This is a genomic window from Streptomyces cyaneofuscatus, assembly GCF_033109485.1.
Taxonomy (GTDB): Bacteria; Actinomycetota; Actinomycetes; order Streptomycetales; family Streptomycetaceae; genus Streptomyces; species Streptomyces cyaneofuscatus.
In genome coordinates, this window is sequence record NZ_CP137002.1 from 3699761 (window position 1) to 3815103 (window position 115343).

The 115343-nt window shown below is 70.7% G+C and carries 92 protein-coding genes, 6 tRNA genes, 3 rRNA genes, 2 pseudogenes and 1 riboswitch (2 of these 104 running past the window's edge); of the genes and pseudogenes, 49 read left to right on the forward strand and 54 right to left on the reverse strand.

The features are described from left to right. The 3 genes from R2B67_RS16280 to R2B67_RS16290 form a co-directional block, all read right to left on the reverse strand. On the reverse strand, nt 1–139 hold the beginning of the coding sequence (locus R2B67_RS16280) for a hypothetical protein (RefSeq protein WP_317819001.1). The gene continues 278 nt to the left of window position 1, outside the view; the window shows 139 of its 417 coding nt (coding positions 1–139); it begins with the start codon at nt 137–139; its stop codon lies off the left edge, out of view. A gap of 287 nt (nt 140–426) precedes the next feature. Next, nucleotides 427–621 (reverse strand): DUF397 domain-containing protein, encoded by a 195-nt coding sequence (locus R2B67_RS16285; protein ID WP_018511138.1) that lies wholly within the window; start codon nt 619–621, stop codon nt 427–429. Between the two features lie 13 nt (nt 622–634). After that, nucleotides 635–1486: a DUF5753 domain-containing protein gene (locus R2B67_RS16290; RefSeq protein WP_109978806.1), complete on the reverse strand. Its 852-nt coding sequence runs from the start codon at nt 1484–1486 to the stop codon at nt 635–637. Nucleotides 1487–1728: 242 nt separating this feature from the next. Between R2B67_RS16290 and R2B67_RS16295 the strand changes: the two genes are divergently transcribed. From R2B67_RS16295 to R2B67_RS16310, 4 genes are all read left to right on the forward strand, one after another. Then, complete coding sequence (locus R2B67_RS16295) at nt 1729–2190, forward strand: ATP-binding protein (RefSeq protein WP_317819004.1); 462 nt, start codon at nt 1729–1731, stop codon at nt 2188–2190. A 204-nt stretch (nt 2191–2394) separates the two neighbouring features. Then, entirely contained in the window at nt 2395–3921 is a 1527-nt protein-coding gene (locus tag R2B67_RS16300) for an MFS transporter (RefSeq protein WP_317819008.1), read from the forward strand. A gap of 69 nt (nt 3922–3990) precedes the next feature. Continuing rightward, nucleotides 3991–4539: a TetR/AcrR family transcriptional regulator gene (locus R2B67_RS16305; protein WP_317819013.1), complete on the forward strand. Its 549-nt coding sequence runs from the start codon at nt 3991–3993 to the stop codon at nt 4537–4539. 138 nt (nt 4540–4677) lie between these two features. Further along, entirely contained in the window at nt 4678–5970 is a 1293-nt protein-coding gene (locus R2B67_RS16310) for a hypothetical protein (RefSeq protein WP_317819015.1), read from the forward strand. 30 nt (nt 5971–6000) lie between these two features. Here the strand turns inward: R2B67_RS16310 and R2B67_RS16315 are convergent, their stop codons facing one another. From R2B67_RS16315 to R2B67_RS16350, 8 genes and pseudogenes are all read right to left on the reverse strand, one after another. Next, entirely contained in the window at nt 6001–7095 is a 1095-nt protein-coding gene (locus R2B67_RS16315) for a methyltransferase domain-containing protein (RefSeq protein WP_317819017.1), read from the reverse strand. A 303-nt stretch (nt 7096–7398) separates the two neighbouring features. After that, a pseudogene (locus R2B67_RS16320) lies at nt 7399–7701 on the reverse strand (AraC family transcriptional regulator); the annotation flags it as partial. A 5-nt stretch (nt 7702–7706) separates the two neighbouring features. Continuing rightward, nucleotides 7707–8969, reverse strand: a complete 1263-nt coding sequence (locus R2B67_RS16325; protein ID WP_317819019.1) for a hypothetical protein — start codon at nt 8967–8969, stop codon at nt 7707–7709. 120 nt (nt 8970–9089) lie between these two features. Beyond that, a complete protein-coding gene (locus R2B67_RS16330) occupies nt 9090–9560 on the reverse strand; it encodes a nuclear transport factor 2 family protein (protein WP_317819021.1) in 471 nt (156 codons plus the stop codon). Between the two features lie 45 nt (nt 9561–9605). Next, entirely contained in the window at nt 9606–9770 is a 165-nt protein-coding gene (locus R2B67_RS16335; RefSeq protein ID WP_317819023.1) for a hypothetical protein, read from the reverse strand. After that, nucleotides 9767–10048, reverse strand: a complete 282-nt coding sequence (locus R2B67_RS16340) for a hypothetical protein (protein WP_317819025.1) — start codon at nt 10046–10048, stop codon at nt 9767–9769. Before R2B67_RS16340 ends, R2B67_RS16335 begins: the two co-directional genes overlap by 4 nt. Nucleotides 10049–10187: 139 nt before the next feature. Then, entirely contained in the window at nt 10188–10868 is a 681-nt protein-coding gene (locus tag R2B67_RS16345; RefSeq protein WP_317819030.1) for a hypothetical protein, read from the reverse strand. Between the two features lie 135 nt (nt 10869–11003). Continuing rightward, nucleotides 11004–12506 (reverse strand): amidase, encoded by a 1503-nt coding sequence (locus tag R2B67_RS16350; protein ID WP_317819032.1) that lies wholly within the window; start codon nt 12504–12506, stop codon nt 11004–11006. A 506-nt stretch (nt 12507–13012) separates the two neighbouring features. On the opposite strand from R2B67_RS16350, the gene R2B67_RS16355 reads away from it, so the two are divergent. Further along, the gene (locus R2B67_RS16355; protein WP_317819036.1) at nt 13013–14038 is read left to right on the forward strand and encodes a MarR family transcriptional regulator; all 1026 of its coding nucleotides are present in this window, start codon (nt 13013–13015) and stop codon (nt 14036–14038) included. A gap of 18 nt (nt 14039–14056) precedes the next feature. Here R2B67_RS16355 and R2B67_RS16360 read toward each other — a convergent pair whose 3' ends face one another. The 4 genes and pseudogenes from R2B67_RS16360 to R2B67_RS16375 all read right to left on the reverse strand — a co-directional run bounded on the left by R2B67_RS16360 (nt 14057) and on the right by R2B67_RS16375 (nt 19760). Further along, the gene (locus R2B67_RS16360; protein WP_317819040.1) at nt 14057–14815 is read right to left on the reverse strand and encodes a nucleotidyltransferase domain-containing protein; all 759 of its coding nucleotides are present in this window, start codon (nt 14813–14815) and stop codon (nt 14057–14059) included. A gap of 91 nt (nt 14816–14906) precedes the next feature. Continuing rightward, a pseudogene (locus R2B67_RS16365) lies at nt 14907–15319 on the reverse strand (XRE family transcriptional regulator); the annotation flags it as partial. A gap of 56 nt (nt 15320–15375) precedes the next feature. Next, nucleotides 15376–19440 carry a trypsin-like peptidase domain-containing protein gene (locus tag R2B67_RS16370; protein ID WP_317819041.1) on the reverse strand — a complete coding sequence of 1355 codons (4065 nt, stop codon included), beginning with the start codon at nt 19438–19440 and terminating at the stop codon, nt 15376–15378. Next, nucleotides 19419–19760 (reverse strand): CU044_2847 family protein, encoded by a 342-nt coding sequence (locus tag R2B67_RS16375; RefSeq protein ID WP_317819043.1) that lies wholly within the window; start codon nt 19758–19760, stop codon nt 19419–19421. The genes R2B67_RS16370 and R2B67_RS16375 overlap by 22 nt, the downstream gene beginning before the upstream one ends. 246 nt (nt 19761–20006) lie before the next feature. Between R2B67_RS16375 and R2B67_RS16380 the strand changes: the two genes are divergently transcribed. Next, complete coding sequence (locus tag R2B67_RS16380) at nt 20007–20273, forward strand: class I SAM-dependent methyltransferase (RefSeq protein WP_317819045.1); 267 nt, start codon at nt 20007–20009, stop codon at nt 20271–20273. A 179-nt stretch (nt 20274–20452) separates the two neighbouring features. Here the strand turns inward: R2B67_RS16380 and R2B67_RS16385 are convergent, their stop codons facing one another. Next, on the reverse strand, nt 20453–22270 hold the full coding sequence (locus tag R2B67_RS16385) for a bifunctional metallophosphatase/5'-nucleotidase (protein ID WP_317819047.1): 1818 nt from the start codon (nt 22268–22270) through the stop codon (nt 20453–20455). 542 nt (nt 22271–22812) lie between these two features. Here R2B67_RS16385 and mshD point away from each other — a divergent pair. The 12 genes from mshD (at nt 22813) to pstB (ending at nt 35612) form a co-directional block, all read left to right on the forward strand. Next, a complete protein-coding gene (gene mshD / locus R2B67_RS16390; protein ID WP_317819049.1) occupies nt 22813–23736 on the forward strand; it encodes a mycothiol synthase in 924 nt (307 codons plus the stop codon). Between the two features lie 496 nt (nt 23737–24232). Then, nucleotides 24233–24556 (forward strand): MerR family transcriptional regulator, encoded by a 324-nt coding sequence (locus R2B67_RS16395; protein ID WP_018511156.1) that lies wholly within the window; start codon nt 24233–24235, stop codon nt 24554–24556. A 102-nt stretch (nt 24557–24658) separates the two neighbouring features. Next, the gene (locus R2B67_RS16400; RefSeq protein WP_030566612.1) at nt 24659–25075 is read left to right on the forward strand and encodes a GntR family transcriptional regulator; all 417 of its coding nucleotides are present in this window, start codon (nt 24659–24661) and stop codon (nt 25073–25075) included. 32 nt (nt 25076–25107) lie between these two features. Continuing rightward, the gene (locus R2B67_RS16405) at nt 25108–26001 is read left to right on the forward strand and encodes an ABC transporter ATP-binding protein (protein ID WP_455679989.1); all 894 of its coding nucleotides are present in this window, start codon (nt 25108–25110) and stop codon (nt 25999–26001) included. Continuing rightward, nucleotides 25998–26972, forward strand: a complete 975-nt coding sequence (locus R2B67_RS16410) for an ABC-2 membrane transporter-related protein (RefSeq protein WP_317819058.1) — start codon at nt 25998–26000, stop codon at nt 26970–26972. The genes R2B67_RS16405 and R2B67_RS16410 overlap by 4 nt, the downstream gene beginning before the upstream one ends. Before the next feature lie 379 nt (nt 26973–27351). Then, nucleotides 27352–29604: an RNA degradosome polyphosphate kinase gene (locus R2B67_RS16415; RefSeq protein WP_018511158.1), complete on the forward strand. Its 2253-nt coding sequence runs from the start codon at nt 27352–27354 to the stop codon at nt 29602–29604. A 160-nt stretch (nt 29605–29764) separates the two neighbouring features. Then, entirely contained in the window at nt 29765–30739 is a 975-nt protein-coding gene (locus R2B67_RS16420) for a CHAD domain-containing protein (protein WP_381074938.1), read from the forward strand. Then, the gene (locus R2B67_RS16425) at nt 30736–31164 is read left to right on the forward strand and encodes an NUDIX hydrolase (protein WP_018511160.1); all 429 of its coding nucleotides are present in this window, start codon (nt 30736–30738) and stop codon (nt 31162–31164) included. Before R2B67_RS16420 ends, R2B67_RS16425 begins: the two co-directional genes overlap by 4 nt. Before the next feature lie 217 nt (nt 31165–31381). Then, on the forward strand, nt 31382–32521 hold the full coding sequence (pstS, locus tag R2B67_RS16430) for a phosphate ABC transporter substrate-binding protein PstS (protein ID WP_317819075.1): 1140 nt from the start codon (nt 31382–31384) through the stop codon (nt 32519–32521). 187 nt (nt 32522–32708) lie between these two features. Next, nucleotides 32709–33710, forward strand: a complete 1002-nt coding sequence (gene pstC, locus R2B67_RS16435) for a phosphate ABC transporter permease subunit PstC (protein ID WP_151511748.1) — start codon at nt 32709–32711, stop codon at nt 33708–33710. Beyond that, nucleotides 33707–34795 (forward strand): phosphate ABC transporter permease PstA, encoded by a 1089-nt coding sequence (pstA, locus tag R2B67_RS16440; protein WP_018511163.1) that lies wholly within the window; start codon nt 33707–33709, stop codon nt 34793–34795. The genes pstC and pstA overlap by 4 nt, the downstream gene beginning before the upstream one ends. Nucleotides 34796–34835: 40 nt before the next feature. Next, nucleotides 34836–35612 (forward strand): phosphate ABC transporter ATP-binding protein PstB, encoded by a 777-nt coding sequence (gene pstB / locus R2B67_RS16445; protein WP_109978785.1) that lies wholly within the window; start codon nt 34836–34838, stop codon nt 35610–35612. A gap of 134 nt (nt 35613–35746) precedes the next feature. Here pstB and R2B67_RS16450 read toward each other — a convergent pair whose 3' ends face one another. Then, entirely contained in the window at nt 35747–36745 is a 999-nt protein-coding gene (locus R2B67_RS16450; RefSeq protein WP_030566598.1) for an inorganic phosphate transporter, read from the reverse strand. Nucleotides 36746–36750: 5 nt separating this feature from the next. Beyond that, a complete protein-coding gene (locus R2B67_RS16455; protein ID WP_237327069.1) occupies nt 36751–37371 on the reverse strand; it encodes a DUF47 domain-containing protein in 621 nt (206 codons plus the stop codon). Between the two features lie 319 nt (nt 37372–37690). On the opposite strand from R2B67_RS16455, the gene R2B67_RS16460 reads away from it, so the two are divergent. Next, nucleotides 37691–38098 (forward strand): metal-sensitive transcriptional regulator, encoded by a 408-nt coding sequence (locus tag R2B67_RS16460; RefSeq protein WP_317819079.1) that lies wholly within the window; start codon nt 37691–37693, stop codon nt 38096–38098. 40 nt (nt 38099–38138) lie between these two features. On the opposite strand, the gene R2B67_RS16465 is transcribed toward R2B67_RS16460, so the two are convergent. Both R2B67_RS16465 and R2B67_RS16470 read right to left on the reverse strand, forming a co-directional pair. Continuing rightward, nucleotides 38139–38441 (reverse strand): hypothetical protein, encoded by a 303-nt coding sequence (locus R2B67_RS16465; RefSeq protein ID WP_317825061.1) that lies wholly within the window; start codon nt 38439–38441, stop codon nt 38139–38141. 184 nt (nt 38442–38625) lie between these two features. After that, the gene (locus R2B67_RS16470) at nt 38626–39513 is read right to left on the reverse strand and encodes an SCO4651 family lipoprotein (RefSeq protein WP_317819080.1); all 888 of its coding nucleotides are present in this window, start codon (nt 39511–39513) and stop codon (nt 38626–38628) included. A 166-nt stretch (nt 39514–39679) separates the two neighbouring features. Here R2B67_RS16470 and R2B67_RS16475 point away from each other — a divergent pair, with 166 nt between their 5' ends. Further along, a complete protein-coding gene (locus R2B67_RS16475; RefSeq protein ID WP_032772066.1) occupies nt 39680–39886 on the forward strand; it encodes a hypothetical protein in 207 nt (68 codons plus the stop codon). A gap of 109 nt (nt 39887–39995) precedes the next feature. Here R2B67_RS16475 and R2B67_RS16480 read toward each other — a convergent pair whose 3' ends face one another. The 7 genes from R2B67_RS16480 to R2B67_RS16510 form a co-directional block, all read right to left on the reverse strand. Beyond that, a complete protein-coding gene (locus R2B67_RS16480) occupies nt 39996–40736 on the reverse strand; it encodes a phosphatase PAP2 family protein (protein ID WP_317819083.1) in 741 nt (246 codons plus the stop codon). Nucleotides 40737–41060: 324 nt separating this feature from the next. Then, nucleotides 41061–42032, reverse strand: coding sequence for a C40 family peptidase (locus R2B67_RS16485; RefSeq protein ID WP_051104612.1), 972 nt, complete (start codon nt 42030–42032; stop codon nt 41061–41063). Nucleotides 42033–42207: 175 nt separating this feature from the next. Next, nucleotides 42208–42783 carry a hypothetical protein gene (locus R2B67_RS16490; RefSeq protein ID WP_317819092.1) on the reverse strand — a complete coding sequence of 192 codons (576 nt, stop codon included), beginning with the start codon at nt 42781–42783 and terminating at the stop codon, nt 42208–42210. A 26-nt stretch (nt 42784–42809) separates the two neighbouring features. Beyond that, nucleotides 42810–45095 (reverse strand): alpha/beta hydrolase, encoded by a 2286-nt coding sequence (locus R2B67_RS16495; protein ID WP_317819094.1) that lies wholly within the window; start codon nt 45093–45095, stop codon nt 42810–42812. 232 nt (nt 45096–45327) lie between these two features. Then, entirely contained in the window at nt 45328–45672 is a 345-nt protein-coding gene (locus tag R2B67_RS16500) for a hypothetical protein (RefSeq protein ID WP_317819095.1), read from the reverse strand. 215 nt (nt 45673–45887) lie between these two features. After that, a complete protein-coding gene (locus R2B67_RS16505; protein WP_381074934.1) occupies nt 45888–47714 on the reverse strand; it encodes an alpha/beta hydrolase in 1827 nt (608 codons plus the stop codon). After that, complete coding sequence (locus R2B67_RS16510) at nt 47711–48199, reverse strand: hypothetical protein (protein ID WP_317819096.1); 489 nt, start codon at nt 48197–48199, stop codon at nt 47711–47713. The genes R2B67_RS16505 and R2B67_RS16510 overlap by 4 nt, the downstream gene beginning before the upstream one ends. Nucleotides 48200–48734: 535 nt before the next feature. Between R2B67_RS16510 and R2B67_RS16515 the strand changes: the two genes are divergently transcribed. The 6 genes from R2B67_RS16515 to R2B67_RS16540 all read left to right on the forward strand — a co-directional run bounded on the left by R2B67_RS16515 (nt 48735) and on the right by R2B67_RS16540 (nt 56069). Continuing rightward, nucleotides 48735–49043: a DUF8827 family protein gene (locus tag R2B67_RS16515; RefSeq protein WP_015610155.1), complete on the forward strand. Its 309-nt coding sequence runs from the start codon at nt 48735–48737 to the stop codon at nt 49041–49043. Between the two features lie 181 nt (nt 49044–49224). After that, nucleotides 49225–50100 (forward strand): DUF8175 domain-containg protein, encoded by an 876-nt coding sequence (locus R2B67_RS16520; RefSeq protein ID WP_317819097.1) that lies wholly within the window; start codon nt 49225–49227, stop codon nt 50098–50100. Further along, the gene (locus tag R2B67_RS16525; RefSeq protein ID WP_317819098.1) at nt 50090–51457 is read left to right on the forward strand and encodes a hypothetical protein; all 1368 of its coding nucleotides are present in this window, start codon (nt 50090–50092) and stop codon (nt 51455–51457) included. The genes R2B67_RS16520 and R2B67_RS16525 overlap by 11 nt, the downstream gene beginning before the upstream one ends. Beyond that, entirely contained in the window at nt 51454–53004 is a 1551-nt protein-coding gene (locus R2B67_RS16530) for an SCO6880 family protein (RefSeq protein WP_109978777.1), read from the forward strand. The genes R2B67_RS16525 and R2B67_RS16530 overlap by 4 nt, the downstream gene beginning before the upstream one ends. A 70-nt stretch (nt 53005–53074) precedes the next feature. Next, the gene (locus R2B67_RS16535) at nt 53075–54493 is read left to right on the forward strand and encodes an ATP-binding protein (protein ID WP_237327057.1); all 1419 of its coding nucleotides are present in this window, start codon (nt 53075–53077) and stop codon (nt 54491–54493) included. A 1-nt stretch (nt 54494) separates the two neighbouring features. After that, nucleotides 54495–56069, forward strand: a complete 1575-nt coding sequence (locus tag R2B67_RS16540) for a type VI secretion protein (protein ID WP_317819101.1) — start codon at nt 54495–54497, stop codon at nt 56067–56069. Nucleotides 56070–56094: 25 nt separating this feature from the next. Here R2B67_RS16540 and R2B67_RS16545 read toward each other — a convergent pair whose 3' ends face one another. After that, the gene (locus tag R2B67_RS16545; RefSeq protein ID WP_317819103.1) at nt 56095–56661 is read right to left on the reverse strand and encodes a GNAT family N-acetyltransferase; all 567 of its coding nucleotides are present in this window, start codon (nt 56659–56661) and stop codon (nt 56095–56097) included. A 153-nt stretch (nt 56662–56814) separates the two neighbouring features. Here R2B67_RS16545 and R2B67_RS16550 point away from each other — a divergent pair, with 153 nt between their 5' ends. The 4 genes from R2B67_RS16550 to R2B67_RS16565 are packed head-to-tail and all read left to right on the forward strand — an operon-like array spanning nt 56815 to nt 60631. Continuing rightward, the gene (locus R2B67_RS16550) at nt 56815–57783 is read left to right on the forward strand and encodes an ABC transporter ATP-binding protein (protein ID WP_317819105.1); all 969 of its coding nucleotides are present in this window, start codon (nt 56815–56817) and stop codon (nt 57781–57783) included. Further along, entirely contained in the window at nt 57780–58586 is an 807-nt protein-coding gene (locus R2B67_RS16555; protein ID WP_317819106.1) for an ABC transporter permease, read from the forward strand. The genes R2B67_RS16550 and R2B67_RS16555 overlap by 4 nt, the downstream gene beginning before the upstream one ends. Before the next feature lie 51 nt (nt 58587–58637). Further along, nucleotides 58638–59960, forward strand: a complete 1323-nt coding sequence (locus R2B67_RS16560) for a sensor histidine kinase (RefSeq protein WP_317819107.1) — start codon at nt 58638–58640, stop codon at nt 59958–59960. After that, nucleotides 59957–60631, forward strand: a complete 675-nt coding sequence (locus tag R2B67_RS16565) for a response regulator (RefSeq protein ID WP_317819109.1) — start codon at nt 59957–59959, stop codon at nt 60629–60631. Before R2B67_RS16560 ends, R2B67_RS16565 begins: the two co-directional genes overlap by 4 nt. Nucleotides 60632–60723: 92 nt before the next feature. On the opposite strand, the gene rrf is transcribed toward R2B67_RS16565, so the two are convergent. From rrf to R2B67_RS16585, 4 genes are all read right to left on the reverse strand, one after another. Beyond that, a 5S ribosomal RNA gene (rrf, locus tag R2B67_RS16570) occupies nt 60724–60840 on the reverse strand. A gap of 81 nt (nt 60841–60921) precedes the next feature. Beyond that, nucleotides 60922–64047, reverse strand: a 23S ribosomal RNA gene (locus tag R2B67_RS16575). 300 nt (nt 64048–64347) lie between these two features. Continuing rightward, a 16S ribosomal RNA gene (locus R2B67_RS16580) occupies nt 64348–65873 on the reverse strand. Together the 16S, 23S and 5S rRNA genes form the textbook arrangement of a ribosomal RNA operon. Before the next feature lie 692 nt (nt 65874–66565). After that, a complete protein-coding gene (locus tag R2B67_RS16585) occupies nt 66566–67123 on the reverse strand; it encodes a MarR family winged helix-turn-helix transcriptional regulator (RefSeq protein WP_317819111.1) in 558 nt (185 codons plus the stop codon). A 150-nt stretch (nt 67124–67273) separates the two neighbouring features. Here R2B67_RS16585 and R2B67_RS16590 point away from each other — a divergent pair, with 150 nt between their 5' ends. Further along, a complete protein-coding gene (locus tag R2B67_RS16590; RefSeq protein ID WP_317824881.1) occupies nt 67274–68644 on the forward strand; it encodes an MFS transporter in 1371 nt (456 codons plus the stop codon). Between the two features lie 26 nt (nt 68645–68670). Here R2B67_RS16590 and R2B67_RS16595 read toward each other — a convergent pair whose 3' ends face one another. Together R2B67_RS16595 and R2B67_RS16600 are read right to left on the reverse strand one after the other, a co-directional pair. Further along, nucleotides 68671–70371, reverse strand: a complete 1701-nt coding sequence (locus R2B67_RS16595) for an ATP-binding SpoIIE family protein phosphatase (protein ID WP_317819112.1) — start codon at nt 70369–70371, stop codon at nt 68671–68673. A 203-nt stretch (nt 70372–70574) separates the two neighbouring features. After that, complete coding sequence (locus tag R2B67_RS16600; protein ID WP_317819114.1) at nt 70575–72047, reverse strand: NAD(P)/FAD-dependent oxidoreductase; 1473 nt, start codon at nt 72045–72047, stop codon at nt 70575–70577. A gap of 342 nt (nt 72048–72389) precedes the next feature. On the opposite strand from R2B67_RS16600, the gene R2B67_RS16605 reads away from it, so the two are divergent. Then, nucleotides 72390–73325, forward strand: coding sequence for a TetR/AcrR family transcriptional regulator (locus tag R2B67_RS16605; protein ID WP_381074418.1), 936 nt, complete (start codon nt 72390–72392; stop codon nt 73323–73325). 304 nt (nt 73326–73629) lie between these two features. Further along, nucleotides 73630–75777 (forward strand): sigma-70 family RNA polymerase sigma factor, encoded by a 2148-nt coding sequence (locus R2B67_RS16610; protein ID WP_317819119.1) that lies wholly within the window; start codon nt 73630–73632, stop codon nt 75775–75777. Nucleotides 75778–75812: 35 nt separating this feature from the next. Here the strand turns inward: R2B67_RS16610 and R2B67_RS16615 are convergent, their stop codons facing one another. Beyond that, entirely contained in the window at nt 75813–77924 is a 2112-nt protein-coding gene (locus R2B67_RS16615) for an asparagine synthase-related protein (protein WP_317819123.1), read from the reverse strand. Between the two features lie 870 nt (nt 77925–78794). On the opposite strand from R2B67_RS16615, the gene R2B67_RS16620 reads away from it, so the two are divergent. From R2B67_RS16620 to R2B67_RS16635, 4 genes are all read left to right on the forward strand, one after another. Continuing rightward, nucleotides 78795–80390 (forward strand): NsdA family TPR-like regulatory protein, encoded by a 1596-nt coding sequence (locus R2B67_RS16620; RefSeq protein ID WP_317819129.1) that lies wholly within the window; start codon nt 78795–78797, stop codon nt 80388–80390. Nucleotides 80391–80501: 111 nt separating this feature from the next. Next, the gene (gene lhgO / locus R2B67_RS16625) at nt 80502–81758 is read left to right on the forward strand and encodes an L-2-hydroxyglutarate dehydrogenase (protein ID WP_317819136.1); all 1257 of its coding nucleotides are present in this window, start codon (nt 80502–80504) and stop codon (nt 81756–81758) included. Further along, nucleotides 81751–82653, forward strand: a complete 903-nt coding sequence (gene trmB / locus R2B67_RS16630) for a tRNA (guanosine(46)-N7)-methyltransferase TrmB (RefSeq protein ID WP_317819143.1) — start codon at nt 81751–81753, stop codon at nt 82651–82653. Before lhgO ends, trmB begins: the two co-directional genes overlap by 8 nt. An 86-nt stretch (nt 82654–82739) precedes the next feature. Beyond that, nucleotides 82740–84230: a PrsW family intramembrane metalloprotease gene (locus R2B67_RS16635; RefSeq protein ID WP_317819147.1), complete on the forward strand. Its 1491-nt coding sequence runs from the start codon at nt 82740–82742 to the stop codon at nt 84228–84230. 6 nt (nt 84231–84236) lie between these two features. Here the strand turns inward: R2B67_RS16635 and R2B67_RS16640 are convergent, their stop codons facing one another. The 6 genes from R2B67_RS16640 to R2B67_RS16665 form a co-directional block, all read right to left on the reverse strand. Next, entirely contained in the window at nt 84237–85181 is a 945-nt protein-coding gene (locus R2B67_RS16640) for an aldo/keto reductase (RefSeq protein ID WP_317819150.1), read from the reverse strand. 149 nt (nt 85182–85330) lie between these two features. After that, nucleotides 85331–86374, reverse strand: coding sequence for a M23 family metallopeptidase (locus R2B67_RS16645; protein ID WP_317819154.1), 1044 nt, complete (start codon nt 86372–86374; stop codon nt 85331–85333). A gap of 11 nt (nt 86375–86385) precedes the next feature. After that, a riboswitch (cyclic di-AMP (ydaO/yuaA leader) is annotated at nt 86386–86538 on the reverse strand. Nucleotides 86539–86748: 210 nt separating this feature from the next. Beyond that, nucleotides 86749–87978 (reverse strand): PP2C family protein-serine/threonine phosphatase, encoded by a 1230-nt coding sequence (locus R2B67_RS16650; protein ID WP_317819157.1) that lies wholly within the window; start codon nt 87976–87978, stop codon nt 86749–86751. Between the two features lie 147 nt (nt 87979–88125). Next, nucleotides 88126–88875, reverse strand: coding sequence for a MerR family transcriptional regulator (locus R2B67_RS16655; protein ID WP_317819160.1), 750 nt, complete (start codon nt 88873–88875; stop codon nt 88126–88128). Nucleotides 88876–89001: 126 nt separating this feature from the next. Then, a tRNA-Met gene (locus R2B67_RS16660) sits at nt 89002–89075 on the reverse strand. A 57-nt stretch (nt 89076–89132) separates the two neighbouring features. After that, nucleotides 89133–89702, reverse strand: a complete 570-nt coding sequence (locus tag R2B67_RS16665; RefSeq protein WP_317819161.1) for a CGNR zinc finger domain-containing protein — start codon at nt 89700–89702, stop codon at nt 89133–89135. Nucleotides 89703–89786: 84 nt separating this feature from the next. On the opposite strand from R2B67_RS16665, the gene R2B67_RS16670 reads away from it, so the two are divergent. The 3 genes from R2B67_RS16670 to alaS all read left to right on the forward strand — a co-directional run bounded on the left by R2B67_RS16670 (nt 89787) and on the right by alaS (nt 94565). Beyond that, nucleotides 89787–90665, forward strand: a complete 879-nt coding sequence (locus R2B67_RS16670; RefSeq protein ID WP_317819162.1) for an alpha/beta fold hydrolase — start codon at nt 89787–89789, stop codon at nt 90663–90665. A 122-nt stretch (nt 90666–90787) separates the two neighbouring features. Next, nucleotides 90788–91849, forward strand: a complete 1062-nt coding sequence (tsaD, locus tag R2B67_RS16675) for a tRNA (adenosine(37)-N6)-threonylcarbamoyltransferase complex transferase subunit TsaD (RefSeq protein WP_317824882.1) — start codon at nt 90788–90790, stop codon at nt 91847–91849. Between the two features lie 70 nt (nt 91850–91919). Then, on the forward strand, nt 91920–94565 hold the full coding sequence (alaS, locus tag R2B67_RS16680; protein WP_317819163.1) for an alanine--tRNA ligase: 2646 nt from the start codon (nt 91920–91922) through the stop codon (nt 94563–94565). A gap of 115 nt (nt 94566–94680) precedes the next feature. On the opposite strand, the gene R2B67_RS16685 is transcribed toward alaS, so the two are convergent. The 6 genes from R2B67_RS16685 to R2B67_RS16710 form a co-directional block, all read right to left on the reverse strand. Next, nucleotides 94681–94754: transfer RNA gene (locus tag R2B67_RS16685), tRNA-Lys, on the reverse strand. A gap of 216 nt (nt 94755–94970) precedes the next feature. Then, the gene (locus tag R2B67_RS16690; RefSeq protein ID WP_317824883.1) at nt 94971–97262 is read right to left on the reverse strand and encodes a DEAD/DEAH box helicase; all 2292 of its coding nucleotides are present in this window, start codon (nt 97260–97262) and stop codon (nt 94971–94973) included. 239 nt (nt 97263–97501) lie between these two features. Further along, a complete protein-coding gene (locus R2B67_RS16695) occupies nt 97502–98110 on the reverse strand; it encodes a hypothetical protein (RefSeq protein WP_317819165.1) in 609 nt (202 codons plus the stop codon). Between the two features lie 255 nt (nt 98111–98365). Continuing rightward, the gene (gene crcB / locus R2B67_RS16700; protein ID WP_317819167.1) at nt 98366–98740 is read right to left on the reverse strand and encodes a fluoride efflux transporter CrcB; all 375 of its coding nucleotides are present in this window, start codon (nt 98738–98740) and stop codon (nt 98366–98368) included. Then, nucleotides 98737–99210, reverse strand: coding sequence for a fluoride efflux transporter FluC (locus R2B67_RS16705; protein ID WP_317819168.1), 474 nt, complete (start codon nt 99208–99210; stop codon nt 98737–98739). Before R2B67_RS16705 ends, crcB begins: the two co-directional genes overlap by 4 nt. Then, complete coding sequence (locus R2B67_RS16710; RefSeq protein ID WP_015610126.1) at nt 99207–99557, reverse strand: metallopeptidase family protein; 351 nt, start codon at nt 99555–99557, stop codon at nt 99207–99209. The genes R2B67_RS16705 and R2B67_RS16710 overlap by 4 nt, the downstream gene beginning before the upstream one ends. 113 nt (nt 99558–99670) lie before the next feature. Between R2B67_RS16710 and R2B67_RS16715 the strand changes: the two genes are divergently transcribed. The 4 genes from R2B67_RS16715 (at nt 99671) to R2B67_RS16730 (ending at nt 101625) form a co-directional block, all read left to right on the forward strand. Then, nucleotides 99671–101263, forward strand: coding sequence for a metallophosphoesterase family protein (locus R2B67_RS16715; RefSeq protein WP_317819171.1), 1593 nt, complete (start codon nt 99671–99673; stop codon nt 101261–101263). A gap of 80 nt (nt 101264–101343) precedes the next feature. After that, nucleotides 101344–101416, forward strand: a tRNA-Glu gene (locus R2B67_RS16720). 38 nt (nt 101417–101454) lie between these two features. After that, nucleotides 101455–101529 (forward strand) — tRNA-Asp (locus R2B67_RS16725). Nucleotides 101530–101551: 22 nt separating this feature from the next. Beyond that, nucleotides 101552–101625: transfer RNA gene (locus tag R2B67_RS16730), tRNA-Phe, on the forward strand. Nucleotides 101626–101667: 42 nt separating this feature from the next. Here the strand turns inward: R2B67_RS16730 and R2B67_RS16735 are convergent. The 3 genes from R2B67_RS16735 to R2B67_RS16745 form a co-directional block, all read right to left on the reverse strand. Then, nucleotides 101668–102537, reverse strand: coding sequence for a cytochrome c biogenesis CcdA family protein (locus R2B67_RS16735; protein ID WP_317819173.1), 870 nt, complete (start codon nt 102535–102537; stop codon nt 101668–101670). Further along, entirely contained in the window at nt 102534–103349 is an 816-nt protein-coding gene (locus R2B67_RS16740) for a DsbA family protein (protein WP_317819175.1), read from the reverse strand. The genes R2B67_RS16735 and R2B67_RS16740 overlap by 4 nt, the downstream gene beginning before the upstream one ends. Before the next feature lie 67 nt (nt 103350–103416). Further along, nucleotides 103417–103815 carry a hypothetical protein gene (locus R2B67_RS16745; protein ID WP_317819177.1) on the reverse strand — a complete coding sequence of 133 codons (399 nt, stop codon included), beginning with the start codon at nt 103813–103815 and terminating at the stop codon, nt 103417–103419. A gap of 125 nt (nt 103816–103940) precedes the next feature. Between R2B67_RS16745 and hrpA the strand changes: the two genes are divergently transcribed. The 3 genes from hrpA to R2B67_RS16760 all read left to right on the forward strand — a co-directional run bounded on the left by hrpA (nt 103941) and on the right by R2B67_RS16760 (nt 108519). Then, complete coding sequence (hrpA, locus tag R2B67_RS16750; protein ID WP_317819178.1) at nt 103941–107873, forward strand: ATP-dependent RNA helicase HrpA; 3933 nt, start codon at nt 103941–103943, stop codon at nt 107871–107873. Nucleotides 107874–108010: 137 nt separating this feature from the next. Next, nucleotides 108011–108085, forward strand: a tRNA-Asp gene (locus R2B67_RS16755). Nucleotides 108086–108225: 140 nt separating this feature from the next. Then, entirely contained in the window at nt 108226–108519 is a 294-nt protein-coding gene (locus R2B67_RS16760; protein WP_317819179.1) for a DUF6274 family protein, read from the forward strand. Nucleotides 108520–109131: 612 nt separating this feature from the next. Here the strand turns inward: R2B67_RS16760 and bldC are convergent. Further along, the gene (gene bldC, locus R2B67_RS16765; RefSeq protein ID WP_003949541.1) at nt 109132–109338 is read right to left on the reverse strand and encodes a developmental transcriptional regulator BldC; all 207 of its coding nucleotides are present in this window, start codon (nt 109336–109338) and stop codon (nt 109132–109134) included. A 644-nt stretch (nt 109339–109982) separates the two neighbouring features. Continuing rightward, complete coding sequence (locus R2B67_RS16770) at nt 109983–110846, reverse strand: DUF8083 family protein (protein WP_030574476.1); 864 nt, start codon at nt 110844–110846, stop codon at nt 109983–109985. Between the two features lie 175 nt (nt 110847–111021). Between R2B67_RS16770 and R2B67_RS16775 the strand changes: the two genes are divergently transcribed. Further along, nucleotides 111022–112104 (forward strand): Leu/Phe/Val dehydrogenase, encoded by a 1083-nt coding sequence (locus R2B67_RS16775; RefSeq protein ID WP_317819183.1) that lies wholly within the window; start codon nt 111022–111024, stop codon nt 112102–112104. A 315-nt stretch (nt 112105–112419) separates the two neighbouring features. Further along, nucleotides 112420–112677 carry a DUF3073 domain-containing protein gene (locus tag R2B67_RS16780; RefSeq protein ID WP_007447468.1) on the forward strand — a complete coding sequence of 86 codons (258 nt, stop codon included), beginning with the start codon at nt 112420–112422 and terminating at the stop codon, nt 112675–112677. A gap of 152 nt (nt 112678–112829) precedes the next feature. Here the strand turns inward: R2B67_RS16780 and purM are convergent, their stop codons facing one another. Together purM and purF are read right to left on the reverse strand one after the other, a co-directional pair. Next, nucleotides 112830–113903 (reverse strand): phosphoribosylformylglycinamidine cyclo-ligase, encoded by a 1074-nt coding sequence (gene purM / locus R2B67_RS16785; RefSeq protein WP_317819186.1) that lies wholly within the window; start codon nt 113901–113903, stop codon nt 112830–112832. A 60-nt stretch (nt 113904–113963) separates the two neighbouring features. Next, on the reverse strand, nt 113964–115343 hold the 3' portion of the coding sequence (gene purF, locus R2B67_RS16790) for an amidophosphoribosyltransferase (RefSeq protein WP_030574482.1). Its footprint extends 147 nt past the window's final position; 1380 of the gene's 1527 nt are visible here — the last part of the coding sequence; its start codon lies beyond the right edge, outside the window; the stop codon is at nt 113964–113966.

Genomic DNA, 115343 nt, shown 5'->3' on the forward strand with positions numbered 1-115343 from the left:
GGATCGCCAGCTCGGGCGTGGCGGCGGAGTACCGCGCGAAGCAGTCGGGCTCGTCGCGGTCCTCCGATGCGTAGGTGGACCGCTCGCACCAGTAGGCGTACGAGGGTGAGTTGGCGGGTTCCGGGATGTGTTCGAGCATGGCGCGACCTCCTGGCAGGACACCAGGGACGCCCCCTCCCTGCCGCCGGCGTGACGAGCTGCGGGGAGGGGGCGCCCTGGCACACGGCTCCCCCAACGGGCGCAGACGACAGGGGAGTTGGCCGCCGCGCGACGAGGGCGGCACATCAGGAAGCTAGCGCGCCGAGCACACCCGTATCAAGTGTTTGACGTCTAACGAGTGATTCTGCGCGTCTAAACAAGTGATACGAATGACAAGTGGCCCCCGCCTGCGCCGGCGGGGGCCACTGACTAACGGATCAGGACGACTCAGGCGAAGTCGTCGAACTCGCCTTCCTTCGCTCCTCCGAGGAACGCCCGGAGCTTGGCCCGCGTCGTGTGGACGACCACATCGGGGTTGTCGCTCTCGCGCAGCAGGATCTCACCGCCGTACTCGGCAAGCTCCAGGCAGGCGTTGCCCTCGGCCCCTGACGACTTCGAGGACTTGCGCCACTGAATTTCCACGTACCTCACGCCTTCACACTTGTTGTGCGATCTCACGGATGAAGTCTCTCGACTTCCGAGGGTCGAGAGACAGCCCCTCGACCCGGTCCATCGCTGCCCGGTAGTTCGCCAGACGCGTCTCGGCGTCCAGGAACGCGGGCCCGGTCGCCGTGTCCGACAGCACGGTATCCAACTGCGGAACCGGACCGTAGACGTACTGCGTCGAGCTTCCCGTTTCCGGGAGACCGCCTGCGGCGAACGGGACGACCTTGACGATGACATTGTCCCGCTCGGATTCCCGCAGCAGGTACGCCAACTGGCCCCGCGCGACGCCGGAGTCGCCGTACACCATCCGCAGCGCCGCCTCATGGATGAGGAACGTGCAGGTGGGCGCGGCCTCCCGGTCCAGGACGTCTCGGCGCTTCAGCCGGTGCGAGAGCAGCCGGCGCCTGCGGGCCAGCGGCAGCTCGGGCACCGCTTCCGCGAAGACGGCCCGTGCGTAGTCCTCGCTCTGGATCAGTCCCGGCATGTGGATGAGCTGCACCGCCCGGATGCCGGCCGCATGGTGCTCCAGCTCGGCCAGGTCGAGCGGTCCGCTGGTCAGCTCGTTCCGGTAGTCCTCCCACCAACCGCGCCCCCGCTCCTCGGCCATCGCGACGAGCGCCTCCACGTACGCCTCATCGGCACACGCATAGCCCGCCGCCCAGGTGCGGACCCGCTCGCCGCTCACCCCGAAGCGGCCCGACTCCGTGTTGCTGATGGTGGTGCGGTCCGTGCTGAGCAGGGCGGCCGCCTCGGCGAGGGCGAGTCCCGCGTTCTGCCGCATCTTGCGCAGCTCGGTCCCCACCCGGCACTGCCGCGCCGTGGGCGCCTTCCTCGGTGGCATCGGCCCCTCCTTCTGTCGCCCCACAGTGTCGCTGGAGGCCTCACCGTAATCCATCTGGTTACTCAATGGTCCAACTAGGTAGAACAAGTGAGACTTCGCGCTATGGTCCCCCCAGCGCCGCACTTCGGAGCCCCGAAGTACGCCTGTATGGGCGCATGTTCACACGCGCTCTCATGCAGCCCGTCAACACGGGACCGAGGCGGCGGCCAGTTCGCAGAACCGGACCTCATGGGGAGACCGACATGTCCGCTGCAACCCCAACTCCCGTACAGCCGAACCCCCTTGGCGGCGAGAGCTACCGCCTCACCCTCCCGAACACCGCCGCCGCACCCAGAATCGCGCGGGACTTCCTCACCTCGCTGCTGCACCTGAGCCGGCACCCCGGGCTGGTCGACGACGCCCGCCTCTGCGTCACCGAGCTGGTCACCAACGCCCACTGCCACACCCGCACGCCCCGCATCGGGGTCCATGTGGCCGTCAACCGGAAGCGGGTCACTGTCGCCGTATCGGATGACGGCGGGCCGGTACGCGAGGCGTTCGGCATGCTCGGCACCGCCACCGCCGGGCCGGAGCAGGAGCACGGTCGCGGGCTCGCCCTCGTGGAGAGCCTGGCGCTGGCATGGGGCACGGGCAGCGGGGGCGAGCGGCACCCCGGGCGCACGGTCGTGTGGTTCACGCTGGGGCGGCCCGAGGTGACCGCGTGAGCGGCGGCGACTGGGGGCCGATCGCGGCCGCCACCGCCCTCGGGCTGCTCGCGGCGTGCGTCGCACTGGCGCCGGGCCCTGAGGAGCGACCCCCGCCGCAGAGGGCGACTTCGGACGATAAAACCGCAGCTCATCGCGGTAGCGAGCCCGGAGAAGCCGCACACCCCGTTCGTAACTGTACCTTTCGGAAGGTACAGTTATGGCATGAGAACGGTACTGAACGAGAGGTCCGCGGAGACAGCTCCGAGTGCGCGGCGGCGCTGGCTGCTGCTGGCGGTGGTGAGTGCGGGGCTGCTCCTGATCACCCTGGACAACTCGATCCTGTACGCGGCGCTGCCGACGCTCGTGCACGATCTCGGCGCGAGCAGCTCCGAGGGGCTGTGGATCATCAACGCCTACCCGGTGGTGATGGCCGGGCTTCTGCTGGGCAGCGGCACCCTGGGTGACCGGGTGGGGCATCGGAGGATGTTCCTGATCGGCCTGGTGGTCTTCGGCGCCGCCTCACTGGCCGCCGCGTTCTCGCCGACCCCGGAGACCCTGATCGCGGCGCGGGCGCTGCTGGCCGTCGGAGCGGCGGCGATGATGCCCGCGACGCTGGCGCTGATCCGCGTCACGTTCGAGGACGAGCGTGAGCGCAACATGGCCATCGCGATCTGGGGCACGCTGGCGATCGTCGGCAGCGCACTGGGCCCGATCATCAGCGGGCTGCTGCTCCAGAGCTTCTGGTGGGGGTCGGTGTTCCTGATCAACGTGCCCGTGGTCGTCGCGGCGATCGTGGCCACGCTGGTCCTCGCACCGCCCAACGTGGCGGACCCCGGCCGGAAGTGGGACCTGCCCTCGTCGCTGCTCGCGCTCGTCGCCCTGGTGGGGCTGGTCATCGCGATCAAGGAGACCGCGAAGCCGGAGCCGGCGCTCCTGCCCATCGCGGCGGCCGCGCTGGCGGCCGCAGTCGGCGGGTGGGCGTTCGCCCGGAGGCAGCGGCGCCTGTCCGATCCGCTGCTGGACTTCGCGATCTTCCGGAACCGGGCCTTCCTTGCCGGGGTCCTGGCCGCCGGGTTCTCCCTGTTCGCCATCGCCGGTATCCAGCTGATCACGACGCAGCGGTTCCAGCTGGTGGAGGGCTTCACCCCGCTGCGCGCCGGGCTCCTGGTCGCCGCCGTCGCCCTGGGAGCGCTGCCGACGGCGATGGCGGGCGGGGCCACCCTGCACCGGATCGGGCTGCTGCCCATCATCGCGGGCGGCCTGGCCCTGAGCACGGTCGGCTCCGCGCTGATCCTGCTGACCTTCGACACCAGCATGGGGCTGCTCGTCACCGGGCTGCTCATCACCGGGGCGGGCCTCGGCGCGGCCATGTCGGTGGCCTCCAGCGCGATCATGGGCAACGTTCCGGCCCGCCGCGCGGGCATGGCGTCCTCCGTCGAGGAGGTCTCGTACGAATTCGGCAGCCTCATCGCGGTCGCTCTCCTCGGCTCCCTCCTGACCTCCGTCTACACCGCGACCATCGATCTGCCGTCCGGGGTCCCGGACTCCGCACGGGACAGCCTGGACAGCGCGCTCGCCCAGGCCGGGAACCACCCGGGCCTGATCGACGCGGCGTCCACCGCCTTCGACGGCGCCTACTCCACCGTCATGGTGGTGGTCACCGCCGTCATCGCCGTCGGTGCGATCATGACGGGCGTCCTCCTGCGCCGCCACGGCCCCGGATCGGCCCTGTCCACCCCTCAGCACTGACACCCCCGAGCCCTGACCCCCTCAGCGCCGACATCCCCCAGCCCTGACACCCCCGCCCAGGGAGCACCCATGCGGACGAGCAAACGAACCCAGATCCTCGAAGCGGCCACGCGGGTCGTGGAGCGCGAAGGCGTCAAGAGCGTCACCTTCGACTCCGTGGCCGCCGAGGCCGGCCTCACCAAGGGCGGCCTGCTCTACCACTTCGCCTCCCGCGACGACCTCGTACAGGCCATCCATGAGCACCTGGCCGACGAGTGGGAGGCCCAGATGGCCGCGGCGGCGGGCAAGCCGGCCGATCAGGCCACCCCTGAGGAGAGGCTGACCGCCTACAGCCGCATCTCCACCCGGAGCGCCACCCGCGCCGAACTCCTCTTCATGCTCGAAGGGTCCACCACCCCCGGGCACGCGGCGCCCTGGGACGCGGTCATGGAACGGTGGGCGCCGTCCCTGACCACCGACGACGTCGACGACCAGGTGGCGCTCGACCGGTTCATCGCCCGCCTCGCCGCCGACGGCCTGTGGCTGTACGAATCCCTCAACACCGAACCGCTCGCCCCGGAGTTGCGCCGTGCTCTGGCCGAGCGGATCGCCGGGGCCCTCACCCCTGAGGGGACGTGAACCCGCGCTGACGACGGCGCCGGGCCGGGGCGGTCCGGGCCGGGCCGGTTGTCAGTGGGGTGCAGCATGATCGGTCGTACGCGGCGGGCTCGCCCGGAGCCATCGAGGCCGTCCTCGACCAGGGGTACAGGGGGTGCTGTGCGCAGGCCAGTCGTAGGTGAAGTGCACGTCCACTACAGCCAGATCTACGTCCAGAGCGATCCCGACGGTACGGCCCCGGGGCTCGGCGAGGCGTTCGCGGGGCAGAGCGGAGGGCTGTGCGGGGCGGCGGCCCCCGGTGCGCTGTGGCTGGTCACCGGGCTGCACACCGGCAGCGTCGGCTTCACCGTGGAGGTCCACGACGAGGCACCGCCGCTGACCCCGGACTGGGAGGACGTCGTCGAGGTGTCCTTCCGGCCGGTCTCCGAGAACACGAGCCTGGTGCAGTGGGGAGGCGAGGCCGCCTGGGACCTGGAGCTCCCCGAGACGGACTACCGGGTGCGGTACAGCGCCCGGGGCATGGACAAGGGCCGCGACCTCGACACCAGAACGGCCAAGGAACCGCGGGCCGACAGCTACCTCCTCCAGTTCTGGCCCGCCCCTCCCCGCCCGGACCAGGTGATCCGCCAGACCTCGCGGAACGCCGCCCACCGCCACGACTACGCACGCGGCCTGCCGGCCCCGCCCACCCCTGAACAGCGGGCCGAAGCCGAACGCCTCGCCCGCCAGGCGAAGGAACGGGCCGCGGAGGATCGGCGCCTGCACTACGAACGGTGGCAATGGGGCGGCCGGTTGCCGAGTGAGGCGCTGCGCGGTGCCCGGCAGAGCAACGTGCTCGGCCTGCTCACCTTCGACAGCGACCTGGTGCACACGCTCGGCGCAGCGGACCCCGAAGTGCAGCACACGGTGGCGCTGCTGGCCGCGCGACGGGCCTGCGAGGCCGCCGGACTGACCGACCTGCCGTGGGTCGCCGACGCACTCGCCGCGCTGGAGGCGGGCCGGCCGCTGCCGCCCCCGTTCGACGATCCGGCCGGACCGTGGGAGACCCTCCGCTCCGATCCCCGCGTCCCGGACACCACGGTGCTGGAAGCGGTGCCGCCCGAGCACCCCCCATACCAGCCTCCACCGCCCGGGCCGGACGATCCGTACGCCGTCGTGGAAACGTTCCCCCGCACACCGCGCGCCCTCCACCGGATCTCCCAGCCGCACTACGCGCTCCCCGCCGTGGTCGCCGCCGTCGGTCCCGCGCCGCTCGTGGCGGCACTGGACGCGGTGTGGCACGCGCTGAACACGTGCGGGGAGCACTATCCGGGGTTCCTGGACGAGATCTGGGCGGTGTGCGCCGGCGCAGCGCCCGAAACCCCGAAGTGGCAGCGCGAGAGCCGACCGACGGGCCGCGCGCCGAAACACGTAGGCGCCCAGGACGAGGCGACACCGGGCCCAGGGGGATGAGCCGACGCCGCCGGCCGACGAGGGGCGGGTTCAGCCGCCCGTCGACCGACGTCGCGGTGCATCGGTGAGAGCGGAGAGGCCGTGCTCCGGGGTGTCCAGCCAGACCTGCTGCCCGTGGGCGGTGACGGACAGACCGGCCCGGTCGCGGGCCGGGCGCCCCAGGGCCTCCCAGGTCCGGTGGGCCGCCTCGGCTTCGTCCCACAGCCTGCGGGGCCCGTACTGGGCGACGGCGTAGTCGCGACCGTCGGGTGTGTAGTCGGCGGAGGCCCAGGACGCCCGGTCGTCCGCCAGGATCCAGAGGGTCGTCTCGCCGCTGCCGTCGTCCGCGGGGACGGGCAGGTGCCAGGCGTCGGGCAGGGCGAGCCCGGCGTAGAACAGGGCATCGGGGTCCTGTGCGAGCCGCAGGGGCGAGACGCTGGTCCTGGTGGCATCGGCGGCCTCGCGGTGATGCAGAAAGCCGTCGAGGAAGCCTCGGGCGGGGCGCAGGTTGCGGGACCGCATGAACGCCGGGTAGCCGGTGAACCGCCCCTCCGCACGGCCGCCGTCCCGGACATCAAGGACCGCGAAAGAGTAGGGGAAGAAGGACCCGCCCCACGGCGCGACGATCCGGCCCTGCGGTGCCGCCACCTGCTCCACCCAGGCGTAGGGGATCGCCGTGACCGCGTAGGTGGCGATGACGCGCTGGTAGGGGGCGCCGGCCGGCCAGCCCTGTTCACCGTCGCCCTGGACGATGAACGGGGAAAGACCCGCCGCCAGGGCGTTCTTGGCCGCCTGCTCGGCGAGTACGGGATCGATCTCGACGGAGATCACGCGGTCGGAACCGACGCGGTGGGCGAGCCAGGCCGCGTTGAGCCCGGTGCCGGAGCCGAGTTCGAGGATGCGGTCGGTGGCCTGTACGTCGAGCAGCGCCAGCATTTCCAGCATGACGGACGGCTGCGAGCTGGAGGACGTCGGCAGACGGTACTCATCCGGTCCCGTCGGGCGGCCGTCGTTGACCTGGGTGGTCACCGATACGTCGCTGTAGGCCGCCTCCAGCCACCTGGCCGGGGAGGTGGAGCGCGAGACGAGCTCGTCCCCGACCTCGATCTCGTCGGGCAGGAACAACTCCCGCGGCACGGAAGCCACCGCATCTCCCCACGGCCCGAGGGGTGTTCCCTTCTCGCGGAGGATCTCCAGTAGGCCTGCGGGTGAGGCCACGGGCGCGGTCACTTCTTCTTCGGCGGATTGCTCACCGGCCCGCTCCACTGACCGTCCGACTCCTTCGGCGACTGCTTCTTGTCACCCCCGGAGCCACCCTTGCCGTCGCCGTGCTGCCCCATCGCATCTCTCCTCGGCCTCGCACCATCGGGAAGGTTACGCTGGGCATTCTCCCGGCTCCGGAACGTATCCGACAGGTGGAGTTCAGCCATCCCTACGCACAGCACTCCGTCACCCCGCGTACGCCGCCGCCCTGAACCGCCGCCGGTACTCCGTCGGCGTCGTGTCCAGCCGTCGCCGGAACGCCCGTACCAGCGTGTCCACCGTGCCGAACCCGCAGGCGGACGCGGTGCGGCGGGTCGTCGCGACCTGCTCCAGCGGCACGCTGAACTGGCTCTGCCCGCTCGGACGCTTCACGTACATCACCAACTGCCGTGCCACGCGCAGCGCGACGGCCTCGCCGAGGTCGTCGGCGATCAGGGCGAGTGACAGGTCCAGGCAGGCGCTGATCCCCGCCCCGGTCCACACGTCGCGGAGTGTCAGTCCTTCGGCGAGGCCGGCCGGAGATCCGGTCCGGGACCACCCGGGGCGTCGGCGCCCGAGCCTGGAGCCCCCGGGACGTCGGCACCCGAGGCACCGGCACCCGGGCCCGTGGCGCCGGGACCCGTGGCACCCGGGTCCGCTCCCGCCCGGCCCCCCGCCACCCGCAACGTCACGGCAGCCGCCGTCCCCGCCAGCAGACCGAACGTCAGAGCGGCAGGGACACCGCCGCCGATACCGGCCGACAGCTGCACCAGCCCCCAGCGCATCCCGCCATCGCTCACGGCCATCTGGGTCAACTGGCTGACCAGCAGCCCGAGTACGGTGGCGCAGACCGCGCCCGCCGCCATCGCCGGGACCGTGGTCCGGGTGAGCAGGACGGGCAGCCACCGCAGCGACCACCACACCACCGCGAGCACCAGCACGTCGGCCACGCGGTACAGGAACCAGTCCCCGACCGGTGTACCCGCCGGGCCCGCCCAGGAGCCCAGCAGCAGCCACTGGCGCAGGAGATCGCCCGGCTCGGCGAACAGGCCGGTGCCCGTGAACGCGGTCTGGAGGGTGGCGGCCACGGGCTGGTACGAGAGGACGACCAGGGACACGGCGATCACCGCGGTCCCCACCGTGGCGGCCAGCCGGGCGGCCACCACCGGGACGGCCGCCCGGGGCAGCGGCCCTGCACCCTTGGCCGTGACCCGGGCCGCGAGCACCGCGACCACCGCCGCGACGAAGGCGACCAGCACGAGGATCTGGCGTCCGGCGGAGGCCATGCCCGCGAGCTGGGGCAGGAAGCGGTAACTGCCGCGCCCGTTCGCCGCGATCAGCCAGGGCGCGGAGACGGCGACGGCCAGAGTCCCGGCCACCAGCCCCCAGGACCAGACCGCGAGCAGGGTGGCGGGCACCCGGCCGTTCACCGGCGGCAGCCGGCGGACCAGGAGCAGCGCGCCCGGCACGAAGAAGAGCAGGACCGCCACGAACCGGATCTGCATGCCCGTCGTATACAGCGACAGATAGCGGGAGTTGTCGATCGCCGCCCCGTCCTCGCCCACACCGAACGTCTCGGCGCCGATCCGGACGGAGGGCGGAGGGTCGTACGACCACGGGGTGAGCCAGTGTTCGAGCTGGGCGGCGGTCATCCCGCCGAGCACGTCGACGGTGCCCGGTAGTCGCAACGCCTGGGTGCTCGCCCCCGCCCACCAGAGAAGCGCCGTCAGCAGCAGGCCGCCGACCAGTGCCGGTATCGCGGCGCGCCGGTATTCCATGTACGTCCCCCGGATTCCCTGTACGTCCCCGCCCCACCCGGACACGCTCTCGCCCTGCCGGGCGCCCCCTGTCCGGATCTCCTACCGGAGGGACAGTACGGGGCGTTGATCACGTACGGATCACTGTCTGTACATGGTCACGTTTTCTGTGGGCCCGCCGAAGGCCAGGAACAGGGCCCGCCTGCTGAGCAGCCACCGGCCGTCGACGTTGCGGAAGGTGTCCTCGTAGTGGCCCACCTGCGTCGGGGGCCTCGGCGGCAGCATCCCGCCGGAGTGGCCGTCGACGCGGTACGTCGTGAAGTAGGTGGTCGCTGTCGCCGTCGACGCGGAGGTCAGGGTGACCAGGATGTTCGTACAGATGCGACGCGAGAGCCGGTCGGCGGGGCGGGCCCCGAAGTAGCCGCGCAGCGCGTCCCGGCCTTCGATCCTGCGGTCGCCCTCGGCCCACTCCCAGACCCCGTCGGCGGTGAACAGCTCGGCCACCTGCCCGGGTTCGCCGAGATCCAGCTCATGAACGAACTGAACAACCAGGCGCTCGCAGACTCGTTCGGCGGTCAGGCGGTCCAGAGGAGCGATCGATTCATCAGCCATCGCCCCTTCCTATCCGCTCAACAGCGGCCGGGCGAAGGATTTTCCTCACGGTCTGCTGCTGTTGCCGCAATCCGGGATCCCGTCGAGCTGCTCGGCCGTCCTGACGCCCTCATGGGTCCAGTACGACCCCGGGGGCACGACAGCCCTCCGTACCTCCGCGATGTCGAACACCTCGGATACGCCGTACGCGGGGTCGTGGTCGACGGTCACATCGAGGGTCGCGGGCAGTCGCTGTCCCAGACCTCGACCCGCCGCACCCGGTCCTGCGGGCACTGCCCGGACTTGACGGTGACGGCGTCCCCGTCGATCCGTATCCCCACGAGCGCGGGGCTGCCGGGATCGGAGAAGGTGTGGACGAAGAACGCCCAGAACCCGACGGTCAACAGCACGACGACGACGGCCGAGACCGAGAGCGCGGTGACGACGACCGTGTGTTCGCACCGCCTCACCGCGTATCGACGCAGCTCACCGGCGCCCAGCGCAGGCATGGACGGTACTTCCCGACGTCGCATCCGGCGCGCCCCCCTCTTCACACAGACCGCAGACCACAGGCCAGGGCCACAGGCCACAGCACGGGCCTTGCACACAGTTTCGCCACATCGGCGACGCCGCGCATGGTGACGTGCGTCACTTCGGGGAGGATCCAGCGGGCTCGGTGGAGCCCTTGGGGGAGGGCGGCGGGGAGGGCAGCTCGGCGTGCGTGACCACGTACCCGCCCTTGGTCACCGGCGCGTACGGGGCAGGAGCCATGCAGGTGCCGACCGGCGCCTCCTCGGGCGGGGTGGTGCCCTTCGGCAGCAGGTTCACGCCGTTCCAGGAGAAGCCGACGCGGTCCTTGGAGCGGCCCTTGCCGTCTCCCCCGTCGTAGACGCTGAATCCGACCCGCTTCCCGACGTTGGGAGGCCCGCCGGGGCTCACCTCCGTGATGACCGCCGTCAGGGTCGCGGTGCGCACTCCGGTGACCAGGCAGTCCACGCGCCCCTCGGACGTGTACGTGATGTCCCGCTCGGCCGAGTAGTGGGACACCTTGACCCTGCCCCGCGCGTCGGTGGGCAGGCCGCCGGGGATCCCGGGCAGCGGACGGCTGTACGGGGCCGCCCGGGCGTCGAAGGTGAAGGACCGGACGTCCTTGTCCTGGTGGTAGGGCAGGACGAACTCGGCGCTTCCGACGACGCCCGCGCGGACCGGCCGCGGCTTCTGCTCCTGCTCCTGGTCGGCGGATGCGGCGACGGACGCGCTCGCCACCGCGAGACCTGCGCCAAGGACGGTGATAGCGGCCAGAGTTCGGCGCACGGACAGAGACATCATGATGCTCTCCTGTTCTGTGGCGGGGGGCTTGCTCTCGACGGAATTCATCCTGCGCGCCCGCCCAGCCCCCGCCATCGGCCTCCGGTCGGGACCTTCGCCCCCGGCTGCCGCCCCCCGGCGGAGGCGCCGTCAGCCTCAGGTCCCACGCGGTGGAGCGGTACGGGCCGGGACCCCCTGCTCCGGCGCCCGGAAGCCGCCGATCTCCCGCTCCAGCAGCTCGGCCAGCCGCAGCGGGGTCCGGTCCTCGAACATCGGCCCGACGATCTGTACCCCCACCGGCAGCCCCTCCGGCGACCGGCCCGCCGGTACGGCGGTGGCGGGCAGGCCGGGCATGGTGGGCAGGCCGGCCCAGACGAGCTGGTCGAAGTACGGGTACGCGACGCCGTCGATGGCGATCCGGCCCTCCAGCGGATCGGGGTGGTGGTCGTGCGGGAAGGCGGGGGTGGGCGTGACGGGGCACACCACGGCGTCGTACTCACTGAACAGCCGCCGCCAGCCGTGGCGGTGGGCCTCGCGGCGGTAGTTCACCTCGATCCACTCACGGTGGCTGAGCACGGTCCCGCGCAGCCGGGCCGCATCGAGACTCCGGTCGTCCGCCGCCAGCCCGGCGGCGCGGGCCCGCAGTTGCTCGTACCGCGCGTCGGGAAACTGCGCGGAGGAACCCGAGGCGAGCAACTGCATGTAGATCAGGCCGGCTTCGGTCAGATCAGGCAGCAGCGGGCTACGGCGGTCGACCCGCGCACCGCCTCCGATCAGCGCATCGGCCACCCGGCCCACGCCCGCCCGTACGGCGGCCCCGGTCGGCAGGAGCGGGTGGTCGTCGAGGACCAGGACCCGGAAATCGCGCAGCCGCTCATGGCGCGCGGGCGGCAGCGTCACGCGGTGCGCCACCCCGGACGTGAGCGGGTCCGGCCCGGCCATGACATCGAGCAGAAGCGCGAGATCGCGGGCCGTACGCGCCATCGGACCGACCACGGCGAGATCGAGGTCGACGGGGAGGGCCGGGGCCTCCGGCGGGACCATTCCACGGCTCGGCGCCAGCCCGAGCGTCGGCTTGTGGGCGTAGATGCCGCAGAAGTGGGCGGGGGTGCGCAGCGAACCCGCGAGGTCGGAGCCGATGGACAGCGCGCCGAACCCGGACGCCAGGGCCGCCGCCGACCCGCCGGAGGACCCACCCGCCGTACGGCCGTGGTCCCAGGGGTTGTTGGTGGTGCCGTAGATCTCGTTGAAGCTCTGCACATCCTGCAGCCCGAGCGGCACATTGGTCTTGCCCAGCACCACCGCGCCCGCCGCCTTGAGCCGCGACACCTGCACCGCGTCCTCGGCCGGTACGTAGTCACGGTGGAGCGGCATGCCCCAGGTCGTCGGCAACCCGGCGACGTTGTACGACTCCTTGACCGTCACCGGAATCCCGAGCAGCGGCCGGTCCGCACCCGGGCCCTCACCCCGGGCGCGCGCCCGGTCGGCGTCACGCGCGGCATCCCGCGCCCGGTCGAAGTCCGGCACACATATCGCGTTGATCGCCTGGTCGTCCCGCTCGATACGGGCGATCGCCGCGTCGGTCAGTTCCGCCGAGGTCACGTCACCGGCGCGCAGGGCGCGGGCGAGGTTCTCCGCCGACTCAAAGTTCCACTCCATGGGCGGACCATAGAGACCACCGGCCGAAGCCATAAAACGCCGCGTCGCACAACGGGGTTGGCGCACCCGGCTCTCGGACCTCGGGTCTCGGGCCTCGAGTCTTGGGCCTCGGGCCCCGAGACCCGGGGGTCGACCCTCGGAGACGGTCAGTTCACGCTTTCGGGTGTACGCGGACGAGGTCTGGCCCGAAGCCCGGGACCCGGGACCCGGGCGTCGGGACCCGAGCCCCGGGATTCGAGCGCTTTCTTTAACTGGCGGGCAAATGCAGGGGGATGGGGAAAACCTCCCCACCTCCCTACCCCGTAACGGCGAGCAAGTATGACTAATCGTGACCGCTTGCGGCGAAGCGTCACGAGTGCTTACGGTTCGAGAACTAAACGACCCCGACGCGGTGTTCGTCGCACCAGCGCCGGGGTCTGACCGCAAGATCGTTACCCAGAAAGTCGATCCCGTGGCTACCCAGCACACTAGCCCCGCCCGCGCCCGCATCCTCACCCGCGTACCCGATGGCCAAGCCCGGCTACGGCAAACGCACCGCGTCGGACCAACATCCGCGCACCCCGAACGACTTCAGCTTCCTGCCGACGCGCGAGCGGTACGTGGCCGGGTTCATCGACCGCCTCCCCGACGAGGCGGCGATGGGTGTGAAGGTCCTCGCCCAGCAACTCCCGCTCTACGGCCAGCAAGCCATCGGCTCCGCCCTGAGGGCCCTGTCGGTCGCCGGACACCTGCGGCGTGTGCGGTGCGAGGTCGGCCGGGAGGGCCAGGTCCGCTGGGTCTCCCGCACGTTCTGGTCCCGTACCGCGCGGGACAACGAGTGGTGGAACGCCTATCTGACCACGGAGCGCGCCCGGTTCACGGCCGGTACGGAGCAGGCTTCACCTGCGGCCGCTTCCGCAGCCGCTCCTCCCCCGCCGCCCTGGGTGCCGGAGGAGCCGCCGCCCCCCGGCCACCAGCACCCTGACGCCGAAGCCGAAGCCGACTCCGTATCCGTACCGCAGCAACGAACGACGACGCCCCCAACACAGCCTCAGGCACCCGCCCCGGAACCACCTCACGCACCGGCCCCCTCCCCCGCCTACGTCGCGCTCGCCCAGCTCGGGCAGGTAGACCACCGCGTCGGCCTCTCCGCAGCCGACTGCGCCGCGCTCGAAGGACTGGCCGCCGCCTGGCTCGAACGGGGCGTCACCGCCGAGTACCTCGTCCACGCGCTCACCGCCGGGCTCCCCCAGGCCGTCGATTCGCCGATCGGCTTCGTCCGCCGCCGCCTGGAGACCAAGATGCCGCCCCACCAGCCCACGACCGGCCCCGCGCACCCGCCGCCGCCCGGCGCTCCAGCCCCTCGCGTCCTGGTCGAATGCGCCGAGTGCGGGGCCCCAGGACGCCCCGAGGCACTCCCCGACGGCCTCTGCCGCCCCTGCCGGTCCGGCACCGACGGCCCCGGGGAGCCCACCCGGGACGACGGCCTCCCCGGACAGAGCGACATCGCCACCTACGTCAGCGAACTCCGCAACCGGCTCAAGCTCCCCTGATCAAAAGGCCCCCAGCCATCAGGCCGACGGCCCCCAGTGCTGGACGTACCCCTCCCTGAGCGGCCCGCCACACAGCCCGAGCACTTCGGCACCGGCCTCCAGAAGCCGTACGGGATCAGCCTGTTCAGCCACGGCACGGTGCCCGGCCAGCAGAGCCTCACCCAACACCGGGTCCGCACCGAGGAGGCGACGCGGCAGCCACCTGCCGATGCCGTTCCAGGCGCTGAGATGGGCGGTGAGCAAATGCGCCGCCTCGCGCAGTGCGGCGTCGGCCAGGGCGAGTTGCTCGTAGCGGGCGGCCGGCGAGGCATCGGCCAGATCGTCCAGGAAGCAGGTCAGGAGGTAGCGCCCCCGCTCCCACTCCTCCGGCGCGAGCAGAGGCGGCCCCGCCGCCAACACCTCCCGGGCCCGCTCGCAGGCATGGGCCACATGGCCGCCGGGGTCCAGCAACGGAAGCCCCTGGGCGTAGAGGAAGAGGACGGTCCCCCGCCGCTGGGTCCGGTCCCGCTCGAAGGCAGCGGACACGTCGCCCACCGTATGAACGAACAACTCCGCCAGCCGCCCGTCACGGCGGACCACCTCACGCCCGCCGGCCTCCCCGTCCGGGAGAAGCACGGCCACATCCAGGTCGCTGCCAGCCGTGGCCCGCCCCTGAGCAGCGGACCCGCCCAGCAGTGCACCCACAGCCTGGGGATGACGCTCCGCGACCAGCCGCCGCGCCTCATCGGCCAGCTCCTCGACGGACAGGGGTTCTTGGGCTGGAGAGAAGGCATCCATGGGCGCTCATCGTGCCAGGCTCACCGCACCCCTCCCCGAGCCGGCGAGAACGACGCTCATCCTGAACGCTGGTGCGCCGTCCCGTGACGCGCTACTCCGGCGACGCGCTGTACCGCTCCAGCGTCGCCTTACTGGTGGACCCGTCCACCAGCCGCAGCTCCCAGAGGCCGGTGTTCACATCGAAGTCCTTGCCGAAGCCGACCCACTTCCCGGCCATGCGTCGTCCGGTGGGCTCGACCAGCAGCTGAACAGCTCGGTGGTACCGCGCCCCGTTGTAGTAGCCGTCCACGGCTGTCTGCTCGACCCATGTACCCGTGACCACGTTGCGATCCACGACCAGGTCCAGCATGAGCGGACTGTCAGGATTGCTGCTCGCGCCGTCCTCGCCGCAAGCCGTGCGCGCTCTGCGGCAGAACTGGCACCGCTCGCACCCGTCTACATGTCGTGCCCTCCCTTCCCGTTCGTGTGTACTCGGGTCATCGGCACCGGCAGGGTGAAACCCAACCGCCGTTCTCCAGCCCAACCGCCAATCTCCCAAAGCGGAACCCATTTTGAAATGATCAGTCAGCGAGCAGCACTCGGCAGTGAGCCTGCAGAAGATCGGACGGGACCGCGCCAAGCGAGACGTCCCGGACGACCTGGCGCAGTTCCTCGATCGGGGAGGCGGCAAGCACTTGGAGCACCTCGAACTTGTAACGCGCCGGCGCCTTGGGATCGGACACGAAGTCCCGGGCTGCGGCTGCCGCCGGTGCGTGCCGGAGCTGGGCCAGGGTGATCAACGCCCAGCTCTGAACGCAGAAGTTGTCCTCTTTTCTGCCTATTTGTCCGAGCAGGTCGAGCACGTCCGTGCCGCCCAGGTGCTGCAACACCTGGATCGCGCCGACGCGGACCATCGTCGGTGCGTGCCGGGTGACGGCGATCGAGCGGTGAGTGGCACTCGTCTTCGGCAACAGGCGGCCCCGGGTCAGTGCAAGCGCACGGCACCGGACCGCCGTCACCTCGCGGCCATCACCCGCCACATCAAGCAGTACATGCCTGGCCCGCTTCGGATGCGCCTGGCACAGCATCTCCAGTGCTCGGACACGCGCATCGTCGTCGAGTGAGGTGTCGGTCAGCAGCTCCTCCAGTGCCCGGCACCCGTCCTCAGGAGCTACCTTGCCCAGCGCGCCGGCGGCGCGGACCCGCGCCGCCGGACCGAACGCCGACCGGGTGAGGCGATCCAGAGAGCGGCGTGCCCGGCCGTCGCCGAGGTCTGCCAGGAGCGTGCCTGCCCGCACCCGCATCTCTTCCAGCAACTCTGGATTGTCCAGCACGGACAGCAGGGCGTCGACAGCCTTGCGCGTGCGGAACTGGTCGAGGCGCTCGGCAGCCTGGATCTGCGTTGCATGGGGCACCGAAGGGTGCAGTGCCATGACCGTGAGCAGGTACAGCGCCCGCGAGTCCCCCGCGCCGTCCAGTGCCTCAGCAGCCTCCAGACGCAGACCGATCTCGGCCACGGGGTCGCCGGCCAAGGCGTACAGGACGTCCTGGCCACGTGTGTCGGAGAGGGAGAGCAGCGTCCTGCCCGCTTGGAGCCGCTCCGATCCGGTCACCCGCTCCGTCGCCGCGATCGCGGCGAGAGCGTCGGCCGCCCTGGGGTCGCCGTGCCGGGCCAACGCCTCGGCCGTCCGCAGGACCAGCGCCGGTTCGTCGGACAGCCCGGTCAGGAGGCGGGCCAAGGTGTCCACGACGCGGGGATCCCGGAGCCGGGAGAGTCCGTCGGCAGCCGACAACCGCAGGAAATGGTCTTCCGAAGCGCTCTGGGCAATCCGGACCAGACACTCGACGGAGTCCTTCCCGCCCAGCCACTCCAGAGCCTCCAGTGCCCGACTACGGGAGGACACCGGGCGCTCGCGGTCCTCGGCGGCCTCGCGCAGGTACCGGAAGGCGAAGTGCGGGTGGAGCCGGGACAGTGCTTCCACCGCGGCGGACCGCACATGGGGAAGGGTCAGACCATCGACGGTGATGCTGAGCAGGATGGCGACGGCACTGTCGGGCTCGGTCCGGTCCAGGGATTCCGCGGCACGCAGCCGGTCCACCCACCAGATCTCGTTGGACCGCGCGAGGTCCGCCAGCGCTCGCGCGCCGCGCTCGTCTCCGAGCCGACCAAGAATCTCAGCAGCCCTGATCCTGGGCCCCGCCTCCGCTTCCTGGTCGTCGGCCACCGAGACCGGCAGCTCATGGGCGTCCGTGGCGCCGAGGTCTGCGAGCATCTCAGCGGCATGCAGCCGGGATCCCAGGTCGTGTGCGGGGAGAGCCGCGAACGCGGATATCGCCGCGGTGCCCCGGGCGTCCCCGAGGTCCACCAGCGCACGGGCGGCACGAAGCCGGTCGAACGGGTCACGCCGCTCGTCGCGTATCACCGCAGACAACTCCCGCCTGGCCACCCGCAGCACCCGCCGAGGGAGGGCAGCGCCCTCGCTGCTCAGCCGGGCAGCGTATTCGGCGCCGTGCAGTTCCCTGGACCAGCGTGCGAGCAGCCGCGCGAACCCCGGACGGCTGGACCACGAGGAGAACAGGAAGTCGACGTAAGGGCTCTCCAAGGCGGCCAACGGGACCACCCGGCGTCTGCGCGGCCAGCTGCCGACGATCGAGCGATAGGCGGCCCGGTTCCGTTCGGTGTCCCCGACCGTGGCCTGCGCCGCGAGGTGTTCGAGCAGCGTCTGGTGGACAAACTCCAGTCCGCCGCCACGCCGGACGACGAGGCCACCGCGCAGCAGCACCTCCTCACACAGGGTGCTCCACCGCTCGGGATGGAGCGAGGTGGGCCTCAGATGGCCTGTCCGCCGTTCGATCAACTGCCTTTCAGGGGTGATGTCTCCGAGGTATTTGGCCAGCGCCAACTCCCGCAGGAGTTGATCCGTCAAGCCGCCGAGTCCTTCCGCCGCGTCGGCCCCCTCGGCGCCATGACGGTCCAGCACAGCGTGCGCCTGCTCCAGCACGTTAGCCCGCTCGCCGTACTGCTTGGCGCGGAGCAGGTCCATGAACTGCGTATAGAGCGCCCAGCGACCCCGGGGCAGCGGCTTCTGACTTGCGTATGCGTGCAGTTGACAGAGCATGGTCGCCATCAGCGGCACCGTTGCCATGTGCCGCACGCTGGGAATCCTGACGTGCTCCAGGAAGGCTGTGGTCCTTGCCTCCGGATTTGACAGGCCCAGGGCGGTGAACCAGGAGCGGGCGAATCCGGGCAACTGTTGGAGGTTGAAGGGCAGTAACGAAAAACAGCGGAAGCGTGGTTCCGGCACATCCCGTGCATCGAGGATGGGCCTGGTTGCCAGAACGAACCGGAACTGGTGCGTGTACGCGTCCTGTTCGCGGATCGAGGCGATCTTACTCAGGACGCGCTGCCGTCCTTCCGGGCTCATCACCTCGTCCAAGCCGTCCACCAGCAGCAGCCAGTGTATGCCCGGCGCCGGAGGAGCAGTGAAGAGGTCTTCGCGGATAGGCCGGACCAGCCCGGCGGCACTCAGTTCCCGGGAGACGGCGTTGTGCAGGAGACTCGCGAAGGGCCGGTCGGCGACCAGGTCTGCGGCCCTGACCAGGACGGGGACCGAATGGTAGAAGTGCTCCTCGGCCCACCTGCGGGCGATTGCGGTGACCCAGGATCGCAGCAGACTGGATTTCCCGAACCCCGGCCCGCCGAAGACGATCACGTCGTCGGAGTGGTCCAGCAGCCCGTCGGCTGGGGTCCGCGCCTGGCCGTCCGGCATCTGGTCAGGGCCTCGGTACGCTGTCGCGTGCTGGTGGACGTAGACGGTGGAAAGCGGCGGCGGCTCTGTGCCGGGGACGACGCCCGGCTGTGGGTGCTTTCGGGCGGCCAGCGCGGAGATGTCCAAGAACTCGCGCAGCTGTGGTCCGAGGAAGGGCCAGTCACCCGCTTCGATCTGCGCGTCCGAGAGCGTGCCGAGCCAGGTCCGGCAGTCGGTGCTCCACCGGCTGTCGCACCAGCCGGGATCCAGGCGGGCGATCAGCTCATGCGCCCCGACCATGTGCGAACTGCCGGTTCGATCGGCGGTGGTGAGCATGCCGGCCACGCACCCCGTCCGGCGGTTGAGGACGGGGCTGCCGCTGAAGCCGGCAGTCACCACCGCGCCACGTAACCGGTGGAGACTGTTGGGCCGCTCGAAGACTCGGGCGGACGTGCCCTCGTAGGTGAAGGTCGCAGACTGCCCGGCGCGGAACATGCCGGACGGGTGCCCGTGGGTCCACAGCGCGTCCCCGATAACCAGCCGGTCCAACAGCGGCAGGGCAGCGGGGCTCTCTCGCCGCTCGGCGTCAGTAACTTCAAGGAATGCCAGGTCCAGCCCGTCACCCGGGGCCAGAAAGTACCGCTCCGGACGTGCCTCGAGTTCCAGAACCAGCGAGCGCGAAGCGATGCGACCCACGACCCTGCGCGGTAGCTCCGACGCCGAGTCGGCCACCACGTGGGCGCATGTGGCCACCACGCCGGGTGCCACGAAGAAGCCGGTGCCCACGGCGATCGGTTCGCCGTGGGGCGAGGGCACTTCAAGTGCGACGACAGAGTCCAGCAGCCGGGATTCCTGCCTTCCCGGGGGAAGACCTATCACGCCGAGGTACTGTCCCATTCCAGCGTGACCTTGAAAGCGGACTTCGCGCTCGCCTTGCCGATAGCGGCCACCAGAGAGCCCGACTCCAGGGCGATGTCGCAACCGAACTCCAGCGTCACCCTGCTCGCCGTGCTCTGCCGGGCCTGCTCGCCCACGGCCCGCGCCACCGCGTTCAGTCCGGACATGACCTGGTCAAGTCCGGGGCGACGGGCCGCGATCGCGGTCTCCTCACCTTCCGCCGCCGCCTCGGTGTGGACCGCGAACACCTGGATGCGCACCCCGTCCTGGATAACCGGGACCACAACGGTCTCATCCACGGCGCGGTCGTACTCTGTCATCGTGCGTCCCCTCAGGAGATCGGTCCGAACGTCTCGAGCCCTGAGCGGGCCGTAGCCAGATATCGTGACACAGCCCACTGACAGTGCGTGGCCAAGCGAAGTAATGCCTTGCACACTGCGGCTCGGCACGGTCGCTCCTGACGTTTCGGAGGCGAGTAGCGAGCTTCGACCAGAGCCGCCCATGCTCACCAGAAGCAAGATTGTCGCCCCGCCCGCACCTGATGGAGGCATCTCGCGACGCCTGGCATGAAGGCGGTCGGCGTCGACCTCTCCGCCCAGCAGCTCGGCAAAGCGCGCGAGCGGTGGCCCGGCGTGGACGGGATGGAGCTGCACCAGGCCGATGCCCTCACCTACCTGGCAGGCAACTTCACGGTCTTCGACGCGGTGTACAGCGTGTTCGGTGCTTCCTGGTTCAGCGACCCCGTACTGCTGTTGCCGGTCGTCCGCGCGGGCCCGACGAGGACCCCGCTGTCGTCAAGCGGTGGGACTACGAGCCGGATGCGTGGGCGCTGATCCTGGAGGAGCACGGCTATCTGGACGTGTCAGCCTCCGTGATCGCTCCCCCGTCGGGGAGCCGACGCACGGGCACGCTGCTCGTGCGGGCCGTCCGAGGAGGCCAGGAGCCTGGCTCTGAACAGCAGTGAGGGGCGGCAGGCCCACCGGCCCACCGCCCCTCATCCGCCACATGAGGGTTACTGCACGACCGTGATCCGGTCCGTCGCCGGCGGGGCCAGCGGCGCGGCGGCCGTGGAGTGGGCCGTCAGGTAGGCGTTGAACAGGTCCAGGTCCGAGGCGCCGACCAGCTTGTTCGTGCCCTGGCCGAGGGCCGGGAAGCCGTCGCCGCCGCCCGCGAGGAACTCGTTCATCGCGACGCGGTAGGTGCGGGCCGGGTCGATCGCCGCGCCGTTCAGCTTGATGGAGTCGGTGACCACGCGGGCCGCGCCGGTCTTCGTCAGGTCCAGGGTGTAGGTGAGGCCCTTGGAGACCTGGAGGATCTTCGGGGCGGCCTCGTTGGGCCCGCTGACCTGCTGCTGGAGCGCGGTGACCAGCTGGGCGCCGGTCAGGTCGACGACGTTCATCATGTTGGTGAACGGCTGCACGGTGAACGCCTCGCCGTACGTGACGACCCCGTCGCCCTCGCTGCCGGACGCCTTGTACACGAGGTCCGCGCGGATACCGCCCGGGTTCATGAACGCGACTTCCGCGCCGCCCTTGTCGGCCGGGGCGAGGCCTTCGAGCTGGGCGTCGGCGATGACGTTGCCGAGCGGCTTCTCGGGGGCGGTGGAGCCGCGGCCGTTGATGTCGGCGCTGATCCAGCCCTGCGGCCGGTTGGCGATCGGGGCGGCCAGCTTGTTCCAGCGCTCGATCAGGCTCGTCATGTCGGCGGCCTTGGGCTGGTCCCGGGTCACGACGTGGTTCGCCGACTTCACCGACGTACGGACGATGTCGTTGGTACGGCGGTCGTAGGTGAGCGTGGTGTCCGTGTAGAGCTTGCCGAACGAGGACGCCGAGGTGACCATGCGCGGCTTGCCCGCCGGGTCCGGGACCGTGCAGACGTACGCCTGGTGGGTGTGGCCCGTGACCAGGGCGTCCACCTTCGGCGTGATGCCCTTGGCGATGTCCAGGATCGGGCCGGAGATGCCGGCACCCGGGCCGGGGCTGTCGCAGTCGTAGTTGTACGAGGTGGAGGCCGGGGCCCCGCCCTCGTGGATCAGGGCCACGATGGACTTGACGCCCTTGCGGTCCAGCTCACGCGCGTACTTGTTGATCGTCTCGACCTCGTCGTGGAACTTGAGGCCCTTGACCCCGTTCGCGGTGACGATGTCCGGCGTGCCCTCCAGGGTCACCCCGATGAAGCCGATCTTGACGCCGTTCTTCTTCCAGATCGTGTACGGCTTCAGCAGCGGCTTGCCGGTCTTCTCCTTGGTGACGTTGGCCGCCAGGTAGGGGAAGTCCGCGCCCTTGAACTTCTTGCCCTTCTCGTAACAGCCCTCGACCGGGTGGCAGCCGCCGTTCTGGAGGCGGGCCAGCTCGGTCGCGCCCTCGTCGAACTCGTGGTTGCCGACCGCCGTGACGTCCAGCTTGAGCTTGTTGAGCGCCTCGATCGTCGGCTCGTCGTGGAAGAGGCCCGACAGCAGCGGGCTCGCGCCGACCATGTCGCCGCCGGCCGCCGTGACGGAGTACGGGTTTCCCTTGCGCGCGGTGCGCAGCGAGGTCGCCAGGTACTCGACGCCACCGGCCGGGATCGCCTTCACCGTGCCGTCGGGCTGCGTCTCGGAGACGTTGCCCGCGGAGCCGGCCGGGGGCTCCAGGTTGCCGTGCAGGTCGTTGAAGGACAGCAACTGCACATCTACGGTACGGGGCTTGTGGCCGTGCCCGTGACCGTGCCCGTGGCCCCGGTCATGGGCTCCGGCCGGCAGCGCCGCGACGAGCGCGCCGACGGTGGCCAGACCGGCCGCGGCGGCGAGCACCCGCCGGGGCGTGCGGTTCTTCTGCGGAGTCGCTGACATCGGTCCCCTTGTGTGTGTCAGTCGTGGTGTCACTTCTGGAATCCTGCGTGCGGCAGCCTAGAGTCAACGCGCGTAGCGCAACAGGTGTTCGGGGTTACGGACTGGTTGCCATCCGGCCAAATGGCTCGTCAGAGTCGTTTCATATGAGCCTCTATCATCCGCATGGCTTACATATAGGGGCAGAAACGTCACGGCACGCATGGCATCCGGAAGAGGTGGGGCACGAGGGTCATCGAGCGGATCGCCACCGAGCTGCGGACGGAGTTCCCGCAGCAGCGGGGATTCAGCAGATGCACCTCCACTACATGCGGCAGTCGGCCCGGACTTGGCCCGGCTCAATTGCGCGACAGACTGTTGCGCAATTGCCCTGGAATGACCGGCGCATGTCGCCACCAGCCACCGGTCCGCGCCCGCGCACCCCCGGACCCGCCGGCCCGCACCGCACGCCCTGCACCACTCCCCCGCCGGCCCGCACCGCACCCCCCGCACGCCTCCCCCCGCGCACCCCCGCCCGCGCCCCCGATCCCCGTACGCTCGTCCCCATGACGACTGACGCATCCCTCCCCTCCCCCGGACGCGAGATTCAGGCCCTCGACGCGCTCGACCCCGCCCAGGCCGACGCCGTCCTCGAACTCCTCGGCGAGGCGGCCCGGTTCGACGGCAGGCAGGCGGTCTCCGAGCAGGGGAGGCTCCGGATCCGGGGCGGTCACCGCGACGGTGTACGCCACTTCCTGCTCACCAGCGGCGGCACCCTCGCCGGGTACGCGCAGCTGGAGGACGCCGACCCCGTCGAGGCCCCGGCGGCCGAGCTCGTCGTCCACCCCGAGCGGCGCAGCACCGGCCACGGCCGGGCGCTGGGCGCCGCCCTCCTCGCCGCCACCGGCAAGCGGCTGCGGGTCTGGGCGCACGGTGGGAGCTCGGCCGCCCGGCACCTGGCCCAGGTCCTCGGCCTCTCCCTCTTCCGCGAGCTGCGCCAGCTCCGCCGGAGCCTGATCCCGCTCGACCTCGCCGAGCCCGTACTGCCCGAAGGCGTCACCGTACGGACCTTCGAGCCCGGCCGGGACGACGCCGCCTGGCTCGCCGTGAACCGCGCCGCCTTTGCCCACCACCCCGAGCAGGGCTCCCTCACCCAGCAGGACCTGGACGACCGCAAGGCGGAGCCGTGGTTCGACCCGAAGGGGTTCTTCCTGGCCGAGCGGGGCGGGGAGATCGTCGGCTTCCACTGGACGAAGGTGCACGCCGAGGAGCAGCTGGGCGAGGTGTACGTCGTCGGGGTGCTGCCCGACGCCCAGGGCGGCGGCCTCGGCAAGGCCCTGACCTCCATCGGCCTGCACCACCTGGCCGCCCAGGCGCTGCCCACCGCGATGCTCTACGTCGACGCCGACAACACGGCGGCCGTGACGGTGTACGAGCGGATCGGCTTCACCACCCACGAGGTGGACCTGATGTACCGCACCGAGTCCTGATCCTCGCACCTCCACCCTGAAGAAAATCTGTCGTGGCGGCGGTAGACATCCCGCATCCGACGGGTCTAGTGTTTTTCTCGTAGCCGGACAGCGAGGACGGCACGGCAGCGGAGTGGTGGAGCCGGAAACGGTGGGTTCCAGCGCTGGTTGCCGGGCCGTGCGACCCCCAGGGGCCGCGCAGCGGTTCTCCGACCTGTCCGGTCCGATGAACAGACGAACAGAACCGACTAGGTAAGGAGCAGACGCCATCAGGATCGCCCGGGCGAGGCACACACCGCCCGGGTACCGCAGGCCCCAGATCGGAAGGTGGTCCCCGGTCACGCATACGCGATCCCCGCTCTCCCGCCCTCACCGGCGGACCGGCGGAAAAAGAAGGCCGACGTAAGTCACGTCGGCAGATGGTGTTGAAGCTCGGGGCCCGAGTGCCGGATGGCACTCGGGCCCCCCGACGTGTCCCCACGCCGACCACCGGCGTGTCCCCGAAAGAAGAGGTGCTATGCCGCCTAGCAGTACCCGCCCCACCGACAACCTGGACGACGACGACTACCCCGCCTACACCATGGGCCGGGCCGCCGAGATGCTCTCCACCACCCCCGCCTTCCTGCGCGCACTCGGCGAGAACCGCCTGATCACCCCCTTGCGCTCGGAAGGCGGCCACCGCCGCTACTCCCGCTATCAGCTGCGCATCGCCGCGCGCGCCCGGGAGCTCGTGGACCAGGGCACCAAGATCGAGGACGCCTGCCGCATCGTCATCCTCGAGGACCAGCTCGAAGAGGCTCAGCGCATCAACGAGGAACTGCGCGCGGCGCGGACGCGGTAGACCTCCCCGCACACGTACGAATGCCGAAGGGGCGGCGTCGATTGACGCCGCCCCTTCCTTGGTGCACCCTTTCACTACTCAATTAGTGAAAGGGTGGTGAACATGGCAGAGTCCGCAGCGGTCGAGTTCCGCATCGACCGGCGCAGCGGCGTCGCCACCTACCTCCAGATCGTCCAGCAGACGAAGCAGGCCCTCCGCCTGGGCGTTCTGGAGCCGGGGGACCGGCTGCCCACCGCCCGCGAGGTCGTGGAGGCCACCGCCATCAACCCGAACACCGTCCTCAAGGCGTACCGGGAGCTGGAGCGCGAGGGCCTCGTCGAGGCGCGGCGCGGGCTCGGCACCTTCGTCCGCCGGACGCTCGGCACGGCGGCCGAGGCATCCGCCTCCGACTCGCCGCTGCGCACCGAACTCGCCGACTGGGCCCGCCGGGCGCGGTCGGCGGGGCTGGAGAAGGACGACGTCAGCGCGCTCTTCACCGCCGTGATCGACAGTACGTACAAGGGGGACCAGGACAGATGACAGGTGCTGTGATCGAGGCTCGCGGCCTCGGCATGACCTACGGGCGGAGAGGGGGCGCGCGCACGGCCCTGGACGGCTGCTCCTTCCGCCTTCCCGCCGGGCGCGTCTGCGCCCTCGTCGGGCCCAACGGGGCGGGAAAGTCGACCCTGTTGAACCTGGCGGCGGGGCTGGCCCGGCCGAGCGCCGGGTCCCTCGCCGTCCTCGGCTCCGCCGATCCCTCCGCCGTACGCGACCGCATCGCCTATGTGCCCCAGGACAAGCCGCTGTACCCGCAGCTCACCGTCGCCGACACGCTGTGGGCCGGCGGCGAGCTCAACCCCGGGCGCTGGGACGCCGGGATCGCCGGGCGGATCGCCGGCCCGCTGCCGCAGGGCGCCCGCGTCCGTACGCTCTCCGGCGGGCAGCGGACCCGGCTGGCGCTGGCCCTCGCGCTCGGCAAGCGGCCCGAACTGATGCTGCTGGACGAGCCGATGGCCGACCTCGACCCTCTCGCCCGCCATGAGCTGATGGGCGTGCTGATGGCGGAGACCGCCGAGCACGGCACCACCATCGTGATGTCCTCGCACATCCTCACCGAGCTGGAGGGCGCCTGCGACTTCCTGCTGTTCGTGGACGGCGGCCGCGTCCGGCTCGGCGGCGAGGCCGAGGACATCGTCTCCGCCCACGCCCTGGTCACCGGCCAGGCCGACCGTGACCTGGCCCCGCACACCGTCGTCGAATCCCGTACGACGGGACGTCAGCTCACGGCTCTCGTACGGAAGGAGGGCCCCGTGGACGAGTCCCTCTGGGCCACCGAGGAACCCTCCCTGGAGGAGCTCCTCCTCGCCCACCTCCGCTCCCCGGACGCCCCGCCGCTGCTGACGCCGGGCGCCGTGGCGGGTGCGGGTGCGGGACACCAGGCCCGTGAGGCGGTGGTGTCCGCGTGAGCTCCACCGTCACCTCCTTGCGCGGCCCCGTCCGCGTAGCGCTGCGCCTGCACCGGAGGACCCTGTGGGCGGCCCTGGCGGCCGTCGCCGTGGGGATCGTCTGCCTGCTCACGGTGGCCCTCCTGGCCGAACGGGCCGTCGCCGACCTCGCGAGCGCCGGCTGCACCCTGAGCAGCGACGCACGCCCCTGCTTTCAAGCGGCTCGTGACTTCACCGACCGGATGATCCGCATCGACCGGTTGCTGACGTACGCGGGCTTCGCCCTCGTCGCGCTCCCCGCCGTCGTCGCGGCCTTCGTCGCGGGCCCGGTGATCGCCAGGGAGTGGGAGACCGGCAGCATCAAGCTCTCCTGGAGCCAGTCGACCTCGCCCGCCGCCTGGCTGGCCGCGCGGCTCGTCACCATCGCCCTGCCGGTGGTCGGCGGGATCGTGGTGCTCTCCGCCGTCCTCTCGTGGTCCAGGACCCAGCTCACGTACCCGTTCCCGGCCATCTGGGAGGAGGCGACGGCCTTCGGCGCCACGGGCACGGTCCCGGTCGCCGGTGCGCTGCTGGCCGTGGCGCTGGGTGCGCTCGCCGGGCTGCTGCTGCGCCGTACGGTCCCGGCGCTGATGGTGGCCCTGGCCGCCTCCGGGCTGGTGGCATTCGTGCTCAGCTCGGTGCGGTTCCACTTCTGGCCGATGGTGAAGGTCACCTATCCCCTGGAGGGCGTCTCACCCGTCCCGAAGTGGTCGTACGTCGTCGAGCAGGGTTACGTGACGGCCGGGGGCGACCCGCTTCCCGCCGGCACCTGCTCCCCCTCCTCCCTGAACTTCCAGGACTGCCTGGCCGGACATGGCGTGCGGCACTACGAGCACTACCACCCCGCCTCCCACTTCTGGCCGCTCCAGCTCGTCGAGACCGGCATCCTGCTCGCTCTCGCCGCGCTCGCCGTGTTCGCCGCCTTCCGGGTCCTGCGCCGCCTGCACGGCTGACCCCGGGCCGCACCGGCCGGGACCAGCCGCACCGGCCGGCACCGGCCGGCACCGGCCGCACCGACCTCGCCGTCCGGGCCCCACGAGGGGTGGGCCCGGGCGGCGATCACGTACCCGCGCGCAGTCACGTACAGTGACCGGGCGACCGACCCGCAGGAACACCGCTTCCTGTACGTCATGTCGCCGTTACCGGCCATTCAGACGCCCTTGCGACCCTCACGGGATGCAGCCAGCTCTGCCAGCCCCCCGCCGCAACGGGAGCGCCCGGGGTGACGCCTCCGCCGCGTCCCCCGGCCGTGACCCCGGGTTTCCCGGGTCTTCCGCGATCTTTCCCGGCTCCGACGCGCCTACCGGGGCCCCCACGCGGAACAATGGGTTCATGAGCCAGCAGCCCAGCTCCGAGGTCCCGGTCCAGCCCGCCCAGCCGTCCGTCGGCGCACTCGCCGCGCACCGGCCGCACGCCGTCGCGCACCCTTCCTCCAGCAACGGCGGCTTCTCCACAGCCGCCGACCTGGACCCCGATCTCGACGCCGACGCGGACGCGTACGAGCCCGACCGGGACGGCGACGAGCTGCCCCAGGGCCGGTTCCTGGACCGCGAGCGGTCCTGGCTCGCCTTCAACGAACGCGTGCTGGAGCTGGCCGAGGACCCGGCGACGCCGATCCTGGAGCGGGCCAACTTCCTCGCGATCTTCGCCTCCAACCTGGACGAGTTCTTCATGGTCCGGGTGGCCGGCCTCAAGCGCCGCATCGCCACCGGGGTGGCCACCCGCTCCGCCTCCGGCCTCCAGCCCCGCGAGGTCCTCGACCTGATCTGGACCCGTTCGCGCGAGCTCATGGCGCGGCACGCGGCCTGCTTCCAGCAGGACATCGCCCCGGCCCTCTCCGACGAGTCGATCCAGCTCATCCGGTGGCCGGATCTGACCGAGAAGGAGCAGGCCCGCCTCTTCACCTTCTTCCGGCAGCGCGTGTTCCCGGTCCTGACCCCGCTGGCCGTCGACCCCGCGCACCCCTTCCCGTACATCTCGGGGCTCTCCCTCAACCTCGCCGTCGTCGTCCGCAACCCGGTCAGCGGCCACCGCCACTTCGCCCGGGTCAAGGTGCCGCCGCTGCTGACCCGCTTCCTGGAGGCGTCGCCGCAGCGGTACGTGCCCATCGAGGACGTCATCGCGGCCCACCTGGAGGAGCTGTTCCCGGGGATGGAGGTGCTGGCGCACCACATGTTCCGGGTCACCAGGAACGAGGACCTGGAGGTCGAGGAGGACGACGCGGAGAACCTGCTCCAGGCGCTGGAGAAGGAGCTCATGCGGCGCCGCTTCGGTCCGCCGGTGCGGCTTGAGGTCGAGGAGTCCATCGACCCGTACGTCCTCGATCTGCTGGTCCGCGAGCTGAAGGTGTCCGACGCGGAGGTCTACCCGCTGCCCGGCCCCCTGGACCTGACCGGCCTCTTCGCGATCGCCTCGCTGGACCGGCCGGAGCTGAAGTTCCCCAAGTTCATCGCGGGCACCCACCGGGACCTGGCCGAGGTGGAGTCCGCCTCCGCGCCCGACATCTTCGCCGCCCTGCGCGAGCGGGACGTCCTGCTCCACCACCCGTACGACTCGTTCTCCACCTCCGTCCAGGCCTTCCTGGAGCAGGCGGCGGGCGACCCGGACGTACTGGCCATCAAGCAGACGCTGTACCGCACCTCCGGCGACTCCCCGATAGTGGACGCCCTCATCGACGCGGCCGAGTCCGGCAAGCAGGTCCTCGTCCTCGTCGAGATCAAGGCCCGCTTCGACGAGCAGGCCAACATCAAGTGGGCCCGCAAGCTGGAGGAGGCCGGCTGCCATGTCGTGTACGGGCTGGTCGGGCTGAAGACCCACTGCAAGCTCTCGCTCGTCGTCCGCGAGGAGGGCGACACGCTGCGCCGCTACTCCCACGTCGGCACCGGCAACTACCACCCCAAGACGGCCAGGCTGTACGAGGACCTCGGCCTGCTCACGGCGGACCCGCAGGTCGGGGCTGACCTCTCCGACCTGTTCAACCGGCTCTCCGGCTACTCCCGCCGCGAGACCTACCGCCGCCTCCTGGTCGCGCCGAAGTCCCTGCGCGACGGGCTGATCGCCCGGATCAACAAGGAGGTCGCCCACCACCGCGCCGGGCGCCCCGCCTACGTACGGATCAAGGTCAACTCGATGGTCGACGAAGCGATCATCGACGCCTGCTACCGGGCGGCCCAGGCCGGCGTGCCCGTCGACATCTGGGTGCGCGGGATCTGCGCGATCCGCCCCGGGGTGGCCGGGCTCTCGGAGAACATCCGGGTCCGCTCCATACTCGGGCGCTTCCTCGAACACTCCCGGGTCTTCTCGTTCGGCAACGGCGGCGAGCCCGAGGTGTGGTTCGGCAGCGCCGACATGATGCACCGCAACCTCGACCGCCGGATCGAAGCCCTCGTCCGGGTCACCGACCCCGCTCACCGCGCCGCACTCAGCCGACTCCTGGAGACCGGTATGGCCGACACCACCTCTTCCTGGCACCTGGGCCCCGACGGCAACTGGACCCGGCACGCCACGGACGCGGAGGGGCAGCCGCTGCGGCACGTCCAGGAGATGCTCATCGATGCCCGGAGGCGCAGGCGTGCGACGCCCTGACCACCAGACGACGACCCGCCCGCCCGTCGCGGAAGGGGGCCCGGAGGACGGGCCCCCTTCGGCCGGGGGCGGGCCCCCCGAGGCCGAGCCCGGGAGCCCTCAGCCCGGGAGCCCTCAGCCCGGTCCCCGCAGGGCCACTCCGCCCCGCCCCGCCGACGGCGTGACCGCCGATGCCGTCCTCGCGCCCTACCTCCAGGGGCAGGCCGGGGACTTCCTCCGGAGCCTGCGCCTGCACCGCGAGCACAGCGCCCCCTCCGACGCCAACGGCCAGGGCGCCGAGGCCGCGGCCCGCGCCCTGCGCCGCTCGGCCCGGCGCATCAGCGGCTCCCTGCACACCTTCCGCACCGTGCTGGACCCGGTCTGGGCCGACCACCTCCGTACGGAACTGGCCTGGCTCTCCGGCATCCTCGCCCGCGAACACGCCTACGCGGGCCGGCTCACCCGCCTGCTGGAGGCCCTGCACCAGCTGTCCGGGGCCACCGGACTCCCCGCGGCCCGGGGCGCGAAGCCCGCCGCCAGAACGGACGCCGCCCCGGACGCCCAGGGCCGGGCCGCGCTCGGCGTCGGGGCGGCGCGGGCCGGGGCGCTGCTGGAGCGCCAGCTCACCCTCGCCCGGACCCGGGCCCACTCCGCCGCGCTCCAGGCCCTCGGCTCCTCCCGCTTCCACGCGGTCGCCGACGCCGTGGCGCTGCTCGCCTCCGAGGTCCCGCTCGCCCCGGGCACCACGGGCCGGGGGGCCGAGGCGCTCCTGGAGCCCGCCGAACGCGCCGAGCAACGGCTGATCGGGGCGGTGGCGGCCCTCCCGCCCGACGCGTCGGCGGAGCCGTACAACGAGGCGCAGGACGCGGCGTGGCACCAGACCCGCCTGCTGCTGCGGCTGCACCGGTACGCCCACGAGGTCGTCCTCGGCGCCGCCGACCCGGTCCTCACCGGCGCGGGGCACGCCCTGGACCTGCACCGGGACGCGGCGGAGGCGGCTGCGGCTGCGGCAGCGGCGGCCCGCACCCCCCGCATCGCCCCGGCGACCGCGTACGCCCTCGGGGTGCTCCACGCGGACCAGCGCCACGAGGTGGAGGCCGCGCGGGCGGTCTTCCGGGAGACCTGGCCGTACGCGGCGGCCATGACGGCCCCATGAGCGGCACCCAGCACACCGCGTCGACCATCCGGGCCGCGGGCTGCGTCCTGTGGCGCCGCGCCCCGGACGGCGCCGGGGTGGAAGTGTGCCTGGTGCACCGGCCCCGCTGGGACGACTGGAGCTTCCCCAAGGGCAAGCTGAAGCGCGGCGAGGAGCCGCTGGCCGCCGCCGTACGGGAGGTCCTGGAGGAGACCGGCCACCACTGCGTCCCGGGCGCCCCGCTCCCCACCGCCCGCTATCTCGTCGACGGGCGCCCCAAGGAGGTCGCCTACTGGGCCGCCGAAGCGACGGGCGGCGCCTTCGAGGCCAACGACGAGGTGGACCGGCTGCTGTGGCTGACCCCCGAGGCCACCCGCGTACGCCTCACCCAGCCGCGCGACCGCGAACAGCTCACCGCGCTGCTCGCCGTGCTCGCCGGCACCTGAGCTCGCCACCCTCCCGCAGAGCTGAGCCGGGCCCCGCCCGCACCCGCCTGCCCGACACGGTTCACCTGCCGTTCACTCTCCCCCGTAGGCGGCTTCACCTGTTCTGCCTAATTTCGGACGTACACGGTGCGCGGCGCCAAGCCGCAGCAACCCTCCTCATCGCACGCCGTCGTAGAACGAACAGATCACGGCGGCTCCTGGAAGGAACACCCGAAAAGTGAAGCTTCAGCGCAAGAACCGGCTTCGTGCCACCGCGCTCGGTGCCCTCGCCGTCTCCGGCGCCCTGGTCCTCACGGCGTGCGGTTCGGACGACAACAGCAGCGGCACCACCACCGGGGGCTCCGGTGAGCAGTCGGCCGCCGCGTCGAGCATCGACTGCGGCAAGGCCAAGGGCCAGCTCCGCGCCTCCGGCTCCAGTGCGCAGAAGAACGCCATGGACCTCTGGGTCAAGAACTACATGGCCGCCTGTTCCGGAGTGGAGATCAACTACAACTCCTCCTCCTCCGGCGAGGGCATCGTCGCCTTCAACCAGGGCACCGTGGGCTTCGCCGGCTCCGACTCCGCGCTGAAGCCGGAAGAGGTCGCCGAGTCGAAGAAGGCCTGCAAGACCGGCCAGGGCATCAACCTCCCGATGGTCGGCGGCCCGGTCGCGGTCGGCTACAACCTGGAGGGTGTCGACAAGCTCACGCTGGACGCCCCCACCCTCGCGAAGATCTTCGACACGAAGATCAAGAAGTGGAACGACCCGGCGATCGCCGCGCTCAACAAGGGCGTCGACCTCCCGGACAAGGCCATCCAGGCCTTCCACCGCTCCGAGGACTCCGGCACCACGCAGAACCTCGGCAAGTACCTCGGCGCCGCCGCCCCGAAGGACTGGAAGTACGAGGCCGAGAAGAAGTGGCCGGCCCCCGGTGGCCAGGCCGCGTCCGGCTCCTCCGGCATCGCCGCCCAGGTGAAGCAGGTCGACGGCGCGATCGGCTACTTCGAGCTCTCCTACGCCAAGTCCCAGAGCATCTCCACGGTCGCCATCGACACCGGCGGCTCCGCCCCGGCCGAGGCCACCTCGGAGAACGCCTCCAAGGCCATCGCCGCCGCCAAGGTCGTCGGCACCGGCAAGGACCTGGCGCTGGAGCTGGACTACACGACCAAGGCCGACGGCGCCTACCCGCTGGTCCTCGTCACGTACGAGGTCGTCTGCGACACCGGCAACAAGGCCGAGACACTCGACACCGTCAAGTCCTTCCTCTCCTACGCCGCCTCCGAGGACGGCCAGAAGATCCTGACCGAGGCGGGCTACGCCCCGATCCCGGCCGAGATCAACGCGAAGGTCCGCGAGACCGTCAACGGCCTCTCGTAACGGCCCGGAGCGCGCCAGGGGCCACCCCCCAGCGCTCCACGCACCACCGGCAGGCCGGCCCGGCGCACCCCTCCGGACCGGCCCGCCGCCCCGGCACCATCCAGTACCAGTCCCCGTCCCAGCCCCAACCATCCGGTGCACCGCCGCCAGGGGAGCCCCCGGCTCCCCCACACAGACCGGAAAGACCATGGCTTCCACCACACCGATAGACACGCCACCGGCCCCGCCGGCACCCCCGGACCGCAAGGAGCGCCCCCAGTCCACCGGGCGCATGGGCGACAAGGTCTTCGTCGGCCTGTCGCGCGGTTCGGGCATCCTGCTGCTCGTGATCATGGCGTCGATCGCCGTGTTCCTCAGCTACCGGGCCGCCATCGCCATCTCGAAGGACGAGGGCAATTTCCTCACCACCTTCGACTGGAACCCGGCCGGCGACCCGCCGGTCTTCGGCATCGCCGTCCTGCTCTTCGGCACCGTCGTCAGCTCGATCATCGCGATGGTCATCGCGGTTCCGATCGCTGTCGGCATCGCGCTGTTCATCTCGCACTACGCGCCGCGCAAGCTGGCCGCCCCCATCGCGTACGTCGTCGACCTGCTCGCCGCCGTCCCCAGCATCGTCTACGGCATCTGGGGCGCCCTCGTCCTGGTGCCGTACCTGGAGGGCCTGAACCTCTGGCTCGACCAGTTCTTCGGCTGGACGTACATCTTCGAGAAGACCGAGGTCGGCGTCGCCCGCTCGCTCTTCACCGTCGGCGTGCTGCTGGCGATCATGATCCTGCCGATCGTGACCAGCGTCAGCCGCGAGGTCTTCCTCCAGGTCCCGAAGATGAACGAGGAGGCCGCCCTCGCGCTGGGCGCCACCCGCTGGGAGGTCATCCGCCTCTCGGTGCTGCCGTTCGGCCGCTCCGGCATCATCTCCGCCTCGATGCTCGGCCTCGGCCGCGCGCTCGGCGAGACGATGGCCGTCGCCACGGTCCTCTCCCCGAGCTTCATCATCTCGCTGCACGTGCTCAACCCGGGCGGCGGAACCTTCGCGCAGAACATCGCGGCCAAGTTCGGCGAGGCCGACGAGTTCGGGCGCGACGCCCTGATCGCCTCGGGCCTCGTCCTCTTCGTCCTCACCCTGCTGGTCAACGGCGCGGCCCGGCTCATCATCGCCCGCCGCAAGGAGTACTCGGGGGCCAACGCATGAGCCACGCATCCACCGCCGTACAGGAACGCCCGACGCCGCCCGGCGGCCCCGGCGCACCGAAGTCCGGCCTGAGCAGCCGCTCGCTGCCCCGCCTGGCCCCCGTCGGCTTCGCCGCCGTCGCGATCGCGCTCTCCGTCGGCATCTCCACCGCCGCCGGCTGGCACAGCAAGGTGCAGTGGGGCATGATCGCCGCGCTGCTCTTCCTGGCCATCTCGTACGTCGCCACGAGCATCGTCGAGAACAAGCGCCAGGCGAAGGACCGCCTGGCCACCAGCATCGTCTGGGTCTGCTTCCTGATCGCGGTCGTCCCCCTGGCCTCCCTGCTGTGGACGACGATCACCCGGGGCGCCGAGCGCCTGGACGGCTACTTCCTCACCCACTCCATGGCCGGCGTGCTCGGCTCGGAGGCCAGCGGCGGCGTCTACCACGCGCTGGTCGGCACCCTGGAGCAGGTCGGTATCGCCACGGTGATCTCCGCCCCGCTCGGCCTGCTGACCGCCGTCTACCTGGTCGAGTACGGCAAGGGCTCGCTCGCCAAGGCCGTCACCTTCTTCGTCGACGTCATGACGGGCATCCCGTCCATCGTGGCCGGTCTCTTCATCCTGTCGATCATGCTGATCTTCGAGATCCAGCCGTCCGGCCTGATGGGCGCGCTCGCCCTGACGATCCTGATGATGCCGGTCGTGGTGCGCTCCACCGAGGAGATGCTCAAGCTCGTCCCCAACGAGCTGCGCGAGGCCTCGCTGGCCCTGGGCATCCCGAAGTGGCGCACTATCCTGAAGGTGGTCCTGCCGACCGCGATCGGCGGGATCACGACCGGTGTCATGCTGGCCATCGCCCGTATCGCCGGTGAGACCGCCCCGATCATCCTGCTGGTCTTCGGCAGCCAGCTGATCAACACGAACCCCTTCTCGGGCGCCCAGTCCTCGCTGCCGTTCTACATCTACGAGCAGTACAAGATCGGCGAGGCCGCCTCGTACGACCGCGCCTGGGCGGCAGCCCTGGTACTGATCGCCTTCGTCATGATCCTCAACCTCGTGGCCCGCGGAATCGCCCGCTGGAAGGCCCCGAAGACCGGTCGCTGACGCGGCCATCAGCGACCTCCCGAAAGAAGCAGTGATTTCCATGGCCAAGCGCATCGACATCAGCGGCCTCACCGCCTACTACGGCAGCCACAAGGCCATCGAGGACATCTCGATGACCGTGGAGCCCCGCTCCGTGACCGCCTTCATCGGCCCGTCCGGCTGCGGCAAGTCCACCTTCCTGCGCACCCTGAACCGGATGCACGAGGTCACCCCCGGCGGCCGCGTCGAGGGCAAGGTGCTGCTGGACGACGAGAACCTGTACGGATCCAACGTCGACCCGGTCACCGTGCGCCGCACTGTCGGCATGGTCTTCCAGCGCCCCAACCCCTTCCCCACCATGTCGATCTTCGACAACGTGGCGGCGGGCCTGCGGCTCAACGGCAGCTACCGCAAGAGCGAGCTGAACGACGTCGTGGAGAAGTCCCTGCGCGGCGCCAACCTCTGGAACGAGGTCAAGGACCGGCTCAACAAGCCCGGCTCCGGCCTCTCCGGCGGCCAGCAGCAGCGCCTGTGCATCGCCCGCGCCATCGCGGTCGAGCCGCAGGTCCTGCTGATGGACGAGCCGTGCTCGGCGCTCGACCCGATCTCGACCCTCGCCATCGAGGACCTGATCGGCGAGCTGAAGGAGCGCTTCACGATCGTCATCGTGACGCACAACATGCAGCAGGCGGCCCGGGTCTCGGACCGCACCGCGTTCTTCAACCTCGCGGCGGTCGGCAAGCCCGGCCGGCTCATCGAGATAGACGAGACGGAGCGGATCTTCTCCAACCCGTCGGTCCAGGCCACGGAGGACTACATCTCGGGCCGCTTCGGCTGAGCCGTACGCCTGCTCCTCCCCCGATACGGCCTTGCGGTGCTGCATGGCGGTGCCACCACAAGGCGAAAGGGTCCGCCCCCGCTCTCCCTGGTACGGAGAGCGGGGGCGGACCCATGTCTGTCCCTTCCGGGACCTCAGCCGAAGAGCAGCAGCACCGCGCCGTAACTCAGCGCCGCGACCAGCGCGGCGGCCGGCATGGTGATGAACCAGCCGAGGATGATGTTCTTCGCGACGCCCCAGCGCACGGCGTTCACGCGCTTGGTGGCGCCGACGCCCATGATCGCGGAGGTGATGACGTGCGTCGTGGAGATCGGGGCGTGGAACAGGAACGCCGAACCGAACATGATCGACGCGCCGGTCGTCTCGGCGGCGAAGCCCTGCGGCGGGTCCAGCTCGATGATCTTCCGGCCGAGCGTACGCATGATGCGCCAGCCGCCCGCGTACGTACCCAGCGAGAGCATCACCGCGCACGCGATCTTGACCCAGACCGGGATCTCGTCGTTGGGGCCCTCGATGTCGGCGATGACCAGGGCCATCACCACGATGCCCATCGTCTTCTGCGCGTCCTGGAGACCGTGGCCGAGCGCCATGCCCGCCGCCGAGACCGTCTGCGCGATCCGGAAGCCGCGCTTGGCCTTGTGCGGGTTGGCGTTCCGGAACATCCACATGATGCCGACCATCACCAGATAGCCGGCGATCAGGCCGACGAACGGGGAGATGAACATCGGGATGACGACCTTCTCCAGCACCCCGGACCAGATGACGTCCGTCCCGCCGGCCAGCGCCGCCCCGACCATGCCGCCGAACAGCGCGTGCGAGGACGAGGAGGGGAGGCCGAAGTACCAGGTGATGAGGTTCCAGATGATCGCGCCGACCAGCGCCGCGAACAGGATGCCCATCCCCTTCTGCCCCACGGGCGTGGCGATCAGGCCTTCGCTGACGGTCTTGGCGACCCCCTGGCCCAGGAAGGCACCGGCGAGGTTCATCACCGCCGCCATCGCCAGAGCCGCACGCGGGGTCAGCGCCCGGGTGGAGACCGAGGTGGCGATGGCGTTCGCGGAGTCGTGGAAGCCGTTCGTATACGTGAAGCCGAGCGCGACACCGATGGTCACGATCAGCGCAAAGGTGTCCACGAGGTTCAGGACTCCTTGACCGCGATGGTCTCCACGGTGTTGGCGACGTGCTCGAACGCGTCAGCCGCCTCTTCCAGCACGTCCACGATCTGCTTGAGCTTCAGCACCTCCATGGCGTCGTACTTGCCGTTGAAGAGGTGGGCCAGCAGCTTGCGGTGGATCTGGTCGGCCTGGTTCTCCAGGCGGTTGACCTCGATCCAGTACTCGGTGAGGTTGTTCATGGTCCGCAGCCCCGGCATGGCCTCGGCGGTCAGTTCCGCCGCCCGGGCCAGCACCTCGATCTGCTGCTCGACGCCCTTGGGGAGCTCCTGGACCTGATAGAGGACGACCAGGTCGACGGCCTCCTCCATGAAGTCCATGATGTCGTCGAGGGAGGACGCCAGGTTGTAGATGTCCTCGCGGTCGAACGGCGTGATGAAGGAGGAGTTCAGCTGGTGGAAGATCGCGTGGGTGGCATCGTCCCCCGCGTGCTCCGCTGCCCGCATACGCTCCGCGATCTCGACTCGGGAGGCAGAATCCGCCCCGAGCAGTTCCATCAGGAGTTTCGAGCCAGTGACAATGTTGTCCGCGGACGCGGAGAACATGTCGTAGAAGCTCGTCTCCCTGGGGGTCAGACGAAAGCGCACGTGGGGTCCTCGGGATGCTTTGGATTCGGTCAGGCTGATGCTAGGCGCATCATCCGGCCACGGCTAACCGGCGTTCTTCAGTGTCGCCCATCGCGAACGGGGATCAGCACCGGCCCCCGGTCACGTTTCCGCCGGATTCGTTACGATATACCCGGCAGGGGTATACCGACATCAGGTGCGATCAGGTGCGTGGAACCGCGGCATGAACGGCCGGCAGGGCAGCACCACCGGCCACATCAGGCCAGAGCACGCCACAAGCAGGCTGTAACAGGTCGCACGAGGGCAACGGCACACGGCACAGGACAACGGGAGGACGCAGATGACCACCACCGAGACGACGGGCGCGGGAGCGGGAGCGGAACCGGCGGGGGCCCCGGCGGCGACCGCACCGACCGCTGCGGCGCCGGTCGGTGCCGAGGAGATCGTGACCGATCACGACCTCGGCATCCACGGCTACCACCACCAGAAGGGCGAGCACCTCAAACGGCTGCGCCGGATCGAGGGCCAGATCCGCGGCCTCCAGCGCATGGTCGACGAGGACGTCTACTGCATCGACATACTCACCCAGGTCTCGGCCTCCACCAAGGCCCTGCAGTCCTTCGCCCTCCAGCTGCTGGAGGAGCACCTGCGCCACTGCGTCGCCGACGCGGCGGTCAAGGGCGGCGAGGAGATCGACGCGAAGGTCGAGGAGGCCACGAAGGCGATCGCCCGGCTGCTGCGGACATGAGACCGGGCCGGGCCCGGGTCCGGCCTGGGCGCCGGGGGCGTCACCGCCGGTGAGCGGCCTGCCGGGGAACGGTCGTCCACGCCTCCGCGCCGCCGTAAGCGAGGCCGACGTCCACGGCACCGGCTTCTTCTCCAGCACCAGCACCCTCTACGGCACCGGCACCGCCGCCTTCTTCAGCACCGGCACCGGGCGCCTCGCCCCCGACGTTGAGCACTTCGTCGATACGGTCGGGACTGAGGCGCTCCTCACGCGCCGTCGAGGCCGCGATCATCAGCTCGCCGCAGAGCTCGATCTCGGCGAGGGCCACACAGTCCTGAGCGTTCGGAGCGCTGAGCGTCACCACCTGCGTCACCTCTCTCTGCCGTCGCCGACCCTTCGCCGGTCTTTCGGGCGCACCGGCTTCCTAGCGTAGGGAGCGCGATACGCACCGCGCATGGCACGGACGGACCATTTAGTCCCCCTCCCAACCGGCCCCTCCCGCCCCGCCCTTCCCGTAGGGGACGCGGCGGCGGGCGGCGGCCGGCCGCTCAGCCCTGCCGGATCTCCCCCGTGTAGATGTCGTCCTCGTCCGGCAGCTTCACCGTGACCGGCGCCCCGAACCCGTACAGCAGCAGTGTCGAGACCACCGTGACCTCCGCCGCCTCCTGGCCCTCGCGGCCCTCGCGGCTCCCGGAGGCGAAGCTGAAGCGGTGGCGGACCTTCCGCAGCCGCCCCTCCTCGTCGAGGTACGCGTCGAACGGGACGGCGTCCTTGCTGAACCCTTTCGCCGCCGCGCTCAGCGCCCCCCGCGACTGCGGCGACGCGGCCCGCGCCGCGCGGTTCAGGTCGGCGACGCCCCGGTAGTGATGCACCGTCACCCCGGCCAGCTCGGACTTCCCCTCGTACGTCACATCGGCGGCCCCGCGCAGCAGTTCGGCGGCGGCCATCGGGTCGGTGACGCCGCCGGTGACGAGGTTGCCGTCCTCCAGGGCGGTCGTGTCGATCCTGACCCACTTGTCGTCGGGGACCCCGGCGCCGCGGTTCTTCATGTAGAGCGCGCCCGGCGCCAGCAGCTCGGTGATCGGGCGGCGGTCGTCCGCGCCCGCCGCGTCCGTGGGCAGCACCACCTTGAGCCGCCCCATCTGCGTGCGGAAGTCGTACGTGCCCTCCCCGCGGATCGTGACCCGCGTCCCGCCGGCCGCCGTCTCCATCGACGTACGGGCTTCCGCGCCGCCCGCTTCGGCAAGTACGCCGGCGGCCCGGCCGAGCACATCGAGCGGGCGCTCCGCGGCCACGGCGCGCTGCCCGGAACCGTCGCTCCCACCGCCTCCGCCGCTCCCGCCGACGCACCCGGCGGTGACCGCGATCACCCCGGCCACGGCGAGGGCGCGGGCAGCGCGGGCCCCGCCTCCGTCCCTGCACTGCTGCACCACCATCGCCTGCCAACCCCCAACGAATGCCGCCCGGCCGAGCCCTCACCCGCTCCGCATAACGACCACCGGCGCCCCCCGTCACGCCGCCCCGGCGCGTCCACCGGGCGGGCGGGGGGTCCTGCGGCGCACGGACCCCCCGTTCGGAGGCCGTCCCCAGTACCGTGGTCGGGTGCACGAGGAACTCTCCGCCCCAGCCCGCACCACGGCCCCGCACCCCTCTTCGTGCCCCGCGCCGCCCCCGGCGGGGCACAACGCCACGACGACCGAGCGCGGCTCGTTCTGCCTGGCCCGCTGCACCTGCGGCTGGACGGGCCCCGCACGCAGATCACGGGACCGGGCGCGCACGGACGCCGCCGAACACCTCGCGGCGTCCTGACCACCCTCGGTCCAGGACATGGCCGGAAACAGCACGATCCCCCAGGTGCTCCAGGCGCCTGGGGGATCGTGGTGATGGTGAAAGTCCGGGGTCTCCGTCGACTCAGGGGTCAGGCGGCGAGGTCCTTCTCGCCCGGGTGGCCCCGCCCGGAGCCCGGCCGGGGCTCGGGGATGCCGTGCGTGTCCCCGCGCTCCTCCGCGTACGCCGCGTCAGCCGCGTCCGCCTTCTTCGACCGGACGATCCAGCCGACCCGGTCGGAGCGGGAGACCGTCGCCATCAGCGGGGTCAGCAGGGCCATCGCGAGCGGCGCCAGCAGCAGGGCGACGGCCGTGCCGAGGGCGAAGCCGCCGATCACGTCGGTGGGGTAGTGGACGCCCATGTAGATGCGGCTGACGCCCGCAAAGACCGCGAGGCCGAGCGCGACGAAGCCGAACTTCCGGTTGGCCACGAAGATGCCGACGGCGAGGGCCATGGCGAGGGTGGAGTGGTCGCTGACGAACGAGTAGTCCGTCTTGCCGTGGATCAGGACCTCCAGCCCCTCGTGGTCGTTGAACGGGCGTGGCCGTTCGACGAAGCCGCGGATGGGGATGTTGATCACGACCGCGAGGGCGGCGGCGAGCGGCGCCCAGACGAGCGCGGCGACGGTGGACACCGAATCCTCGGCGCTCCCGCGCTTGCGCATGCTCCACCAGCACCAGAGACCCACCAGGACGAGGCCGAACATGGTCCCGTACTCACCGACGAACTCCATGACCCGGTCGAGCCAGGTCGGAGCGGCCTTCGCCAGCCCGTTGATGCCGTAGAGCACACTGACGTCCGGGTTCGACCCTTCGAGTTCGAGTCCAGCCATCTGCTGCGGCCCCTTGCCTTGTCTGCTTCTTCTGTGGCGACGCGCGTCCATGCGCGCCACCGTGGTCGAACCCCCGCGATTCGGTGTGGTCCCGCTCCGCGCACGCATGGTCAGTGCGCATGCTGTCCGCTGTTCCTGCCCGTTCCCTGTCCAGGGAACGGCCCGGTGCCCGCCCGCGTTCCACTCTCCACCGAATGATCACCATGACGTTATCGAAGAGTGATTGGTCGTCGCAGCTCAGGGCCCAGGCTTCACGGAGAGTTCCGGCCACGGCCGACCCACCGTCAGCTCCACCGGGCCGTGTTCGGGTCGAGGAGAGATGGCTCACCCCTGCGGCAGATCCGTCGGCAGAGCGGCGGCACCGTCCTTGGTGACGCGGGTCGCACCGAAGTAGTCCGGCGTATCGATCTTGTCGAACCGGATGACCGCTCCCGTGAAGGGGGCGTTGATCATGTACCCGCCGCCGACATACAGCCCCACATGCCGAATAGCCCGCGAATTGGTCAGATCGTCGGAGAAGAACACCAGATCCCCCGGGAGCAGCTCGTCCCGCGAGGGATGCGGTCCCGCGTTGTACTGGTCGTTGGCAACGCGCGGCAGCTCAATGCCCACCGTCCGGTACGCGGCCTGGGTCAGCCCGGAACAGTCGAACCGCCCCTGCTGCTCCGGCGTCCCGTTGCCGCCCCACAGATACGGCGTACCGAGCTTCTTCTGCGCGAAGTAGATGGCCCCGGCCGCCTGCCGGGAGGGTGCGACACGGCCGACGGGCCGGGCGAAGCTCTTCTCCAGCGAGCGGATGATCTTTACGTAGTTCTGCGTCTCCTTATAAGGAGGCACACCGCCGTACTTGATCACCGCGTAGGCACCGGCGTTGTACGCGGCGAGCATGTTGTTCGTCGGGTCGCCCGGCACCTTCTTCACATACCCGGCGATCTCACAGTCGTACGAAGCGGCCGAGGGGATCGCGTCGGCCGGGTCCCACACGTCCCGCTTGCCGTCACCGTTGCCGTCGATGCCGTGCGTGGCCCAGGTGCCGGGGATGAACTGCGCGATGCCCTGCGCGGCGGCAGGGCTCTGCGCCCTCGGATTCCAGCCGCTCTCCTGGTACAACTGCGCCGCCAACAAGGCCGGGTTGATGGCGGGACAGAGGTTGCCCCACTTCTGCACCAACGACTGGAACCGCGCCGGCACCGCCCCCTTGGCGAGCGCGACGGCCCCGCCCCCGCCCGCCCCCGCGAGACCGGCGGCGGCCGAGTACGTACCGACGAGGAGCAGCGCCATGAAGGCCGCCGCCATGCCCACGCCGATGCCACCGAAGACCCAGAATTTCCGCACCCCTCAACCATCCCCCATCGGGGAACGGTTCCGGGGTGTTTTCGACGGTGTGTACGAGTCATCCGCGGCACACCACCGGCGCACCCGGAGCACAGAGGGGCGGTGACGGCTCAGCAGCACCGCAAGTGACAGCGCCTCAGTTGCTGCTTCCGGACCAGAAACCGGACCGCACCTGGGGCCGGGGCAACGGATAGACCCCCTCGTACGAGGGCCCGTTCGGCTCGGCGGTGGGAGGGGCCACCTTCGACTCCTTCACACAGGGGCTGTCCGCCTCCAGGAAGGCCTGCCCCTTCCCCCGGAAGGAGACGCTCACACCGAACCCCGCCTCCGTGACGGCGTAGACGGCGGGGAACACCTCGTCCTTGTTGACGGCCTTGATCCGGTAGTCGCTCTTCCGCCAGAAGGCCTCCGCCCGGTCCAGGAAGGTCTGGCGCCGGTCGGCGGAGACGACGGTCATGACGGCCCGCCGCCGGGTCACGCCACAGGCCCGGGTGGTGGTGGGCCCATGGGCCCACTGAAGGTCCGGGTCGACGGCCTTCAGGACGGCATCCAGCATGGCATCGGACCGCTCGGCGGCTTCCTGCATATCCATACGCCCGCTTCCGCTCCTACTGCTGCTTCCACTCGTGGTGTCCTCGTTCCCGCAACCGGAGAGGGCGAGCACGAAGGCCAGAACAAGGGCCCCCGGAACGGCCGCTGCTGTCCGCCTCACCTCGGTTGCTCTCACTTCGGTCGCTCTCACTTCGGTTCCTCCATCTTGAGCCGGTCGGCGTTCCCCGACACGATCAGGGCGATGCTGTCCGCGGAGACGGCGTCGCGTTCGGGGCTGAAGTAGTTCGCGTGCGCGTCCAGGTTCACTCCGCCCCCGCCGACCAGAGGCGGCCCGTCGGCCACCGGGAAGCGCCGCGCCCCGAACGCCTTGCTCGCCGGATCCTTCCCGAACCAGAGGTCGTCGTCGCCCGGATCGGCGAGATCCCCCGCGAGATAGGCCCCACCGGGCCCGCCCACGACGAGCCCGACCCCGCCCACCACGACTTGGGCCTTCGACGGCAGCTTGGTCACCGGGTCGTTGGCGGCGGCCCCGACGAAGACGTGCCGGCTGCCGACGCCGAGGTCCACGGCATGGTCGACCCCGACCCCCGGACTGCCGACGAGGATGATGTCGTCGACGCCGGGTATCCCGCCCGGCACGGCGGCCGCGGCACCGACCGTCCGGGACCCGTAGGAATGCCCGATGGCGGTCAGATGAGGGTCTGCGTTCCCGTTGGTCGCGGCGATCCCGCCCATGAACTCGCGGTAGGCCAGGCCGCCCTTCTCGGCCCGGGCCGTCCCCATGACGGCGAAGTACCCGGCGACCCCGTCACCGTCCGGCAGCTGCGGGGCGTCGTAGCCGAGCCAGACGATGGAGGCGGTGGACTCGTCGTACCCCTGGGCGCCGATGGCGGTGTCACGGGCGCGCCCGAGGTCGTTCTTGGCGAACTCCTCGTCGAGGGAGGTGTTGAGCCCCGGGACGTACGCCGACACATGCCGGGACGCGTCCGGATTCCCGAACGACACGATGGCGCGCCCGTTCCCCTCGTCACCGATCCCGATGAGGAACATGGGCGGCTGCCCGTTCTCCTTGAGCTGCCGGTCGATCTCCCGGAGCCCGGCGAGCTGCTTACGGGCCTTGTCGGTGTCGGTGCCCTCCAGCTTCCGGATGAGCTCGGGAAGGTTCCTCCGGTTGGCGGCGTCGCGGGCGGCGACGGGGATGCCGTCGAGGTTCCCGATCCGCTCGGGGATGAGCTCGATGTACCGCTCACGCCGCTCGGGGGAGAGCCCGGCCCACCAGGCCTTGCGCTGCTGCGGGGTGGCGTTCTGCGGGATCCGCGCGTCGAGGTACCGCCGCTCGTCCTCCCGCACCTGCTGATCGACCCGCGCCCCGGCCCCGGCGAGCCCGAGCGCGGCACCGCCGCCACCGACGGCCCTGTTCCACTCCCACGCGGCACCGATGTGGTCGCCGCGCCCCCACTTGTCACGCGCGCCCCGGGAATCCCGCTCCCACTGCTCGACGATGCGGCGCCCGCTCTCACCGGGGCGGAGGACGGCGTCGGCGACGCCGCGGAGATCCTGGCCGAGCCCATCACCGAGGAACCCGTCGAGAAAGGTGGGGCTGGTCCGGGGGCCGGAGGACCGACCGGCTCCACCGGCTCCACCGGCTCCGCCCGATCCGCCGGATCTACCCGCGTCGACGCCGGGGAAGGTGGAGGTCTCCGTCCCCGGGGAGGCACCCTCCCCACCACCCGCACCGCCGCCGCCTGAGCTCGCACCGGAGGCTCCCCCGGAATCACCACCGGAGCTGGTCTCGCCACCGGAGACCCGCCCGGAATCACCACCGGAGCCCTCAGCACCGCCACCCTCATCGCCGGATCCGCTGCCTCCCCCCGGCCCGGCGATGACGTCACTTCCCGCCGCAGGGCACGAGCTCCCGGTCAGAGAGCAGATGGCGGCACGCATCTCCGCGGTGAGCTGCTGCCCGATCCCGGTGGCCATCATCGCGCCGACGAGGGCGACAACCACGAGCACCAGCCCGAGGTACTCCAGGGCGCTCTGCCCGCCGTCGCGGGGCAGCCTCACCATCCGGGCCAGGCTGAACGACCGCCGCCCCGCCCGTTCCCCCGGCCCGAGCCGGAACCACCGCCGACACCCAGGCCGCGCAAGCAACAAGGCAACCGCCACGGGCAACACCACCCGCGCGACCCCTTGCGCCCCGGCCCCACCGCTCAGCTCAGCAACCGCCCCCAGGACGAGCCACACCTGCAGGCCGAAGAGCCCACGCCAGACGCCGACGCCGCCGGTACGGACGTACAGGGACAGCACGAAGGCACTGATGCCGGGTAAGGAGGCGTAGAGCAGTAACCCGAGCAGATGCCCGTCCAGGGCCTCCACCGAGGACGCCCGCGAGAGAGCGCTGATCGCGCCCACAAGCGTGGCGACGAACTGCAACTGAACGAGGATCAGGACCGCCTGCAACGACCGAGGCATGGACCGCCCGCCCGACCCGACGGTGGCAGCGCTTACATCGACGCCAGCAGAAACCGCACTTCCTTGTATGCCGGACAAGGGCAGTCCCCTACCTCGTGAGTGGGCGGCACAGCGACAGTTCAGTCACTCCGCGTATGCGACCACACGAGCGAGGGACGGGACATGGGCCCGTAGACCCAATACCGGGCTCAAAGCCCTTACCCAGCAGGCAAGTTGAGCCAACTTGCCCCAGTCAGCGTCTGGACGTCACACCGACTTCCGGCGTCTCCGCCGACCAGAAGTCGGAGTGGATGTTGGGGCGGGGGATGAACTCCGCCTCCGGGTCGAGCGGCGCGGTGGCCTGGCGAAGGGAATCGGTCACCTCGGAATAGCGGACGCATGGGCTGAGCACGTCGAAGTGAACCTGCCCCTCATCGGCAACGATCAGACCCACTTGGAATCCGTCCTCGGTCCGCGCGTAAATTGCGGGAACATCCACGTCGTTGTTGATCGCCGTCATGCGGTAGCCGCTGTTCCGCCAGAATCGGTCCACCACCCCCAGCAGGCTACCTCTCCGCTGAGCGGAGATGACAGTCATGACTGTCCTCCTCCGGGTCACCGTGCACTTCCCTCTTGTCGTCGGCCCGTGCACCCAACGCACATTCGGTTCAATTTCGACGAGAACATTGTCGAGGATTCCGTCTGCTCGTTCCGCAGCACCCTGCATATTCAATTCCCCACTCCCCATTTCTCCGCACCCCACCAGCAATGCCCCCACAAGAAAGGCCACACAAGTCACTCGAACTCGAATTTTCAACGCGGATCTTCCGTTTTAATCTTGTGAGAACGACCAACGGCAATCAATGCCATGTTCTCAACCGACGTCATATCAACCGCCGGATCGAAGTACCCAGAGTGCGCATCGACCGAAAGCCCAGCTGGTCCGACCAGAGGTGGGCCGTTTCCCACCTCGAACCTCCTCGCTCCGAACGACTCGCTGGCCGGGTCCTTACCGAACCAGACGTCGTCGTCTCCTCGATCGGCCAAATCTCCGACGACGAAGGCGGCCGCTGGCCCTCCGAACAGCATCTCGGCCGCACCCACAGCCGCCTGGCCCTTAGACGGCAGCTTGGTCACGATGTCGTTGGAGGCCGCTCCGACAAAGACGTGATCCCTGCCCACCCCCAGATCGTCAGCGCTGTCAACGCCCACCCCCGGGCTTCCGACGAACACAATGTCGTCGACGCCGGGAATTCCTCCATCCTGTTGCGTCGCTGCTCCTACTGTCCGTGAACCGTAGGAGTGACCAATGGCTGTCACATGCGGATTCCCCTGCTCGTTGGTTGCTGCGAGGCCACCCATGAACCCACTGAAAGATCGCCCGCCATCCTCAGCCCTGGCACTACCTGCGACAGCAAGCGACCCCAGGCCGTCCGGTGACTGCGGTGCGTCATAACCGAGCCAAGTGATGGCAGCAGTGGATTCTCCATGGCGATTCGAGGCGATGGCTAGATCGCGCGCCCGCCCGAGATCACCCCTGGCAAATTCCTCATCCAGCGACGTATTCAGCCCCGGCACATACGCCGCCACATTCCGCGACGTATCCGGGTTCCCGTACGAAACGATCGCCCGCCCATTCCCCTGATCCCCGATCCCGAGCAGATACATCGGCGGCTCCCCCGGCCCCCGCACCGCCTGCAACTGCCGGTCGATCTCCCGCAGCGCCGCCAGCTTCGTCACCGCGTCCTCGTCGTCCCGCCCCGCCAGCTTCCCCATCAACAGCTGGAGGTTGTCCCGGTTCGCCGCGTCACGGACCAGCGCCGGGATCCCGTCCAGGTTGCCGATCTGGTCCGGGTACACCGCGAGGTACTCCTCGCGCTGTTCGTCCGTCAGCCCCGCCCACCACGCCTTCCGCTCGGCCGGAGACACGTCGTGCGGGATCCCCTGCGCCAGGTACCCGTGCGCCGCCTGCCGCACCGCCGCCGCATCGCCCGCGGCGTCCGTCCATGTCGCGGTGGGAACACTCAGGCCGTCCTCCGCCTTCAGCGCCCGCAGGATCCTCGCGTACCGCCAGTCCACATCCGCCGCTGTCCGCACCGCCTGGGCGACCCGGTCCGCGATGTCCTGGGCCTTCGCGGCATTCGGGTTGGGGGCGACAAGCCCGGAGGGGCCGGCCAGCCCCGGGTTCGGGACTCCGGACGCCCGCCCACCCGCCAACGGCTTCCCGTCGACCAGGCCCTCGCCCGCCGCCGGGTACGTCACCGACCCGTCCGGGTGCACCGTGAACTTCAGGGCCGCCGCATCGTCGAGCGCCCTCTGAAGAACGCGCTGCTGGGCCTTCATCTCATGGGCCAGGCTGTTCAGCGTGGTCCGCAGCAGCCCGCACTCCGTATAGATGTACTGGAAGTTCATCGACAGCCGGCGCAACCGCCTGACCGCGGCCCGGGCCGCCTCGCCCTTCTGCGTCCGGCGCAGATCATCGACGAGCCGGGTGTCGATACGGTCCCGGGCGGCATCGGCCCGGTTACCGGCCCGCCCCCACCCGTCGGCCGCCTCCTCCAACTCGGCGCACTTCACCTCACGCAACTTCGCCCACGTCAGAGTCGCCCCCGACGCGCTCAGCCCACCCGGCCCGCTCACGACTTCTCACCCGAGGCTGCGCCCGGCCCTGCTCCTGCTCCCGCCCCAGGCCCCAGACCCGGCCCCGAGCCCGGACCTGGACCCGCCACCCTCACCCCATCAAACGCCCCCTTCACGGCTTCGTTCACCTCGGACTGAGTGGCGGTCACCGCCCGCAGCTTCCCGGCCAGGCTCCGGCACTCGTCGCGGGCGGTCTCGATCCGCCGCTCCCACGAGGCCCGTACGGTGCCCAGCTCGGCCAGCGCCGACAGCTCCCCGGCCCCGGCCATCAGGCCCTGGTGCGCCCGCCCCAACTCCGCCTTCACCGGACCGAAGTGCGCGACCAGCCCCTCGGCCCCGCCGGCGGCCCGCATCCACGGCCCATCGCTGTGCTTCAGATCACCGCCGCCACCAGCACCACCGCCACCATCCGCCCCACCACTCGGCTCGACCCACCACCACGGCCGGTCACCGCCCGGCTGCGCCAGCACACCCACACCGCTCACACCACTCACCCCGTTCCTCGATCGTGGAGCGGCACTGTGCCAAAAGCGGCATGGCCGACATGCCGTCCACCGGCGCCGCCTGGCGGCACGGTCAGGGCAGGCACCGCGCGATCACAGGGCTTCTCGCCACACCGGGCGACCACGGGATTCATCCGGACGATGGACGCGGGGCGTCCTCCACCCCTGCGGACAACCCGCCCTGACGGCGCATCGCCCCGGCTCACCGGCGCACCACCGGCCCTCGAACGGCGCATACGAACACGCCGTGCCCCACCAACGCTGCAACCGCAACAGGAACCTATGGCCACCGTCGTTGCTCGCGGTCACACCGCGTGATACACAGAGTAACCAGGCATATGCGTGTGGATACCGGGACGAGCCGCAGGTCAGGGCGGCCGTGTCGGTCGAACGTGCGAGATCCGGGTAAAGAGACCGGGAAGGCGTCGTGCAAGGGCGGTTTCATCAGCGAAGATAGAAGGCAACCCGTGCCACAGGGGCGCGGACAGCTAACTACCCAACAGGGGCGGTGACTTACATGATCCTGGCAGCAGAGAAGGGCGACATCACCACCATCATCGGCGGAATCGCTCCCAACTGGGGGCCGTTCGGCACGCTGGGCAACGAGGCGCGCATCATGATCGAGGTGGTGATGGCGATCGCCATCCTGCTCTGCCTCGGCATCGCGATCTGGGGCGCGGCGAAGCAGCGCATCGGGGCGACGGCGCTGCGCGACACGTTCAGCGCGGAACAGGGCAAGGGCCTGATCGTGGCGGGCCTGACCGGGGTCTTCATCATCGGCTCCCTGGGCACTCTCTTCACCATCGTGTACGGAATGGCTGTCTGACCGACCGTCGGCCAGCCCGCACCGGGCCGTCCCCGCCCGCTCCCCACCATCCGTCCGTCGTGCCCACCGGCTGAGGTTGCGTCTCCCTGATGTCGAGTCACTCCACCGCGCTCACGCGGCAACCAGCACAGCTACCGTCGTCATGCGCGGAACCGCACACGACCGAGGGAGCGAACGCGGCATGAGTCCCGGCGACGAGCACGACTACCGCGGCATGGACCAGGGCGGGCGCGCGGACGACCCGTACAGCACCCTCGGCGGCACCCGCCAGACCCGTACCCGCCTCCCGGACGGCGACGCGGGCCATCCCCACACCCGCCGGCCCGTCCGGAACTCACGCTCCCTCGTCACGATCACCGGCGTGGTGGTCCTCCTCATCGCCGCGATCGCCTTCGCCAACCGGGGCGGCACGAGCAACGACGACAACGCCTCCCCGGGCACGAAGAACCCGGGGACGGCGGGCTCGGCGCCCACCGCCGCCACCGGCACCAAGCCTGTCCAGGGCAAGAACGGAACCATCGCCTCCGGCTTCGCCCAGGACGAGCAGGGGGCGCAGAGCGCGGCGGCGAACTACTCGGTCGCGCTGGTCTCGGACGGGATGTTCGACAAGGAGCGCCGTCGCGAAATCTCCGAAGCGATCTACGCGCCGGATGTCGCCGCCGCACGCATGGACGATCTCGACAAGGTCTACTCGCAGGAGTCGTTCCTCACCAGCATCGGCCTGAACCCCGATGGCAAGGCCCCAGAAGGTCTGACCTTCATCTCCCGGGCCAACCCGGTCGGAACCAAGATCGAAAAGTATCTCGGCGACACCGCCACCGTGGCCGTCTGGTACTCCGCGCTGTTCGGTCTGGCCGGTGAGGGGTCGAAGAACCCTGTGTCCGAGAGCTGGTACACCACCACCTACGAGCTGAAGTGGGTCGGCGGGGATTGGAAGGTCACCGACTTCACACAGAAGGACGGCCCCGTGCCCGTCGGCCGAGACCAAGCCGCCTCCTCTGCCGAGGAGATGGCTGAAGCAGTTCAAGGCTTCGGAGGGTTCACCTATGCCCGGTAGCCAGTCCCCCCGAATCCGGTCACTGGCGGCGGTTTTCACCGGCCTCCAGGTGGCTGCCGTGGCGCTGGCCGGTCGCGCGGCAGCAGCACCGACGCCGACGCCCTCGCCAGAACCCTCCAGCGACCCCTGCGACCTGATTCGCGGCCCCGCCAAGGACTACTGCGAAGGCGGCGAAGGCGCCGGCTCGCGCGCCCCGACCGACATCGACAACCCCGCCGACCCCCTCACCTCCCTCGCCCAAGGCTGCGCCGACGCCGCAGCCTGGATCGTCGGCAAGCTCAGCGAGGCCGTCGAGTCCACGGCCAACGTCGACTTCACCAACCCCAAGTTCCTCCAGCAGTACGCCGTCATCTTCGCGGCCTCCACCATCCTCACCCTCGTCCTCTGGCTCCTCGCCGTCACCAAGCGCGCCATCCGCGGCGTCCCCCTCACCACCGCGATCTCCGAGGCCGTCGGCTTCCTCTGGCTCACCGTCCTCGCCTCGGCCTTCACGCCGCTGATCCTCTACACGATCGTCTCCGCCACCGACGGCGTCACCGAGGTCATCGCCTCCTCCACCGGCGGCCAGACCGACGTCTTCTTCGGGTCGTTCGCCGAGGCCCTCAAGAAGGGCACCGACATCGGCGGCGGGCCGATCATGCTGATCGTCGTCTCGCTCGTCTCGATCGTCGCGGCCGGCGTCCTGTGGCTGGAGCTCGTCATCCGCGCCGCCCTGCTCTACGTCGGCGCCCTCCTCGGCATCGTCGTCTACGCCGGTCTCGTCGACAAGAACATGTGGGGCCACGTCCGCCGCTGGGCCGGCATCATGATCGCGGTGATCATGGTCAAGCCGGTCATCGTCATCGTTCTCGGCCTCGCCGGAGCGCTCTCCGCGGGCGACGGACCCGACGCCTTCTCCGCCGTCGTCTCCGGCCTCGCCATCATCCTGCTGGCCATCTTCGCCTCCGCCATGATCTACCGCTTCGTCCCCGGCTTCGGCGACGAGATCCAGGGCGCCCGCACCAACCGCAAGCAGGCCACCGACGGCGCCCAGGCCGCCGCCCTCATCAGCTCCCCGGCCGCCCTCGTCTCCCAGGGCATCAAGACCCACAGCGGCCGCACCGACCAGAACAGCGGAGGCGGCGGAGGCGGCGCCCGCCCCTCCAACCCGGCCAGCGGCGGCGTCGCCGCACACAGCTCCCGCACCTCCGGTGGCGGCGGGGGCGGGGTCGGCGGCGGATCTGTCCCCTCCGCCGCACCCCCGCCCCGCAGCGGCGGCTCCGGCCCCACCTCCGGCACCCCCCACGGCAGCCGCTCCTTCAGGGGAGGCGGCTCAGGCAACACAGGTAACTCGAGCACAGGAGGTGGAGGGCGTTGACGACTCAGTCCCACACGATGACGCCCCGCCGTACGTATCTCATCGGCCGCGCCCGGCCGAACGCGATCGTCGGCAAGAACCGCGAGACCGGCGAGATCGCCCTGATCATCGTCGGCGCGTTCCTCGGCATGATGAGCGGACTCCTCGTCCCCGTCCTCTCCCTCCGCATCGTCTGCCTCGTGGGCTTCCCGATGCTGGCCCTCGCCATCGTGTACGTCCCGTACAAGGGCCGTACGTTCTACAAGTGGTTCGAGATCAACCGCAGCTTCAAGCGCTCCCTGCGCCGCGGCACCGCCTACCGCTCCGGCGCCATGGAGGCCGGCGTCAGCGCCGACGGCCGCGAGGTCGAGATCGGCCCGCCCCCCGGCATCGGCCGCATCAGCTGGCTCGCCGCCCCCTTCGGCCCCGACGAGATCGCCGTACTCCTCCACGCCGACCGCCGCACCGTCACCGCCGCCATCGAGATCGAGGGCCCCGGCGTCGGCCTCCGCGACAGCGAGGACCAGGAAGCCCTGGTCGACCGGTTCGGCACCCTCCTCAAGCACGTGGCCAACGGCGACGGCTTCGTCACCCGCCTCCAGATGCTCGCCCGCACCCTCCCCGCCGACCCCGACGCCCACGCCAAGGACGTCGCCCAGCGCGGCGACAAGGCGTCCCCCGGCTGGCTCCAGGACTCCTACGACCAGCTCCAGTCCATGGTCTCCACCTCCAGCGAGCAGCACCGCGCCTACCTCGTCGCCTGCATGCACTACAGCCGCGAACTCGCCGCCGAGGCCACCGCCATCGCCCGCGCCGCCCGCCCCCACGGCGGCCGCAAGCTCGACCGCGACGCCGGACTCGCCATCGTCATGGCCCGCGAGCTCACCGACATCTGCGCCCGCCTCGCCGAGGCAGACATCCGGGTACGCCAGCCGCTCGGCCAGAGCCGCCTGGCCTCCCTCGTGCACTCCATGTACGACCCCGACCACCCCATCGACCACATCCAGGCGATGACCAAGCGCAACGCCTGGCCGGCTGAACTGGACGCGGTCGAGCCCACGTTCCTCCAGGCCAAGACCCGCGAGTCCACCACCCGCGCCCCCTGGTGCCACGCCACCGCCTGGGTGAAGGAGTGGCCGATGACCCCCGTCGGCGTCAACTTCCTCGCCCCGCTCCTCGTCCACACCCCCGACGTCATCCGTACGGTCGCCGTCTGCATGGACCTCGAACCCACCGAGGTAGCCATCGAACGCATGCTGACCGAGAAGACCAACGACGACGCCGAGGCCAGCCGCCAGGCCAAGATGAACCGCACCGTCGACCCCCGCGACATCGCCGCCCACGGCCGGCTCGACCAGCGGGGTGAAGATCTCGCCAGCGGCGCGGCCGGAGTCAACCTGGTGGGGTACATCACGGTGTCGTCCCGTTCACCCGAGGCCCTCGCCCGCGACAAGCGCACGATCCGCGCCTCGGCCGGCAAGTCGTATCTCAAGCTGGAGTGGTGCGACCGCGAACACCACCGCGCCTTCGTGAACACGCTCCCGTTCGCCACCGGCATCCGCCGCTGACGCGGCCCCCGCACAGCACACCGAACCCAACCCGCCGGAAAAACCCCCGACAAGAGAGGGCACCCACGCCATGCGAGACCCCCTGTCCGCATTGTCGGATGCCTTCACCTCCTTCCTCTTCGGCAAGGTGGAGACGACCCGCCTCCCCGTCCGTACGTCGACGGGCCAGGCCCAGGCCGTCTACCTGCCCACCGCCGCCCCCGGCCTCGGCGACTCCGGCGTGATCATCGGCCGCGAGGTATACAGCGGCAAGGGCTACATCTACGACCCCTTCCAGCTGTACGGGCAGCAGCTCCCCGCCCCCCACTGGCTCGTGCTCGGCGAGTCCGGCAACGGCAAGTCGGCGCTGGAGAAGACGTACGTCCTGCGCCAGCTCCGCTTCCGCGACCGCCAGGTCGTCGTCCTCGACGCCCAGGGCGAGGACGGCGTCGGCGAATGGAACCTCATCGCCCAGGAGCTGGGCATAACCCCCATCCGCCTGGACCCGACCGCCGCCCTCAACGGCGGCATCCGCCTCAACCCCCTCGACCCCTCCATCACCACCACCGGCCAGCTCGCCCTCCTCCGTACGATCATCGAAGTCGCCATGGGCCACGGGCTCGACGAGCGTTCCGGCTTCGCGCTGAAGGTCGCCCACGCCTACGTGACCACGACCATCACCGAACGCCAGCCGGTCCTGATGGACATCGTCGAGCAGCTGCGCCACCCCAAGCCCGAGTCCGCCGAGGCGATGAACGTCGACATAGACGATGTACGGGCCTGGGGCCTGGACGTCGCCCTCGTCCTGGACCGGCTCGTCGACGGTGACCTGCGCGGCATGTTCGACGGCCCCACCACCGTCGGCATCGACCTGGACGCGCCCCTCATCGTCTTCGACCTCTCGCACATCGACCGCAACTCGATCGCGATGCCGATCCTGATGGCGATCGTCGGCGTCTGGCTGGAGCACACCTGGATCCGGCCCGACCGCAAGAAGCGCATCTTCCTGGTCGAAGAGGCGTGGCACATCATCAACTCCCCCTTCGTCGCCCAGCTCTTCCAGCGCCTGCTGAAGTTCGGACGCCGGCTCGGCCTCTCCTTCGTCGCCGTCGTCCACCACCTCAGCGACGTCGTGGACGGAGCAGCTGCGAAGGAAGCGGCGGCCATCCTCAAGATGGCCTCCACCCGCACGATCTACGCCCAGAAATCCGACGAGGCACGCGCCACCGGCCGGGTCATCGGCCTGCCCCGCTGGGCGGTCGAGATCATCCCGACCCTCACCCCGGGCATCGCCGTCTGGGACGTCAACGGCAACGTACAGGTCGTCAAACACCTGATCACCGAAGCCGAACGCCCCCTCGTCTTCACCGACCGCGCCATGACCGAGGGATCGTCGGACGACCTGCTCCCGGAGGACATCCGCGCCGCGGAGCTGGAGGCGGAGCAACGGGCGGCCCGGATCGAGAACCAGCAGCGCATCGACGACTCGTCCCGGTCCACGGTGGCCTGACATGGCCCGCCGAGCAGCCCACGGCCCCGTACCCGAGCGGGGCGACCGGTACCGCCCCCGCCACGAGGACTCCCGCAGCGGCGGCATCCCCGACGGCCTGCTGGTCGGCCTGATCGGCTTCCTGTTCGCCGCGACCCTGCTCGCCTGGACGGCCACCGGCCTGGCCGGCCTCCTTACGCACGGCTCCTGGCCGGACGGCGTCACGTTCACCCAGACCCCCCTCGCCCTGCGCGAACTGGCCACCGCCCCCCAGGACCTCCCCGGCGCCTGGCCCCACACGCCCGCCGCCCAGCTCTCCGGCTACGGCCTGTTCTGGGGCCTGTTCATCGGCGAGCTGATGGTGCTGGTGGTCCTGACCGTGTTCGTCCTGGGGTCCGTGGCCCGATGGCGGGCCGTACGGGAACGGCGCCGCGAGGAACGCCTGTACGGGACACCTCACGAGGCGCAGGAGACGCACGAGGCGCGCGGGACATACGGGACGTACGAGCCCCAAGAGAGGTACGAGCCCCGAGAGGCCCACCAACCCCACGAGGCCCCCACCCCCGCCGACAGCCATCCCCAGCCACCGTCCACCCCCTCCCTGGCCAAGAGCACACCGGAGGCGCCCACCGCGCCCCTCTCCCTCCCCTCCCCCCGCACCCCCCTCCTCGTCTACGCCCCCGCCCGCGACCGGCGCCCCACCGTCGTCCAGGCCATCCAGGACGCCGAGGGCCCCGCCCTGGTCGTCACCTCGGACCCCACGGTCTGGGCCGAGACGAAGGATGCCCGCGCCAAGCTCGGCCCGGTTCTCGTCTACGACCCCGGCCACCTCTGCGACACCCCGGCCCGCCTCCACTGGCCGCCCACCGCCGGCTGCGAGGACCCCGACACCGCCGCCGTACGCGCCGCCGCCCTCCTCGCCCCGGTCCGCCCGCAGGCCAGGCTCGACGCGGCGGTGGCCGACACCGCGCAGACCCTCCTCCAGTGCTGGCTGCACGCCGCGGCGGTGGACGGCCGCCCGTTCCGCCAGGTCGCCCGCTGGGCCTCGGGGGCATCCGCCCACGAACCCGTACGCCTCCTCCGTACGCACCCCAAGGCCGCATCCGGTCTCGCCGGGCTGCTGGAGTCCGCGCTGACGGGGTACCCGGAACGGCGCGACGTCGCGCAGGAGTTGAACGTACGGGCCTTCTCGGCCCTCTCCTCGGTGCACATCCGCGAGGCCTGCACGGCCAACCGATCGGATGCGGCCGCGCTGGAATCTTTTGCCCGCGAGGGGGGAACGCTCTATGTGGTCGGTGAACCCATCGAGGATCCCCGTACCCGCCCCGGCGCGATGCCCCTCCTCACCGCGCTCGCCTCACACGTGGTCGAGCACGGCCGCCGCATGGCCGCACGGTCATCCGACGGTCGGCTCGACCCACCAATGACGCTGGTCCTGGACGACGTGGCCGCCGTGGCACCGCTCCCCCAGCTCCCCGAACTGCTGGCGAGGGGCCAGGACCTGGGCCTGCCCACGATCGCCCTGCTGCGCTCCCGCGAACAGGGCCGGGCCCGCTGGCAGCAACACCTGCACGCCCCGGCCCCGGGCGCCGTCTGACCGAACAAGGACGGCCCCCGCCCCTCTACCCCCGCTCGATCACATACTCCAGCTCCCACTCACGCCGCTCACCCGCCCCAGACCCCGGGACCGGCATCCGCTGCCCCGACGGCACGAACCCGAACCGCCGGTAGAACGCCGCGGCCCGCGGGTTGTTCTCGTGCACATACAGGTGCACCCGCTCCAGCCGGGGCGCGGACAGGGACCAGGCCCAGTCGACGGCCACCCGGAACAGCGCGTCCGTCACCCCGGCCCCCCGCACCTCCGGCCGGACGAAGACACCGACCAGGTGCCCCTGGTTCACATCGGCGGGCAACCCGAAGCGCACGTCGTCCTCCGGGCGCTCGATCAGCACGGTCACCGTGCCCACCCACTCCCCCTCGGGCGACTCCGCGACGAACTGCCGTACGTCCCCGCCCTCCTCGGCGGCCGCAGCCGTACGGTCCCGCCAGAAGGCATCCGGCCGCGCCACCGCCGCCTCGTACGAGTCCAGGAACGCCACAGGCGCCGCAGGATCCTGCAAAGCATCCAGCCGCAACTGCCTGGCCAGCGGCCATTCCTCGGCCCGTACGGAACGCATCACATAGTCCATGGCCCGATCCTCACCCGCCGCCCGCACACCGCTCAACCGACTAAGCGACGAGCCGCAGCCGGCTGCCCCGTCGTACCCCGGTACTACACCCCTGCCCACCTCCCACCCCCGGTCGGACGACCGCCCCCGGGCCCGCTCCGTAGCGTCGACCGCATGATCAAGGCATACGGACTCACCAAGCGGTACGGCGACCGAACCGTCGTCCAGGACCTCGACTTCACCGTCCACCCCGGTACGGTCACCGGCTTCCTCGGCCCCAACGGCGCCGGGAAGTCCACCACGATGCGCATGCTGCTCGGCCTCGATACGCCGACCAGCGGCCGGTCCACGATCGGCGGACGCGCCTACGCCGCCCACCGCGCGCCCCTCACTCAGGTCGGCGCCCTGCTGGAGGCCCGCTCCGTGCACCCGGGCCGGTCCGCCCGCAACCACCTCGTCGCCCTCGCCCACACCCACGGCATCCCGCGCCGCCGCGTCGAGGAGGTCATCGCCCTCGCCGGTCTGACCGATGCCGCCCACCGAAGGGTCAAGGGCTTCTCCCTCGGCATGGGCCAACGGCTCGGCATCGCCGCCGCACTCCTCGGTGACCCGGCCTCCGTCATCCTGGACGAACCGGTCAACGGCCTCGACCCGGAGGGCGTGCTCTGGATCCGCACCCTGCTCAGGTCGCTGGCCGCCGAAGGCCGTACGGTCCTCGTCTCCTCCCACCTGATGAGCGAAATGGCCCTCACCGCCGACCACTTGATCGTCATCGGCCGGGGCCGCCTCCTCGCCGACACGACGGTCGACGAGCTGGTCCGCCAGGCGGGCGGCGCGTCCGTGAAGGTCGTCACCCCACAACCGGACGATCTGCGCGCGCACTTGGCGGCACCAGGCGTGGAGATCACCACGGCCGCCACAGCCACCGCCACCACCCCTCTCCACGAACTCCGCATCCGCGGCACGGAGTCGGCCCACATCGGCGCCGTCGCCGCCGCGCACGGAATCACCCTCCACGAACTCACCCCGCAGACAGTCTCGTTGGAGCAGGCCTTCATGGACCTCACCCAGGACGCGGCCGACCACCGGTCGCAGCCGCCGGCCACCACGCCCCTCGCCCACCTCACCGGAGCCGCAGCATGACCACGACGACACCGCCCACCGCCACTCGACAAGCGCCCCCCTACGGCATCACCCCCACCCGCATCCTGCGCTCCGAGTGGCACAAGCTCCGCTCCCTGCGCTCCACCTGGATCACCCTGACGACAGCGGCCGCGCTGGTCCTGGGAGTCGGCCTGATCATGGGCGGCACGTACACCTCCGGCGGCGGGGACTCCGACGTCGACATCGTCGTCCTGACCCTGTACGGCAGCCTGCTCGGCCAGCTCTGCGTCATCGTCCTGGGCATCCTGGTCACGGCCGGCGAGTACGCGACCGGCATGATCCGCTCCTCGCTCACCGCAGTCCCCACCCGGCTCCCCGTGCTGTGGGCGAAGGCGGCGGTCTTCACCGCCACCGTCCTCACGGTGATGTCCACGACCGCCCTGATCACCTTCGGCGCGGCCCAGCTCTTCCTCCACGACACCGACCAGGCAGCATCGCTCACCGACCCCGGCGTCCTGCGGGCCCTGGCCGGCAACGCCGTCGGCATCACCCTCCTCAGCCTGATCGCCCTCGGCCTGGGCTCGCTGCTCCGTTCCGTGCCGGGCGCGATCGGCGCGTTCATCGGCGGGGTGATGATCCTCCCCGAGGTGCTCGGGATGCTCCCGTACGAGACCGTCGAGCGCGCCCTCGTCCACTTCCCCACCCAGGCGGCCGGAGCTCTCGGCTCCGCCACCCCGATCCCGGGGACGGCCGCACCCGGTCCGGCCCTGCTGGCCCTGTGCCTGTGGGCGGCGGCGACACTGGCGGCGGCCGCCCTGTCCCTGCGCCACCGAGACGCCTGACCGGTGCCTGACCGCCCTTCCCTCCCGGCCTCCCGCAGGGAGAATGAACAGGTGACGGACCTCGCCACCACCGACGCCAAGCTCTCAGCAGGCGCGGGCCCGGGCTCAGGCACGGGCTCGGACACCGCCCCGCTCACCCGGGCCATCCGCAGCGGCCTGGACCGTCTCCGCGCGTTCGACCGGCGCCGGCCACTGGTCTGGGATGCGGTGGTGACCGCGTTCTGGACCGTGGCCGCCGTCCTCGACTACACCTCCGGCGGCTGGCGAACGGTCGCCCGCGATGTGACGGCACCCGAGTCCCTGGTGCTCCTGATGAGCCTGTGCTTCTCGCTCCCGCTCCTGCTGCGCCGCAGACACCCCATGGCCGTACTCCTGCTGATGGCGCCGGTCTCCCTGCTCAACGTCTGGACCGGAGCCGTCGTGCAGGCCGCTCTCCTCCAGTTGATCCCGGCCTTCCAGATCGCGCTGCGCTTCCCTCTCCGCATGCTCGCGGCCGCCGGGCTCGTCCTCTGCGCCCCGGTCGCGGCCGGCGCGGCCCGTATCCCGGGTATCTGGGACCAGCAACTGGTCTCGTACCTCTGGGGGTTCGTCTTCGTCGCCCTGCTGGGCATCGCGGTACGCACCCGCCGCGACTACACCGAGGCCCTCGTCGAACGCGCCCACCGGCTGGAACACGAACGGGACCAGCAGGCCCGTCTCGCCGCGGCCGCCGAACGCACCCGTATCGCCCGGGAGATGCACGACATCATCGGCCACAACCTGTCCGTCATCACGGGCCTGGCGGACGGCGGGGCGTACGCGGCCGCCAAGAGCCCGGAGCGCGCCAACCAGGCCCTGGAGGCGATCGGCACCACCAGCAGACAAGCTCTCTCGGAACTCCGCCGCCTCCTGGGCGTCCTGCGCGACGACCACCCCGACGCGGACCGCGCCCCGCAGCCGACCCTCGACGACCTGGCCCCTCTCATCGAACGCGTACGCCGCGCAGGCCTCCCCGTACACCTGGAGTCCCACGGCGAACCCGGCCACCCCACCCCCCTCACCCCGGGCCGCCAACTCACCGTCTACCGGGTGGTCCAGGAGTCCCTCACCAACACCCTCAAACACGCGTCCCCACCCACCGACTCGCCCCTCTCCGCGACGGTGACCCTCACCTACACACCCACACACGTCGAAGCCCGCATCACAGACACGGGCACCGGCACCCACACCCGCACGGACGCACAAGACACCCCCGCCCCCACACCAGCCCAGGGCATCATGGGCATGCGGGAGCGCGCGGCGCTCTACAACGGCACGATCCAAGCCGGGCCCCTGCCGGCCCACGGCGGCTGGCACATACACCTCCGCCTCCCCCTGGAGGACCACCCCCAGTGACGACCGTACTCATCGCCGACGACCAGCCGATGCAGCGCTTCGGCTTCCGCATGCTGCTGGAGAGCCAGGACGACATGACGGTCGTCGGCGAGGCGGGCAACGGCACCGAGGCCGTCAACCTGATCGCCCACCACCAGCCGGACGTCGCCCTGATGGACATCCGGATGCCCGGCCTGGACGGGATCGAGGCGACCCGCCGCATCATCAGGTCGGGCTCCCGCACCCGGATCCTCATCGTCACGACGTTCGACCTCGACGCGTACGCGTACGACGGTCTCCGCGCCGGAGCCAGCGGCTTTCTGGTCAAGGACGCCCTGCCGGAGGAACTCCTCTCCGGCATCCGGGCGGTCGCCGCCGGCGACGCCGTGGTCGCCCCCTCCCTGACCCGCCGCCTCCTGGTCGCCTACGCCCACCACCTGCCGACCGCACCCGAAAGCGGCGCCCCCGCGGCTCCGTCCGACCCCCGCATCGCCGCTCTGACCGACCGGGAACGGGAAATCCTGACGGTGATCGGCCAGGGCTGGTCCAACACGGAGATCGCCGCCCGCTTCCACCTCGCCGAGTCCACCGTGAAGACGCACGTCACACGCATCCTCGCCAAAACGGGTTCCAGAGACCGGGTGCAGGCGGTCATCCTGGCCTACGACAGCCGCCTGGTGACACCCGCCTGAAAGCCACGCGATGCGCTATGGTTCCGGTCGCCTGGGCCTGGAACGCAGAAAAGCCCCGCACCACAAGGGTGCGGGGCTTTCCCACAAAAATTGTTCGGCGGCGTCCTACTCTCCCACAGGGTCCCCCCTGCAGTACCATCGGCGCTGAAAGGCTTAGCTTCCGGGTTCGGAATGTAACCGGGCGTTTCCCTAACGCAATGACCACCGAAACACTATGAAATTAACCAACACCGGGCAAACAAACACGGCCGTTCGTTATTTCAGAACTAACACAGTGGACGCGAGCAACTGAGGACAAGCCCTCGGCCTATTAGTACCAGTCAGCTCCACCCCTTACAGGGCTTCCACATCTGGCCTATCAACCCAGTCGTCTACTGGGAGCCTTAACCCCTCAAGAGGGTGGGAATACTCATCTCGAAGCAGGCTTCCCGCTTAGATGCTTTCAGCGGTTATCCTTTCCGAACGTAGCCAACCAGCCATGCCCTTGGCAGGACAACTGGCACACCAGAGGTTCGTCCGTCCCGGTCCTCTCGTACTAGGGACAGCCCTTCTCAATATTCCTACGCGCGCAGCGGATAGGGACCGAACTGTCTCACGACGTTCTAAACCCAGCTCGCGTACCGCTTTAATGGGCGAACAGCCCAACCCTTGGGACCGACTCCAGCCCCAGGATGCGACGAGCCGACATCGAGGTGCCAAACCATCCCGTCGATATGGACTCTTGGGGAAGATCAGCCTGTTATCCCCGGGGTACCTTTTATCCGTTGAGCGACAGCGCTTCCACAAGCCACTGCCGGATCACTAGTCCCGACTTTCGTCCCTGCTCGACCCGTCGGTCTCACAGTCAAGCTCCCTTGTGCACTTACACTCAACACCTGATTGCCAACCAGGCTGAGGGAACCTTTGGGCGCCTCCGTTACTCTTTAGGAGGCAACCGCCCCAGTTAAACTACCCATCAGACACTGTCCCTGATCCGGATCACGGACCCAGGTTAGACATCCAGCACGACCAGAGTGGTATTTCAACGACGACTCCACAACCACTGGCGTGGCCGCTTCAAAGTCTCCCACCTATCCTACACAAGCCGAACCGAACACCAATATCAAACTATAGTAAAGGTCCCGGGGTCTTTCCGTCCTGCTGCGCGAAACGAGCATCTTTACTCGTAGTGCAATTTCACCGGGCCTATGGTTGAGACAGTCGAGAAGTCGTTACGCCATTCGTGCAGGTCGGAACTTACCCGACAAGGAATTTCGCTACCTTAGGATGGTTATAGTTACCACCGCCGTTTACTGGCGCTTAAGTTCTCAGCTTCGCACACCCGAAAGTGCACTAACCGGTCCCCTTAACGTTCCAGCACCGGGCAGGCGTCAGTCCGTATACATCGCCTTACGGCTTCGCACGGACCTGTGTTTTTAGTAAACAGTCGCTTCTCGCTGGTCTCTGCGGCCACCCCCAGCTCACCGAGTAAATCGGATCACCAGTGATGGCCCCCCTTCTCCCGAAGTTACGGGGGCATTTTGCCGAGTTCCTTAACCATAGTTCACCCGAACGCCTCGGTATTCTCTACCTGACCACCTGAGTCGGTTTAGGGTACGGGCCGCCATGAAACTCGCTAGAGGCTTTTCTCGACAGCATAGGATCATCCACTTCACCACAATCGGCTCGGCATCAGGTCTCAGACTTATATGCACGACGGATTTGCCTACCGTGCGTCCTACACCCTTACCCCGGGACAACCACCGCCCGGGCTGGACTACCTTCCTGCGTCACCCCATCGCTTACCTACTACAAGTCTGGTTCATCGGCTCCACCACTACCCTCAACTCCGAAGAGATCGGGCCGGCTTCACGGACTTAGCATCGCCTGATTCAGTACTGGGCGTTTCAAAGCGGGTACCGGAATATCAACCGGTTGTCCATCGACTACGCCTGTCGGCCTCGCCTTAGGTCCCGACTTACCCTGGGCAGATCAGCTTGACCCAGGAACCCTTAGTCAATCGGCGCACACGTTTCTCACGTGTGTATCGCTACTCATGCCTGCATTCTCACTCGTGAACCGTCCACAACTCGCTTCCGCGGCTGCTTCACCCGGCACACGACGCTCCCCTACCCATCCATACTCCCGTTGGGGATATGTGTATGAATGACACGACTTCGGCGGTACGCTTGAGCCCCGCTACATTGTCGGCGCGGAATCACTTGACCAGTGAGCTATTACGCACTCTTTCAAGGGTGGCTGCTTCTAAGCCAACCTCCTGGTTGTCTCTGCGACTCCACATCCTTTCCCACTTAGCGTACGCTTAGGGGCCTTAGTCGATGCTCTGGGCTGTTTCCCTCTCGACCATGGAGCTTATCCCCCACAGTCTCACTGCCGCGCTCTCACTTACCGGCATTCGGAGTTTGGCTAAGGTCAGTAACCCGGTAGGGCCCATCGCCTATCCAGTGCTCTACCTCCGGCAAGAAACACACGACGCTGCACCTAAATGCATTTCGGGGAGAACCAGCTATCACGGAGTTTGATTGGCCTTTCACCCCTAACCACAGGTCATCCCCCAGGTTTTCAACCCTGGTGGGTTCGGTCCTCCACGAAGTCTTACCTCCGCTTCAACCTGCCCATGGCTAGATCACTCCGCTTCGGGTCTAGAGCGTGCAACTCAAACGCCCTGTTCGGACTCGCTTTCGCTACGGCTTCCCCACACGGGTTAACCTCGCTACACACCGCTAACTCGCAGGCTCATTCTTCAAAAGGCACGCAGTCACGACGCACCGAGCAAGCTCGATGCGCGACGCTCCCACGGCTTGTAGGCACACGGTTTCAGGTACTATTTCACTCCGCTCCCGCGGTACTTTTCACCATTCCCTCACGGTACTATCCGCTATCGGTCACCAGGGAATATTTAGGCTTAGCGGGTGGTCCCGCCAGATTCACACGGGATTTCTCGGGCCCCGTGCTACTTGGGTGATTCTCAAACGAGCCGTTGATGTTTCAGCTACGGGGGTCTTACCCTCTACGCCGGACCTTTCGCATGTCCTTCGCCTACACCAACGGTTTCTGACTCGTCTCACAGCCGGCAGACTATGAAAGAGAACTCCCACAACCCCGCATGCGCAACCCCTGCCGGGTATCACACGCATACGGTTTGGCCTCATCCAGTTTCGCTCGCCACTACTCCCGGAATCACGGTTGTTTTCTCTTCCTGAGGGTACTGAGATGTTTCACTTCCCCTCGTTCCCTCCACACTGCCTATGTGTTCAGCAGCGGGTGACAGCCCATGACGACTGCCGGGTTTCCCCATTCGGAAACCCCCGGATCAAAGCTTGGTTGACAGCTCCCCGGGGACTATCGTGGCCTCCCACGTCCTTCATCGGTTCCTGGTGCCAAGGCATCCACCGTGCGCCCTTAAAAACTTGGCCACAGATGCTCGCGTCCACTGTGCAGTTCTCAAACAACGACCAGCCACCCACCACCCCACCCTGTACAGGCGAGTTCACTGGGACCGGATCAGAAGGCTGCCTTACGGCCGTACCCTCAGATACCCAACAACGTGCCCGGCCCGATGCCCTGTTCACCACGTTCCACGCCGAAGCAGTACTAGTGACCAACAAACCATCGTGCCGAATAGTCAACGTTCCACCCATGAGCAACCAGCACCGAACATTCGCCGGTGTACTGGCCTCTGACCAAACCGAGGCTTGGTAAGAAGTGCTCCTTAGAAAGGAGGTGATCCAGCCGCACCTTCCGGTACGGCTACCTTGTTACGACTTCGTCCCAATCGCCAGTCCCACCTTCGACAGCTCCCTCCCACAAGGGGTTGGGCCACCGGCTTCGGGTGTTACCGACTTTCGTGACGTGACGGGCGGTGTGTACAAGGCCCGGGAACGTATTCACCGCAGCAATGCTGATCTGCGATTACTAGCAACTCCGACTTCATGGGGTCGAGTTGCAGACCCCAATCCGAACTGAGACCGGCTTTTTGAGATTCGCTCCGCCTCGCGGCATCGCAGCTCATTGTACCGGCCATTGTAGCACGTGTGCAGCCCAAGACATAAGGGGCATGATGACTTGACGTCGTCCCCACCTTCCTCCGAGTTGACCCCGGCAGTCTCCTGTGAGTCCCCATCACCCCGAAGGGCATGCTGGCAACACAGAACAAGGGTTGCGCTCGTTGCGGGACTTAACCCAACATCTCACGACACGAGCTGACGACAGCCATGCACCACCTGTATACCGACCACAAGGGGGGCACCATCTCTGATGCTTTCCGGTATATGTCAAGCCTTGGTAAGGTTCTTCGCGTTGCGTCGAATTAAGCCACATGCTCCGCTGCTTGTGCGGGCCCCCGTCAATTCCTTTGAGTTTTAGCCTTGCGGCCGTACTCCCCAGGCGGGGAACTTAATGCGTTAGCTGCGGCACCGACGACGTGGAATGTCGCCAACACCTAGTTCCCAACGTTTACGGCGTGGACTACCAGGGTATCTAATCCTGTTCGCTCCCCACGCTTTCGCTCCTCAGCGTCAGTAATGGCCCAGAGATCCGCCTTCGCCACCGGTGTTCCTCCTGATATCTGCGCATTTCACCGCTACACCAGGAATTCCGATCTCCCCTACCACACTCTAGCTAGCCCGTATCGAATGCAGACCCGGGGTTAAGCCCCGGGCTTTCACATCCGACGTGACAAGCCGCCTACGAGCTCTTTACGCCCAATAATTCCGGACAACGCTTGCGCCCTACGTATTACCGCGGCTGCTGGCACGTAGTTAGCCGGCGCTTCTTCTGCAGGTACCGTCACTTTCGCTTCTTCCCTGCTGAAAGAGGTTTACAACCCGAAGGCCGTCATCCCTCACGCGGCGTCGCTGCATCAGGCTTTCGCCCATTGTGCAATATTCCCCACTGCTGCCTCCCGTAGGAGTCTGGGCCGTGTCTCAGTCCCAGTGTGGCCGGTCGCCCTCTCAGGCCGGCTACCCGTCGTCGCCTTGGTAGGCCATTACCCCACCAACAAGCTGATAGGCCGCGGGCTCATCCTTCACCGCCGGAGCTTTTAACCCCGTCCCATGCGGGACAGAGTGTTATCCGGTATTAGACCCCGTTTCCAGGGCTTGTCCCAGAGTGAAGGGCAGATTGCCCACGTGTTACTCACCCGTTCGCCACTAATCCACCCCGAAAGGCTTCATCGTTCGACTTGCATGTGTTAAGCACGCCGCCAGCGTTCGTCCTGAGCCAGGATCAAACTCTCCGTGAATGTTTACCCGTAATCGGGTGCACACATCACGAGAGCGGAACAACCGGTCGGAATAAGACCCGCTGTTCACAGCGTCCTCGCTGTGTATCGCCTACCGTCACCGAAGTGAACCAGTAGGACTTTTCAAAGGAACCACCAACCTGCCGAAACAGGCCGGGGTATCAACATATCTGGCGTTGACTTTTGGCACGCTGTTGAGTTCTCAAGGAACGGACGCTTCCTTCGGTCCCGTTTCACCGGGGCCCTCCGGGCGCTTCCCTTCGTGTTTCTTTGTCTTGCTGTCCTGCGTTTCCGACTCTATCAGACTCTTTCGTGTCCGATTCCCGGTCGAAGCGGGCCGTGCAGTTTCGCTTTCCAGGTTCTTCGCTTTCGCGTTTTCCCTTTCCGGCGAGTCCGACTCTATCAGATCCTTTCGGGCCTGACCCCCAGTCAGCGGGGCTTGTCTTCCCGGCTGTTGGGCCGTTCCGACGCTCAAACTCTAGCGGATTCTCCCGGCGGCTCATAATCGAGCCTTCGAAATGAATTCCGGCATGCCGAAATTCTCCCGGCTGGGAGATCGTGCTGAAGTTTGGTTGCCGCGTGTGCGGCGGGATGGCTGCCGCAGAACCGTTCCGGCCCCGTGACAACTCGAAGAACTCTACGGATCGGGCCGGGGCGTGTCAACCCCGCCCCAGCCCCGGTTCCGGGGCTCCTCAGTCCAGGTCGGTGAGGCGGCCGCCGGCGTCCGGCTGGGCGTGCTCCACGCGGCGCAGGAGGCGGACCAGGAGTTCGCCGAGGACCCCGCGTTCGTCGCCGGAGAGGTCCTGGAGGAGGTCCTCCTCGAAGTCGGAGGCCATGCGCATCGCCTCCAGCCACTTCGTACGGCCCACATCCGTCAGCTCGACGATGACGCGGACCCGGTTGTTCTCGTCGCGGTCCCGGGTGACCAGACCCTCGGCGGCCATCCGGTCGACGCGGTGGGTCATGGCCGCCGGGGTGAGGCCGAGGCGCTTCGCCAGTTCGCCGGGGCCCAGGCGATAGGGGGAGCCCGACAGGACGAGGGTCTTGAGGACCTCCCACTCGGCGTTGCTGATGCCGAGGGCGGCGACCTGTCTCCCGTACGCGACGTTCATCCGGCGATTCAGGCGGCCCAGCGCGGAGACGACCTGTTCGACCTGGGGGTCGAGGTCGCGGAACTCGCGCTGGTAGGCGGCGATCTGTTCGTCGAGGCTCGGCTCGTGGGGGCCGGGCTCCTCGGTGCTCTCGGACATGGCGGGCAGTATGGCACGCCCTCACCCCCCTTGAAGTCCTTCAGGCTGTAGTTTTCACCTTCTAAGTTTAGTGCTAAAGTCTTCGAGTCTGATTCGTTCGGGACCTATGAGTCCTTCTAGACCTTGAGGTAGGTGAGTGTGACCAGGGAGATGGGCGCAGCGCTGCGGCGGATCCAGCTGGGCAGCGCGCTGAGCGCGTTCGGGCTCGGGTTCACCGTTCCGTATCTGTACGTCTATGTGGCGCAGGTGCGGGATCTGGGCGCCGGTACGGCGGGAGTCGTGCTGGCGGTCTTCGCGATGGCGGCGCTGGCCGTTCTGCCGTTCACCGGGCGGGCCATCGACCGGCGGGGGCCGCTGCCCGTGCTGGTGGTGGCCGCCGGCCTCGCCTCGGTGGGCGCTGCCGCCCTGGGGTACGCGAGCAGCGTGCCGGCCGCCGTGCTGGCCGCCGCCGTTCTCGGTGCGGGTACCGCCGTGATGCAGCCCGCCCTGGCCACCATGCTCGTCTGGTGCTCCAGCACCGCCACCCGTACGCGCGCCTTCGCCATGCAGTTCTTCCTGCAGAACCTGGGCCTCGGGCTCGGTGGGCTGGTCGGTGGGCAGCTCGTGGACGTGAGCCGGCCCGCGAGCTTCACCATGCTGTTCCTGATCGAGGCCGGGATGTTCGTGGTGCTCGGTGTCGTCGCGGTGACCGTGAAGATGCCCCGTACCGCTTCCATCGGCGGAGCCCGTCCGACCGACGGGTCCGGCAAGGGCGGGATGCGGGCGCTGCTCTCGCACCGGGCCATGGTCCAGCTGTGCGTGCTCGGGTTCGTGCTCTTCTTCGCCTGCTACGGGCAGTTCGAGTCCGGCCTCGCCGCGTACGGCACCGAGGCCGCCGGGATCCAGCCCTCGACGCTCGGCTTCGCGCTGGCCGCCAACACCGCGGTCATCGTCGTCGCCCAGTTCGTCGTGCTGCGGCTCGTCGAGCGGCGGCGGCGCAGCCGGGTCATCGCGGCCGTCGGGCTCATCTGGGCCTTCGCCTGGATCGTGGCGGGGTACGCGGGGCTCGGGCATGGCAGCCAGACCATGGCGACGGCCGCGTTCATCTCGACGTACGCGCTGTTCGGGCTGGGTGAGGCGATGCTGTCGCCGACCGTGGCCCCGCTGGTCGCCGATCTGGCGCCGGAGTCGATGGTCGGGCAGTACAACTCGGCGTTCGCCCTGTGCAAGCAGCTCGCGCTCGCCGTCGGTCCGGCGGTCGGCGGGCCGATGGGGGCCTCGCTGCACGGTCCGTACATCGTGACGTTCGTGCTGTTCTCGCTGGGCATCACGGTGCTCGCGCTGCGGCTGGGGCGCCGGCTCACCCCCGTACAGGATCAGCCGTCGCTGGCCCCCGCGCCCTCGCGGGTGGTGGCGGTGTCGCTGCCCGAGGGTGGGGAGAGCGGTGCGGAGGCGGCCGACCGGGCTGTTTCGGTCACCGCGCCTACGGCAGCGGCCACTACTGCTGCTGCCGCCACTGCCGCTGCCACTGCCGGTCGCTGAGCCGGCGGCGGGGCCTCAGCAGGGTCTCAGCGGGGCAGGGCGAACTCGCACCAGACCGCCTTGCCGCCGCCCGGGGTGCGGCGGCTGCCCCAGGAGGTGGCGATCGACGCGATGATCTCGATGCCGCGTCCCGCCTCGTCGGCCGGTTCGGCCTGGCGGCGGCGCGGCAGGTGGTCGTCGCCGTCGGTCACCTCGATGATCAGCCGCCGGTCCGTGCGGCGCAGGCCCAGGCGCATCGGCGGGGTGCCGTGCTGGAGCGAGTTGGCGACCAGCTCGCTGGCGGCGAGGACGCCGAGGTCGCGGAGCTCGGGCGGGAAGCGCCAGGAGGTCAGGACCCCGGTGGCGAAGGAGCGGGCGCGCGGGGTGGCCTCGATGCCGCCGAGGAGGTCGAGCGCGGCGTTGTGGAACAGCTCCGCGCTCGTCCCCGTACGGGCGGGGTGCTGGACCACCAGGACCGCCACGTCGTCGTCGTGCTCGGCGGTCACCCCCAGGGAGCGGATCAGCCGGTCGCAGACCACCTGCGGTGATCCCTTGGCGCCGGAGAGGGCGCGGGCGAGGGAGGCGACACCCTCGTCGATGTCCTCGCTGCGGCGCTCGACCAGACCGTCGGTGTAGAGGACCGCGGTGGAGCCGGGCGGCAGCGCGATCGTCCCCGAGGTGTGGATCCAGCCGCCGGTGCCGAGCGGCGGGCCCGTGGGGTCGGCAGCCCGGCTGACCGTGCCGTCCTCGTCGCGGACGAGCATCGGGAGGTGGCCGGCGGAGGCGTAGACGAGCTGTCCCTCGTTCGGGTCGTGGACGGCGTAGACGCAGGTGGCGATCTGGGTCGCGTCGATCTCCGAGGCGAGCCCGTCCAGCAGCTGGATCACCTCGTGCGGCGGGAGGTCGAGCCGGGCGTAGGCGCGGACGGCGGTGCGGAGCTGGCCCATGACGGCGGCGGCGCGGACGCCCCGGCCCATCACGTCGCCGATCACCAGGGCGGTGCGGCCGGCGCCGAGGGTGATCACGTCGTACCAGTCGCCGCCGACGGCCGCGTCGGTGCCGCCGGGCTGGTAGGTGGCGGCGATACGGAGGTCGTCGGGCTGCTCCAGCTCCTGCGGGAGCAGGGAGCGCTGCAGGGTGACGGCCGTTTCGCGGTGGCGGCGCTCGCTGGTGCGCAGGCGCTCGGCGGCTTCGGCGTGGTCGGTGACGTCGGCCGCGTAGACGAGGACGCCGCCCTCCCTCCTGCCGTCGCCTTTGTCCTCCGTGCCGCCCCAGGCGGCGACCGGGGTGCAGGTCACGGTGTACGAGCCGCCTTCGGCCGTCCGGCGGGACTTGACCGTACGGGCGGTGCCGCTGCGCAGGACCTGGTCCAGCAGGGGCAGCACGCTCAGCTCGGCGAGCTCGGGCAGGGCCTCGGCGGCGGGGACGCCGGAGGGGCGGGGGCCGAACGCGGTCTCGTACGCCTCGTTGACGTAGGCGACGCGGTGGTCCGGGCCGTGCAGCAGGGCGACGGCGGCGGGGAGGCGGCCGAGGATCTCGCGGGCGGAGAGGTCGTCCAGGGCGGGCCCGGGGGCGGCCGGGGCGGGGGTGGTGTCCGGGGGTACCGGAAGGGGACCGTCCGGCAGGGTGGCCGCGGCCTGCGCCTGGGCGTACTCGGCCCGGGCCGCGGGGACGGGGCTGCGGTCGTCCCGCGCGGCGGCTCGACGCTGCGTTCCGGGAAGGCGGGCGCTCCAACGCGTGAAGTTCACGGAATTTCTGGCCTCGTGTGTCGGTTCGGTGCGTCGCTGCTGGTCACTGTCGGTCACTGCCGGCCGGGTCACTCTGTGCAGGTGTGGGCCCACCTATGGTCACACGTCCAGTGTGACCGACCGTACTGACAGTCGCCGTCCGGTCGCCGTCCGGCCGCTGTCCTGGCGGCGTCCGAACGGCGTACGCCGGGGAGCGGCCCTGGTCAGCGGGAGGGGCGGGGCGGCACTCCACCCGGCGGGTCCTCCGGACTCTCGTCGGCGTCGGCGTCGGGGCGGGGCAGGGTGCCGGGGCGTTGCGGGGCCGCCGGGCCGCCACCGGCCGCGAGTTCGAACTCGGCCCGGGGGTGTTCGAGCGAACCGAGGGAGACGATCTCCCGTTTGAAGAGTCCGGCCAGGGTCCATTCGGCAAGGACGCGCGCCTTCCGGTTGAACGTCGGCACCCGGCTGAGGTGGTACGTACGGTGCATCAGCCAGGCGGGGTAACCCTTGAGCTTGCGACCGTAGACGTGGGCGACGCCTTTGTGCAGGCCCAGGGAGGCGACGGATCCCGCGTACCTGTGGCGGTATTCCGTGGGCGGGCGTCCGTCGAGCGTCGCGAGGATGTTGTCGGCGAGGACCTTGGCCTGGCGGACGGCGTGCTGGGCGTTGGGGGCGGTCTCCTTGCCCGGCTCGGCGGCGGTGAGGTCGGGGACGGCGGCGGCGTCGCCCGCGGCCCAGGCGTGCGGCATTCCCTCGACGCCGAGGGTGGCGGTACAGCGGAGCCGGCCGCGCTCGGTGAGGGGGAGGTCGGTGGCGGCCAGGAGCGGTGCCGGTTTGACGCCCGCGGTCCACACGAGCGTGCGGGTCGGGAAGCGGGAGCCGTCGCTCAGGACGGCGACGCGGTCCTCGCAGGTGTCGAGGCGGGTTTCGAGGCGTACGTCGACGCCTCGGCCGCGCAGCTCCCCGACGGCGTACCGGCCCATGGCCTCGCCGACCTCGGGGAGGATGCGGTCGGATGCCTCGACGAGGATCCATCTCAGGTCCGTGGGCTTGATGTTGTGGTAGTACCGCGCGGTGTAGCGGGCCATGTCCTCCAGCTCGGCGAGCGCCTCCACGCCCGCGTAGCCGCCGCCGACGAAGACGAAGGTGAGGGCGGCGTCGCGGATCGCGGGGTCGCGGGTGGCGGACGCGATGTCCATCTGTTCGATGACGTGGTTGCGCAGCCCGATGGCTTCCTCGACGGTCTTGAACCCGATGCCGAAGTCGGCGAGACCGGGCACGGGGAGGGTGCGCGAGACGGATCCGGGAGCGATGACGATCTCGTCGTACCCGATCTCCAGGGCGCCGGTGCCGTCCTCCGCCGTGGCCAGGGTGGTGACGGTGGCCGTGCGCTTGGCGTGGTCGATCCGTCCGGCCTCGCCGATGACGATCGTGCAGAGGTTCAGGACGCGGCGCAGCGGCACGACGACGTGGCGCGGTGAGATCGAGCCGGCGGCCGCTTCGGGGAGGAAGGGCTGGTACGTCATGTACGGCTCGGGCGTGACGACCACGATCTCGGCGTCCCCGCTCTTGAGTCTCTGCTTCAACTTCCGTTGGAGACGCAGCGCCGTGTACATCCCGACGTAGCCGCCGCCGACGACGAGAATGCGCACACCTGGCCGGGTGCCGGGGGTCGTCCCCCGGGAATCTGGAGCCATCACCACCCCATGACGCAACGGAGTCGGTGGTTTGTCCACAGGCCCGGCAAATTGTGTGACTGGCGGGCGCCGCGGGGAAGTTCCGGCCGGTCGGCCGGGCGACAGGGAAGCGGTGCAGGTCAGGCGCCGTGCGGAGGGCGAATGGGCGGGGGCGGGGAGCGGATCGGCGCGCTCCTGCTCCGATCGGGGGGCGCACCATGCGGAACTTCCCCCTTCTGAATTGACGCAGGCTCAACTATGTTCGTAACCCGTCGGGAGTCGGGTGCGGATTTCGTTGTGCTCACTCACCGGCTGACACGGCGGGGAAGTCTCCGGGGGGAGACGTCATAACCGGGGGAAGTTATGCAGATTCAGGATTCGCATGGGCAGTCCGCGCGCACGCACGCGGCCAAGGATCACGGACGTCTGGGCTCCGTGGGAGCGCTCGGCGTCATGAGCTCGGCCGACGCGGTGCGCTCCGCCGCGGCGATGAGCGCCGCGGCGCTCGGAGCGCCCACGACAGGAGTGCCCGCGGCGGGAACGGCTGCGGCCGGTCCCGCGGCGAGCGGGCCGGCACCCACCTCACCTGCGGTGGCCACGCGTTCGGCTCCGCTGCGCGTCGACGCGCAGCGCAATCTGGAGCATGTGCTGCGGGCCGCGCGTGAGGTGTTCGGTGAGCTGGGGTACGGCGCTCCGATGGAGGACGTGGCACGCCGCGCCCGGGTCGGAGTGGGCACCGTCTACCGGCGGTTCCCCAGCAAGGACGTGCTGGTGCGGCGGATAGCCGAGGAGGAGACCTCCCGGCTGACCGAGCAGGCGCGTACGGCTCTGGGGCAGGAGGAGGAGCCCTGGTCGGCGCTCTCCCGCTTCCTGCGGACCTCGGTGGCGTCGGGGGCGGGCAGGCTGCTGCCCCCGCAGGTGCTGCGGGTCGGGGTCGACGCGGAGGAGCCGGACGCACCGGTGAAGGGGGACGCGGGAGACGAGACCCGGGTTCCGCAGCAGCGGCAGGGCGTGGCCCAGGCCGATGTCCGTGTCGTCGGTCAGCGCACCGGGAGCGGGGACGAGCTCGAAGGCCTCGGGGAGGACTCGGGCGCGGGCGAGCTGCTGGAGGTCGTGGGCCGGCTGGTGGACCGGGCGAGGGAGTCGGGCGAGCTGCGCGGGGATGTGACGGTGGCGGATGTGCTGCTGGTCATCGCCACGGCCGCCCCGTCCCTGCCGGACGCCGTCCAGCAGGCGGCGGCCTCGGCCCGGCTGCTGGACATCCTGCTGGAGGGGCTGCGGTCCCGGCCTGCCGTCTGAGGTCACCGTCCGGAGCCCGCTCGGATCGGTGAACGGAGCCCGCTCGTACGGTGACCGGAGCCCGCTCGGATCGGTGACCGGGCGAGCGGGTTCCGGTGGGCGGGTTCCGGCAACTGGGTTCGGCAAAGGGGTTCCGTCAAGCGAAACAACCAGGTGTCATTCCCCGAAAGAGGGTTCTCTAGCACTCGCATTCGAGAAAACGCCCCGGATGAGTGGTTGGCATGACTGAGGGTCCATCGCGATTGAGCCATGTGGCACTCTTGGCCGGTATTCGGGTCCGAGGGTGTATACGGGGGCTTCCGCGATGAGCGGTAACGAGCAGCAGCAGGAAGAGCCGCTCGACGAGATCGCTGCGGCGGGTGGGGGCACGAAGGCCGACGGGATGTCCTCCGGGCAGGTGCCTGCCCAGGCGGGGCGTGGACCGTCGGACGGGCCGGATGGTGCGGACGGTTCGGATCGTTCGGGTGGTTCGGACGGTGAGGCCGTCGGCGGAACCGTCCTGCCCGGGCCGTGGCCGTCCGTCGCCGATGTCCAGTCCGAGTCCGGGGACCACTCCAGGAACAGCGCTTCCGGCAGCGTCGGTGCGTACGCCGTGCCTTCGCAGCGCGAGGGCCGCGTCGGGTCTCCCGACACCGGGCTCTCCGACGCCCAGTTGATCGAGGGCATGCGCGAGGGGGACAACCTCGCCTACGACGAGCTGTTCCGGCGCCACTCGGGCGCGGTCCGGCGGTACGCCCGTACGTGCTGCCGGGACGGGCACACCGCCGACGACCTGACCGCCGAGGTGTTCGCGCGCACGCTCCAGGCCGTACGGGGCGGCAAGGGGCCGCAGGAGGCCGTCCGCGCCTACCTGATGACCGCCGTCCGCCATGTCGCCGCCGCCTGGACGAAGAGCGCCAAGCGGGAGCAGCTGGTCGACGACTTCGCGGTGTTCGCCGCGCAGGCTTCCCGTACGTCGGAGCTCTCCGACGACGACACCCTCGACCTCGGCGCCGATGTGCTGGCGATGCACGAGGCCGAGCAGTCGATGGCGATGGAGGCGTTCCGGAGCCTGCCCGAGCGCTGGCAGGCGGTGCTCTGGCACACCACGGTGGAGGAGGAGTCGCCCAGCGAGATCGCCCCGCTCTTCGGCCTGACCGCCAACGCCACCGCCGTCCTGGCCAGTCGGGCCCGCGAAGGGCTCAAGCAGGCCTATCTCCAGGCCCATGTGAGCCAGGCGCTCACCACCGGGGGCGACTGCGCGCAGTACGCCGACCGGCTCGGCGCCTACGCCCGGGGCGGGCTGCGGATGCGGGCCGAGCGCGGGCTGCGCAAGCACCTCGACGAGTGCGCGAAGTGCCGGGTGGCGGCGGGCGAGCTGGAGCACGTCAACGCCGGGATCCCGGCGCTGCTGCCGATCGCGGTCATCGGCTGGTTCGCCGCCGGGTACTCGCTCAAGGCCGCGGGTGTCGTGGCGGGCGGTGCCGCGGGCGCCGCCGGGGCGGGAGCCGCCGCCGCGGCCACCGGATCGGGCACCACCGGTGCCGCTGCCGGGGGTGCCGCGGGAGGTTCCTCCTCCGGGGCCTCGGGAGGTGCCGCCGGGGGTGCCGCCTCCGAAGGGCTCGGCGCGCCCGCCAAGGCCGGGATCGCGGCCGCCGTCGCCGTGGCGGCCGCCGCCGGTCTGGTGTGGGCGCTCGTCGGCGACGACCAGCCGAAGCCGGAGGCCAAGGCCGCGGCGAAGCCCCCGGCGGTGGCGCCCGAGGTACCGGCGCCGGAGCCTCCCGCCCCCGAACCGGAACCTCCGGCCGCGCCCGCACCCGACCCCGTACCGCCCGCTTCGCCCGACCCGGCCCCCGAGCCGGAACCGGAACCGGAACCCTCCGCGCCGGAGCCCGAGCCGACCCCGCCGCCGAGCGCCGAGCCCACGCCCTCCCCCGAGCCGCCGGAGCCCGCGCCGCCCGCGCCCAGTCCTCCGCCGCCTCCGCCGTCTCCGCAGCCCACGCCGAGCCCGAAGCCGCCCCCTCCGCCGCCCGCCCCGACCGTCTACCAGGTCAACGAGCTCTCGTACTCCCTGCTCGGCGACCACACCGAGCCGGAGGTCGTCACCGGGCGGAGCAGCTGGATCTGGCAGCGTACGAATGTGGCGATCGCCCAGACGCGGTACGCGCACGGGGTCACCGTGCACGCCCGGTCCTCCGTCACCATCCAGCTGAACCGCCCGTGCACCCGCTACGAGGCGATGGTCGGCGTGGACGACCTGACGATGGGGCTCGGCGCGGTCCGCTTCTCCGTCTACAACGGGGACGGGGCGCGGCTGTGGCGCTCCCCGGTGATGGCGGGCGGCGCGCCCGCCGTTCCGGTCAGTGTCGGGATCGCCGGGCAGTCGTCGATCCGGCTGGTGGTGGAGCCCGAGGGGCCGCTCGGCGGGGTGGCGCTGGCCGACTGGGCGGATTCCCGGATCAGCTGCGCCTGAGCCCGGCTCCGCAGGACCGGTGGGGCTGCTTCACATCACGGCTGGAGCGTGCGCCGGGGCGGGACCACGCCGCCCGCCACCGCGCGCTGGCGCGGTGCCGCCGTCCCGGTCCAGCAGGTGCCCCTGCGGGCCAGCAGCCGGCGCAGCCACAGCTCGGTGGAGGCCAGTTCCGCCAGGCCGTCCAGCGGGAGCGGCTCGCCCTCGGATGCGGCGCGCAGGGCCTTGCGTACGGTGCGGGCCTCGACCAGGCCCGCGTCGGCGAGGAGCGGGGCGTCGAAGAGGGCCATCAGGTCGGGCAGCGCGGTGCGCAGGCCGGTGCGGGTGACGGCGGTGGAGGTGGCCTGGGACGGGGTGCCCCAGCCGGGCGGCAGGTCGTGGATGCCCGCCCCGCCCAGCACCCGGCGCAGGATCGCGGCCCGGGCGCCCGGCTGGACGCGGAGGGATTCGGGGAGCGCGCGGGCGGCCCGGACGACCTGGTTGTCGAGGAACGGGGCGTGGAGGCGCTGGCTGCGGATCTCGGCGGCCTGCTCCAGGATGCGGTGGTCGGCGGCGGCGCGGGCGAGGGTGGCGCGGGCGCGGGCCTCGCCCGGGCGCTGGACGGAGGTGGGCCGGATCGCCGCCTCCTGGAGGCGAACCGATACTTCCGCCAGCGCCTCGCCCGTCAGCCAGCGGGCCGCAGGGCCGGGGCGCGACCAGGCGAGGGCGGCGAGCGAGGCGTCGGCGGGGGTGGCGAGGTCGGGGGCGTACCGGTTGGCGTCGGGGAGAAGTCCGGCGGCGGTCTCCAGGCCGGTGCGGTACGACGTGCGGGCCAGGCGGCGGGCGGCGCGATAGACCGTCAGCGGGACGAACAGGGAGTGCGCCGAGGGGCCTTCGGCCTTGGTGAGGGCGGCGACGGGGCGCAGGAGGTGGCGTCTGCGCCGGTCCATCAGGAGGTCGGCGAGGCGGGCCGGGTGGGCGTCCAGGACCTGTCGGGCGCCGTGCCCCACCAGGTGGTCGGCGCTGCCCGCGGCGAGGCGGCGGCGGTGGCGCTCGGCGACGACGAGCGAGGGGCCCGGTTCGTCGGTGAGCGGTCCGGTGCCCAACGAGGCGAAGGGGAGGGCCTCTTCGCCGGCCGCGACGACCACGTGGTGCAGGCGCGGGTTGGCGGCGATGGCACGGGCGCGCTCCAGCTCGTCCTCGTGGCCGCGCGTGGTGAGGTCGTTGAAGGTGACGGCGAGCAGCCGCTCCCCCGCTCCGGTGCCGTGGCCGAGGAGAGTGCCGGGCAGTCCGGGCAGCCCGGCGGCGAGCAGGGCGAGGGTGGCGGAGGCGCTGCCGCCGGAGAGGTCGGCACCGATTCCGGCCACCGGCGCGCCCCTGGCCGCGCGCCGGTCGGCGGGGCCCATGCCGGGGACGGGCCCCGGGTCCTGCGGCAGGGTCTCGGGGGCGTGGCGGGGCGCGGTGAGCCGGGCACGTACGGCTTCGACGAGAGCGTCTCGTACGCCCTCCACCGCGTGCACCGGGTCGACCTGGGGCGCGGCGACGGCGAGGGAGGCGACGGCCTCGTACCCGGTGATCTCCCGCGAGCCCTCCCGCAGGATCAGCGCGTGGCCCGGCGGGACCCGCTTCACCCCGGCGTACGGGGTGCCGTCGCCGAGCGCCTCCGGCGTCTCCGGGCAGGCGAGCAGGGCGGCGAGGTGGCCGATGTCGAGCTGGGCCTCGATGAGGTCGGCCAGCGGGAGAGCGGCGGTGGCGTAGGCGGTGCCGTTGGCCCACGGGGTGTGGAAGACGGGCCGGGCGCCGGCCAGGTCGCCCACGACGGTGAGGCGGCGGCCGATCTGGACGACGGCGGTGTAGCTGCCGGGCCAGGCGGTGAGGTGGCGCATCGCCCCGCCGCGCGCGGCGAGCAGTCCGACGCGCAGCTGTTCGTCGGTTGCGCCGCAGCAGCCGAGGACGGCGAGGCGGGTGGTGGGGGCGCCTTCGGGGGTGGCGACGCCGATGATCCGGATCTCGTCGGGGCGCCAGTCACCGACCGCCCAGAGCGGATCGGGGTCGCCCCACAGGAGTTGGGAGCCCACCGGGTGGACCGTGCGCCCCTCACCGCCGTTGCCGACGGCCCCTACCGTGCCGAAGCTCGCGGCGATACTGCTCCATCCCACCAACCAACGCATCGCCGCCTCCACAGGCTGTGGACAAGCGGCGCACCGTACCGAGTCGCATCGCCGCTGCGGGACATGCTGCCACGACAGGGCCGCAGGAGAGGGGGTACGGACAGCGCACGCCGGATGAGCATGCGCCCCTGGCAAAGGCCGGGCCCCCGGCTCGCCGCCGTCTTCACCGCATCACCGGCAACGGAAGTGCCGATTCCGGGAGTTACCACCGCAAGCGCTGCCGTCGGTCACGCTCACCACCGCATCGGATTCCGTCGGCGCCGCCGGGGTCGCCGCCCCGGGAGAGCGGTCGAAATCCGGCCATAGCCGGACCGTTGGCCAGACCGTCACCGGACAGGCGATATTCAGCCATTCTCGTCGGGCTCCGCCGCTCGCGCACACCCGTCCGCGCCCCCCGCGGCGGACCCTCCCACGCACAGTCCGGGAGGTGGGCCTCACCTCCCGGACCGGTCCGCCGCCCGCGGGGAATGGAGCGGCGGTATCCCCCAGCCCACTGAGTCCAGTGCAGTGAGCCGACCCACGCGGTACCCAGCCAAGCCCCTCCCCCACGGGCCGGGCCAGAGCGCACGGCCGGGCGCACGGCCACACGCCAGGGGCACGCCCCGCCCCGGCGCGCGCACCCCCGGAGCGCGGACCCCGCCGCCCGCACGGACAACAATCCCGCCATACGGACGTCTGCCCCTTAACGGTAGGGATGGGGAGAACTACGCTGTGTTTACTGGTGTTCTCAGCAGGGGGGCATATTCCTCGGGGCTCGGCCATATGCGTGTGCAGGCGGAGTACGGGGGTTCGAACCTGGGGAGCATCGGTACGAATGCCGCGCGCCGTCCTCGGTGACGCGGCGGCTGTCTGTGTGTCGAGGGGTGGCGCATGTCCAGGGAGCAACGCGGGCCGAACGAGAAGCTCGGCACGGTTCTCGCCCTCGCGGGAATCAGTAACGCCGGGCTCGCCCGGCGGGTCAACGACCTCGGAGCACAGCGCGGTCTGACACTTCGCTACGACAAGACCTCGGTGGCCCGCTGGGTCGCCAAAGGGATGGTGCCGCAGGGTGCGGCGCCTCATCTGATCGCGGCGGCGATCGGGGCCAAGCTCGGCCGGCCGGTCCCGCTGCACGAGATCGGTCTCGCCGACGCGGACCCCGCGCCGGAGGTCGGCCTCGCCTTCCCCCGGGACGTGGGCGAGGCGGTGAGGTCGGCGACCGAGCTGTACCGGCTGGATCTGGCCGGGCGCAGGGGCGGCGGCGGGATCTGGCAGTCGCTGGCCGGTTCGTTCGCGGTGAGCGCCTATGCGACCCCCGCGTCCCGCTGGCTGATAACCCCCGCCGATCCGTCGGTCGCCCGCGACCCGACGGCGGCACAGGCGGCGATCCTCGGCGCCCGGAGCGGCGGCCAGAACGGCGGCGGCGCACCCGGCCCCCGCGGACCGCAAGGCGCACCGGACGGCCGCGGCGCACACATCCCGCACACACCTCACGGTGCGGCGGGCGGCCCCGGTTCCGGCTCCGTGCCCGTCCAGCCCGGCCCGGAGTCCGTCGCGGACGCCTCCCCGCTGCGGGTGGGCCACAGCGACGTCATGAAGCTGCGCGAGGCGGCCCAGGACGCCCGGCGCTGGGACTCCAAGTACGGCGGCGGCGACTGGCGTTCCTCCATGGTCCCCGAGTGCTTACGCGTCGACGCCGCACCCCTGCTCCTCGGCTCGTACACCGACGAGGTGGGCCGCGCCCTGTTCGGCGCGTCGGCCGAGCTGACCCGGCTCGCGGGCTGGATGGCGTTCGACACCGGCCAGCAGGAGGCCGCCCAGCGCTACTACATCCAGGCCCTGCGCCTGGCCCGCGCCGCCGCCGACGTACCGCTCGGCGGCTATGTCCTCGCGTCCATGTCCCTCCAGGCGACCTACCGGGGCTTCGCCGACGAGGGCGTCGACCTCGCGCAGGCCGCCGTGGAGCGCAACCGGGGCCTGGCGACCGCCCGCACCATGAGCTTCTTCCGGCTGGTGGAGGCCCGCGCCCACGCGAAGGCCGGCGACGCACCGGCCGCGGGGGCCGCGCTCAAGGGCGCCGAGAGCTGGCTGGAGCGGTCCCGGGCGGGCGACGCCGACCCGTCCTGGCTCGGCTTCTACAGCTACGACCGGTTCGCCGCGGACGCCGCCGAGTGCTACCGCGACCTCAAGGCGCCCCGCCAGGTGCGCCGCTTCACCGAGCAGGCGCTCTCCCGGCCGACCGACGAGTTCGTCCGCAGCCACGGGTTGCGGCTCGTCGTCTCGGCCGTCGCCGAGCTGGAGTCGGGGAACCTGGACGCGGCCTGCGCGGCGGGCACCCGGGCGGTCGAGGTGGCCGGCCGGATCTCCTCGGCACGCACCACCGAGTACGTACGCGATCTGCTCCACCGCCTGGAGCCGTACGGGGACGAGCCGCGCGTCGCCGAGCTGCGGGAGCGGGCCCGCCCGCTGCTGGTGACCCAGGTCTGAGCCGCCCGGGCCGGAAGCACGCCCGGGCGGAGTGTGCGCCACGCCCTGCCCGGATCGGGTTTGAGCCCGTTGTCAGTGGGTCAGTGCACTATCGGGGTGGGAGGTGGCGTGATGATGACGCACGCGGCGTACGACTGCGATGTGCTGGTGATCGGCGGCGGGATCGTCGGTCTGTCGACCGCGTACGCCCTCCAGCGGGCAGCACCGGGCACCCGGGTGACGGTCCTGGAGAAGGAGCGCGGCCCCGCCCGCCACCAGACCGGACGCAACAGCGGAGTGATCCACAGCGGGATCTACTACCGCCCCGGTTCGCTCAAGGCGCGGTACGCGCTGCGCGGCTCCGCCGAGCTGGCCGACTTCTGCGCCGAGCACGGAATCGTCCACGCCACCACCGGCAAGCTGATCGTCGCCACCGAGCGCTCCGAGCTGCCCCGGCTGCACAGCCTGGTCCAGCGCGGTCGCGAGCACGGACTGCCCGTGCGGGAGCTGGGCCCGGCGCAGATCGCGGAGTACGAGCCCGAGGTGCGGGGCCTCGCGGCGATCCGGGTCGGCACGACCGGCGTCTGCGACTTCACCGCCGTCGCCACCCGCTTCGCGACCGAGGTCACCGCCGCCGGCGGCATCGTGCGGTACGGGGCGGAGGTCACCGCGATAGACCGGCGCGCCTGGGGCGTGGCGGTGCGCACAGCGGACGGCCTGGTGGTCCGCGCCCGGACCCTGGTCAACTGCGCCGGGCTGCACTGCGACCGGGTGGCCCGGCTCGCGGGCGACGACCCGGAGGTGCGGATCGTCCCGTTCCGCGGCGAATATTACGAGCTGGCCCGCCCCGAGCTGGTGCGCGGACTGGTCTACCCGGTGCCGGACCCGGCCTTCCCCTTCCTCGGCGTCCACCTGACCCGGGGGATCGACGGCTCGGTCCACCTCGGGCCGAACGCGGTGCCCGCCCTGGCCCGCGAGGGGTACGGCTGGCCGGTGGTGCGCCCCGCCGAACTGCTGTCCACGCTGAGCTGGCCGGGCACCTGGCAGATCGCCCGCAGGCACTGGCGGTACGGGGCGGGCGAGGTGCACCGCTCGATCTCGAAATCCGCCTTCACCCAGGCCGTCCGGCGGCTGCTCCCCGCCGTGCGGGAGGAGGACCTGCGCCCGTCGCCCGCCGGGGTCCGGGCCCAGGCGGTGCTGAAGGACGGCACGCTGGTCGACGACTTCCTGATCCGCGAGGCCCCGCACACCGTGCATGTGCTCAACGCGCCCTCCCCCGCCGCGACGGCGTGCCTGCCGATCGGGCGGGAGGTGGCGCGGCGGGCGCTGCGCCGGGCTCAGGAGACGGGGTGGAGGCCGCCCGCCGTAGAATCGGGTCATTGTGTCTGAGCAGCCCTTGAACCCCACGACCGCAGCGGCACCCGAGCCGGAGGCGGCGACCACGGTGACCGGTTCCGCGACCGGCTCCACGGCCGCCGACGCCACGGCCCCCACCGGGCCGGCCGCCGACGAAGCCGCCGCGCTGCGGGCCGCCTCCTTCGAGCGGGCGCGCCGGCTGCGCCAGGAGCCCCGCTTCCCCGGCGGCCCCGCCGCCGACCCGGCCGGCTCGCACCACGAGCGCCGGATCCGCAGCTTCCAGCCGCGCCGCAGCCGGGTCACCACCGGCCAGCAGGACGCCTTGGAGCGGCTGTGGCCGAAGTGGGGCCTGGACATCGACGGCAAGCGCGTCCTCGACCTGGACCAGCTCTTCGACGGCCTGCCCGTCGTCCTGGAGATCGGGTTCGGCATGGGCGAGGCCACGGCCCAGATGGCGGCCGACGACCCGGGCACCGGCATTCTCGCCGTCGACGTCCACACCCCGGGCCAGGGCAACCTGCTGGGCCTCGCGGACAAGGCGGGCTCCACCAACGTACGGGTGGCCAACGGCGACGCGGTGATCCTGCTCCGCGAGATGCTGGCCCCCGAGTCGCTCGACGGGCTGCGGGTCTACTTCCCCGACCCCTGGCCCAAGGCCCGCCACCACAAGCGGCGGCTGATCCAGCCCGAGTTCCTGGACCTGGTGGCCCCGGTCCTCAAGCCCGGCGCCATCGTCCACTGCGCGACGGACTGGGAGCCGTACGCGGAGCAGATGCTGGAGGTGCTCACCGCGCACCCCCGCTTCGCGAACACGGCGGGGGACGGCGGATACGCGCCGCGTCCGGCGTTCCGGCCGCTCACCCGCTTCGAGGGCCAGGGGCTGGACAAGGGCCACGTCGTGCACGACCTGCTGTTCGCCCGTATCTGAGGCAGGGCCTGAAACCCCCGGAGTACGCCACGTCCTGGCCGGATGCACCGTCGCCGGGTGTCGGTGGTCCTCGTTAGGGTCGAGGGGTGTCCGACGGTTCCGTGCAGTACCAGCAGCGGCAGCCGGCGGTCCCGGTCCTCCACGAGCAGCGGCCCGAGGAGGTGCTGGGCGCCGTGCCGGAGCGCGGCCGGTGGACGTACCGGCCGCGCCGCGTCTCCATGGTGTGGCGCAGCAAGGTGTTCCGCGCCGGGACGGTGATCGTGGCGCTCGCGCTGTGCTGGCTGGTGATCCTGGCCCTGGTCCGCGAACAGACGGGCCCGGAAGGGTTCGTGGTCGGCCTCGGCCTGGCGGTGCTTCCGGTGCCGCTCCTGCTGGCCGCCTTCCGCTGGCTGGACCGGGTGGAGCCGGCCCCCTGGCGGAATCTGATCTTCTCCTTCGCCTGGGGCGCGTGCGCCGCCGCGCTCGTCGCGATCATCGCCAACTCGTTCGCGATGCGCTGGATCGCCACCGCGACGGCCGATCCGGCGAGCGCCGACACCCTGGGGGCGACGGTGATCGCCCCGGTCGTGGAGGAGAGCGCCAAGGCCGTCTCGATCCTGCTGGTCTTCATCTTCCGGAGACGGGAGTTCCGGGGCGTGGTCGACGGCATCGTGGTCGCCGGCTTCACCGCGACCGGCTTCGCCTTCACTGAGAACATCCTCTATCTGGGCAACGCCTTCGACGAGGACCAGCAGCTCGGCAGCTCCGGGATCGCCTCGGTGACCGCCGGGACGTTCTTCGTACGGATCGTGATGTCACCGTTCGCGCATCCGCTGTTCACGGTCCTCACCGGCCTCGGCTTCGGCTTCGCGGCCATCAGCGCCCGCCACCACCGGGTCCGCCGGATCGCCCTGCCCGTGCTCGGCCTGCTCTTCGCGATGGGCCTGCACGCCTTGTGGAACGGCTCGTCGGCCTTCGGCCCGTACGGCTTCTACGCGGTGTACGGGATGGTGATGGTCCCGGTGTTCGGGCTGGTGACCTGGCTGGCGGTCTGGTGGCGCCGGCGGGAGCTGCGGACGCTCGCCGCCGAACTCCCCGCGTACGCCACGGCCGGCTGGCTGACCCCGGCCGAACCCCTGGCGCTCTCCTCGATGCGGACCCGGGGCGTGGCCCGCGACCTGGCCCGCCACTGGCACGGGAAGCAGGACCGGTCCCGGGGGCGGGCGGCGGCGCGCGCGGTCGCCGAGTACGAGTCGTTCGCGACGACCCTGGCCGGCCTGCGCCGCCGCGCCCGCCACGACGCGGTGGGCCCGGACTTCGCCGCCCGGGAACGGGAGCTGCTGCACCACCTCTGGCAGCGCCGGGCCATCGCGGCCCCGGCCCTCACGCACGCGGCCCGGATGACCGGCACGGGCCCGCGCCCGCAGCCGTATCCGTACCGCCCGCCGATGCCGCCGTACGGACAGGGCCAGGGACACGGCTACGGGTATGGATACGGCTACGGGCAGGGGCACGGGACCGCGTACGGCAGCCCGCCCCCGCAGCCGTACCCGTACGGCCGACACCACCCCTACGGCCCCACCGCGCCTCCCCCGTGACTCACTTCAGGCCGACGCCTCCGTGAGCGTCGCCAGTTCCGCCTCCGTCAGCTCCAGGTCCGCGACGGCCAGCAGCGCGGGGAGCTGTTCGACCGTGCGGGCCGAGGCGATCGGGGCCGCGACCGTCGGGCGGGCGGCGAGCCAGGCGAGGGCGACCGTGGCGATCTCGGCACCCCGTTCCGTGGCGACCCGGTCGAGGGCGGCGAGCACCTTCCGGCCGCGCTCCGACTCCAGGTGCTCGCCCGCCTTCGCGGAGCGGGCGCTCTCCACCGTGGCGCCCGGGCGGTACTTGCCGGTGAGGAAGCCGGAGGCCAGCGCGTAGTACGGGACGGCGGCGAGGCCGGCGCGGGCGGCGGTCTCCTGGAGCGGGCCCTCGTAGGTGGCGCGGGAGACCAGGTTGTAGTGCGGCTGGAGCGCGACGTACCGGGCCAGGCCCTCGCGCTCGGAGAAGTCCAGCGACTCCTGGAGGCGCTCCGGGCTGATGTTGGAGGCGGCGATGTGGCGCACCTTGCCGTCCTTCACCAGCCCGTCGAGGGCGGTGATGATCTCCTCGACCGGGACGGTCTCGTCGTCGAAGTGCGTGTAGTAGAGGTCGATGTGGTCGGTGCCGAGGCGGCGCAGCGACTGCTCGGCCGCGCCCTTGATGGTGGCGGCGGAGAGCCCCTTGTAGTCGGGGTGGGCGCCGACCTTGGTGGCCACGACGATGTCGGAGCGGTTGGCGCGGGAGGCGAGCCACTTGCCGATGACGCTCTCCGACTCACCGCCCTGGTTGCCCTCGATCCAGGCGGAGTAGGCGTCGGCGGTGTCGACGAAGTTGCCGCCGGCCGCCGCGTACGCGTCCAGGACGGCGAAGGACCGGTCCTCGTCGGCGGTCCAGCCGAAGACGTTGCCGCCGAGGGAGAGGGGGAAGACCTGGAGGTCGGAGCTGCCGAGCGTGCGCAGAGAAGTCATGTCGGGGTTCAACGGCGGTGGCGGGGGCGCCTATTCCATGTCCCGGCACCCGGTCGGACGCGGACAGACCGGCAGCCCTGACGTCGGGGGGTGAGCGTCAGGGCTGCCGGGGTATGCGAGGGGACGACGACGAACGACGTACCCGGGTCTCAGACGGTGAGGCCCTTGCTGTTCAGCCAGGCCGCCGGGTCCATCGCCGAGCCGCCGGCGGTGCGGACCTCCAGGTGGAGGTGGACGCCGGTGACATTGCCGGTCGCGCCCATGCGGCCGATGGTCTCGCCGGTGCTGACCTGCTGGCCGACCGAGACGTCGATCGAGGACTGGTGGGCGTACCAGATCTCCGTACCGTCCTCCAGCTGGAGGACCGTGCGGTAGCCGTACGAACCGGACCAGCCGGCCTCCGTGATCGTGCCGCCGTGCACGGCCTTGAGCGGCGAACCGGCCGCCCCGGCGAAGTCCAGGCCGGTGTGCTGGCCGGAGGACCACATCGCGCCGGACTGGCCGTAGGTCGAGGTGAGCGTGTACGAGGAGGTCGGCAGGGTGTAGCTGGCGCGGAGCTTCGCGAGGCGCTCCTCCTCGGCCTTCTTCGCCGCCGCTTCCTCGGCCGCCTTCTTCTCGGCGGCGATCTTGGCCTTGACGGCGGCCTGGGCCTCGTCCTGCTGCTTCTTCGCCTCGGCGGCGGCCTTCTCGGCCGCGACCTTCTCCTCGGCGGCCTTGGCCTCGGCATCGGCGCTGGCCTGCTGCTGCTCGGCCTGCTGGAGGATGCGGGCGCGCAGGGCCTCGCCGGCGTCGGTGGCGCCCTGGTCGGCCTCGGCGGTCGTGATGCCCGCGGTGGTGAGCGGCGCGGCGGTGACCGGTGCGGCCTCGGCCTCCTCGGCCATGAAGGCACCGACGCCGGGAAGGGACTTGGCGTCGGGGAGGTTGTCCGCGATGGAATCGGGAAGGGAGATGGAGACCGGCGGCTTGCTCTGGGCGGTGGCCATGCCACCCGCACCGACGGCCGCTATGACGCCGACCCCGAGGACGGTGGAGCTACGGGCGAGACCCCGCTGCTTGGCGACGCGGTGCTTGCCGCGCACGGGACGGATGGACTCCGCGGTGGGGTTCCACTCCTCCCACGTCCGCTCCGGACCACCGAGGCCGTCGGCAGTGAAGGGTGACGGGGCCTCAGGGGCAGGCTTGTTGGACGCCACGTGGGCGCACTCCTTTCCTTCCTTCTCGCCTACCGGGTTAGCTGACGGGTTCGGAGCAGGAAGGTCTCCTACGGGCCCCTCCGTCTCTCACGAGACACAGGCGTCCGATTCACCCCATGTAGGTGGTTCCCCGGTTCCCTTGCGGGATTCGGCGCTCGCGCACGGCGCCGTCTCTGACGACGGCTGGGACGACCGCGCTGCGTTATCGAACGTTAATAGACAGACGGGCTCGATTCCAAGCTGTTCTTGTTGATCATTAACGGCTCCGGCGGGGACTTACCGCCCACAAGCAGCGCGAATCGGACGACTTGACGACCCCTCGCCCACACCTCTTTTTCTGATGGTGTGTCAACTGTTATGCGGAGCGGCGCCCTTCAATTACGCACCGTGTCATCGCCCCGGCCGACGATCTTCACCGTCGTCCGCCGCGGCGCCTGCCCCTCCGCCGGCCGGCTGACCGCGAGCAGCGCCAAGTCGTCCGTCGACCGGCCCCCGGTGTGCAGCCGTACGTCGTCGGTGAGCGCCGAGAGCAGCTCCTCGGGGCCGGGGAAGATCCGGCCGCGCAGCCGGGCCGCCGGGTCGTAGAAGACCCCGTTCGCGTCCCGCGCCTCGGAGAGGCCGTCCGTGAAGGCGAGCAGCGTCGAACCCGGGGGCATCTCCCACTCGTCGGACCGGTCGGGCCACACCCCGAGGTCCATCCCCAGCGGCATCGCGGGCACGGACGGCGCGAGGACCTCAAGGGCTCCATCGGCGTGCAGCAGGATGGGCTCCGGGTGACCCCGGTTCACCAGCCGCAGCGAGGCCGAACCGGGCGGGATCTCGGCCAGTACGGCGGTGATGAACCCCTCCATGGCGTCCAGCCCGTACCGCCGCGTCCCCTCCCGCGCGAGCGCCCGCTCCAGCCGCTGGGCCACCCCCTCCAGGGACCGCTCCTGCTCGGCGGCCTCCCGGAACGCCCCGATGATCACGGCCACCGCCTCCACGGCGTCCAGCCCCTTGCCGCGCACATCACCGACGACCAGGCGTACGCCGTACGGGGTGTCCGCCACCGCGAACAGGTCCCCGCCGACGAACTCGTCCGCCTGCGCCGCCTCGTACCGCGCCGCCACCTGGAGCCCGCCGATCCGCTCCGCCGGGGTCGGCAGCACGGCTCGCATGGCGGTCTCCGCGATGACCCGCGCCGAGGCCAGCTGCTCGTTGCTGCGGCGCACGACCCCGTTGATGACGAGGGCCAGGGCCGCGGCGGTGAGGACCGTGATCATCTCGATGACCGGGACGACCTGGGTGGACGTGCCGTCGGAGAGCCGCATCGCGATGACGGAGAGGACCGCGGCCACGCCCGTACGGATCGTGCTGGCGAGCGAGAAGAAAGGGGCGGCGATCAGCGGCGCGGCCACGAACAGGGGGACGGCGGTGAAGTTGGGCGGGGCGAGCGAGTCGAAGAGGAGCCCGCCGCCGATGAGCAGCACGGGCAGCAGCCGGACGAACCGCCGGGTGCCGGGGTTCCGGGCCACCACCGGCCTGCCCTTCCCGGTGGAGCCGGGCGTGGCACGCCCGGGGATCCCGAGGCTCGCCCTCACGAGCCCGCGCCCCTTCTCCGCCATCCCCACCACCTGTGCACTCCTGCTGCCCGGTCCGACCACGGCTGCGGACGGTACCGCGCCCCGTCCAGGCTTCCCGGAGCCGCGCCGTGCGGCGACCCGTCATCGGCCGAATAGGGGGAAGCGGGCCTGGTGCGGAGCCCTCCGTGGTCAGTCGGAGAGCCTGCGCTCGGCGTAGATCGTCAGTGCATCCCGTACGAAGGCGGCGGTGCCGTCCCCGTAGCGATCGTAGTTCTTTCCGAAGCGCGGATCGGCGACATACATCTCGCCGAGCCCGATGACGTACGACCGGCTGGGCTCCTTGGACGACGACGACAGCCACGCGCAGTGCCGCCGGGCGATCTCCTGAGCCTGCTCACCACCGGCATCGGCCCCGGCCTCCCGGGCACTGCCCCAGTCCCGCGCGATGGCTTCGTGCTGGTCCTGGAAGGCCTTCTTCTCAGCCTCCCCGAGCGCACGCCACCACCGGTCGCCCTCCTCGTACGCCGCGCGGCCCCAGCGCTCGGTCACCTCCCGCTCATGAGCGGTGTGGTCGAACCCGTCGAACACTTCCTCGGCCATGAGTTCCCTTCCCTCCTCCGTCTTGTGGAGAGTGGTCCGCACCGAGGCGATCTGCCGTCCGATGCGCGCCTGTTCCTGTTCGAGCAGCCGCAGATGCGCCCGCAACGCCACGGCCGTGTCCCGCTGCCCTTCGAGCACACCTTTGATGGCGGGCAAGGACAGCCCCAGCTCCCGCAGCAGCAGGATGCGCTGCAGCCGGACGAGGGCGTCCTGGTCGTAGTAGCGGTAGCCGTTGCTCCCGAGCCGGCTGGGCGCGAGGAGACCGAGGTCTCCGTAGTGCCGGAGCGTGCGGCTGGTGGTGCCGGCCTTTCTGGCGATTTCCTGGATGGACCACTCCATGCCGGAAACGCTAGATCTTTACGTTGCGTCAAGGTCAACCCGGAGAACACCGGGGAACACCGGGGAACGACTCAGGCCCGGCACGCGATCAGTGATCTGATCTGCGTACCGGGCCTGGATCTTCAGTAGCGGGGACAGGATTTGAACCTGCGACCTCTGGGTTATGAGCCCAGCGAGCTACCGAGCTGCTCCACCCCGCGTCGGTGAACACAACTCTACGCCATCGGAGCGCCCGCCCCGACCACACCCCGTGCGGGTCAGCCGGTCCGATGCCGCTGGTAGTAGCGGGCGACGCGGGCCCGGTTGCCGCAGCGGGCGGCCGAGCACCAGCGGCGGCTGGGGTGCGCGGGCACGAAGAGCATCACGCAGTCCTCGGCTCCGCAGGACCGCACCCGGCTCCGGGCCGGCCCGGCCAGCAGCGCGGCGGCGTCCTCGGCGAAGAGCGCGGCGAGCCGTACGCCGGGCGCCCCCTCCCTGCGGGGGACGAGCACGAACCCCTCCCCACCCTCCCGGACAAGCTCACGGACGAGCGGGGCGGCGGCCAGCGCCCGGTTGATGCCCAGGACGGCCTCCGGCGGGGCCGGCTCCCCGTCCCGGGCGGCGTACAGGGCGGCGGCGATGTGCTCGCGTACGCGTCGAAGCTCGGCGAGATCGTCACCGTCGAGCGGACCCACGGCCTCCTCGATCCGCTCGGCCTCCAGCGCCAGCCAGGCCCGCAGTCCTGCCACGTCCCCGATCAGGTCGACGGGACCACTCGCCAGGCGCGGGCGGGTGTTGACCAGGTCGACGGCGAGGGGCTCACCGGTCAGCGGCACGGGGTCGGTCATACCGCTAACGCTACAGCTCCCCATTGACGCATTAGCATCAGCCCGCTCAAACTAATGGCACATCTCACCCAGGAGGCATGTGAAATGACGTTACCGATCGCTGTCCCCCGCACGCTCCACCGCCACGTCACCGTCGAAGGCGTCCAGGTCTTCTACCGCGAGTCGGTCCCCGCCCGCCCCGACGCCCCGGTCCTCCTGCTGCTCCACGGCTTCCCGTCGGCCTCGCACCAGTTCCGCCGTCTGATCGACGCGCTCGGCGCCCACCACCGCCTGATCGCGCCGGACTACCCGGGCTTCGGCCACACGGAGACCCCCGACGGATTCACGTACTCCTTCGACCGCCTCGCCGACATCACCGAAGGCTTGGTGGAGCAGCTCGGGCTGACCCGCTTCGTGATGTACGTCTTCGACTTCGGCGCCCCCGTCGGCTTCCGGCTGGCCCTGCGCCACCCGGAGCGGATCGCGGGCCTGGTCGTCCAGAACGGCAACGCCTACGAGGAGGGCCTGTCGCCGGACGCCCGCGCCTTCATCGCCCTGCGCCCGGGGACGCCGGGCGCCGAGGGCCGCGTACGGGACCTGCTGACGCTGCCGGCGACCCGGGGCCAGTACGAGGGCGGCACGACGGACCCGGAAGCGGTGTCCCCCGACGGCTGGACGCTCGACCAGCACTTCCTGGACCGGCCGGGCCGCAAGGAGGCGCAGGTCGCCCTGGCCTTCGACTACCACCGCAACGTGGAGCAGTACCCGCGCTGGCAGACCTGGCTGCGGGAGAACACCCCGCCCACCCTGATCACCTGGGGCCGCAACGACCCGTTCTTCCCGGAACCGGGGGCCCGCGCCTATCTGAGCGACCTGCCCGACGCCGAACTCCACCTCTTCGACACGGGCCACTTCGCCCTGGAGGATCACCTGCCCGCCATCGCCCCGCTGATCGCGGACTTCCTGGACCGGGCGTGGGGGTGACGCAGGCGGCCGGTCCGGCCCCCGCCGTCCGATCTGCTGCACCCCGCCGCAGGCGAGTACCTTATTGCACATAGGTTGCAGTAACGACTGATGTGCGAGAAGAGGATGCCGTGCGGACTCCGGTGGTGCTGGGCATCGAGTCGTCGTGTGACGAGACGGGAGCGGGGATCGTCTCCGGCGGCCGTCTGCTCGCGCACGTCGTGGCGTCGAGCATGGACGAGCACGCCCGTTTCGGCGGGGTGGTGCCGGAGATCGCCGCCCGGGCCCATCTCCAGTCGTTCACCCCTGTCGTCCAGGAGGCCCTCGCGCAGGCGGGGCTCGGCCTCCGGGACATCGACGCGGTCGCGGTGACCACCGGGCCCGGTCTGTCCGGCGCCCTCCAGGTCGGCCTGGCCGGTGCGAAGGCGCTGGCCTACGCGGCGAAGGTACCGCTGTACGGGGTGCACCACCTGGCCGGACACGTGGCCGCCGACACCCTGGAGCACGGGCCGCTGCCCGACCCGTGCATGGTCCTCATCGTCTCGGGCGGCCACACCTCGCTGCTGCTCGTCCGCGACCTGGTGCGCGACCCGATCCTGCACCTGGGCGACACCGTGGACGACGCGGCGGGCGAGTGCTTCGACAAGGTCGCCCGGGTCTTCGGCCTCCCCTATCCGGGCGGACCGGCCATAGACCGGGCCGCCCGCGACGGCAACCCCTGCGCCGTCGCCTTCCCCCGGCCGCTGCTGAGCTCGAAGGACGACCCGTACGCGTTCTCCTTCTCCGGGCTGAAGACGGCCGCCGCCCGCTGGGCCGAGCAGCACCGGCAACGCGGCGAGGGCATCCCGCTGGCCGACGGGGCCGCTTCTCTCCAGGAGGCCGTGGCCGACGTCCTGACGCGCAAGGCGCTGGCCGCCTGCCGCCAGTACGACGTCCGCACCCTGGTCGTGGTCGGCGGTGTCGCCGCGAACTCCCGGGTCAGGGCCCTGGCCGAGGAGCGGTGCGCGGCCGCGGGGATCGAGCTGCGGGTGCCGCCGCTGACGCTGTGCACCGACAACGGGGCGATGATCGCCGCGGTCGGCGACCTCCTGGTACGGGCGGGCGCCGACCCGGCGCAGCTGAACGTGTCCATCGACCCGTCGGCACCGCTGGAGTACGCCGCCCTGCACCCGGTCGCCGAACGCGCCGTCACCCTCCCCCGGTGACCGGCCGAAGGACGTGAACCGAAGGCCGTGAGCCGATGGACTTGAACCGAAGGACTCGAGAGGACTCCCTGTGCGTACCGCCGACATCCGCAGCCGCTTCCTGGACTTCTTCGCCGACCGGGACCACACGATCGTCCCCAGCGCACCACTGCCGACCCCGGACCCGACCCTCCTCTTCGTCAACGCCGGCATGGTGCCGTTCAAGCCGTACTTCACCGGTGAGGCGGCCCCGCTGTGGGACCGGGCCACCAGCGTGCAGAAGTGCGTGCGGACCCTCGACATCGAGGAGGTCGGCCGCACCACCCGGCACGGCTCGTTCTTCCAGATGAACGGCAACTTCTCCTTCGGCGACTACTTCAAGGAAGAGGCCATCGCCTACGCCTGGGACCTCTCCACCAGCCCGCAGGCCGAGGGCGGCTACGGGCTGGACCCGGCCAGGATCTGGGTGACCGTCCACCACTCCGACACGGAGTCGCGTGGCATCTGGCGCCGGGTCGCGGGCCTGCCCGACGAGCGGATCGTGGAGCGGGGGGACGAGGACAACTTCTGGTCCATGGGCGTCCCCGGACCGTGCGGACCCTGCTCCGAGCTGTACTACGACCGCGGCCCGGCGTTCGGCCGGGAGGGCGGCCCGGCGGTCGACGAGGACCGGTTCATGGAGTTCTGGAACCTCGTCTTCATGCAGTACGAGCGTGGCGCGGGCCCCGGCAAGTCCGGCTACCCGATCCTCGGGGAGCTGCCCCGCCGCAACATCGACACCGGCATGGGCCTGGAGCGCATGGCGACCCTGCTCCAGGGCGTGGACAACCTCTACGAGATCGACGAGACCCGCCCCGTCCTCCAGCGCGCCGCCGACCTGGCCGGCGTCCGCTACGGGGCGGCCCAGGAGACCGACGTACGGCTGCGGGTCGTCGCCGACCACGTCCGTACGGCGCTGATGCTCCTCGCCGACGGCACCGCCCCGGGCAACGAGGGCCGCGGCTATGTGCTCCGCCGGATCCTGCGCCGCGCCGTCCGCTCCATGAGGCTGCTCGGCTACGAAGACCTCGCGCTGGCCGAACTGCTGCCGGTGGCGCGCGACTGCATGGCGCCGAGCTACCCCGAGATCACCGCCGCCTATCCCCGCATCGCCGACCAGGCCGGAGCCGAGGAGGACGCCTTCCGCTCCTCCCTCCGACAGGGCACCACGGTCCTGGACACCGCCGTAGCCCAGGTCAAGAAGGACGGCGGCCGGTCGCTGCCCGGCGCCCAGGCGTTCCTGCTGCACGACACGTACGGCTTCCCGATCGACCTGACCCTGGAGATGGCCGCCGAACAGGGCGTCGAGGTCGACCGCGAGGGCTTCACCGCGCTGATGAACGAGCAGCGCGAGCGGGCCCGGGCGGACGCCCGCGCCCGTAAGGCCGGCGGCACGGTGGACACCACCGCCCTGCGCACGGTCCTCGACGCGCACGGGCCGACCGACTGGCGGGCCTGGGACACCCTGGAGACCGAGTCCCGCGTCCTCGCGCTGCTCGGCCCGGCCGGCCCGGTGCCGGTGGCGCGTACCGGCGACATCGTCACCGCCGTCCTGGACCGCACCCCGTTCTACGCCGAGTCCGGCGGCCAGGACAGCGACGCCGGGCGCCTGTCCGCCACCTCGGCCGAGGCCGAGGTCCTCGACGTCCAGCGCCCGCTGCCCGGCCTGGTCGCCCACCAGGTCCGCATCACCGCGGGCGAACTCGCCCCCGACGACACCGTGCACGCCGCCGTCGACCCCGAGTGGCGGCTCGGCGCCCGCCAGGCCCACTCCGGCACCCACGTCCTGCACGCCGCCCTGCGCGAGATCCTCGGCCCGAACGCCCTCCAGGCCGGCTCCTACAACCGCCCCGGCTATCTGCGCCTCGACTTCCCCTGGCGCGGCGCCCTGTCCCCGACCGTCCGCAGCGAGATCGAGGAGGCCGCCAACCGCGCCCTGCGCCGCGACCTGCCGGTGGGCGTGCGGTGGATGCCCCTGCCCGAGGCAAAGGAACTGGGCGCGCTCGCCCTCTTCGACGAGACGTACGGGGAGAAGGTGCGGGTCGTCGAGATCGGCGGGGCCTGGTCCCGGGAACTGTGCGGCGGCACCCACGTGGACCGGTCCGCCCAGATCGGCACGGTCGCGCTCACCTCGGAAGGCTCGGTCGGCGCGGGCATGCGCCGCCTGGAAGCGGCCGTGGGCATCGAGGGCTTCGGCTACCTGGCCCGCGAACGGGACCTCGTGTCCCGCATCGCCGAGCAGCTCGGAGCCCCCCGCGCCGAACTGCCCGACCGCATCGCCGCCCTCCTGGACCGCCTCAAGACCGCCGACCGGGAGAACGCCCGCCTCAAGCAGCAGGCCACCACCGCCCGCGCCGCCGAACTCGCCGACACGGCAACCGATGTGCACGGCGTACGGACCGTCACCACCACGACGGACGGCACCGCCCAGGAGGCCCGCACACTCGCCCTGACCGTCCGCGACGGCCTGCCCGCCGACCTGCCCGCCGCGGTAGCGGTCGGCACGGAGGACGGGGCCCTCGTCCTCGCCCTCAACAAGGCGGCACAGACGACCGGCCTGAACGCCGCCCACCTGGTGAAGCAACTCCTCGGCGGCCGAGGCGGCGGCTCACCGGAGGTCGCCCAGGGCGGCGGCCTCCACCCCGAGGCCGTCACCGACGCACTCGCGGCCCTGCGGGCGGTGCTCACCGCCCGCTGAGGACGGACCGCCACTTACCTGGTTGCTGACGCACGACATAGGAGTGCCCCGGCCGGTCGGAACCGGTCGGGGCACTCCTTCGCAGGCTGGAAGGTTTTCCCTCCCCTGCTGTCGGTAGGCCGTGTGGGACTCGAACCCACAACCAACGGATTAAAAGTCCGCTGCTCTGACCAATTGAGCTAACGGCCCCTGCAACATCACCCCCGAGCATAGCCCGCCCGGTCCCGGCAGCCGATCCGGTATCGGTCTTGGGCCCTGTCGCGCCCCCACCCTGCCCGTTTCGCGCCGGTTCACGCCCCCGGGAACAGCAACAGGGCCCGTACGTCACCGAGTCGGTTCGGTGGCGTACGGGCCCTGCCGGTCTGTCAGGCGGACCTGCCCGGCCGGGGATCGGCCGGTGCGGGGTCAGCCGTTGCGCTTCCAGCGCGGCTTGTCGTCGCGGCGGCCGAAGGTGCCGGTGTTGGTGCCGGTGTTGCCTCGGTGGTCGTCACGGCGGCCGGTCGGGCGGTCGTGGCCGCCGGAGCGGAAGCCGCCCGAGGGGCGGTCGTCACGACGGTCGCGGTTGAACGGGCGGTCGCTGCCGCCGGAGCGGAAGCCGCCGGAGGGGCGGTCGTCGCGGCGGTCGCGGTTGAAGGACGGGCGGTCGTTGTCGCGGCGCTCGAACGGACGGCCACCACGGTCGTCACGGCGGTCACCGCCGCCGGAGCGGAAGCCACCCGAGGGGCGGTCGTCACGGCGGTCGCGGTTGAACGACGGGCGGTCGTTGTCCCGGCGCTCGAACGGACGGCCACCACGGTCGTCCCGACGGTCACCACCGGAACGGAAACCACCCGACGGGCGGTCGTCACGACGGTCGCGGAACGACGGGCGGTCGTTGTCGCGGCGCTCGAACGGACGGCCACCACGGTCGTCCCGGCGGTCGCCACCGGAGCGGAAGCCACCGGACGGGCGGTCGTCACGGCGGTCGTTGCCGCGGTAGCCGCCACGGTCGCCACCGCGGTTGTCGCGGCGCTCGTAGTTGCCCCGCTCGTCGCGGCGCTGCTCCTCACGGGCGGCCGGCTGCTCGGGGACGGAGATGGCGGCCACCAGGGCGGCCTCCGCCTCGGCAGTGACCTCGGCCACCGCCGCCTCCGGGTCGTCGCCCCGCTCACGCGCGGCACGGGCGACCAGGCGGTCGGCCTCCTCGCGGAGTTCGACGGCGCGGCGCTGGACGCGCTCCAGCTGCTTCGTCAGGTCGGCGGCCTCGCGCTCGGCCTGCTTGGCGGCGTTGTTCGCGGAGTCGGCCTGGACCTCGGTGAGCGAGCGGGCGCCGGTGATCTCGGCGACCTCCGGCTCGAAGACGCCCGCGCCCTGGACGATGTGGCGCGAGGCGTCGACGCCCGCGTCCTCCATCAGGCGGAAGATCTGGCGGCGCTGGTGCGGGAGCGCCAGCGAGACGACGACACCGGACTTGCCGGCCCGGGCGGTACGGCCCGAGCGGTGCAGGTAGTCCTTGTGGTCACCGGCCGGGTCCACGTTCAGGACCAGGTCGATGCCGTCCACGTGGATACCGCGGGCGGCCACGTCGGTCGCGACGAGCGCGTTGACATAACCCTTCTTGAAGTCCTCCAGGACCCGCGTACGGGCGCCCTGGGTCATGCCGCCGTGCAGCGCGTCGGCCTTCACGCCGGACTCGATGAGCTGCTCGGCGATGCGGTCGGCGCCCAGCTGGGTGCGGACGAAGATGATCGTGCGGCCCTTGCGGGCGGCGATCGCGGAGGTGACCGGCGCCTTGTCCTTCGGCTTCACGACGAGGACGTGGTGCGACATGGTCGTGACGTTGCCCTGGGCGCTGTCGACCTCGTGCGTCACCGGGTTGGAGAGGTAGCGCTTGACCAGCGTGCCGATCTCGTTCTCCATGGTGGCGGAGAAGAGCATCCGCTGACCGCCGGCCGGGACCTGGTCGAGCAGCTCGGTGACCTCGGGCAGGAAGCCCAGGTCGGACATCTGGTCGGCCTCGTCGAGGACGGCGACCTGGACGTCCTCCAGGGAGCAGGCGCCGCGGTTGATGATGTCGCGCAGCCGGCCCGGGGTGGCGACGAGGACGTCGACACCGCGCTCCAGCGCGTAGATCTGGTTGCCCATCGACGTACCGCCGCAGACGACCTTCATCTTCAGGCCGAGCACGTCGCCGTACGGCTGGAGCGCGTCCGCGACCTGCATCGCGAGCTCACGGGTCGGGGTGAGGATGACCGCGCGGGGCTTCTTCTTCTCGGTGCGGCCGCCGGCCAGGGCGGCCAGGGTCGGCAGACCGAAGGAGAGGGTCTTGCCGGAGCCCGTACGGCCACGGCCGAGGATGTCCTTGCCGGCCAGGGCGTCCGGGATGGTCGCGGCCTGGATCGGGAAGGGGGTGGTGACGCCGTTCTGCGCGAGCTTGCGGACGATGCCGTCGGGCAGGCCCAGGTCGCCGAAGGTGACGGTCGGCTCGGCGTCGGCCGGTGCGGCCGCTTCGGTCTCGTCGGCCTGCTCGGCGGGGGCCTCGGCGGCCGGCTTGTCCTCGGTGATGAAGTCGGCGACGGACTTCTCGGCCACCGGAGCCTTCTCGTCGGCCTTCTCGTCGGAGACGGCGGCGGCTGCGGCAGCAGCACCGGCGGGGGCCTCGGTCACAGCGGCCTCGACGAGCTCGGTGAGCTCGGCGTTGTCGATGTTCTCGGGCATGACGGTGCGGTCAGAACTGGAAATGGACATGCGAAATGCGAAACCTTCCGGAGTCTCGGCACGCGCCCGTAACTCCGTGATTCGCAATTTCGACCGCCTCAATGCGGTCCAGCCACGGCAAGGGAGAGTACGCGCCACACGGCGCTCTTCTGTGTCGGCGCCGGGCAATGGGATCAAACGATCTACTACCATACGCACTCCCCCACCCCTTGTGCAACTCGGCCCCTCCGGACCTCTCGCTAGACCGGCCTCACCTGGGGCGATGCCTCCGGCGTCCGCAACGGCCGGCTCTCCTCCGCACCGCCCATCGACTGCGTCCGCAGCTGCGCGGCGGGCGACGCCGAGGGGGGCGGCTCGGGGGGTTCGGTGGGCTCCGGCTCGGGTTCCGGATCCGGGTCCGGGGCGGGCGGCGGGGCGGGCGGTTCCGGGACGACCGGCGGCGGCTCCCCCGGGCCCGGCGTGGAGGGCGTCGGGGCCGGCGGCCGGCCGGGGCCGGAGGGCTGCGGGACGCCGGGCTCGGGGCGCGGGGCGCCGCTCTTCGGTGCGGTCGACGGCGCGGCGCCGGACTTCTCCGGGCTCGGCGTGCCCTTGGGGTTCTTCGGGTCGGCGTCGGCGGCCCCGGCGGTGTCGGCGTCGGAGTGGGTGTGGGCGTCACCGCCTCGGTGTCCGGCGCCGCCGGTGCCGGACACCGTGCCGCCGTTCGGCTCGACGACCCGGCCCTTCGAGTCGGTGGAGCCCGCAGGCCCCGGCTTGGCGCCGCCGTCGCCGACGCTCATACAGCCGGTGGACGCGGCGATCGTCAGCGCGGTGACGGCTGCCCAACGGGCTGGGACGGACAGTGTGCGCACGGGTGGCACCTCCGGGGCGGGAAGACGGAGAGGGGAGAGCGGGACGGAGAAGGGCGGGGGGCCTGGCGGCCGGGCGCGCTGTACGGCACGGAGCACGCCGTACGCGGTGGCGGTTGCCGTGCCCAACTCCCCGGACCCCGCCGGAGACACGCCCGAAGCCCCGACCGCCCGCACCTCCCCCGGCCCACGGCACCCGCCGGACCCGCACCGCGCCGGGCCGAAGGCCCCCTCCAGGCCCCCTTCCGAAGCGCCCGCCTACCCCCCGAACCCGCCCGCCAGCTCCGCCCCCAGGAACACCGCCCCCAGCCCCACCAGCACCGACGCCACCACGTTGGCCGCGGCGAGGAAGGCCCGGCCCGTCTCGGCGAGGCGCAGGGTCTCGTAGGAGAACGTCGAGTACGTCGTCAGCGCCCCGCACAGCCCCGTCGCCAGCAGGGCGTGCACCGGCGCGGAGACCGCGGCCCCGGTCAGCACCCCGAGGATCAGGCTGCCCGCCGCGTTGGCCGTGAACGTGCCCCACGGGAAGACGTACGCGACACCCCGCCCCTGGTGCGCCTGGACCGCCCGGTCCGTCAGATAGCGCAGGGGCGCGCCCACCGCCCCGCCGACCACCACCAGCAGCCAGTTCACGCGAGCCGCCCCCGCTCCACGGACCGCTCGCCCCGGTCGAGCAGACGCCGCGTCACCACCGCCCCGGCCCACACGGCCGCCAGCGCCGCCACGACCGTCGCCGCCATGTACGCCACCGCCGTGAGGAGCTCCTGACGCACCAGCAGGCCTGAGACATCAGCCGCGTACGTCGAGAAGGTCGTGAACCCGCCGAGTACGCCGACCCCGAGGAAGGGCCGGACCAGCGGGTGCGTCACCCGGCCCCGCTCCACGGTCAGCACCATCAGGACGCCGATCAGGGCGCAGCCGCTCACGTTGACGACGAACACCGTCCACGGGAAGCCGCCCCCGGCCACCGGCCACAGCACCACCGCCCCGCACCGCGCGAGCGCACCCAGCGCACCGCCCGCCGCGACCGCGCCCAGCACCCGCCCCTGCGAAGCGGCGGGCGGTCCGGGCTCCGGGAGCTCGGCCGGTGCCTGCTCGGTCATCCGTAACCCAGGGCGTGCAGCCGCTCGTCGTCGATGCCGAAGTGGTGGGCGATCTCATGGACGACGGTGATCTCGGTCTCGGCCACGACGTCCTCGTGGGTCTCGCACATCCGCAGCGTCGGGCCGCGGTAGATGGTGATCCGGTCCGGCAGCACCCCGGCGTACCACTCGCCGCGATCGGTGAGCGGCGTGCCCTCGTAGAGCCCGAGCAGGTCGGGGTCGCCGGGCTCGGGTTCGTCCTCGACGAAGACCGCCACGTTGTCCATCAGCCGCATCAGCTCCGGCGGAATCCGGTCAAGTGCCTGGCTCACCAGCTCTTCGAACTGCTCCCGCGTCATCTCCAGCACACCGTCATTGTCACGTACCGGGCCCCGCCACGGGCAGGTGGCGGCGCTCCTCATCAGGCGCTCCGCACCGGGCGCTCCGCATATCCGGGCCCTGACCGGGGCATACGCGCCCAATGGTCCGCGCCCCGTTCCGTGCCGCAGCCGACCGCGTCCGGCACCTCCTCAGCCCGTCCCCCCGCCCGAAGCGCACGTCGCGCAAGCCCGCCCCCGGCGACCTGAGGGAATCCGGCCACCCCAACCCGTACGTACGCGCCCTCTCCCTGCTCGCCGTCGTCGTGATCGGGGCCTGGCTCGGGCTGCTCGCCGTCGGGTCCATCCGTACGCCGGTCGGCCCCATGGACACCAACATGACCCTGCGGCCGTCCCTCACCGGCGGCAGCAAGATCAACGTGTCCCCGCTCGGCGCCCTGGAGCTGGACTCGCACATCGCCCCGCTCCGCCTCGACGTGGACGTGGACCGCCTCGACCCCGTGCGCTCGCAGGCCCTGGTGGACCAGCCGGAACGGTTCTCCGGCCTCCAGGACGAGGTCACCCGGGACGTCGCCGCCGGCACCCGGGAGCTGGCCGTGCGCTCCTGCGTCGCCGTGATCTCCGGGGCGACCGCGCTCGGCCTCGTCGTCTACCGCCGCCCGCGCCGCGCCCTGGCCGCCGGTGGGCTCGCCCTCACCCTGCTGGCCGCATCGGGCGTCAGCGCGTACGCGACCTGGAACCCGAAGTCCGTCCTGGAGCCCAAGTTCTCCGGGCTGCTCTCCAGCGCCCCGTCCCTCGTCGGCGACGCCCGGTCGATCGTCACCGAGTTCGACATCTACCAGCAGGAGCTGGCCCGCCTGGTCACCAACGTCACCCGGCTGTACGACGCCACCTCCACGCTCCCCGTCTACCAGCCGGACCCCGGCACCATCCGCGCCCTGCACGTCTCCGACATCCACCTCAACCCGGCGGCCTGGCACATCATCGCCTCGCTCGTGAAGCAGTACGAGATCGACGTGATCATCGACTCCGGGGACACGATGGACCACGGCTCGGCCGCCGAGAACGCCTTCCTCGACCCGATTCGCGACCTCGGGGCGCCGTACGTCTGGGTGCGCGGCAACCACGACTCGAAGGTCACGCAGGCGTACCTGGAGAAGTTCCGCAACGTCCGCGTCCTCGACAACGGCCGGACCGTGAACGTGGCCGGGCTCCGCATCGCCGGCACCGGCGATGCCTCCTTCACCCCGGACCGCACCAAGCCGGTCGGCGGCAAGGCGGCCGCGGAGCTGGAGGGCGCGCGCCTGGCGTCCGCCCTCCGCGACCAGGAGCAGGCCGGCACCCCGGTGGACATCGCGGTCGCCCACGACCCGAACACCGCCCGGCAGACCGACGGCACCGTCCCGCTGGTCCTCGCGGGCCACCTGCACAACCGGATCAACAAGCAGCTCAAGCTCGGGACGCGGCTCAAGGTCGAGGGCTCCACGGGCGGCGGCGGGCTGCGCGCGGTGCAGAACGACAAGCCCGAGAAGGTACGCGCCTCGGTGCTCTACCTGGACCGCGAGAGCCGCCGCCTCCAGGCCTGGGACGAGATCACGCTCGGCGGTCTCGGGCTGACGACCGCCGAGGTCAGCCGCCATCTCCCGGAGGAGAACCTGACGAAGGAGACCCCCGCCTCGCCCTCTCCCAGCCCGTCCCCGACGGGCTCTCCGACGCGGCCGACGCCCTCGCCGTAAACCGTTTTGGCGATAGCTCCACCCATCCCATATGCTTCTCACGTCCCCGACGCGCTGCAAAGCGAACAGGCGGGCCAATAGCCCTCATCGTCTAGTGGCCCAGGACGCCGCCCTTTCAAGGCGGTAGCACGGGTTCGAATCCCGTTGGGGGCACGTTTCACCGTGTGCGAGACTTGTTTCGCACATTGCTTGGTCCTGTGGAGCAGTTTGGAGTGCTCGCCACCCTGTCAAGGTGGAGGCCGCGGGTTCAAATCCCGTCAGGACCGCTTGCAGCCCCAGCGGCTGCGTGGCTGGGTAGCTCAGTTGGTACGAGCGATCGCCTGAAAAGCGATAGGTCGCCGGTTCGATCCCGGCCCCAGCCACCTCTCGAAGGCCCCGTCCATCAGACGGGGCCTTCGCCGTTCTCACCCCTCCCCGGCCTCCCCGGCCTCCCCGGCCTCCTTCACCGCCGGCTCGCGCCGCCGCCAGGCCCGTACGCCGAGAACCAGCAGCACCACCAGCACCACGGCCCCCAGCAGCACCGCGTCCGACACGCGCTCGCCCAGCTTCTGCGCCCACTGCTCCACCGCGAACGAGGCGTCGACCCCGAGCAGACCCGGCAGCGCGGTCGTCCCGTCGTAGACGAGGAAGAGCGCGCCGAGGCCGATGAAGAACAGGCCCGAGAGCAGCGAGGTCGTGTGCAGCTGGAACCGGCCGCCGAGCTGCACGGTCCGGCCGCGCAGCCAGGTGCGGCGGCCCAGGTCGAACCGCTCCCAGAGCAGGGCGAGTACGAAGAGGGGGAGCGCCATCCCGAGCGCGTAGACGGCCAGCAGCAGGCCCCCGTAGACCGGGCTGCCGCTGACCGCCGCCACGGTCAGGACGCTGCCGAGGATCGGGCCCGCGCAGAAGCCCGCGAGGCCGTAGACCGCGCCCAGGGCGTAGACGGAGAAGGCCGTGGTCGGGCGGATGCGGCCGCTGAGCGCGGCGATCCGCTTCGACGCGAAGCCCAGGCCGACGATCTGCGCGACGCCGAGCGCGATGATCAGCCAGCCCGCGCCCGTCACCAGGGCGTCGCGGTGCCCGTAGAAGAGCCGTCCCGCGTACGAACCGGCGGCGCCGAGCGGGACGAGGGTGGTGGCGAGCCCGGCGTAGAAGATGCCGGTACGGGCAAGCAGGCGCGAGGTGGAGTCGATGGAGTACGCGAAGAAGGCCGGGAGCAGCAGCGCGCTGCACGGGCTGACCAGGGCGAGCAGTCCGCCGAGGAAGGCCGCGAAGTAGCCGATGTCCGGGCTCACTTGGCGGAGTCCTCGGAGCCCTCGGAGCCCTTGGCCGTGCCCTCAGTGGCGCCTGCGCCCGCCTTGCCGGTGGTCTTCGCCTGTTCCGCCGCCGTCTCGATGGCCTGGGTGAACGTCTCCTTCGGCTGCGCCCCCGCGATCGGGCGGCCGTTGATCAGGAACGACGGGGTGGACGTGGCGCCGATCCCGTACGCCTGCTCCTGGTCCTTCGCGACGGCGGCGCGGGCGGCCTCGCCGTCCAGGTCCTTCATGAACCGGGCGAGGTCCTTGACCCCGGCCTCCTGCGCGAGGGCCTTGACCCGGTCCTTGTCGAACCCCTTCTCCTTCGCCCCTTCGGCGTAGGCGGCCGCGTGGAACTCCCAGAAGCGGTCCTGCTGCCCGGCGGCCCAGGCGCCACGGGCGGCGTTCTCGGACTCCTCGCCGAAGATCGGGAAGTTGCGCCACTCGATGCGCAGGGTCCCGTCCTCCACGTACTCCTTGATCAGCTCGGGCTCGGTGTCCCGGGCGAACTTGCCGCAGTAGCCGCACTTGAAGTCCGCGTACTCGATCAGGACGACGGGCGCGTCCGCACGGCCGACCGCCAGCTTGTCGCCGGCGTCGCGGCGGGCCAGCTTCGCGAGCTCGGGGTAGATGCCCGCCTGCGGGTCGGCGGAGACCTCGGCGGCGGGGGTGGTGGAGGTGTTCGACGAGGAGTTGTCGGGGGCGGTCGCCTTGTAGGAGGCGAAACCGAGGAGACCGGCGGCGACGACGATCACGGCGCCGTAGGCGAGGGGCTTCCGGGAGGACGGCTTGGTGTTCTTGGGCGTGGGCATGCGGCACTCCGTGCTGGTGGTGCGGAAGGAAGAAGGGGAAGGTGCGGGCCGGGCGCGGTGGCCCGGCCTACACCCGCAGCACGGAGAGCTCTACGGGGGTCGGTGTGGCCGGCACCGGGGCCCGGACCCGTATCCCCGACGGCGGCTCGGCCGGCAGGGCGCCCGTCGCGGCGGGCAGCCCCCAGGGCGCGAGGCCGGGGGCCTGGTCGTACGCGGCGCGGGCCCGGGTGGGGACGGCGGGCTCGCTGTCGTGGTCGCCGGGCTGCCCGCAGCCGGGGACCGGGGTGCCCGCGTCGGAGGCCTCCACGACGGGGGCGGGCTCCGCAGCAGTGACCGCGGCAGCCTCAACGACGCCCTCAGAGGGTGACGCGTCAGCATAAGAAGGAGCCGCGCCCGCCGGCCCGCCCAGCAGCCCCATCACGATCGCGAGCAGCGCCGTCAGGCAGCACCACTGCGTACGGGACACGGGACCGGCACCCTTCGTGCGGGAGGCTGAGCGTTCGACTGCCCGAAATGGTACGTGGCACGTGACGCAGTCCGCGCGAAATGAGGTCGCCACTCCCGAGGCCCGGGTGAGATCCTGGGATCCGTATGTCTACTTCCTTCGCCGATCTCCAGTCCCAGCTCGGACAGATCTCGCTCCGTGACGCGAACCGGCTCGGCCGGCGCCTCGAAGGAGCGCGCCGCATCCGCAAGCCCGAGGCCCGCCAGTCCGTGCTGGACGAGATCGCGGCCGAGGCGGGCAAGGCGGCCGAACGGCTCGCGACGCGCGCGGCCCGGCTGCCGGCCCTGTCGTACCCGGAAGAGCTGCCGGTCAGCCAGAAGAAGGACGAGATCCTGGAGGCGATACGCGACCACCAGGTCGTGATCGTCGCCGGTGAGACGGGGTCCGGGAAGACCACGCAGATCCCCAAGATCTGTATGGAGCTGGGGCGCGGCGTCCGGGGCATGATCGGGCACACCCAGCCCCGCCGGATCGCCGCCCGCACGGTCGCGGAGCGCGTCGCGGACGAGCTGAAGACGCCGCTGGGCGAGACCGTCGGCTGGAAGGTCCGCTTCACCGATCAGGTGAACCCGGAGTCGACGTATCTGAAGCTGATGACGGACGGCATCCTGCTCGCCGAGATCCAGACGGACCGCGAGCTGCTGGCGTACGACACGATCATCATCGACGAGGCCCACGAGCGGTCGCTGAACATCGACTTCCTGCTCGGCTATCTGGCCCGGCTGCTGCCGAAGCGCCCGGATCTGAAGGTCGTCATCACCTCGGCGACCATCGATCCGGAGCGGTTCGCGCGCCACTTCGGCGAGGCGCCGATCGTGGAGGTCAGCGGGCGGACGTACCCGGTGGAGGTCAGGTATCGCCCGCTCCTGGAAGAGGACAGCGAGGACTCCGACCGCGACCAGATCACCGCGATCTGCGACGCCGTCGACGAGCTGAGCCACGAGGCCCCCGGTGACGTCCTCGTCTTCCTCTCCGGCGAGCGCGAGATCCGGGACACGGCGGACGCGCTGAACAAGCGGAACCTCAGACATACCGAGGTGCTCCCCCTCTACGCGCGCCTCTCGCACGCCGAGCAGCACCGCGTGTTCCAGCGCCACACCGGACGCCGCATCGTCCTCGCGACCAACGTCGCCGAGACCTCGCTGACCGTCCCCGGCATCAAGTACGTAATCGACCCGGGCAACGCCCGCATCTCCCGCTACAGCCACCGCACCAAGGTCCAGCGGCTGCCGATCGAGCGGATCTCCCAGGCCAGCGCCAACCAGCGCAAGGGCCGCTGCGGCCGTACGTCGGACGGCATCTGCATCCGGCTGTACTCGGAGGACGACTTCGTCACCCGGCCGGAGTTCACCGATCCGGAGATCCTGCGGACCAACCTGGCCTCCGTCATCCTCCAGATGACCGCGGCCGGGCTCGGCGACATCGAGAAGTTCCCGTTCATCGACCCGCCGGACCACCGCAACATCCGCGACGGTGTGCAGCTCCTCCAGGAGCTGGGAGCGCTCGACCCGGGCGAGAAGGATCCGAAGAAGCGGCTCACCCCGCTCGGCCGCAAGCTCTCGCAGCTGCCCGTCGACCCGCGCCTGGCCCGGATGGTCATCGAGGCCGACAAGAACGGCTGCGCCCGCGAGGTCATGGTCATCGCCGCCGCGCTCTCCATCCAGGACCCGCGCGAGCGGCCCCAGGAGAAGCAGACGCAGGCCGACCAGAACCACGCCCGGTTCAAGGACGAGACGTCCGACTTCCTGGCGTACCTGAATCTGTGGCGCTATGTCCGTGAGCAGCAGAAGGAGCGTGGCTCGTCCTCGTTCCGCCGGATGTGCAAGCAGGAGTATCTGAACTTCCTGCGCATCCGCGAATGGCAGGACATCTACGCGCAGCTGCGTACGGTCGCGAAGCAGATGGGCATCGTCGTCGAGGAGCCGAAGGGCGACGCGTCGATTCCCGAGCAGGCGGTGCACACCTCGCTGCTGGCCGGGCTGCTGTCGCACATCGGGCTGAAGGACACCGAGAAGAACGAGTACCTGGGCGCGCGCAGCGCCAAGTTCGCGATCTTCCCCGGCTCGGCGCTGTTCAAGAAGCAGCCGCGGTTCGTGATGTCGGCGGAGCTGGTGGAGACCTCCCGGCTCTGGGCGCGGGTCAACGCCAAGGTGGAGCCCGAGTGGATCGAGCCGCTGGCGCAGCACCTGCTGAAGCGCACCTACAGCGAGCCGCACTGGGAGAAGGACCAGGCCGCGGTGATGGCGTACGAGCGGGTCACGCTCTACGGGGTGCCGATCATCGCCCAGCGCAAGATCAATTTCGGCCGGATCGACCAGGAGGCCTCGCGGGACCTGTTCATCCGCAACGCCCTGGTCGAGGGCGACTGGCGCACCCACCACCAGTTCTTCCACGACAACCGCAAACTCCTCGGCGAGGTAGAGGAGTTGGAGCACCGCGCCCGGCGCCGCGACATCCTCGTGGACGACGAGACGCTCTTCGACTTCTACGACCAGCGCATTCCGGAGCACATCGTCTCCGGGGCGCACTTCGACTCCTGGTGGAAGAACAAGAAGCGCGAGGAGCCGGACGCCCTCGACTTCGAGCGCTCCATGCTGATCAACGAGAAGGCCGGGGCCGTCACCAAGGACGACTACCCGGACTCCTGGCGGCAGGGGAAGCTCAAGTTCAAGGTGACGTACCAGTTCGAGCCCGGCGCGGACGCGGACGGGGTGACCGTCCACATCCCGCTCCAGGTGCTCAACCAGGTCACGTCCGAGGGCTTCGACTGGCAGATCCCGGGGCTGCGCGAGGAGGTCGTCACCGAGCTGATCCGCTCGCTGCCGAAGCCGATCCGCCGGCATTACGTCCCCGCCCCGAACTACGCCGACAAGTTCCTGGACCGGGCGGTCCCGCTCCAGGAGCCGCTGCCGTTCACCCTGGCGCGGGAGCTCCAGCGGATGGTCGGCGTCCCGGTCACGGCGGACGACTTCGACCTCTCCCGGGTCCCGGACCACCTGAAGATCACGTTCCGGATCGTCGACGAGCGGCGCCGCAAGGTGGCCGAGGACAAGGACCTGGAGGCGCTCAAGCTCCAGCTGCGCCCGAAGGCCCGCCAGGCGCTCTCCAAGGCCGCCGCGGCGACCGCCGGGCCCTCCGGAGAGTCCATCGAGCGCTCGGGCCTCACGGACTGGACGATCGGCACGCTGAACAAGGTCTTCGAGACCAGACGTGCCGGGCAGCCGGTGAAGGCGTACCCGGCCCTCGTGGACCAGGGCGACACCGTCGCCGTACGCCTCTTCGACACCGAGGCCGAGCAGCAGCAGGCGATGTGGCGCGGCACCCGGAAGCTGATCATGCTGAACATTCCGGTCAACCCGGCGAAGTTCGCCTCGGACCGGCTGAGCAATCAGCAGAAGCTCGCGCTGTCCCGCAATCCGCACGGCTCGGTCCAGGCCCTCTTCGAGGACTGCGCCACCGCCGCCGCCGACCGGCTGATCGCCGCGTACGGCGGGCCGGCGTGGGACGAGAAGGCGTTCCGGACGCTGTACGACAAGGTGCGCGCCGACCTGGTGGACCTGACCGTCCGCACGATCGACCAGGTGCAGCAGATCCTGGCCGCCTGGCAGGCCTGTGAGCGCCGGCTGAAGTCGACGAACAGCCTGACGCTGGTCGCCAACGTCACCGACGTACGGGAGCAGCTGGCCCGTCTCGTACCGCCCGGTTTCGTTACGGCCACCGGACTGCGTCGGCTGCCCGACCTGATGCGGTACCTCGTGGCGGCCGACCGGCGGCTCCAGCAGATGCCGACGGCCGTCCAGCGGGACACCACGCGGATGGCGAAGGTCCACGAGATGCAGGACGAGTACGCGTGGCTGCTCGAACAGCTCCCGCAGGGACGGCCGGTGGGGCAGGAGGTGCTGGACGTCCGCTGGATGATCGAGGAGCTGCGGGTCAGCTACTTCGCGCACGCGCTGGGCACGGCGTTCCCCGTCTCGGACAAGCGGATCGTGAAGGCGATCGACGCGCTCGCGCCCTGAGACAGGGGCTTCGCGCCCTCAAAACGGGGGTGGTGAGGCTGTGACGGCGTCACCACCAGGAGTGAAGTCGACCTGGGCCTCCCACCTCCTGTACAGTCTGGTTTCGCAGCAAGCCGCAAGGCAAGCGGCGAAAACCTGGTCCTGTGGAGCAGTTTGGAGTGCTCGCCACCCTGTCAAGGTGGAGGCCGCGGGTTCAAATCCCGTCAGGACCGCAGTGCCGAAAGCCCGGATCGTTTCGATCCGGGCTTTCGTGCGTCTTGACGGCGCCTTCCGCCGCGGGTACCCCGTAGGGACGAGGCTGTCCCTGTTTCCCTCGGCGAGGGGCGGCCGGGCCCACCGGGAGGTGGCTCACATGTCCGCGTCCACAGCACGACACGAGACCCGCGCACTGCTCCGCGCCCATCTGGCCGCCGCTTACGGCTACGGCCACCTCACCCGCCACTGCCCGGTCTGCCACCGGCTCCTGCGCCTCGCCATGGAGCCAGGCGACGGGGAGGGCGACCGGGAGCCCCGTGGCCCCGGGGCAGCCGCGGAGCCTCCGTACGGGCCGCAGGAGCCCCGGGAGCGCGCCGCGAGCCCGTCGGCGGCCGAGGACGCCCCCGCCGAGTCGGCCGGGGACGAGGACGAAAGACCCTCCGCTCCATGACCATCGGCCGGATGATTCCGCGTCCGGACAGTGGCAGGCTCGTAGTTGGCAAGCATCAGGCAGTGTGACGGGTGTCACCGAAAGAGTTTTCAGACCGGGGTACTTTACGCCTGTCCTACAACTGGCGAATTTAATATGTGCAATTGCACCACCCCGGCCGTTCGACCGGACCGTTCCGTCCGGGGCTGTCCCACCGAGTCCGGGACGCTCACCCACACTCCCGCACAGACCCGCTCACAGACCCACGAAGGGCGCCGGGACGGACGGCGGGCCCTGCGCAGCGCGGGCCGGTGGACGGCCCGGAAGCCGACCGACCACCCGGTTATCGTTCAGCCGTCCTCAGGCCCCTCACAGGGTGTACGAGGGGCGTACGCGGGCACGAGAGGCCCCGGAGGCGCGGCGCCGGCCCAGAGGCTCCAGGGCACAAAAAGATCGCGCTGGACCCGGCGGAGTCCAGCGCGATCAAAAACGACGTACCCGTACACAGGTATGACGCCCGTTGGGGCAGGCGTCCGTCGAGTGGAGCTATGTATGGGCGGCCTCGGGTTGGGGGACCTGGCGGCTGCCCGGTTGTGATGCCGTACTGCTGTTGAGCTGCGAAGCAGGGGTGTGTCAGGCCTCGCTGCGCTGCTGCGGAATACCCGCAAGCAGTGCGCGGACCTCTGCCTCGCGGTACCGGCGGTGTCCACCGAGCGTGCGGATGGACGTGAGCTTGCCAGCCTTGGCCCAACGGGTGACCGTCTTCGGGTCCACGCGGAACATCGTGGCAACCTCAGCCGGGGTCAGCAGCGGCTCGGCATCAGGGGTGCGAGCGGTCATGAGCGGCCTCCTCGGGAGAACCGAACCTTCTCGGTTCTTTCCTCTAAATTCTGCACCTTGACCCGCGTTGCCCGAAATGGCGGACGCGGGCCGAGTCGGTTATAGGACGAACGGCTTGTCCTCGGCACTACAACTACACCATCCGTCCAGCCGCGTCGGCCAAACCGATGGAATTGCCCTCCCAGGTGTTCATCAGCGACGGAAGCCGATGGACCATGCCATAGCGGACAGTCACACCACCGTGACGATCAGTCACAGAGCGATCAGGAGTCGTCAGACCCCCCATAGAGTGCAATGCTGAGCATTCCGCCCTTACTTGGACGGAAGGAGCCCTCCCCGGACTCCTTGTCCTATTTTGGCACGAGGAGTAGGGATAGGCGCAAGGGCCCCGTTAGTGCTATCCATCACGCTTGAGGCAAAGGCCCGGTTCGGGACGTAGGTCCTGGGCCGGGAGGCGTACTCTTCCGCCCCACCCACCACACGTGTCCCACGGGACGCGGGTTCACGGCCCGTCAGCTCTCTCCTCCTTCCCGCACTTCGCCCGGTCCGCCCGGCCTTCCGCCGGTCCGCCCGGCCTTCCGGTCCGTCCTGGATGAAGGATGCCCCGGTTCCGTCACGTTGATGCCGCTGTGGGTCTTTTCACGTCAATTGGTGAACTGGCGGTCCCGCACCGCCCGCCACCGTTCCGCGAGCCGCGCGTACGCCTCCCCGGCGCCCTCGCTGTCCCCGTTCCCCAGCGCCGCGAGCCCCTCCGCCACATCCGCGGCCGACCGGTCCCCGGCGAGCTGCCCGGCGGGAAGCGCGTGCACCAGGCCCCCGTAGTCCAGCTCCACGAGCGAGCGCGGATGGAACTCCTCCAGCCAGCGCCCCACGTCCACCAGCCCCTCGGTGAGGGGGCCGTCGGCGACGTTCTCCCGCAGCGTCCGCAGCCCCCGGGCCAGCCGGCGCCGGGCCTCCACCATCGGCGTCCGGTAGCGCAGCACCGGCTCCCCGCCCTCGCCGTCGGCCGCCGCGTACTCCCGCTCCTCGTCCCGGAAGAGGACGAACCACCGCACCGGGACCTGCCACACCGTCGTACGGATCCACGGCCGCGCGTCCGGGTTCCGGCGCTGCCAGCGCTCATGGTCCGCCCGCGCCTGACCCCGAACCACCCCGGGCAGCAGGGCGTCCAGCACGTTGGCCGGAAACATTCCCCCCTGCCCGCCCGTCCCCTCCAGCTCCTCCAGCGCGAGCCACCCCCGCAGCCGGGTCCGCCACGGGCAGACGCACACCACCCCGTCCAGCTCCGCCACGAACGCGTCGCCGCTCTCGTGCACGGGCACCCCGACCGGCGGGGTCGGCACCAAGTCGGCCAGCGAGCGGCGCAGTTCGTCCTGGGCGGTGGGCAGCACCGGGCGCTGCGCGTAACGGGCCCAGTGACTGCGCTCGGGCTCCGCGAAGGCGGCGAGCGGCTCGTACACCCGGAGGTAGGACGTGTAAGGGACGAGCACTGAAGACACCACCGACATGCAGCGCATCGTGCCACGCCGGTGCACCCCCTTGGGGTGATCCTCGGCACGGGGGCAGATCCGCGCCGCCGGAGGACTTACGCTCTTGCCCATCGGACCGGCCGTGCCGGTCGGTCCAGGGCTCTCCCCACCCCTAGGAGAGCCTTCCGCCGCTTCGTACTTGGGAGTCACCACAGTGACCGATGTGACTAACGGCGTCCTGCACACCCTGTTCCACTCGGATCAGGGGGGCCACGAGCAAGTCGTGATCTGCCAGGACCGTGCCACCGGCCTCAAGGCCGTCATCGCCCTCCACAACACCGCCCTCGGCCCCGGCCTCGGCGGTACCCGCTTCTACCCGTACGCGACCGAGGCCGAGGCCGTCGCCGACGCGCTGAACCTGTCGCGCGGGATGTCGTACAAGAACGCCCTGGCCGGGCTCGACCACGGTGGCGGCAAGGCCGTCATCATCGGCGACCCGGAGAAGATCAAGACCGAGGAACTCCTCCTGGCCTACGGCCGGTTCGTCGCCTCGCTCGGCGGCCGGTACGTCACCGCCTGCGATGTCGGCACCTACGTCGCCGACATGGACGTCGTCGCCCGGGAGTGCCGCTGGACCACCGGCCGCTCCCCCGAGAACGGCGGCGCCGGCGACTCCTCCGTCCTCACCGCCTTCGGCGTCTTCCAGGGCATGCGGGCCTCGGCCCAGCACCTGTGGGGCGACCCGACGCTGCGCGGCCGCAAGGTCGGTGTCGCCGGGGTCGGCAAGGTGGGCCACCACCTCGTCGAGCACCTGCTCGCCGACGGGGCCGAGGTCGTGATCACCGATGTCCGCGAGGAGTCGGTGCGCCGCATCACCGATCTGCACCCCGAGGTCACCGTGGTGGCCGACACCGAGACCCTGATCCGCACCGAGGGCCTCGACATCTACGCGCCCTGCGCGCTCGGCGGCGCCCTCAACGACGAGACCGTGCCGGTGCTCACGGCGAAGGTGGTCTGCGGCGCGGCCAACAACCAGCTGGCCCACCCGGGCGTCGAGAAGGACCTGGCCGACCGGTCGGTTCTCTACGCCCCCGACTACGTGGTCAACGCCGGTGGCGTGATCCAGGTCGCCGACGAGCTGCACGGGTTCGACTTCGACCGGTGCAAGGCGAAGGCCACGAAGATCTTCGACACCACGCTGGAAATATTCGCACGTGCGAAGGCAGACGGGATTCCGCCCGCCGCCGCGGCCGACCGGATCGCCGAACAGCGGATGGCCGAGGCGCGCGGCCGCTGACGCGCACACGTACGACCCGCGTACGACCCGTGTGCGGATACGCGTACGACCCGCAGGCCGGCGGGAGACAAGACTCACGCCGGTCGGCGGGTCGTGCGTACAGAAGAGGTTAAAATCGCAGTTGACCAGCGGGGACGGGGCTCCTCACTGGCCCTGCACCGGGGCGCAAGACGCGGGCGGCGTACCGTATGGCCACGGAAGCAGGTACCGTTAAAGCCCTACGGGCGCGGTCTCTCTGTCGAGAGTCCGTCCTGAAACATGAACGCGTGTCAAGACTCTGGGGCCGTCGAGCCCCGTCACCGAGGGGGTCGAGCCATGGGGCGCGGCCGGGCAAAGGCCAAGCAGACCAAGGTCGCCCGCCAGCTGAAGTACAGCAGCGGCGGGACGGACCTGTCGCGTCTGGCCAATGAGCTGGGCGCATCGCCTTCGAGTCAGCCACCGAACGCCGAGCCGTTCGAGGACGACGACGAGGAAGATGACCCGTACGCACAGTACGCGGATCGCTACAACCAGGACGATGACGAGGATCAGGACGACCAGTCCGGTCCGTCGTCACAGCGCCGCGGCGCTTGACCTCGCGCTGACACATCAACCCGGTCCGGACCTGCCCCGGGCCGGGTTCTGTGTGTCCTGATCCGGGTCCGGAGTCTTCGGTGTGCTGATCCGGGTCCGACGCCTTCGGTGTGCGCCGGGCGCGGAGCCCGGCGCACACCGCGACGTACGGTTCAGCGTGCGTAGCTGCCGGTCAGCTCGGCGCCCGTGGTGCGGTCACCGCGGTCGGTGATCTCACCGGCGACCCAGGAGTCGACACCGCGGTCGGCCAGGGTCGTCAGCGCGGCGTCCACCGAGTCGGCCGGGACGATCGCGATCATGCCGACGCCCATGTTCAGCGTCTTCTCCAGCTCCATCTGCTCGACCTGGCCGGCCTTGCCGACGAGGTCGAAGACCGCGCCCGGCGTCCAGGTGGAGCGGTCCACGGTGGCGTGCAGCCCGGCCGGGATGACCCGGGCCAGGTTGTTCGCCAGGCCGCCGCCGGTGACGTGGCTGAAGCCGTGCACCTCGGTCGTGCGGGTGAGCGCCAGGCAGTCCAGGGAGTAGATCCTGGTCGGCTCCAGGAGCTCCTCGCCGAGCGTCCGGCCGAACTCCTCGACCTCGCGGTCCAGCGTCCAGCCGGCCCGGTCGAAGACCACGTGGCGGACGAGCGAGTACCCGTTCGAGTGAAGTCCGGAGGACGCCATCGCGATGACGGCGTCACCCTTGCGGATACGGTCCGGGCCGAGCAGCCGGTCGGCCTCGACCACGCCCGTACCGGCGCCGGCGACGTCGAAGTCGTCCGGGCCGAGCAGACCCGGGTGTTCGGCCGTCTCACCGCCGACCAGGGCGCAGCCCGCGAGGACGCAGCCCTCGGCGATGCCCTTGACGATCGCCGCGACACGCTCGGGGTGCACCTTGCCGACGCAGATGTAGTCGGTCATGAAGAGCGGCTCGGCACCGCAGACGACGAGGTCGTCCACGACCATGCCGACGAGGTCGTGGCCGATGGTGTCGTACACGCCCATCTGACGCGCCAGGTCCACCTTCGTCCCGACACCGTCGGTGGCGGAGGCGAGGAGCGGACGCTCGTAGCGCTTGAGCGCCGAGGCGTCGAAGAGGCCGGCGAAGCCGCCGAGCCCGCCGAGGCCTGCGACCTCGGGGCGCTGCGTCTTCTTCACCCACTCCTTCATCAGCTCGACGGCACGGTCACCGGCTTCGATGTCGACGCCGGCCGCCGCGTAGGAGGCACCTGTTGTCTCAGACATGGCCTGGGATCTTTCGTGTGGAGATACGGGGCTGGTGGGAGGGGCGGCGGCGCGTCCGGGTCACGGACGGCGCAGCGCGTCGGCCGCGGCGGTGGCCGCGGGTCCTGCCGCCAGCTCGGTCTCCAGCAGCTGCTTGCCGAGCAGCTCCGGGTCCGGGAGGTCCATGGGGTACTCACCGTCGAAGCAGGCGCGGCACAGGTTGGGCTTGTCGATGGTCGTCGCCTCGATCATGGAGTCGATCGAGATGTACGAGAGGGAGTCGGCCCCCATCGAGGTGCAGATCTCGTCGACGGTCATGCCGTTGGCGATCAGCTCGGCGCGGGTGGCGAAGTCGATCCCGAAGAAGCAGGGCCACTTCACCGGCGGCGAGGAGATCCGGATGTGGATCTCGGCGGCTCCGGCCTCGCGGAGCATCCGGACCAGGGCGCGCTGGGTGTTGCCGCGGACGATCGAGTCGTCGACGACCACCAGGCGCTTGCCCTTGATAACTTCCTTCAGCGGGTTCAGCTTGAGCCGGATACCGAGCTGGCGGATGGTCTGCGAGGGCTGGATGAAGGTCCGGCCGACGTAGGCGTTCTTGACCAGTCCGGCGCCGAACGGAATCCCGCTGGCCTCCGCGTACCCAATCGCGGCGGGGGTGCCGGATTCCGGGGTCGCTATGACCAGATCCGCCTCGACGGGGGCTTCGGCGGCCAGGCGCCGGCCCATCTCCACCCGGGAGAGGTAGACGTTCCGGCCGGCGATGTCGGTGTCGGGACGGGCCAGGTAGACGTACTCGAAGACACAGCCCTTGGGCTTCGCTTCTGCGAAGCGGGAGGTGCGCAGGCCGTTCTCGTCGATGGCGATGAGCTCGCCCGGCTCGATCTCGCGTACGTAACTGGCGCCGCAGATGTCGAGTGCGGCGGACTCGGAGGCGACCACCCAGCCGCGCTCCAGGCGGCCGAGCACCAGCGGGCGGATGCCCTGCGGGTCACGGGCGGCGTAGAGGGTGTGCTCGTCCATGAAGACGAGCGAGAACGCGCCCTTGACGTCGGGGAGCACCTTGGCGGCGGCTTCCTCGATGGTCAGCGGCTTGTCGTTCTCGTCGCGCTGCCCGGCGAGCAGCGCGGTCACCAGGTCGGTGTCGTTGGTCGCGGCGACCTGGGTGGCGCGGCCGTCCTTGCGGGGGAGGTCGGCGACCATCTCCGCGAGCTGGGCCGTGTTGACCAGGTTCCCGTTGTGGCCGAGGGCGATCGAGCCGTGCGCGGTGGCACGGAACGTCGGCTGCGCGTTCTCCCACACCGAGGCACCGGTGGTGGAGTAGCGGGCATGACCGACCGCGATATGGCCCTGGAGGGAACCCAGAGACGTTTCGTCGAAGACCTGCGAGACCAGTCCCATGTCCTTGAAGACGAGGATCTGGGACCCGTTGCTCACTGCGATGCCCGCGGATTCCTGTCC

Excerpts from the sequence above, each read along its gene's own strand:
- R2B67_RS16290 (WP_109978806.1), bottom strand. The coding sequence starts at position 1,486 with ATGCCACCGAGGAAGGCGCCCACGGCGCGGCAGTGCCGGGTGGGGACC.
- R2B67_RS16295 (WP_317819004.1), top strand. The coding sequence starts at position 1,729 with ATGTCCGCTGCAACCCCAACTCCCGTACAGCCGAACCCCCTTGGCGGC.
- R2B67_RS16300 (WP_317819008.1), top strand. The coding sequence starts at position 2,395 with ATGAGAACGGTACTGAACGAGAGGTCCGCGGAGACAGCTCCGAGTGCG.
- R2B67_RS16305 (WP_317819013.1), top strand. The coding sequence starts at position 3,991 with ATGCGGACGAGCAAACGAACCCAGATCCTCGAAGCGGCCACGCGGGTC.
- R2B67_RS16325 (WP_317819019.1), bottom strand. The coding sequence starts at position 8,969 with ATGGAATACCGGCGCGCCGCGATACCGGCACTGGTCGGCGGCCTGCTG.
- R2B67_RS16330 (WP_317819021.1), bottom strand. The coding sequence starts at position 9,560 with ATGGCTGATGAATCGATCGCTCCTCTGGACCGCCTGACCGCCGAACGA.
- R2B67_RS16340 (WP_317819025.1), bottom strand. The coding sequence starts at position 10,048 with ATGCCTGCGCTGGGCGCCGGTGAGCTGCGTCGATACGCGGTGAGGCGG.
- R2B67_RS16345 (WP_317819030.1), bottom strand. The coding sequence starts at position 10,868 with ATGATGTCTCTGTCCGTGCGCCGAACTCTGGCCGCTATCACCGTCCTT.
- R2B67_RS16350 (WP_317819032.1), bottom strand. The coding sequence starts at position 12,506 with ATGGAGTGGAACTTTGAGTCGGCGGAGAACCTCGCCCGCGCCCTGCGC.
- R2B67_RS16355 (WP_317819036.1), top strand. The coding sequence starts at position 13,013 with ATGGCCAAGCCCGGCTACGGCAAACGCACCGCGTCGGACCAACATCCG.
- R2B67_RS16360 (WP_317819040.1), bottom strand. The coding sequence starts at position 14,815 with ATGGATGCCTTCTCTCCAGCCCAAGAACCCCTGTCCGTCGAGGAGCTG.
- R2B67_RS16370 (WP_317819041.1), bottom strand. The coding sequence starts at position 19,440 with ATGGGACAGTACCTCGGCGTGATAGGTCTTCCCCCGGGAAGGCAGGAA.
- R2B67_RS16375 (WP_317819043.1), bottom strand. The coding sequence starts at position 19,760 with ATGACAGAGTACGACCGCGCCGTGGATGAGACCGTTGTGGTCCCGGTT.
- R2B67_RS16380 (WP_317819045.1), top strand. The coding sequence starts at position 20,007 with ATGAAGGCGGTCGGCGTCGACCTCTCCGCCCAGCAGCTCGGCAAAGCG.
- R2B67_RS16385 (WP_317819047.1), bottom strand. The coding sequence starts at position 22,270 with ATGTCAGCGACTCCGCAGAAGAACCGCACGCCCCGGCGGGTGCTCGCC.
- mshD (WP_317819049.1), top strand. The coding sequence starts at position 22,813 with ATGACGACTGACGCATCCCTCCCCTCCCCCGGACGCGAGATTCAGGCC.
- R2B67_RS16395 (WP_018511156.1), top strand. The coding sequence starts at position 24,233 with ATGCCGCCTAGCAGTACCCGCCCCACCGACAACCTGGACGACGACGAC.
- R2B67_RS16400 (WP_030566612.1), top strand. The coding sequence starts at position 24,659 with ATGGCAGAGTCCGCAGCGGTCGAGTTCCGCATCGACCGGCGCAGCGGC.
- R2B67_RS16405 (WP_455679989.1), top strand. The coding sequence starts at position 25,108 with ATGACCTACGGGCGGAGAGGGGGCGCGCGCACGGCCCTGGACGGCTGC.
- R2B67_RS16415 (WP_018511158.1), top strand. The coding sequence starts at position 27,352 with ATGAGCCAGCAGCCCAGCTCCGAGGTCCCGGTCCAGCCCGCCCAGCCG.
- R2B67_RS16425 (WP_018511160.1), top strand. The coding sequence starts at position 30,736 with ATGAGCGGCACCCAGCACACCGCGTCGACCATCCGGGCCGCGGGCTGC.
- pstC (WP_151511748.1), top strand. The coding sequence starts at position 32,709 with ATGGCTTCCACCACACCGATAGACACGCCACCGGCCCCGCCGGCACCC.
- pstA (WP_018511163.1), top strand. The coding sequence starts at position 33,707 with ATGAGCCACGCATCCACCGCCGTACAGGAACGCCCGACGCCGCCCGGC.
- pstB (WP_109978785.1), top strand. The coding sequence starts at position 34,836 with ATGGCCAAGCGCATCGACATCAGCGGCCTCACCGCCTACTACGGCAGC.
- R2B67_RS16460 (WP_317819079.1), top strand. The coding sequence starts at position 37,691 with ATGACCACCACCGAGACGACGGGCGCGGGAGCGGGAGCGGAACCGGCG.
- R2B67_RS16470 (WP_317819080.1), bottom strand. The coding sequence starts at position 39,513 with ATGGTGGTGCAGCAGTGCAGGGACGGAGGCGGGGCCCGCGCTGCCCGC.
- R2B67_RS16480 (WP_317819083.1), bottom strand. The coding sequence starts at position 40,736 with ATGGCTGGACTCGAACTCGAAGGGTCGAACCCGGACGTCAGTGTGCTC.
- R2B67_RS16485 (WP_051104612.1), bottom strand. The coding sequence starts at position 42,032 with ATGGCGGCGGCCTTCATGGCGCTGCTCCTCGTCGGTACGTACTCGGCC.
- R2B67_RS16495 (WP_317819094.1), bottom strand. The coding sequence starts at position 45,095 with ATGCCTCGGTCGTTGCAGGCGGTCCTGATCCTCGTTCAGTTGCAGTTC.
- R2B67_RS16500 (WP_317819095.1), bottom strand. The coding sequence starts at position 45,672 with ATGACTGTCATCTCCGCTCAGCGGAGAGGTAGCCTGCTGGGGGTGGTG.
- R2B67_RS16515 (WP_015610155.1), top strand. The coding sequence starts at position 48,735 with ATGATCCTGGCAGCAGAGAAGGGCGACATCACCACCATCATCGGCGGA.
- R2B67_RS16520 (WP_317819097.1), top strand. The coding sequence starts at position 49,225 with ATGAGTCCCGGCGACGAGCACGACTACCGCGGCATGGACCAGGGCGGG.
- R2B67_RS16525 (WP_317819098.1), top strand. The coding sequence starts at position 50,090 with ATGCCCGGTAGCCAGTCCCCCCGAATCCGGTCACTGGCGGCGGTTTTC.
- R2B67_RS16535 (WP_237327057.1), top strand. The coding sequence starts at position 53,075 with ATGCGAGACCCCCTGTCCGCATTGTCGGATGCCTTCACCTCCTTCCTC.
- R2B67_RS16540 (WP_317819101.1), top strand. The coding sequence starts at position 54,495 with ATGGCCCGCCGAGCAGCCCACGGCCCCGTACCCGAGCGGGGCGACCGG.
- R2B67_RS16545 (WP_317819103.1), bottom strand. The coding sequence starts at position 56,661 with ATGGACTATGTGATGCGTTCCGTACGGGCCGAGGAATGGCCGCTGGCC.
- R2B67_RS16550 (WP_317819105.1), top strand. The coding sequence starts at position 56,815 with ATGATCAAGGCATACGGACTCACCAAGCGGTACGGCGACCGAACCGTC.
- R2B67_RS16555 (WP_317819106.1), top strand. The coding sequence starts at position 57,780 with ATGACCACGACGACACCGCCCACCGCCACTCGACAAGCGCCCCCCTAC.
- R2B67_RS16585 (WP_317819111.1), bottom strand. The coding sequence starts at position 67,123 with ATGTCCGAGAGCACCGAGGAGCCCGGCCCCCACGAGCCGAGCCTCGAC.
- R2B67_RS16590 (WP_317824881.1), top strand. The coding sequence starts at position 67,274 with ATGGGCGCAGCGCTGCGGCGGATCCAGCTGGGCAGCGCGCTGAGCGCG.
- R2B67_RS16600 (WP_317819114.1), bottom strand. The coding sequence starts at position 72,047 with ATGGCTCCAGATTCCCGGGGGACGACCCCCGGCACCCGGCCAGGTGTG.
- R2B67_RS16605 (WP_381074418.1), top strand. The coding sequence starts at position 72,390 with ATGCAGATTCAGGATTCGCATGGGCAGTCCGCGCGCACGCACGCGGCC.
- R2B67_RS16610 (WP_317819119.1), top strand. The coding sequence starts at position 73,630 with ATGAGCGGTAACGAGCAGCAGCAGGAAGAGCCGCTCGACGAGATCGCT.
- R2B67_RS16615 (WP_317819123.1), bottom strand. The coding sequence starts at position 77,924 with ATGCGTTGGTTGGTGGGATGGAGCAGTATCGCCGCGAGCTTCGGCACG.
- R2B67_RS16620 (WP_317819129.1), top strand. The coding sequence starts at position 78,795 with ATGTCCAGGGAGCAACGCGGGCCGAACGAGAAGCTCGGCACGGTTCTC.
- lhgO (WP_317819136.1), top strand. The coding sequence starts at position 80,502 with ATGATGACGCACGCGGCGTACGACTGCGATGTGCTGGTGATCGGCGGC.
- R2B67_RS16640 (WP_317819150.1), bottom strand. The coding sequence starts at position 85,181 with ATGACTTCTCTGCGCACGCTCGGCAGCTCCGACCTCCAGGTCTTCCCC.
- R2B67_RS16650 (WP_317819157.1), bottom strand. The coding sequence starts at position 87,978 with ATGGCGGAGAAGGGGCGCGGGCTCGTGAGGGCGAGCCTCGGGATCCCC.
- R2B67_RS16655 (WP_317819160.1), bottom strand. The coding sequence starts at position 88,875 with ATGGAGTGGTCCATCCAGGAAATCGCCAGAAAGGCCGGCACCACCAGC.
- R2B67_RS16665 (WP_317819161.1), bottom strand. The coding sequence starts at position 89,702 with ATGACCGACCCCGTGCCGCTGACCGGTGAGCCCCTCGCCGTCGACCTG.
- R2B67_RS16670 (WP_317819162.1), top strand. The coding sequence starts at position 89,787 with ATGACGTTACCGATCGCTGTCCCCCGCACGCTCCACCGCCACGTCACC.
- R2B67_RS16690 (WP_317824883.1), bottom strand. The coding sequence starts at position 97,262 with ATGCCCGAGAACATCGACAACGCCGAGCTCACCGAGCTCGTCGAGGCC.
- R2B67_RS16705 (WP_317819168.1), bottom strand. The coding sequence starts at position 99,210 with ATGACCGAGCAGGCACCGGCCGAGCTCCCGGAGCCCGGACCGCCCGCC.
- R2B67_RS16715 (WP_317819171.1), top strand. The coding sequence starts at position 99,671 with ATGGTCCGCGCCCCGTTCCGTGCCGCAGCCGACCGCGTCCGGCACCTC.
- R2B67_RS16740 (WP_317819175.1), bottom strand. The coding sequence starts at position 103,349 with ATGCCCACGCCCAAGAACACCAAGCCGTCCTCCCGGAAGCCCCTCGCC.
- hrpA (WP_317819178.1), top strand. The coding sequence starts at position 103,941 with ATGTCTACTTCCTTCGCCGATCTCCAGTCCCAGCTCGGACAGATCTCG.
- R2B67_RS16760 (WP_317819179.1), top strand. The coding sequence starts at position 108,226 with ATGTCCGCGTCCACAGCACGACACGAGACCCGCGCACTGCTCCGCGCC.
- bldC (WP_003949541.1), bottom strand. The coding sequence starts at position 109,338 with ATGACCGCTCGCACCCCTGATGCCGAGCCGCTGCTGACCCCGGCTGAG.
- R2B67_RS16770 (WP_030574476.1), bottom strand. The coding sequence starts at position 110,846 with ATGTCGGTGGTGTCTTCAGTGCTCGTCCCTTACACGTCCTACCTCCGG.
- R2B67_RS16780 (WP_007447468.1), top strand. The coding sequence starts at position 112,420 with ATGGGGCGCGGCCGGGCAAAGGCCAAGCAGACCAAGGTCGCCCGCCAG.
- purM (WP_317819186.1), bottom strand. The coding sequence starts at position 113,903 with ATGTCTGAGACAACAGGTGCCTCCTACGCGGCGGCCGGCGTCGACATC.